The organism is Mesotoga infera (assembly GCF_900157305.1).
GTDB classification, from domain to species: Bacteria; Thermotogota; Thermotogae; order Petrotogales; family Kosmotogaceae; genus Mesotoga; species Mesotoga infera.
Map to the genome: position 1 here is coordinate 1,554,165 of NZ_LS974202.1, position 115,343 is coordinate 1,669,507.

The 115,343-nt window shown below is 48.0% G+C and carries 114 protein-coding genes, 1 tRNA gene and 1 pseudogene (1 of these 116 only partly in view); 74 read left to right on the forward strand and 42 right to left on the reverse strand.

Annotated elements, in window-relative coordinates; all coding sequences use genetic code 11:
• Positions 1 to 74: 74 nt before the first annotated feature.
• Entirely contained in the window at positions 75 to 245 is a 171-nt protein-coding gene (locus MESINF_RS06920; RefSeq protein ID WP_169699143.1) for a hypothetical protein, read from the reverse strand.
• A gap of 329 nt (positions 246 to 574) precedes the next feature.
• Here MESINF_RS06920 and MESINF_RS06925 point away from each other — a divergent pair, with 329 nt between their 5' ends.
• The 18 genes from MESINF_RS06925 (at position 575) to MESINF_RS07010 (ending at position 21,776) form a co-directional block, all read left to right on the forward strand.
• Entirely contained in the window at positions 575 to 1,471 is an 897-nt protein-coding gene (locus MESINF_RS06925) for a hypothetical protein (RefSeq protein WP_169699144.1), read from the forward strand.
• The gene (locus MESINF_RS06930; protein ID WP_169699145.1) at positions 1,472 to 3,193 is read left to right on the forward strand and encodes a hypothetical protein; all 1,722 of its coding nucleotides are present in this window, start codon (positions 1,472 to 1,474) and stop codon (positions 3,191 to 3,193) included.
• Positions 3,194 to 3,980: 787 nt separating this feature from the next.
• Positions 3,981 to 4,985: a LacI family DNA-binding transcriptional regulator gene (locus MESINF_RS06935; protein ID WP_169699146.1), complete on the forward strand. Its 1,005-nt coding sequence runs from the start codon at positions 3,981 to 3,983 to the stop codon at positions 4,983 to 4,985.
• A complete protein-coding gene (locus MESINF_RS06940) occupies positions 4,982 to 5,659 on the forward strand; it encodes a hypothetical protein (protein WP_169699147.1) in 678 nt (225 codons plus the stop codon). The genes MESINF_RS06935 and MESINF_RS06940 overlap by 4 nt, the downstream gene beginning before the upstream one ends.
• 15 nt (positions 5,660 to 5,674) lie before the next feature.
• Positions 5,675 to 6,907: an ABC transporter substrate-binding protein gene (locus MESINF_RS06945; protein WP_169699148.1), complete on the forward strand. Its 1,233-nt coding sequence runs from the start codon at positions 5,675 to 5,677 to the stop codon at positions 6,905 to 6,907.
• A gap of 59 nt (positions 6,908 to 6,966) precedes the next feature.
• On the forward strand, positions 6,967 to 7,848 hold the full coding sequence (locus tag MESINF_RS06950) for a carbohydrate ABC transporter permease (protein WP_169699149.1): 882 nt from the start codon (positions 6,967 to 6,969) through the stop codon (positions 7,846 to 7,848).
• A complete protein-coding gene (locus MESINF_RS06955) occupies positions 7,845 to 8,702 on the forward strand; it encodes a carbohydrate ABC transporter permease (RefSeq protein WP_169699150.1) in 858 nt (285 codons plus the stop codon). The genes MESINF_RS06950 and MESINF_RS06955 overlap by 4 nt, the downstream gene beginning before the upstream one ends.
• Before the next feature lie 12 nt (positions 8,703 to 8,714).
• Complete coding sequence (locus tag MESINF_RS06960) at positions 8,715 to 10,043, forward strand: FAD-dependent oxidoreductase (protein WP_169699151.1); 1,329 nt, start codon at positions 8,715 to 8,717, stop codon at positions 10,041 to 10,043.
• Entirely contained in the window at positions 10,040 to 11,485 is a 1,446-nt protein-coding gene (locus MESINF_RS06965; protein WP_169699152.1) for a DUF4127 family protein, read from the forward strand. The genes MESINF_RS06960 and MESINF_RS06965 overlap by 4 nt, the downstream gene beginning before the upstream one ends.
• A complete protein-coding gene (locus tag MESINF_RS06970; protein WP_169699153.1) occupies positions 11,473 to 12,519 on the forward strand; it encodes a Gfo/Idh/MocA family protein in 1,047 nt (348 codons plus the stop codon). The genes MESINF_RS06965 and MESINF_RS06970 overlap by 13 nt, the downstream gene beginning before the upstream one ends.
• 267 nt (positions 12,520 to 12,786) lie before the next feature.
• Positions 12,787 to 14,220: a DUF4434 domain-containing protein gene (locus MESINF_RS06975; RefSeq protein WP_169699154.1), complete on the forward strand. Its 1,434-nt coding sequence runs from the start codon at positions 12,787 to 12,789 to the stop codon at positions 14,218 to 14,220.
• Between the two features lie 2 nt (positions 14,221 to 14,222).
• The gene (locus tag MESINF_RS06980) at positions 14,223 to 15,476 is read left to right on the forward strand and encodes an ABC transporter substrate-binding protein (protein ID WP_169699155.1); all 1,254 of its coding nucleotides are present in this window, start codon (positions 14,223 to 14,225) and stop codon (positions 15,474 to 15,476) included.
• Between the two features lie 3 nt (positions 15,477 to 15,479).
• Positions 15,480 to 16,379 carry a carbohydrate ABC transporter permease gene (locus MESINF_RS06985; protein WP_169699156.1) on the forward strand — a complete coding sequence of 300 codons (900 nt, stop codon included), beginning with the start codon at positions 15,480 to 15,482 and terminating at the stop codon, positions 16,377 to 16,379.
• The gene (locus MESINF_RS06990) at positions 16,376 to 17,203 is read left to right on the forward strand and encodes a carbohydrate ABC transporter permease (protein WP_169699157.1); all 828 of its coding nucleotides are present in this window, start codon (positions 16,376 to 16,378) and stop codon (positions 17,201 to 17,203) included. Before MESINF_RS06985 ends, MESINF_RS06990 begins: the two co-directional genes overlap by 4 nt.
• 29 nt (positions 17,204 to 17,232) lie before the next feature.
• Positions 17,233 to 18,264, forward strand: a complete 1,032-nt coding sequence (locus tag MESINF_RS06995) for a discoidin domain-containing protein (RefSeq protein WP_169699158.1) — start codon at positions 17,233 to 17,235, stop codon at positions 18,262 to 18,264.
• 4 nt (positions 18,265 to 18,268) lie between these two features.
• The gene (locus MESINF_RS07000; protein WP_169699159.1) at positions 18,269 to 19,765 is read left to right on the forward strand and encodes a DUF4127 family protein; all 1,497 of its coding nucleotides are present in this window, start codon (positions 18,269 to 18,271) and stop codon (positions 19,763 to 19,765) included.
• A 23-nt stretch (positions 19,766 to 19,788) separates the two neighbouring features.
• Positions 19,789 to 20,499, forward strand: coding sequence for an N-acetylmannosamine-6-phosphate 2-epimerase (locus MESINF_RS07005; protein ID WP_169699160.1), 711 nt, complete (start codon positions 19,789 to 19,791; stop codon positions 20,497 to 20,499).
• Complete coding sequence (locus MESINF_RS07010; protein WP_231936651.1) at positions 20,499 to 21,776, forward strand: FAD-dependent oxidoreductase; 1,278 nt, start codon at positions 20,499 to 20,501, stop codon at positions 21,774 to 21,776. Before MESINF_RS07005 ends, MESINF_RS07010 begins: the two co-directional genes overlap by 1 nt.
• A 7-nt stretch (positions 21,777 to 21,783) precedes the next feature.
• On the opposite strand, the gene MESINF_RS07015 is transcribed toward MESINF_RS07010, so the two are convergent.
• The gene (locus tag MESINF_RS07015) at positions 21,784 to 22,302 is read right to left on the reverse strand and encodes a PH domain-containing protein (RefSeq protein ID WP_169699161.1); all 519 of its coding nucleotides are present in this window, start codon (positions 22,300 to 22,302) and stop codon (positions 21,784 to 21,786) included.
• A gap of 151 nt (positions 22,303 to 22,453) precedes the next feature.
• Between MESINF_RS07015 and MESINF_RS07020 the strand changes: the two genes are divergently transcribed.
• Entirely contained in the window at positions 22,454 to 23,395 is a 942-nt protein-coding gene (locus tag MESINF_RS07020; RefSeq protein WP_169699162.1) for an ROK family protein, read from the forward strand.
• Here the strand turns inward: MESINF_RS07020 and MESINF_RS07025 are convergent.
• The 4 genes from MESINF_RS07025 to MESINF_RS07040 form a co-directional block, all read right to left on the reverse strand.
• Positions 23,334 to 23,816 (reverse strand): hypothetical protein, encoded by a 483-nt coding sequence (locus tag MESINF_RS07025; RefSeq protein WP_231936652.1) that lies wholly within the window; start codon positions 23,814 to 23,816, stop codon positions 23,334 to 23,336. The two genes, MESINF_RS07020 and MESINF_RS07025, sit on opposite strands and share 62 nt — an antisense overlap.
• Positions 23,817 to 23,875: 59 nt before the next feature.
• The gene (locus tag MESINF_RS07030; protein WP_169699164.1) at positions 23,876 to 25,354 is read right to left on the reverse strand and encodes a thioredoxin-like domain-containing protein; all 1,479 of its coding nucleotides are present in this window, start codon (positions 25,352 to 25,354) and stop codon (positions 23,876 to 23,878) included.
• Positions 25,355 to 25,519: 165 nt separating this feature from the next.
• Positions 25,520 to 26,791: an HD-GYP domain-containing protein gene (locus MESINF_RS07035; protein ID WP_169699165.1), complete on the reverse strand. Its 1,272-nt coding sequence runs from the start codon at positions 26,789 to 26,791 to the stop codon at positions 25,520 to 25,522.
• Positions 26,792 to 27,027: 236 nt separating this feature from the next.
• Positions 27,028 to 28,710 (reverse strand): serine hydrolase domain-containing protein, encoded by a 1,683-nt coding sequence (locus MESINF_RS07040; RefSeq protein ID WP_169699166.1) that lies wholly within the window; start codon positions 28,708 to 28,710, stop codon positions 27,028 to 27,030.
• Positions 28,711 to 28,910: 200 nt separating this feature from the next.
• On the opposite strand from MESINF_RS07040, the gene MESINF_RS07045 reads away from it, so the two are divergent.
• Positions 28,911 to 30,524, forward strand: coding sequence for a hypothetical protein (locus tag MESINF_RS07045; protein WP_169699167.1), 1,614 nt, complete (start codon positions 28,911 to 28,913; stop codon positions 30,522 to 30,524).
• Between the two features lie 226 nt (positions 30,525 to 30,750).
• On the opposite strand, the gene MESINF_RS07050 is transcribed toward MESINF_RS07045, so the two are convergent.
• The 7 genes from MESINF_RS07050 to MESINF_RS07080 all read right to left on the reverse strand — a co-directional run bounded on the left by MESINF_RS07050 (position 30,751) and on the right by MESINF_RS07080 (position 39,066).
• On the reverse strand, positions 30,751 to 31,686 hold the full coding sequence (locus MESINF_RS07050; RefSeq protein ID WP_169699168.1) for a GGDEF domain-containing protein: 936 nt from the start codon (positions 31,684 to 31,686) through the stop codon (positions 30,751 to 30,753).
• A complete protein-coding gene (locus tag MESINF_RS07055) occupies positions 31,679 to 32,785 on the reverse strand; it encodes a cobalamin B12-binding domain-containing protein (RefSeq protein ID WP_231936653.1) in 1,107 nt (368 codons plus the stop codon). Before MESINF_RS07055 ends, MESINF_RS07050 begins: the two co-directional genes overlap by 8 nt.
• A 217-nt stretch (positions 32,786 to 33,002) precedes the next feature.
• The gene (locus MESINF_RS07060) at positions 33,003 to 33,458 is read right to left on the reverse strand and encodes a peptide deformylase (RefSeq protein ID WP_331838482.1); all 456 of its coding nucleotides are present in this window, start codon (positions 33,456 to 33,458) and stop codon (positions 33,003 to 33,005) included.
• A gap of 157 nt (positions 33,459 to 33,615) precedes the next feature.
• Positions 33,616 to 35,232, reverse strand: a complete 1,617-nt coding sequence (locus MESINF_RS07065; protein WP_169699170.1) for a phytoene desaturase family protein — start codon at positions 35,230 to 35,232, stop codon at positions 33,616 to 33,618.
• Positions 35,219 to 36,190 (reverse strand): SDR family NAD(P)-dependent oxidoreductase, encoded by a 972-nt coding sequence (locus MESINF_RS07070; RefSeq protein ID WP_169699171.1) that lies wholly within the window; start codon positions 36,188 to 36,190, stop codon positions 35,219 to 35,221. The genes MESINF_RS07065 and MESINF_RS07070 overlap by 14 nt, the downstream gene beginning before the upstream one ends.
• A gap of 9 nt (positions 36,191 to 36,199) precedes the next feature.
• Entirely contained in the window at positions 36,200 to 36,643 is a 444-nt protein-coding gene (locus tag MESINF_RS07075; protein WP_169699172.1) for a nuclear transport factor 2 family protein, read from the reverse strand.
• A gap of 101 nt (positions 36,644 to 36,744) precedes the next feature.
• Positions 36,745 to 39,066, reverse strand: coding sequence for a penicillin acylase family protein (locus tag MESINF_RS07080; protein WP_169699173.1), 2,322 nt, complete (start codon positions 39,064 to 39,066; stop codon positions 36,745 to 36,747).
• A gap of 244 nt (positions 39,067 to 39,310) precedes the next feature.
• Here MESINF_RS07080 and murA point away from each other — a divergent pair, with 244 nt between their 5' ends.
• The 25 genes from murA (at position 39,311) to MESINF_RS07205 (ending at position 60,276) form a co-directional block, all read left to right on the forward strand.
• Positions 39,311 to 40,576: a UDP-N-acetylglucosamine 1-carboxyvinyltransferase gene (gene murA, locus MESINF_RS07085; RefSeq protein WP_169699174.1), complete on the forward strand. Its 1,266-nt coding sequence runs from the start codon at positions 39,311 to 39,313 to the stop codon at positions 40,574 to 40,576.
• 110 nt (positions 40,577 to 40,686) lie between these two features.
• A complete protein-coding gene (locus MESINF_RS07090) occupies positions 40,687 to 41,610 on the forward strand; it encodes a radical SAM protein (RefSeq protein ID WP_231936654.1) in 924 nt (307 codons plus the stop codon).
• A complete protein-coding gene (locus MESINF_RS07095) occupies positions 41,607 to 41,960 on the forward strand; it encodes a hypothetical protein (RefSeq protein WP_169699175.1) in 354 nt (117 codons plus the stop codon). The genes MESINF_RS07090 and MESINF_RS07095 overlap by 4 nt, the downstream gene beginning before the upstream one ends.
• Positions 41,957 to 42,205, forward strand: a complete 249-nt coding sequence (locus tag MESINF_RS07100; protein ID WP_169699176.1) for a hypothetical protein — start codon at positions 41,957 to 41,959, stop codon at positions 42,203 to 42,205. Before MESINF_RS07095 ends, MESINF_RS07100 begins: the two co-directional genes overlap by 4 nt.
• Positions 42,205 to 42,480, forward strand: coding sequence for a monovalent cation/H(+) antiporter subunit G (locus MESINF_RS07105; RefSeq protein ID WP_231936655.1), 276 nt, complete (start codon positions 42,205 to 42,207; stop codon positions 42,478 to 42,480). Before MESINF_RS07100 ends, MESINF_RS07105 begins: the two co-directional genes overlap by 1 nt.
• Positions 42,477 to 43,166 (forward strand): hydrogenase subunit MbhD domain-containing protein, encoded by a 690-nt coding sequence (locus tag MESINF_RS07110; protein WP_169699177.1) that lies wholly within the window; start codon positions 42,477 to 42,479, stop codon positions 43,164 to 43,166. The genes MESINF_RS07105 and MESINF_RS07110 overlap by 4 nt, the downstream gene beginning before the upstream one ends.
• Complete coding sequence (locus MESINF_RS07115) at positions 43,163 to 43,843, forward strand: MnhB domain-containing protein (protein WP_231936656.1); 681 nt, start codon at positions 43,163 to 43,165, stop codon at positions 43,841 to 43,843. The genes MESINF_RS07110 and MESINF_RS07115 overlap by 4 nt, the downstream gene beginning before the upstream one ends.
• Positions 43,840 to 44,196, forward strand: a complete 357-nt coding sequence (locus tag MESINF_RS07120) for a sodium:proton antiporter (RefSeq protein ID WP_169699178.1) — start codon at positions 43,840 to 43,842, stop codon at positions 44,194 to 44,196. Before MESINF_RS07115 ends, MESINF_RS07120 begins: the two co-directional genes overlap by 4 nt.
• On the forward strand, positions 44,193 to 45,632 hold the full coding sequence (locus MESINF_RS07125) for a proton-conducting transporter transmembrane domain-containing protein (RefSeq protein ID WP_169699179.1): 1,440 nt from the start codon (positions 44,193 to 44,195) through the stop codon (positions 45,630 to 45,632). Before MESINF_RS07120 ends, MESINF_RS07125 begins: the two co-directional genes overlap by 4 nt.
• 34 nt (positions 45,633 to 45,666) lie before the next feature.
• A tRNA-Trp gene (locus tag MESINF_RS07130) sits at positions 45,667 to 45,742 on the forward strand.
• 288 nt (positions 45,743 to 46,030) lie between these two features.
• Positions 46,031 to 47,149, forward strand: a complete 1,119-nt coding sequence (locus MESINF_RS07135; RefSeq protein ID WP_169699180.1) for an ABC transporter substrate-binding protein — start codon at positions 46,031 to 46,033, stop codon at positions 47,147 to 47,149.
• A 69-nt stretch (positions 47,150 to 47,218) separates the two neighbouring features.
• Positions 47,219 to 48,109 (forward strand): branched-chain amino acid ABC transporter permease, encoded by an 891-nt coding sequence (locus MESINF_RS07140; RefSeq protein WP_169699181.1) that lies wholly within the window; start codon positions 47,219 to 47,221, stop codon positions 48,107 to 48,109.
• A gap of 10 nt (positions 48,110 to 48,119) precedes the next feature.
• A complete protein-coding gene (locus MESINF_RS07145) occupies positions 48,120 to 49,082 on the forward strand; it encodes a branched-chain amino acid ABC transporter permease (RefSeq protein ID WP_169699182.1) in 963 nt (320 codons plus the stop codon).
• 12 nt (positions 49,083 to 49,094) lie between these two features.
• Positions 49,095 to 49,853, forward strand: coding sequence for an ABC transporter ATP-binding protein (locus tag MESINF_RS07150; RefSeq protein ID WP_169699183.1), 759 nt, complete (start codon positions 49,095 to 49,097; stop codon positions 49,851 to 49,853).
• Positions 49,854 to 49,855: 2 nt separating this feature from the next.
• Positions 49,856 to 50,572: an ABC transporter ATP-binding protein gene (locus MESINF_RS07155; RefSeq protein ID WP_169699184.1), complete on the forward strand. Its 717-nt coding sequence runs from the start codon at positions 49,856 to 49,858 to the stop codon at positions 50,570 to 50,572.
• 1 nt (position 50,573) lies between these two features.
• Positions 50,574 to 51,824 (forward strand): lactate racemase domain-containing protein, encoded by a 1,251-nt coding sequence (locus MESINF_RS07160; protein WP_169699185.1) that lies wholly within the window; start codon positions 50,574 to 50,576, stop codon positions 51,822 to 51,824.
• The gene (locus MESINF_RS07165) at positions 51,821 to 53,074 is read left to right on the forward strand and encodes a LeuA family protein (RefSeq protein WP_169699186.1); all 1,254 of its coding nucleotides are present in this window, start codon (positions 51,821 to 51,823) and stop codon (positions 53,072 to 53,074) included. Before MESINF_RS07160 ends, MESINF_RS07165 begins: the two co-directional genes overlap by 4 nt.
• Positions 53,071 to 54,120: a butyrate kinase gene (buk, locus tag MESINF_RS07170; RefSeq protein WP_169699187.1), complete on the forward strand. Its 1,050-nt coding sequence runs from the start codon at positions 53,071 to 53,073 to the stop codon at positions 54,118 to 54,120. The genes MESINF_RS07165 and buk overlap by 4 nt, the downstream gene beginning before the upstream one ends.
• Positions 54,121 to 54,129: 9 nt before the next feature.
• Entirely contained in the window at positions 54,130 to 55,041 is a 912-nt protein-coding gene (locus MESINF_RS07175) for a phosphate acyltransferase (RefSeq protein WP_231936657.1), read from the forward strand.
• A gap of 6 nt (positions 55,042 to 55,047) precedes the next feature.
• Positions 55,048 to 55,878: a sugar phosphate isomerase/epimerase family protein gene (locus MESINF_RS07180; protein ID WP_169699188.1), complete on the forward strand. Its 831-nt coding sequence runs from the start codon at positions 55,048 to 55,050 to the stop codon at positions 55,876 to 55,878.
• Positions 55,875 to 56,603: a GntR family transcriptional regulator gene (locus tag MESINF_RS07185; protein ID WP_169699189.1), complete on the forward strand. Its 729-nt coding sequence runs from the start codon at positions 55,875 to 55,877 to the stop codon at positions 56,601 to 56,603. The genes MESINF_RS07180 and MESINF_RS07185 overlap by 4 nt, the downstream gene beginning before the upstream one ends.
• Positions 56,600 to 56,899, forward strand: coding sequence for a UxaA family hydrolase (locus MESINF_RS07190; RefSeq protein ID WP_169699190.1), 300 nt, complete (start codon positions 56,600 to 56,602; stop codon positions 56,897 to 56,899). Before MESINF_RS07185 ends, MESINF_RS07190 begins: the two co-directional genes overlap by 4 nt.
• 11 nt (positions 56,900 to 56,910) lie before the next feature.
• Complete coding sequence (locus tag MESINF_RS07195; protein ID WP_169699191.1) at positions 56,911 to 58,089, forward strand: UxaA family hydrolase; 1,179 nt, start codon at positions 56,911 to 56,913, stop codon at positions 58,087 to 58,089.
• On the forward strand, positions 58,065 to 59,189 hold the full coding sequence (locus MESINF_RS07200; RefSeq protein WP_231936658.1) for a M20 family metallopeptidase: 1,125 nt from the start codon (positions 58,065 to 58,067) through the stop codon (positions 59,187 to 59,189). The genes MESINF_RS07195 and MESINF_RS07200 overlap by 25 nt, the downstream gene beginning before the upstream one ends.
• Position 59,190: 1 nt before the next feature.
• Positions 59,191 to 60,276 (forward strand): Ldh family oxidoreductase, encoded by a 1,086-nt coding sequence (locus tag MESINF_RS07205; RefSeq protein ID WP_231936659.1) that lies wholly within the window; start codon positions 59,191 to 59,193, stop codon positions 60,274 to 60,276.
• A 2-nt stretch (positions 60,277 to 60,278) separates the two neighbouring features.
• Here MESINF_RS07205 and MESINF_RS07210 read toward each other — a convergent pair whose 3' ends face one another.
• The 7 genes and pseudogenes from MESINF_RS07210 to MESINF_RS07240 all read right to left on the reverse strand — a co-directional run.
• Entirely contained in the window at positions 60,279 to 60,596 is a 318-nt protein-coding gene (locus tag MESINF_RS07210; RefSeq protein ID WP_231936660.1) for a hypothetical protein, read from the reverse strand.
• Between the two features lie 19 nt (positions 60,597 to 60,615).
• Entirely contained in the window at positions 60,616 to 61,179 is a 564-nt protein-coding gene (locus tag MESINF_RS07215; protein WP_169699192.1) for a hypothetical protein, read from the reverse strand.
• 143 nt (positions 61,180 to 61,322) lie between these two features.
• Positions 61,323 to 61,766: an SsrA-binding protein SmpB gene (gene smpB, locus MESINF_RS07220; RefSeq protein ID WP_169699193.1), complete on the reverse strand. Its 444-nt coding sequence runs from the start codon at positions 61,764 to 61,766 to the stop codon at positions 61,323 to 61,325.
• Positions 61,767 to 61,956: 190 nt separating this feature from the next.
• Positions 61,957 to 63,066 carry a M24 family metallopeptidase gene (locus MESINF_RS07225; RefSeq protein WP_169699194.1) on the reverse strand — a complete coding sequence of 370 codons (1,110 nt, stop codon included), beginning with the start codon at positions 63,064 to 63,066 and terminating at the stop codon, positions 61,957 to 61,959.
• 36 nt (positions 63,067 to 63,102) lie between these two features.
• Positions 63,103 to 63,417 carry an antibiotic biosynthesis monooxygenase gene (locus tag MESINF_RS07230; RefSeq protein WP_169699195.1) on the reverse strand — a complete coding sequence of 105 codons (315 nt, stop codon included), beginning with the start codon at positions 63,415 to 63,417 and terminating at the stop codon, positions 63,103 to 63,105.
• A 125-nt stretch (positions 63,418 to 63,542) separates the two neighbouring features.
• Positions 63,543 to 64,223 (reverse strand): HD-GYP domain-containing protein, encoded by a 681-nt coding sequence (locus MESINF_RS13675; protein WP_331838483.1) that lies wholly within the window; start codon positions 64,221 to 64,223, stop codon positions 63,543 to 63,545.
• A gap of 30 nt (positions 64,224 to 64,253) precedes the next feature.
• Positions 64,254 to 64,712 (reverse strand): annotated as a pseudogene (locus MESINF_RS07240) (MEDS domain-containing protein); the annotation flags it as partial.
• 328 nt (positions 64,713 to 65,040) lie between these two features.
• Between MESINF_RS07240 and MESINF_RS07245 the strand changes: the two are divergent.
• The gene (locus MESINF_RS07245; protein ID WP_169699198.1) at positions 65,041 to 65,757 is read left to right on the forward strand and encodes a sugar phosphate nucleotidyltransferase; all 717 of its coding nucleotides are present in this window, start codon (positions 65,041 to 65,043) and stop codon (positions 65,755 to 65,757) included.
• Between the two features lie 168 nt (positions 65,758 to 65,925).
• Here the strand turns inward: MESINF_RS07245 and MESINF_RS07250 are convergent, their stop codons facing one another.
• Genes MESINF_RS07250 through MESINF_RS07270 form a run of 5 tightly spaced genes read right to left on the reverse strand, consistent with a single transcriptional unit; the run spans position 65,926 to position 70,995 of the window.
• Positions 65,926 to 66,939: an extracellular solute-binding protein gene (locus MESINF_RS07250; protein ID WP_169699199.1), complete on the reverse strand. Its 1,014-nt coding sequence runs from the start codon at positions 66,937 to 66,939 to the stop codon at positions 65,926 to 65,928.
• A 14-nt stretch (positions 66,940 to 66,953) separates the two neighbouring features.
• Complete coding sequence (locus MESINF_RS07255) at positions 66,954 to 67,742, reverse strand: ABC transporter permease (RefSeq protein WP_169699200.1); 789 nt, start codon at positions 67,740 to 67,742, stop codon at positions 66,954 to 66,956.
• A complete protein-coding gene (locus tag MESINF_RS07260; RefSeq protein WP_169699201.1) occupies positions 67,742 to 68,626 on the reverse strand; it encodes an ABC transporter permease in 885 nt (294 codons plus the stop codon). The genes MESINF_RS07255 and MESINF_RS07260 overlap by 1 nt, the downstream gene beginning before the upstream one ends.
• Complete coding sequence (locus MESINF_RS07265; RefSeq protein WP_408631270.1) at positions 68,616 to 69,761, reverse strand: ABC transporter ATP-binding protein; 1,146 nt, start codon at positions 69,759 to 69,761, stop codon at positions 68,616 to 68,618. The genes MESINF_RS07260 and MESINF_RS07265 overlap by 11 nt, the downstream gene beginning before the upstream one ends.
• Positions 69,762 to 69,813: 52 nt before the next feature.
• Positions 69,814 to 70,995: a DUF401 family protein gene (locus tag MESINF_RS07270; RefSeq protein WP_169699203.1), complete on the reverse strand. Its 1,182-nt coding sequence runs from the start codon at positions 70,993 to 70,995 to the stop codon at positions 69,814 to 69,816.
• A 333-nt stretch (positions 70,996 to 71,328) separates the two neighbouring features.
• Between MESINF_RS07270 and MESINF_RS07275 the strand changes: the two genes are divergently transcribed.
• The gene (locus tag MESINF_RS07275; protein WP_231936661.1) at positions 71,329 to 71,985 is read left to right on the forward strand and encodes an alpha/beta hydrolase family protein; all 657 of its coding nucleotides are present in this window, start codon (positions 71,329 to 71,331) and stop codon (positions 71,983 to 71,985) included.
• Here MESINF_RS07275 and MESINF_RS07280 read toward each other — a convergent pair.
• Positions 71,966 to 72,649 (reverse strand): zinc-binding dehydrogenase, encoded by a 684-nt coding sequence (locus MESINF_RS07280; RefSeq protein ID WP_231936909.1) that lies wholly within the window; start codon positions 72,647 to 72,649, stop codon positions 71,966 to 71,968. The genes MESINF_RS07275 and MESINF_RS07280 overlap by 20 nt on opposite strands.
• A gap of 147 nt (positions 72,650 to 72,796) precedes the next feature.
• Here MESINF_RS07280 and MESINF_RS07285 point away from each other — a divergent pair, with 147 nt between their 5' ends.
• Positions 72,797 to 73,159 (forward strand): FGGY-family carbohydrate kinase, encoded by a 363-nt coding sequence (locus tag MESINF_RS07285; RefSeq protein WP_169699204.1) that lies wholly within the window; start codon positions 72,797 to 72,799, stop codon positions 73,157 to 73,159.
• 89 nt (positions 73,160 to 73,248) lie between these two features.
• On the opposite strand, the gene MESINF_RS07290 is transcribed toward MESINF_RS07285, so the two are convergent.
• From MESINF_RS07290 to MESINF_RS07300, 3 genes are all read right to left on the reverse strand, one after another.
• Complete coding sequence (locus MESINF_RS07290) at positions 73,249 to 75,081, reverse strand: diguanylate cyclase (protein WP_169699205.1); 1,833 nt, start codon at positions 75,079 to 75,081, stop codon at positions 73,249 to 73,251.
• Between the two features lie 91 nt (positions 75,082 to 75,172).
• Positions 75,173 to 76,267 carry a transposase gene (locus MESINF_RS07295; protein ID WP_169697944.1) on the reverse strand — a complete coding sequence of 365 codons (1,095 nt, stop codon included), beginning with the start codon at positions 76,265 to 76,267 and terminating at the stop codon, positions 75,173 to 75,175.
• A gap of 209 nt (positions 76,268 to 76,476) precedes the next feature.
• Positions 76,477 to 76,848 (reverse strand): Thrombospondin type 3 repeat protein, encoded by a 372-nt coding sequence (locus MESINF_RS07300; RefSeq protein WP_169699206.1) that lies wholly within the window; start codon positions 76,846 to 76,848, stop codon positions 76,477 to 76,479.
• Positions 76,849 to 77,059: 211 nt separating this feature from the next.
• On the opposite strand from MESINF_RS07300, the gene MESINF_RS07305 reads away from it, so the two are divergent.
• From MESINF_RS07305 to MESINF_RS07320, 4 genes are all read left to right on the forward strand, one after another.
• A complete protein-coding gene (locus MESINF_RS07305; RefSeq protein WP_169699207.1) occupies positions 77,060 to 77,686 on the forward strand; it encodes an NAD(P)-dependent oxidoreductase in 627 nt (208 codons plus the stop codon).
• A 9-nt stretch (positions 77,687 to 77,695) separates the two neighbouring features.
• Positions 77,696 to 78,307, forward strand: coding sequence for a TMEM175 family protein (locus MESINF_RS07310; RefSeq protein WP_169699208.1), 612 nt, complete (start codon positions 77,696 to 77,698; stop codon positions 78,305 to 78,307).
• Between the two features lie 60 nt (positions 78,308 to 78,367).
• Positions 78,368 to 78,715, forward strand: a complete 348-nt coding sequence (locus tag MESINF_RS07315) for a DUF4345 family protein (RefSeq protein WP_231936662.1) — start codon at positions 78,368 to 78,370, stop codon at positions 78,713 to 78,715.
• 67 nt (positions 78,716 to 78,782) lie between these two features.
• Entirely contained in the window at positions 78,783 to 79,496 is a 714-nt protein-coding gene (locus MESINF_RS07320) for an N-acetyltransferase (protein ID WP_169699210.1), read from the forward strand.
• Positions 79,497 to 79,511: 15 nt separating this feature from the next.
• Here the strand turns inward: MESINF_RS07320 and MESINF_RS07325 are convergent, their stop codons facing one another.
• Together MESINF_RS07325 and MESINF_RS07330 are read right to left on the reverse strand one after the other, a co-directional pair.
• Positions 79,512 to 79,937: a hypothetical protein gene (locus MESINF_RS07325; protein WP_231936663.1), complete on the reverse strand. Its 426-nt coding sequence runs from the start codon at positions 79,935 to 79,937 to the stop codon at positions 79,512 to 79,514.
• A 305-nt stretch (positions 79,938 to 80,242) separates the two neighbouring features.
• A complete protein-coding gene (locus MESINF_RS07330) occupies positions 80,243 to 81,046 on the reverse strand; it encodes a hypothetical protein (RefSeq protein WP_169699212.1) in 804 nt (267 codons plus the stop codon).
• A gap of 120 nt (positions 81,047 to 81,166) precedes the next feature.
• Between MESINF_RS07330 and MESINF_RS07335 the strand changes: the two genes are divergently transcribed.
• From MESINF_RS07335 to MESINF_RS07355, 5 genes are read left to right on the forward strand one after another with little or no spacing between them, the layout of a single operon-like run.
• Complete coding sequence (locus tag MESINF_RS07335; protein WP_169700932.1) at positions 81,167 to 81,823, forward strand: YggS family pyridoxal phosphate-dependent enzyme; 657 nt, start codon at positions 81,167 to 81,169, stop codon at positions 81,821 to 81,823.
• A gap of 58 nt (positions 81,824 to 81,881) precedes the next feature.
• Positions 81,882 to 83,756 (forward strand): polysaccharide biosynthesis protein, encoded by a 1,875-nt coding sequence (locus MESINF_RS07340; protein ID WP_231936665.1) that lies wholly within the window; start codon positions 81,882 to 81,884, stop codon positions 83,754 to 83,756.
• Entirely contained in the window at positions 83,753 to 84,292 is a 540-nt protein-coding gene (locus MESINF_RS07345) for a hypothetical protein (protein WP_169699213.1), read from the forward strand. The genes MESINF_RS07340 and MESINF_RS07345 overlap by 4 nt, the downstream gene beginning before the upstream one ends.
• Positions 84,293 to 85,456, forward strand: a complete 1,164-nt coding sequence (locus MESINF_RS07350; RefSeq protein ID WP_169699214.1) for a DegT/DnrJ/EryC1/StrS family aminotransferase — start codon at positions 84,293 to 84,295, stop codon at positions 85,454 to 85,456. It begins immediately after the preceding gene.
• The gene (locus MESINF_RS07355) at positions 85,453 to 86,349 is read left to right on the forward strand and encodes a glycosyltransferase family 4 protein (RefSeq protein WP_169699215.1); all 897 of its coding nucleotides are present in this window, start codon (positions 85,453 to 85,455) and stop codon (positions 86,347 to 86,349) included. Before MESINF_RS07350 ends, MESINF_RS07355 begins: the two co-directional genes overlap by 4 nt.
• On the opposite strand, the gene MESINF_RS07360 is transcribed toward MESINF_RS07355, so the two are convergent.
• Positions 86,342 to 87,265, reverse strand: a complete 924-nt coding sequence (locus MESINF_RS07360) for a magnesium transporter CorA family protein (RefSeq protein ID WP_231936910.1) — start codon at positions 87,263 to 87,265, stop codon at positions 86,342 to 86,344. The two genes, MESINF_RS07355 and MESINF_RS07360, sit on opposite strands and share 8 nt — an antisense overlap.
• 308 nt (positions 87,266 to 87,573) lie before the next feature.
• Here MESINF_RS07360 and MESINF_RS07365 point away from each other — a divergent pair, with 308 nt between their 5' ends.
• The 8 genes from MESINF_RS07365 (at position 87,574) to MESINF_RS07400 (ending at position 94,542) form a co-directional block, all read left to right on the forward strand.
• Positions 87,574 to 88,626, forward strand: coding sequence for a metallophosphoesterase (locus MESINF_RS07365; RefSeq protein ID WP_231936911.1), 1,053 nt, complete (start codon positions 87,574 to 87,576; stop codon positions 88,624 to 88,626).
• 270 nt (positions 88,627 to 88,896) lie between these two features.
• The gene (locus MESINF_RS07370; RefSeq protein ID WP_169699218.1) at positions 88,897 to 89,724 is read left to right on the forward strand and encodes a PstS family phosphate ABC transporter substrate-binding protein; all 828 of its coding nucleotides are present in this window, start codon (positions 88,897 to 88,899) and stop codon (positions 89,722 to 89,724) included.
• 16 nt (positions 89,725 to 89,740) lie between these two features.
• A complete protein-coding gene (pstC, locus tag MESINF_RS07375) occupies positions 89,741 to 90,616 on the forward strand; it encodes a phosphate ABC transporter permease subunit PstC (protein ID WP_169699219.1) in 876 nt (291 codons plus the stop codon).
• The gene (pstA, locus tag MESINF_RS07380; protein WP_169699220.1) at positions 90,613 to 91,449 is read left to right on the forward strand and encodes a phosphate ABC transporter permease PstA; all 837 of its coding nucleotides are present in this window, start codon (positions 90,613 to 90,615) and stop codon (positions 91,447 to 91,449) included. The genes pstC and pstA overlap by 4 nt, the downstream gene beginning before the upstream one ends.
• Positions 91,450 to 91,451: 2 nt before the next feature.
• On the forward strand, positions 91,452 to 92,204 hold the full coding sequence (pstB, locus tag MESINF_RS07385) for a phosphate ABC transporter ATP-binding protein PstB (protein WP_169699221.1): 753 nt from the start codon (positions 91,452 to 91,454) through the stop codon (positions 92,202 to 92,204).
• Positions 92,205 to 92,219: 15 nt separating this feature from the next.
• Positions 92,220 to 92,897, forward strand: coding sequence for a phosphate signaling complex protein PhoU (gene phoU, locus MESINF_RS07390; protein WP_169699222.1), 678 nt, complete (start codon positions 92,220 to 92,222; stop codon positions 92,895 to 92,897).
• Entirely contained in the window at positions 92,894 to 93,568 is a 675-nt protein-coding gene (locus MESINF_RS07395; RefSeq protein ID WP_169699223.1) for a response regulator transcription factor, read from the forward strand. Before phoU ends, MESINF_RS07395 begins: the two co-directional genes overlap by 4 nt.
• A complete protein-coding gene (locus MESINF_RS07400; RefSeq protein WP_169699224.1) occupies positions 93,565 to 94,542 on the forward strand; it encodes an ATP-binding protein in 978 nt (325 codons plus the stop codon). Before MESINF_RS07395 ends, MESINF_RS07400 begins: the two co-directional genes overlap by 4 nt.
• A 27-nt stretch (positions 94,543 to 94,569) precedes the next feature.
• Here MESINF_RS07400 and MESINF_RS07405 read toward each other — a convergent pair whose 3' ends face one another.
• From MESINF_RS07405 to MESINF_RS07420, 4 genes are all read right to left on the reverse strand, one after another.
• On the reverse strand, positions 94,570 to 95,601 hold the full coding sequence (locus tag MESINF_RS07405) for a hypothetical protein (protein ID WP_169699225.1): 1,032 nt from the start codon (positions 95,599 to 95,601) through the stop codon (positions 94,570 to 94,572).
• 246 nt (positions 95,602 to 95,847) lie between these two features.
• Positions 95,848 to 96,834 (reverse strand): P1 family peptidase, encoded by a 987-nt coding sequence (locus tag MESINF_RS07410; protein WP_169699226.1) that lies wholly within the window; start codon positions 96,832 to 96,834, stop codon positions 95,848 to 95,850.
• 4 nt (positions 96,835 to 96,838) lie between these two features.
• Positions 96,839 to 98,962 (reverse strand): FtsX-like permease family protein, encoded by a 2,124-nt coding sequence (locus tag MESINF_RS07415; RefSeq protein WP_169699227.1) that lies wholly within the window; start codon positions 98,960 to 98,962, stop codon positions 96,839 to 96,841.
• Positions 98,963 to 98,993: 31 nt separating this feature from the next.
• Positions 98,994 to 99,662 carry an ABC transporter ATP-binding protein gene (locus MESINF_RS07420; RefSeq protein ID WP_169699228.1) on the reverse strand — a complete coding sequence of 223 codons (669 nt, stop codon included), beginning with the start codon at positions 99,660 to 99,662 and terminating at the stop codon, positions 98,994 to 98,996.
• Between the two features lie 171 nt (positions 99,663 to 99,833).
• On the opposite strand from MESINF_RS07420, the gene MESINF_RS07425 reads away from it, so the two are divergent.
• The 5 genes from MESINF_RS07425 to MESINF_RS07445 all read left to right on the forward strand — a co-directional run bounded on the left by MESINF_RS07425 (position 99,834) and on the right by MESINF_RS07445 (position 106,244).
• Positions 99,834 to 100,394 (forward strand): 5' nucleotidase, NT5C type, encoded by a 561-nt coding sequence (locus tag MESINF_RS07425; RefSeq protein ID WP_231936912.1) that lies wholly within the window; start codon positions 99,834 to 99,836, stop codon positions 100,392 to 100,394.
• A gap of 18 nt (positions 100,395 to 100,412) precedes the next feature.
• Positions 100,413 to 102,917, forward strand: coding sequence for an alpha-amylase family glycosyl hydrolase (locus MESINF_RS07430; RefSeq protein WP_169699230.1), 2,505 nt, complete (start codon positions 100,413 to 100,415; stop codon positions 102,915 to 102,917).
• 43 nt (positions 102,918 to 102,960) lie between these two features.
• Complete coding sequence (locus MESINF_RS07435; RefSeq protein WP_169699231.1) at positions 102,961 to 103,299, forward strand: DUF4258 domain-containing protein; 339 nt, start codon at positions 102,961 to 102,963, stop codon at positions 103,297 to 103,299.
• A 96-nt stretch (positions 103,300 to 103,395) separates the two neighbouring features.
• Positions 103,396 to 104,958, forward strand: coding sequence for a tetratricopeptide repeat-containing diguanylate cyclase (locus tag MESINF_RS07440; RefSeq protein ID WP_231936666.1), 1,563 nt, complete (start codon positions 103,396 to 103,398; stop codon positions 104,956 to 104,958).
• A 26-nt stretch (positions 104,959 to 104,984) separates the two neighbouring features.
• Positions 104,985 to 106,244, forward strand: a complete 1,260-nt coding sequence (locus MESINF_RS07445; protein WP_169699232.1) for a mechanosensitive ion channel family protein — start codon at positions 104,985 to 104,987, stop codon at positions 106,242 to 106,244.
• Between the two features lie 17 nt (positions 106,245 to 106,261).
• On the opposite strand, the gene MESINF_RS07450 is transcribed toward MESINF_RS07445, so the two are convergent.
• The gene (locus MESINF_RS07450) at positions 106,262 to 107,518 is read right to left on the reverse strand and encodes a sensor domain-containing diguanylate cyclase (RefSeq protein WP_169699233.1); all 1,257 of its coding nucleotides are present in this window, start codon (positions 107,516 to 107,518) and stop codon (positions 106,262 to 106,264) included.
• Positions 107,519 to 108,115: 597 nt separating this feature from the next.
• Here MESINF_RS07450 and MESINF_RS07455 point away from each other — a divergent pair.
• The 4 genes from MESINF_RS07455 (at position 108,116) to MESINF_RS07470 (ending at position 110,437) form a co-directional block, all read left to right on the forward strand.
• A complete protein-coding gene (locus tag MESINF_RS07455; protein ID WP_169699234.1) occupies positions 108,116 to 108,769 on the forward strand; it encodes a 3-oxoacid CoA-transferase subunit A in 654 nt (217 codons plus the stop codon).
• A complete protein-coding gene (locus MESINF_RS07460; protein ID WP_169700938.1) occupies positions 108,769 to 109,419 on the forward strand; it encodes a 3-oxoacid CoA-transferase subunit B in 651 nt (216 codons plus the stop codon). Before MESINF_RS07455 ends, MESINF_RS07460 begins: the two co-directional genes overlap by 1 nt.
• 25 nt (positions 109,420 to 109,444) lie before the next feature.
• On the forward strand, positions 109,445 to 109,924 hold the full coding sequence (gene ybaK, locus MESINF_RS07465; RefSeq protein ID WP_169699235.1) for a Cys-tRNA(Pro) deacylase: 480 nt from the start codon (positions 109,445 to 109,447) through the stop codon (positions 109,922 to 109,924).
• 123 nt (positions 109,925 to 110,047) lie between these two features.
• Positions 110,048 to 110,437: a hypothetical protein gene (locus MESINF_RS07470; protein WP_169699236.1), complete on the forward strand. Its 390-nt coding sequence runs from the start codon at positions 110,048 to 110,050 to the stop codon at positions 110,435 to 110,437.
• A gap of 175 nt (positions 110,438 to 110,612) precedes the next feature.
• On the opposite strand, the gene MESINF_RS07475 is transcribed toward MESINF_RS07470, so the two are convergent.
• The 5 genes in view from MESINF_RS07475 to MESINF_RS07495 are tightly spaced (at most 58 nt apart) and all read right to left on the reverse strand, a layout consistent with a single transcriptional unit that may run on beyond the window.
• Positions 110,613 to 111,629 carry an ABC transporter ATP-binding protein gene (locus tag MESINF_RS07475; RefSeq protein ID WP_169699237.1) on the reverse strand — a complete coding sequence of 339 codons (1,017 nt, stop codon included), beginning with the start codon at positions 111,627 to 111,629 and terminating at the stop codon, positions 110,613 to 110,615.
• The gene (locus MESINF_RS07480) at positions 111,626 to 112,594 is read right to left on the reverse strand and encodes an ABC transporter ATP-binding protein (RefSeq protein WP_169699238.1); all 969 of its coding nucleotides are present in this window, start codon (positions 112,592 to 112,594) and stop codon (positions 111,626 to 111,628) included. Before MESINF_RS07480 ends, MESINF_RS07475 begins: the two co-directional genes overlap by 4 nt.
• Positions 112,595 to 112,599: 5 nt before the next feature.
• A complete protein-coding gene (locus tag MESINF_RS07485) occupies positions 112,600 to 113,994 on the reverse strand; it encodes an ABC transporter permease (protein WP_169699239.1) in 1,395 nt (464 codons plus the stop codon).
• Positions 113,991 to 115,031: an ABC transporter permease gene (locus MESINF_RS07490; RefSeq protein WP_169699240.1), complete on the reverse strand. Its 1,041-nt coding sequence runs from the start codon at positions 115,029 to 115,031 to the stop codon at positions 113,991 to 113,993. The genes MESINF_RS07485 and MESINF_RS07490 overlap by 4 nt, the downstream gene beginning before the upstream one ends.
• Before the next feature lie 58 nt (positions 115,032 to 115,089).
• Positions 115,090 to 115,343, reverse strand: partial view of an ABC transporter substrate-binding protein gene (locus tag MESINF_RS07495; protein ID WP_231936667.1) — the final stretch only. It continues 2,251 nt past the right edge of the window; the window shows 254 of its 2,505 coding nt (coding positions 2,252–2,505); its start codon lies beyond the right edge, outside the window; it ends in the stop codon at positions 115,090 to 115,092.

The window sequence follows — 115,343 nt, forward strand, 5'->3', positions numbered from 1 at the left end:
AATCGACGGGAAATGTCTTAAAAAAATAAATGGCCCGGAGAGAATTCTCCGGGCCTTTGATAGTCTTAGTTAAGTTAAGCTTTCTTGCCCTTGTCCATGTAGGCGACAAGTACCATGATGGCACCGCCGATCCACTTGAGCACTACGTGCCAAACGGGCTCCACAACCGTTGTAATGTTGAACGAGGCTAACAGAGCCATAACCAGAACTACCACACCGGCGAGCATCAAAACCATTCTAGACATGACGATCACCCCTTCTGCTTTTTTAAGGTATCTGGTGCATAGTTGGACTCCATCCGCTAATGTGATTTTATCACAAGTGCAGTCAAACTAGAACCATATGTCTGTGCCGGTGCAACCCCAAGCAATTTTCGCGCAATTCAAGTAAATATATCGTATGCATGAAATCGATCTGCTTTGATTCTGCTCCATTATATAATCGGCTAAACGAGTTGAATAATCTGAATTAAGAATCATATTCGATATATACTAACTCTTTTATTTGTGTACTAAAACCCTTACAAATACTCGCAGATGATTTTCAACCCGTCTCTTTTTCGGGGGTGTGGTATATGAAATTGAAGAGTGTTTGCTTTCTTCTTTTTCTGTCTGTTTTTGCGAGTTGCATTCTTGCGCAAGAGAGGGCCGTGTTCCCTATCTATCCGGGAGCAACTATATCCAGCATCTCTCCTATTTTTGATCAAACGATCTACGCTGTGATTTCCACGAACGACAAGACGGAAAAAGTCGGTGAATGGTATCTATACAGCCTTAAACAGGCCGGCTGGAAGATCGAAGAAGAGGATGTGGGTGAATATGACGATAGCTGGTTTATTAGCGTCAGTCATAAGAGCTACAATCTCAAGGCGGAATTGAATACGAACATAACGGGTAATACTCTCACAGTTATGATTATGCTTCAAGGAGAGGGAGTGCACAAAGAGATTTTTGGCGGACAGACCCCTACGATCGGGCGAATCGTAGATGAAAAACTAGTTGATGATGAGGGGATTCCTCTCGATGCGACTGTCGCTCTTCCAGAAGAGCTGGAGAGTTATTTTGCCCTTTCTGACGATCTATTCAGGCTTCTGGACGAGTTTTGTCTCGAACCCTCTCTGGAGAAGGCTCAACAAATAGTGGAAAAGATCGATGTTTATATGTCGGCAAGTGAAGTTGCAGGTTATATGCTTAGTGATCGCACCCTTTCTCAGGACAATTCCTTTGCCGCTTCGGCTTACATATATGGAAGCCAGATGGATTTTCAGATAGGCTTCATCTGCTTCTTTCTGGAAACGGCCATTAATGAACCGGATAGGCTCGATGAACTGGCCGGGCAGGTCTGCAAAATGAAGAACAGCCTGCAGAACGAACAGATGCCAAGAATGAAAGAACTTGCCCAAGCAGCTGAAGAGCTTTCCAAAGAGCTAGAGAACTACGGTTACTGGAATGACTTCGCCGAAGTTGCTTAAATGACCGACGATTTTGCTATTGAGGTAGGAGAGGCGCCACCCGAATACTCGACGAAGCTGACTGTCACTCGTATCTTCACTCCGAGCAGAGAATTCTGGGCCCAAAGATTGCGAGAAACCTGGATAAATCTTAGGAACTGGAATGCAGGCTGTCCGGAAGGCGACCAGAATGTCGATACCGATGGCGATGGCTGGGATGATAATCTCGACTGCAAGGTTTTCGGCCTGATACCATTCGATGATGAAATCCGTCATTGCCTTGGATTACCAAGAACCGAAGAACGCGAAATAGAGTTCCTTAGCGACCCGATGACTGTCTATTGCATGGTTGCGCTTGCCGTAGAGGTTGGAAACTACGAGCAGCTTCTTTCCGATGGAGAGCTTCGCGTATGGGTGAACAACGAACCACTGATGACTGTCGTTCTTCCCGTGGATAATCTCAAGATGGCCTCGGTAAACCCGTGGGATTACCAGATCAATCTAGAAATTCAGGGATTCTCGAACCCTCTGGGTAATCCCGCAGAACCGTTCCTTAACGGTGTCAGGCTCGTGTATGGCGACGAGGCGGCCGATTATTACAGGACGGCCTACCGCTATCCTGCGAGTGTTAGTGAAGCTACGGGCGGGGAGTTCAACGGATTCGTTTACTTCCTGCATATAGGCGAACCGATCATTCTGCTGGCCGAAGACCCAAACGATGGCGTAATACTACTTTCGGGAAGCAAAGACGACATGGCGACTCAATACCTGAAGTTCATGAACCTCGCACGAAAAAACCACCCCGCTCTCGAGAAAGTCAACAGAATCAGAATCCAGGCGGTCGTAGGAGGCGTGCCCGGAAACATAGTTGAATTTACAATACCGGCAGTCTTTTCAAACCTTCCGGAACAGGTGGGAACCTGGGAAGGCTGGCCAAGCGAGCGTCCTGTAAGTGAATGGAACTTTGGCGAAGAACTGGGCGAAACACCGTTGCCGGATGTGGAACCGATAGTCGAAATCACTCCCGGCAGTGGAATGGCGATGCTTGAAGAGAACAAGAGATACGCGGTACTCTGCATGCTTCACGTGCTTGAACATTGGATAAAAATGGTGCAGGAGATGACAATCGAGGCCGTTGTCAAGAAAGCGACATCGACCGAAAATATGCCGACGCCGGGAAGCAATGCCTTCCTAAAGTGTTTTGGCGAAACGAGCGGTGGCAAATACATAACAAGCGTCGTGAACAACTTGAAGAACTGGTATCCTCAACACGCAAGTGCAGCCGTCTCCGAATACTTCAGCAAGACCTTACTCAACTTTACTGGCGAATACATGGGAAAGACTATTGATGTCGTGACCGGAAAAACTCTCTTCCAGACAGGCAAGCAACTCGCCCAGCAGATAGACATAATGCAGGACGTCACTTTCAGAGGACTGACAACGGAGGCGAAGATGCGAATAAGCCATCACCGCTATCTGATGTGGAAGATGTCCAATCTGGCCAATATAGAACTGAAACTCTGGAGAGATATCGACAAACCTTTGAAGGAAGTTCTCGGTGTCTTCGAAGAAATAGTAGGAAAGGAGGCCGCCGCTTACCTCACACAACCGGTTAACTGGTTCAGGAGGAGCGTCTATGGACTCGATGCAATTCATCATCTATATACCATTTACAAGATACAGGTCGAACTGTACAACATAGAAAGAATTCTGATGGACATGGGAAGTTGGATTTCAATGTGAAAAGTGCGGTTGTTAGTTCCGACGCTAGGCGTTTGGATTCCTCATAAGAGCAAAAAACCGTCCTTGGAAAGAGCGGAACCAGAGGTGAGAGGGTAGAGGTGTGAGGCGAGAAGAGCGAGATCCCGTATAGGAGCATTACGGGATGACAGTCTTACTCCCTTCCCGTCATTCTGAGCTTGACTCAGAATCACGGTTTTCTAAGGAGTGGTCCCGGGTCGGAGCCCGGGATGACAATATAGAAGCACTACGAGCCCCTTCAGGTCATTTTGACATGTTCCCAGTCAGGATCCCGGTCTTTCCTCCTTCCCGTCATTCTGAGCTTGACTCAGAATCACGGTTTTCTAAGGAGTGGATCCCGGGTCGGAGCCCGGGATGACAGCCCCTCCCGTCATGCCGGACCTGATCCGGCATCCCTGTACTTCGAAAGAATAAAAGAACGAGATCCCATATAGGAGCATTACGGGATGACAATCCCTTCAGGTCATCCTGACATGCTCCTGGTCAGGATCCCGGTCCTTGGAGAGAGAGAACTCTCGAAGCTCATTCTCTCGTGTTTTACGAATAATGCACTACTTTTTTTGCATAATTTGCAATACTTTCTATTTCGTGTCTTACGAAACGAAGCCTTCAGATATGTATAGATCCCGCTGAATAATAAGTCTTAATCGGAGATGATTAGCTCAGGTGACACCAGGGGAGGTTCTTTTGGGTTTATTTATTTTCTTTCCGGGTGCTACAATGTTTCGGTTGCAGTCTGTTTGCACAATTTGCATAAAGGAGTTGTGCCATGGAAGTGACCTTGAAGGAGATTTCTACCAGGGCGGGAGTTTCGATCTCCACGGTTTCACGTGTTCTAAAGAACGATCCAAGGATAAGCGAGAGTACGAAGGAGAAGGTTCTCAGAGTTGCCAAGAAGCTGGGGCATCCAATCGAGCCGGGGAGCATATCCAGCAACAGAGTGATCATGTTCTTTGTGAGCAATCCCCACAGATCGATCGAGAGCGACGAATTCTTCTCAGGCGTGCAGAGGGGCATTCTCCAGACTTCCAGCGGGGAAGGTCTTCACTGCCTGATTCAATCGATGAGAAGCCGCAGCGCCTTTAACGAGTCGCTTATCCCCGTCGATCTAGTTGAAGGGTTGATCGTGGGAGGCATACCGATGCCTGAATCTATGATACATTTTCTCATGTCTCTCAAAATCCCGACCGTTCTCATAGGCAAATACTGCGGCCTCGAGAGTTTCCCTTCGGTGAACAACGATAACGTCAGGGGCGGCTATCTCGCCGCGTATGAACTGCTTAAAAATAACTATGAAATGATCACCGTAATCACCGGGCCCAGAGAGGTTTCGACCTTCGCAGACAGGCTCGAAGGCTTTTTCAAGTGTCTGAAGGAAAACAATTATCCAGGAGAAAACGTGAGGATCATCGAGTGTAATTCCTTCGAAGAGAGGGATGGGAAAAAATTCGTTGAGAGGGAATACATGAGGTCCGAAAGACGCGAAGCTATTTTCTGTACAACCGACTGGCTGGCAAAAGGAGTTATGGAAGCCTTCTTTGAACAGGGGGTAGCCATTCCCGGGCAGGTCGGGGTAATCGGTTTCGGCGGACTGGACTTCACCAGGAGAATAAGGCCTAGACTGACGACAATCGCGCTCAACCCTTACCTTCTGGGAAAGATCGCCACAGTGATGCTGTCGGAACTGCTCGAGGGAAACGACGAGGCCAGGGGCGTGGTTTTTGTCGAGCCTTATCTTCTGAAAGGCGAGACGCTGAAAGGGGGCTGGAAATGATTTTTTCGCAGCTGTTGAAATCGGAACGGAAATTGTTGATAGTCAGTCTGCCGGACAACACATTCGAATTCGCCCGGGCAGCCCTGGAAAACGGAGCCGACGCGGTAAAGCTTCATGTCAACGTTAAACACAGGGTTACCGGCAAACTCCACGCTACGTGGGATGGTATAAGAGAAACGGTTGGAAGAATCAAGTCCGAGTTCGATCCATGCATGGGTATAGTGCCGGGAGCCGAAAATATGTCCAGTGCTGCTGAGATCGAGGAAATGGAGAAATCGGGCATCTCTTTCTTCGACGTTTATGTGGATTACGCGCCGCTCTACCTTCTGAGGAACGGGATGTCGAAGATGCTGGCGCTGAACTACACTTACGATCCCTCGATGGCCGGCAACTTGAAATCTCTGGGCGCCGATTGTATCGAGGTCTCTACGGTCAATCCCGAGAAGTACGGCAGCTCTCTCACGCTTATGGATCTTCTGAGATACCGCGAAGTAATAGAGCGGGCCGTTCTTCCCTGTTTCCTGCCCACGCAAAAGAAAGTAAAACCCGAAGAAGTCAGGGAGCTTTTCGAGATTGGGTTCAGGGGCATCATAATCGGCCCCATTGTCACCGGAACCGATATCGAGAGCTTTTCAAGCGTTGTTAAATCGTTCAGCGAAGCAATCCGATACTGAAGGGGAGGTGTGGAAGTGAAAAAGCTTGTACTGGTTATTTCAATTTTGAGTCTGTTAGTCTTTGTAGGGTTGGGCAAAACAAACGTCACAGTATGGTTCGCGGGCACATCGGACCAGCTAACGATAGCCATGGATGACGAACTGATTCCGGCGTTCGAGAAGGCGAATCCCGATCTGAAACTCGTTGTCGAGTACATTCCATGGGGAGAGCTCTCCACGAAGCTGACTACGGCCTTTGCTGGCGGTATAGGACCGGATATATTCATGCACGGTCAGGCCGCCATCGCCGGGTTCGTAGAGAACGGTGTGATAAGGAGCATCGACGATCTCATCGCCAGGCTCGAGGATCCGGCCGATTTCGGTGCCGCTCTCGATGTGGGTATTTACAAGGGCAAGAACTATTTCGTCCCCGTGTTCGGTTCGGGAAGGCTTCTGGCTTACAGGGCCGACTTCTTCGAGCAGAGCGGACTGGATCCGAACGAACCCCCAGTAACATGGGAACAGCTGGTGACATTTGCAAAGGCCACCACGGTTTACAATTCCGGGAGAATAGTAAGGGCCGGTCTCGATATTCCCGTAACCGGCATCGACCTCCAGCAGGTTTGGACGAGTTTCCTTATAGAGAACGGTGGCAAGCTCTTCGACGATGAGCTGAATCCGGTGTTCAACAGCCCAGCCGGCGTTGAAGCCCTCGAATACTACGTTGGGCTCGTGCGCGAGGCCAAAGTGGCTTCAGAGTTTGGACTGACTCCAGTCGGCAACCTCTCGCCGATCGCCGCGGGTACGGCCGTCATGGTCTTCATGAATAACGAGTCGCTGGCCGCCCTTAAGGAGTACAGTCCGGAATCTTACTCGAAAATCAGGTTGGCCTTCCCCCCTGCCAGGTACACCAGGGCCGGATTCTACTCCTTCGCGGGCTTCATGGTTTCCAGCAGCACCAAGAACCTTGAAGCTACCACAAAGGCTCTGGCTTTCCTGACCTCCAAGGATTCGATCGTGAAGATAAATAAAGCCCTTGGAAGTCTTCCACCCAGGCAGTCGGCCGCCCAGGCTGATTTCATCGCGAACGACCCAGATCTCAAGAAGTTCGTCGAAGGAGCAAAATACGCCTACGGCAACCCGAACGTTCCCTTCTGGGTCCAGGCAAGAGATATCATCTCCAAATACCTCGAAAGAGCCGTCATGGGCGCAATGAATCCGAAAGACGCCCTCGACGAAGCGGCCAAAGAAGTAAGTAAACTCAAGTAAAGTCCTGCCGGCCGAAAGGCCGGCAATATTTCGATCGCGATAATCTTGCGGGGTGAAAGGTGACTAACAGGCTGAAACGGCGGATCATGTTGACCGCGTTCATTTTTATCTCACCGGTACTCGTTTACAATATCATCTTCAGGATAGTTCCCATCTTCGTATCGCTTTATTTGAGCTTCACGAAGTTTTCCGGTTTCGGGTCGGCAAAATTGGTCGGCCTTGTCAACTATTCGAGAATCTTCGGCGACACGCAATTCTGGAGCGCGGTGCTGAGGACGCTACAGTTTTCTGTCGAAGTTCTTCCGCTGAACATGTTGCTGTCACTCCTGCTGGCCCTGCTGGTCAATACCGGCCTGAAGGGCATGAGCATTTTCAGGGCTATCTATTATCTGCCCGTAGTGACGCCCATGGTGGCCGCCAGTATGATCTGGCTATGGCTGTACGATCCCCAGATCGGGATCTTGAATTTTCTGCTTTCTTTGTTCAACATACCTCCACAGAACTTCCTTAGAAGCCCTGCGACTGCGATGCATTCGATAGTGGCGATGAGAGTATGGAGAGGAGCCGGCTGGAATATGCTCATATATCTGGCGGGACTCCAGGGAATCTCGAGAAATCTTTATGAAGCGGCGGCCATAGACGGCGCCTCTGCCTTCAAAAGATTTTTGAAGATTACCCTACCGCTGCTCAGGCCGGTACATATCTACGTTCTCATCGTCGGTCTTATCAGCACGTTGCAGTCATTCACGGAAATGTACGTTATGACCAGCGGTGGACCTCTGGAGAGTACGACGACCGTCGGCCTACTGATCTACCGCGCCGCTTTCGATTACATGGATATGGGTTACGCCAGCGCCATGTCTTTCGTTCTAGGGATAATAATAATGACTCTCTCGGTTGTGAGTTTCACCTGGCGACGCGAAAAGGAGGTGGCCGAATGAGAAAGTTGAAACGTCTGAGGGTAATCTTCCTCCTTCTGATAGCGGCCATAGTGATGGGATCGCCCTTCTTCTGGATGGCGATTTCCTCGCTCAAGCCCAACGCCGAGCTTTTCACATGGCCTCCCACGTTCATACCGCACCATCTGACCCTTGACCATTACACGACGGCGCTCACGACGCGCGGATTCGAGAGGTACTTTCTCAACAGCGCCGTAGTCTCGCTGATCTCTATGGCATTCAATCTCGTCTTTTGTTCGCTGGCAGGCTACGCCTTCGCGAGATTGGACTTCCCGCTCAAGAACTTTCTCTTTTTACTGCTTTTGAGCACGATGATGATACCGGTTCAGGTAACGCTGATTCCTACCTTCCTGATGGTGAAATCTTTTCCACTGGCAGGTGGAAACAACATCTTCGGACAGGGAGGCACAGGTCTTTTGAATACCTACGCCGGCCTTGTGGTACCTCATATAATGAGTGTATTCGGCGTCTTCATAATGCGGCAATTCTATATGCAATTTCCAAGAGAGCTGTCCGAGGCCGCAAGGATCGACGGTGCAAGAGAGATAAGCATCTTCACGAGGATCTTCCTGCCATTGGGCAAACCGGCCATGTCGGCGCTGGCGATATTCACCTTCACGCAGGCGTGGGATGATTTCCTCTGGCCGCTGGTAGTAACCAGCGACAGAAACATGCGTACTCTTCAACTGGGCCTGGAGGTCTTCAAAAACAGGTACACCGCAGACTGGGGACCACTCATGGCCGCAACTACCGTGTCGATCCTACCGGTCATCTTGATCTTCGTAGTTTTTCAACGTTACTTCACCGATACCGCTTTGAGCTCTGGAATAAAATGAGAGGGTGAAACAATGGAAAGAGTTTACGATGTAATCGTCGTGGGTGGTGGCATAGCCGGTGTTTCGGCAGCAGTCGCCGCATCCCGACTCGGCGCCGGGGTTCTTCTCGTTGAGAAAGGTATGTCTTTCGGAGGAGTTCTGACCGGCTCGCTGGTTAACCCTATGATGACCTTCCACTCCCACCGAAGACAGGTGATCGGGGGAATAGGTCAGGAAATAGTGGAGAGACTGATAAGGGAGAGAGGCTCTCACGGACATCTGGAAGATCCTATCGGTTTCGTGAAAAGTATTACACCCTTCGATCCAGAGAAAATGAAGAGTGTTTTGATAGACCTCCTCAGGGAAGCCAAAGTCGATTATCTATTCAATTCGCTGGTCGGCAGGGTCTGGGTGAAAAACGGGTTTTTGCAGCGTATAGAGACCGTGAACGCCAATGAGCTCCGCACCTTCATAGGGCGAGCATTTATAGATGCCACCGGAGAGGGAAACCTTTCGATCAAAGCCGGGGCCAGATACATCAACGGTGACGGCGACAGGGCCAGCTGTCAACCAATGACGCTTGTGATGAGAATCGGAGGAATAGACAGAGACGAGATCATCTCTTTCATTAACAAGCACGAATCGGATTTCGTGCTGGGTGAAAGGCGTGATTTCTTCTACCTCGCAGTCGCTGGCTTCTTCAGTTTCATGCCGCTTCTGCGCAATTACAGGGTCAACTTCAGACGGGACAGGTTGCTCTTTTTCGAAATACCCTTCCATCCCGGAGAGGTTTTCATGAACACGACTCGCTATGCCGGATTCGGCGGCAGTGCCGTTGAACTGACAGCCGCCCAGAGCGACGGAAATATCGACGCATGGAAGTTCATGGATTTCTTGAAGAGTGAGGTGCCGGGTTTCGCGAATGCGTCTCTCATACAGACAGGATGCAGTATAGGAGTGAGAGAGACTACCCACGTGACCGGAGAGTACATGATGAAAGTTGACGATCTGCTCGGGCAAAAAGAGTTCGTAGACAAGATCGCCATCGGCTCTTATCCGGTCGATCTGCACGTTCCCGAATCGGGAGAGCTGAAAACCATGAAAATACCCTTCCCGGGAGAGTACAGCGTACCCCTCAGGGCTCTCTTTCCGCTTGGATTGGAAAACGTGGTTCTCGCCGGGAGGGCGCTCAGCGCTGAGCATCTCGCCTTTTCCGCGCTCAGGACCAGTCCGCTGGCCTCGGCCACCGGCATGGCCGCGGGCATATGCGCCGCGCTATCGAAAGGTTCACATTTCAGGGTGAGAGATGTACCGATAAAGAACATTCAGAATGAGATATCTAGAATGGGGGGAATTCTGTGAAAGCAGTCGTTCTTCCTATGGACGAAAGACCACCAAATTACAGTATGGTTCAGAAGATCGGAAAAATGCTCGGACTGGAAATCCGCCTCCCCGGAAGGGAGCTTCTGGGCAGATACATGAGACCGGGAAAGTGCGAAGAGCTTGGTCTATGGCTTATTGAAGAGAGCGGCGACGCTTTCGTGATATCTGTGGATATGCTCCTCTTCGGTGGGCTTATCGCCTCCAGAGCCGGAGATGTGAGTGAACCCGAAGCTCTGAAAAGACTGGAACTGATTCGCGAACTCAGAGAGAGAAATCCCAGCTCCAGGATACTTCTCTCCTCGATAGTAAGGAGAGCCTCGATCTCTGTCTCCTCCGCCGGCTCCAGAGAACTCTGGGAGAGACTCAATCGGTATCTTCGCGCTATCGGAAACGGCCAAGATAGCGAGGCTCGCTCGATAGAATCTACTTTTCCGTGGGGCTTTCTGGAGAGTTATTACAGACTCAGAAACAGGAACCATATTGTCAACAGGGCCTGTGTGGAGCTTGTTAAAGAAAAGGTCGCCGATCTACTCGTGCTTGCCCAAGAAGACACCTTCCCCAACGGTCCACAGAAGCGCGAGCTGGAAGCGCTCGAAAAACTTTCTCTGGAGAGTGGTGTTGCAGAGAGTGTTTTCATTCACAACGGCGCCGACGAGGTTATCCAGGAGCTGTTGACTTTTACATCTGCAGACCGGCAACCGCTTTCGGTGGATCTGATCTACGATTCGCCCGAGACGGAAAAGAAAGTGATGGATTTCGAGGACAGGCGATTCGGGGAAAACGTCAAATCGCACATGAGGCTGGTAGGTTTGACCGTCTCTGAGGAGTCACAAACCTCGATCTTTATAGCCGGTAGCGATGTAGAGAAAGCTCTGGAAAAGCTCGAGGATTTATCGAAAAAGAAGAAGAGGATCTTTATACTCGACGTTTTCAGGGCCAATGGCTCTAACCGGCAGTTCGTGGAGGCCTTCCTTAATATGGGTTTGGAAAATATCTGGGGCTACTCGGGGTGGAACACCGCTTCTAACAGTCTGGGGACGCTGCTTGCCGTGGTGGTGGCGGCCTGCAGATCTACAAACTCCAGCGGCGAGATTGGTTCATTCTATCTCTCCCGTCTCCTCGACGATCACCTCTATCAGGGCGTCTTGAGAGACGAACTCGAGAAGAGAATTCGGGATGTCGGCGGCGACGAATACAGGGTCAGTGAATCAGGCCGTCTATTCGAGGAATTCCGCGACGACCTATTCATACCTCGGGCAGTCGAATTGATCGAAAGGTACTTCTACGGCAGGCGTCACGACGTTTTTGGCGGTGTCGTAAAAAAGGGAAGTATTTCCATAGCGGACTTCTTCCTGCCCTGGGACAGAACTTTCGAATGCGATCTGGAACTGATAGAGGAGGGAAGAGAATGTCGAAGATAAGAATGGCGATAATTGGGGCCGGCGTCTGGGGGGAGACGCATGCCTTTCTTTACAGGGAACATCCGGCCGTAGAGCTGATAGCGATCTGCGACCTCGACCGATCGAGAGCGAAGAGCTTCGCTCAGAAGTTCGAAATACCCCATTTCTTCACCGATCACATAGAGATGCTCGAAAGCCTCGATTTCGACGCGGCGGCTATTGTGACCCCGGACTTCGCCCACGGAAGGATCGCCATCGATTGTGCCAACGCCGGCAAAGATTTGCTGGTTGAGAAGCCGCTGGCAACCACCAGAGAGGATCTCGCGGCAATTGTCGGTTCCGTATCGAAGAACCGGGTGAGGATCATGACCGATCTTCACAACAGGTGGAGCCCTCCCTTCGCTGTGGCCAAAGAGATGCTCGACAAAGGAGAGCTGGGTACGCCAGTCAGCGCCTACTTCAGATTGAACGATGTGCTCTGGGTGGCCACAGATATGTTGCCGTGGTCGGCCCGCTCGTCGATCCTCTGGTTCCTGGGGAGCCACTCGGTCGATACTCTGAGATGGTTTTTCAATGATGAGGTGGAAAGCGTTTATTCGGTCAGCAGCAGCGGCGTTCTAAAAAACTTGGGACTGGACACAACCGATATCTATCAGACCCTTCTCAAGTTCAGAAAGGGCGGTATAGCGACCATGGAGAACAGCTGGATAACACCGAACACCAACCCATGCGTGAACGATATCAAGTTCAACTTCACGGGAAGCCGGGGAATGGTGAACCTTGATTTAAGCAACAACCAGATGATCGAAAGCTATACGCAGAGAGAAGCTAAACGGCCCGATGTGCTTGTGAGGCATTTCATTCACGGAAAGGCAAAGGGATTCGCGTACGAAAGCATAAGGCACTTCATCGATTGCCTGGTGAGCGGCGAAGAGTTCCTGGTGAGCCTCGAAGACGCGGTGAACACCTCTCTGGTGATACTCTCGATCTTCGAGTCGGTGAGAACCGGAAAACCGGAGAAAGTCGAAACGATAGAGGCACTATCGGCTACCTGAATAACCCCGTGGATCTCATACAATTAAGAAAATACCGATCGACATCTGCAAGCTGGAAATGTCGTCGATAAACGACTATTTCGGGCTCCATTCATTCTACCCATCCAGATTCAAAGGGCTGCCAATCAGCTTTTTAGAATTCTTCGCTCGCAGTTGTATATCATCGTTTGTGAGTATTTCTCAAAACTATCTATTAGTTTTGGAGAAAATAATAATTTCTGGTAGAATATTCATAAAAGACAGCTAACTTTGAAGGAGGTTGATCGAATGAAGGTAATCGCTATCTTTCTCGCGATAATAGTATCGGGCCTGTCGACCTTTGCAGCCAGCGGAGGGGTCAAGAATATAACAGGAGCTTTCATACAGCTAGATGGACAGCTTTCCCAGTTCACTGAGGAACAGTGGAAGAGTGAGCTCTCTTTAATGAAAGATATAGGTATGGATACAGTGATAATCCAGTACAGCGCTTACGGGGAGAGATTTTATTACCCTTCCAAGTATATGAAAACGGACGAGATCTCACCCGATGAAAGTATCGCCGAACTGGTATGGAGGGGTTCTACCAGAACGAGGTTCGTGAAGATAGTCATTGAACCGACCAGTAAGGAGTGGACAATGATTCCCGAGATCACAGTCAAGAAGGGAGGAGAGGTTCTCTCGGTCGGAAGAGCCTACACAGTCGATCCACAGGCTAACCCAAGCTATCCTTCCGATGGGAAATTGACCGACGGTGCGGCCGATTACGCTTGGGGCGCTATGGTGGGCTGGCAGTATCCGGAAAAACCCATCGAGATTGTTATAGATCTGGGAGAGTTGACAGCTATAGATTCTATCGCGGTAAAGTTCATGAGATCGGAAATATCGGGTGTCCAGATACCCTCGAAGGGTTACGAAGTAGCCATTTCCAGCGACGGAAAGGTTTTTATGAGCGCGGGGAAGGTCACCTGGGAAGAGAACAAACAGGAAAAGGTAAACGACACGCTTGGCGAACTCTTGAAGGCCGCCGATTCACTCGATATGAACGTTTTCCTAGGTCTTTCGCTCAATCCGTCTTACTGGTCGGGTGAGTTCGATCCCAAGGAACAGATAAACATGAACCAGAGGATTTTGACGGAGCTTTTCAATCTTTACGGCGCTCACGCATCTCTGGCCGGCTGGTACCTTCCCGAAGAGATAGACGACAGGAATTTCCTAACGCAGAGCAGGAAAGACGGTATCAGAACCTATCTGAAATCGATGGTTACCTATGCAAAGTTCCTCACCAGAAAGCCGGTTATGATCTCTCCATACTTCGGAATCAACCCAAACGGGGAGGCATATGCCGAATGGTGGGACTATGTGCTCAGCGAGGCGAAGGTGGATATCATAGCCATGCAGGACGGTGTCGGAACCAGAAGGACTTCGGTCGCCGAGTCGGCCGGGGTTATAAAGGCTTTGAAACCGATCATGGATAAACACGGAGTGAGGTTCTGGGTAAACGTGGAGGTCTTCAATCAGATCCACGGCTGGCCCGTCGATGCCGGAAGCTGGCAGGCCGTCCCGGCCGATATAGAAAGGGTAGTTGACCAGCTTCAGATGCAGTCTCCCTACACCGAGAAAGTCGTCATATTCGATTTCCCTCACTACATGACTCCGAGGCTGGGAGGAAAGGCCGAAGAGCTTTACAAGGCCTATAAAGAATACACAGGATTGGGGGATTGATCATGAGGAAAGTTCTTGCGATCACGGTGATACTGATTGTTGCTATGGTCGGTCTGGCCAAGACCGAGCTTTCCTTCTGGTACGCCTGGGGAGGGGACGAAGGGAAGGCCCTTCTGGCTCTGGTAGAGGAATTCAACAAAAGCCAGAGCGAGATAGTTGTGAGGCCGGTCTTCGTTCCAATAGGACAGGGAGAGAAGATAAATACCGCTCTGGCCGGATCTTCTACGCCTGATATAGTGACGATCTGGGACTGGATGGTAGTTCCGCTGGGCGAGAGCGGCGCTTTGATACCGCTCAACGATTATCTTGACTCGGCAGGGATCGACGAGTCAGACTATCTTCCCGGTGTATGGTCTTACGGAGCATACAGGGGGATCAAGTACGGCCTTCCCACGACCCTCAACGCCTACGCCTTCATGTGGAACAAGACCCTCTTCAAAGAGGTCGGTCTCGACCCGGACAGACCTCCGGAAAACATAAAGGAGCTTGACAGATACGCAGAACTGCTTTTCAAACAGGACACCAGGGGCAATATCAGGCGTTTGGGCTTTTTACCAAATGTGAGCCACATTTATTTCTACGTCTTCGGCGGCCAGCTATGGGATCCGGAAACCGAAGAGATAACGGCCAACCATCCCGGCAATGTCGCGGCGCTCGACTGGGTGGCTTCGTACTACAAGAAGTTCGATCTGCAGAAGATCAGGGTCTTCCAGGCCACCTGGGGAGAGATGGCCAGCTCCTACAACCCTTTCTACCGTGGACAGCTGGCGATCCAGGAGGCCGGACAGTGGGAGCTGCTTTTTATAAGGCAGTTCGCCAAGAGCGACTTCGAATTCGGAGTTTCGCCCTTCCCGGCTCCTGAGGGCGGCAGAGAGAAGGTAGCCTATTTGAATGGCTCCTTCTGGGCGATCCCCAAAGGTTCGAAGTATCCCGATCAATCCTTCGAGTTTCTGAAATGGTTGACCGACAACGATCAGGCCGCCAGGTTCGCCGCCGAGCTGTCGAACATCCCCCCCAGGGTCGATTCGATAGAAAACCCGGCCTTCCGGTCAAAAATGCTTCCGAATATGGAGATATATATAGATATGCTGACCAATGGTTATGTGTATTTCTTCCCCACGCTTCCGATCGGACTGTATTACATGGAGGAACTGAATCAGGCGTTGCAATACGTACAGAGCGGAGCCAAGACGGCCGAGCAGGCTTTGAACGATGTTCAGCAGGCCGTAATAAGGGAACTGGGGAGGTACGAATAATCCATGAGCAAAGTGGCGAAGTCCAGGCTTAGAGAGGCGCGTATCGGTTTACTCTTCCTTTCTCCCTGGCTGATCGGTCTTGCCATTTTCACGGCCTATCCGATAATCGCATCGCTGTATTTCAGTTTCACGCATTATAGCGGGCTATCTTCGCCACGCTGGGCCGGATTTGACAATTACATCCAACTCTTCAAAGACCCGCTGTTCTGGAAGTCTATCTATAACACCTTGTATTTGGCGATAATCGGTATCCCCCTCGCACAGGTCCTGAGCATCCTTGTGGCCCTCTTGCTGAACACAAAGGTCAAGTTTCTGGGGATATTCAGGACCATGTACTTTTTGCCGAGCATAGTTCCGGCCGTTGCGACGGCTCTCCTCTGGAAGTGGTTCCTCAATCCGCAGTTCGGACCGGTGAACCTGCTTCTGGAAAGAATAGGTCTTCCCACGCCTGGCTGGTTGACCGACCCGGTCTGGTCGAAGCCGGCACTCATCTTAACCAGCGTTTGGGGAGTCGGCGGAGCTATGGTTATATATCTGGCCGGCTTGCAGAACATACCCATCGAGCTCTACGAAGCGGCTGAACTGGACGGAGCCGGAAGAATCGCCAAGCTTTTCACGATAACTCTTCCCATGCTCAGCCCGGTTATACTCTTCAACGTGGTGATGGGTATAATAAACTCCTTCCAGTCTTTCACGAGCGTTTTTATAATGACCGGTGGAGGACCGGAAAACTCTACGCTGGTCTACGCGCTGTCGATCTACAGAAATGGCTTCCAGTTCTACAAAATGGGTTACGCCAGCGCCATGGCATGGGTGTTGCTCATAATGACTTCCATTGCGATTGTCTTCGTTTTCAAGTTTTTCGGAAAATACGGTTACTTCGGGGGAGTAGATAAGCAATGAATAAAAGATCGCTCGGTAAAGCATGGATATACCTCTTGCTTATAGCCGGAGCCGTGTTTTTCATGATACCGTTCTTCTGGATGTTCTCGACGTCTCTCAAGTCCTACGACGATGTTTTCGCCTTCCCACCTGTATGGTGGCCTTCAGAGGTGTTGTGGTCCAATTACGCCGACCTGCTTGTGGAACTCCCCTTCTTGAGATACACTCTCAACACTATAATAGTGACGGGGATGACTTTGCTTGGTTTCATGCTTTCGTCTTCATTGGTGGCCTTCGGATTCTCCTATTTCAGGATACCGGGCAAGAAGATTCTCTTCAGGATACTGCTGGTAACTCTGATGATACCGCCGCAAGTCACCATGATACCGCAATTCGTTCTCTTCAACAAACTCGGCTGGGTCGGCACGTTCCTGCCGCTAATAGTACCGACTTTCTTCGGTGGTGCCTTCTCGATATTTCTTCTGAAACAGTTTTTCGACACCGTACCGAGGGAGTTTTCCGATGCGGCGAAACTCGACGGCGCCAACGAGTGGAAGATCTTCCTTAAGGTTTATCTTCCACTGTCCAAACCGGCTCTGGCGACTTCGGCGCTTTTCATATTCATATGGACCTGGACTGACTTTCTGAATCCGTTGATATATCTTAACGACGATCGAATGTACACGCTCTCGATCGGTCTCCAGCAACTGTCGACATCGCGTACGACTGCCTGGCCGCAACTGATGGGAGGGTCCGTGTTGATGACTATTCCCATAATCGTTCTTTTCTTCCTGGCACAGAAAACGTTCATTCAAGGGATACAGGTTGGAGGTATCAAATCATAGAGCACCTTGAAAAAGAAGGAGGAATAAAAATGTTCAAAAAGGGTATATTGTTGCTTCTCACGTTACTGGTGGTTTCTTTCATGTTCGCCGGCGAGTTCAACGTGTCGGCCGGCAAGACCTATACATTGAGTCCGGCGCCGAATGCCAATTACGCGGATACTGGAACTAAGCTCACCGATGGCAGCTTCAACTTCAGCTGGGGAGACATGGTGGGCTGGGATAACCCCGTCGCCAACCCGACGATCGTCGTCGATCTCGGCGCCGTCTTCGAAGAGATATCTTACGTAGCTCTGAAGATTATGTACTCGGCCCCTTCGGCCGTCAACCTGCCGGAGTATTTCATAGTGTCCATCTCAGAAGATGGCGAGCTCTACGAGGATCTTGGCATGGGGATAACTTACGCAGAGGCTCCAGTTCCAAACGACACTATCGCCACTCTCTACTGGGCTAACGACGAGTTCGTCGGCTACGGAAGATACGTAAAAATTGAAGTAGTTCCCGGGGGAAATGCCTGGACTATGGTCGCCGAGGTTATCGTAGGAGACGGCGCGATACCGGAAGAACTCGGAGCCGTTGTCGGGGGAACCATGGATCTGACAGAGGCAGCCACTGTTTCGGTCGGCAAGCCGTACATGCTAATACCACTTTCCTCGGACGCTTATCCGGACACCGATTCGATAGAAGTAACCGATGGCTTCGCGAGGTACTCCTGGGCCGACATGATCGGCTTCGACAATCCGGCGATCAATCCGACGATAATAATAGATCTTCTTGAACCCACTTCAATAGTCAGAGTTTCCGGCCATTTCATGCGCTCGTTCGCCTCGGCGGTCAATTTGCCGAAAAGTCTTTTAATAGGTGTCAGCGACGATGGGATGGAATTCAGGAACGTCGGCCTGGCAACAATTACCAACCCCTATCCGGCGCAGAATGAATTCATAAACGAGATATACTGGGTGGCCGTTGAACCGGTGGTGGCAAGATATGTGAAGATCGAGATCAGACCCAGGGGCAACGCGTGGACCATGCTGGCCGAGGCTACAGTCTGGGCAGTGAAGTAAAGATATGTTCGACAAAAGAGTCGTATTTCTCCCTGTAGATGAGCGCTTCTGCACGAGAGACTATTTCTTGCTACTGGCAAGAGCGGCGAATATAAACGTTGTGACTCCGCCAAAATCCTATCTGGGGGCAAAGAAAACGCCCCCGGATATTCGGCGACTGCTGAAATGGCTGGATGAGACAGTCTTACCTGGCGATTATCTCGTCCTCTCGATAGACATGCTCGTGCACGGCGGCTTGATACCCTCACGAATGAGTATAGAGACTCTCGACACTCTCAAAGAAAGGCTGGGCTTGCTCGAAAGATTGAAGGATCGCGACGTGAAGATCTACGCGACAACGACCGTTACCAGAACGCCCTTTTACAATTCGGCCGAAGAGGAACCCGATTACTGGCAGTACTTCGGCCAGGATATGTACGACCTTTCCAGGCTGCTGGCCAGGAGTTTCAGGGGCGAGAGGGTGCATCGGTCAGTGATCGAGAAGATGGGAAAGATACCGGTTCATTTCGTGAAGGATTATCTCGTGAGACGTGTCAGAAACCGAAAACTGGTCTCGCTCGTGATAGAGCTCGTCGAGAGGGGCGTGCTGGATTTTTTGAACCTGGTTCTCGATGATAACAGCAAGGAGAGCATCTCTCTGGCCGAAAGCGAGATCCACCAGGCCAGGGTAGATTCTCTGGGAATCGGTTCCAAGGTTTCCATACACGCCGGTGCCGACGAGGCGACTCTCAGTCTTCTTTCGAGAGTTTTATCGGAGTCGCTGGGCATCGTTCCGGCTTTTGAAGTGCGTTACTCCTCTCCAGAATACAAAGAGCTGGTTCCGCCTTACGAAGGCTCTCCCCTGCACCGGGGCATATACAACCATATAGAAGCGGCCGGGGGTAGAGTGGTGGAGGGCGAGGTTGACATTGTACTTCTGGCAAACAACCCCGAAGAGGGTCTCGACAGTCCTCAGCAGCCGTCCGTTCCGGCCAATACGGTTCCCTACGAGAGGTTTTTTTCCGATCTTAAGGCCGCTGGCAGAAAGATAAAGGGTATAGCCGACGTGAAATACACCAACGGCGCGGACAACTATCTGGTAAAGGAACTTCTGAATAGCGGGCTGGACTGGCTGGAAACGAACTACTCGGCCTGGAACACGGCCGGGAACACGCTCGGCACCGTGTGCGCACACTCGATAGTGCAGTTTCTCGGCCAGAAGGGGTTGCTCAACCTCGACCGGTCGAAGATCAAGGAACTCCAGGCGATCTTCTTCATCGAGCACTGGGCCTTTCAGTCCAACGTGAGACAAAGGCTGCTGGTCGAAGCCGAAAAGAAGGGTGTTCGGCCGTGGACGGTTATCCCTGTTGAATCGTGGGCCGAGGAATTCGTCAGGAAGGAACTGGAGGCTTTTGCTCCACCCGTTCGGAGGGCGCTGGAAATGGACTTCGAGATCGAAAGGTTATTCTTTCCCTGGCACAGGTCCTTCGAACTGGGCCTATATGTGGTGGCAAAGCGTTGAACTCTGAGGTGATAGTATTGGGTATGGATCTTGGAAAAATCGAAAAGAAGATAATAGTCTCCTGCCAGGCTTTAGAGGACGAACCTCTCCACGGACGCGGGATCATGGTTTTGATGGCGAAGGCCGCCATCATGGGAGGGGCAAGCGCCATAAGGGCCAATGGCACGCAGGACATTGAAGATATAAAAGCCGCCTTCGATATACCTCTTATCGGACTTAACAAGAGAAATATAGAGGGTTACCGTGTCTATATAACTCCCACTTCCGAGGATGCCCTCGCGGTTTTGGCGGCCGGTGCCGATGTGGTAGCCATCGACTGCACCTTGAGGAAGAGGCCCGAGCCTCTAGACTCGATTTTTTTCAACATCAGGAGAGAATTCCCCGACAGACTGATAATGGCCGACATCTCCGACTTGAAGGACGCGAAGGCCGTGCTGGATCTGAGACCGGATTTTCTCGCTACTACGCTTTCTGGATACACCGATGACAGCAGCGACAAACCTAAGCCCGACATAGAGCTGGTAAAAGTGCTGTCCAGAGAGTTCGATATTCCCGTGGTGGCCGAGGGCAATTACTGGGAACCGGAGCAAGTTGTCAGAGCCTTCGAAGCCGGGGCCTTCTCGGTTACCGTGGGGAGCGTCATAACCAGGCCCCAGCTGATAACCAGGAGATTCACAAGCTACCTCGAAGAGTGGAAGAAGAACCGGTTCATGTCCCGGGCGGGAGGTCGCTAGTGTTGATCGGTTTGAAGAAGGACGTGGTGATAGTCGGCGCCGGTATTTCCGGCGTGCACGCGGCGATAGCGGCCGGGAGGGCTGGTCTCGACGTTCTTCTAGTCGAGCGCGAGGGCTCTGTCGGAGGCATATCCACCCTCGGCCTCTGCAACCCTTTCATGAGGTTCTGGCTGGACTCGGGGAGCCTTGTGGGAGGAATCTTCGAGGAGATACTGAAGGATCTTGCAAGGCGCGGAGGGCTGCTCGCAAACTCCTTCGATTCGGAGATAATGAAGATAATCTATTTCGAAAAACTTAAAAGCGCCGGTGTCTCTCTGGTTCTACATTCTATTCCAATCGGAGTCGAAAGCTGCGACCGGCAGATACAATCCGTCAGGTTTTTTTCGTCTCAGGGGAGCGCTTTCGAGGTGGAGGCCAGATACTTCGTGGATGCGACCGGGGACGCGACGCTCTCATACATGGCCGGAGCCGAGGTTTTCCAGGGTGACGAGAACGGCGCGAACCAGGCCATGACTTTGATGTTCACGGTATCGGGGATAGATTACGCTCGAGTACGGGAAGATATAAGAAGTAATAGGGAAAACTTCTTCGCCTGGGTGAACCCGGACTTCGAAATCTTGTCTGTGGCAGGCTATTTCGAAGAGATAGAGAGAGCCAGGAAGGGCGGGTACGACCGGTTGCACAATTACTTCTTCTTCATAGAACTTCCCGGGAGTGGAAGAGCCACTGTCAATACCACCCATTCCTTCGATAAAAGCGCGGTCGATCCCTTCGAACTGTCCGAGGCCGTCACCGACTGCATGGCCCAGACGGACCAGCTGATGACCTTTGCCAGGGAGTACGTCAGAGGCTTTGAAAAAGCGGAAATAGAGAAAATAGCCACGCTGATGGGCGTGAGGGAAAGCAGAAGGTCGAGAGGGCTGTACGTTTTCAGCGGCGAGGATGTGAAGGCCCACAGGAAGTTCCCCGACGGGGTTGTAAGGGCCACTTACGGCATAGACGTCCACAACAGGTCAACGCAGCAGGTTAGCGAGGAAGAGAGAAAGGCTATCCCCCTTTACGACGATTACTACGAAATACCACTGAGATCTCTTATAAGCGCCGATCTGGACAATCTCGCAATCATCGGACGTTGTTTTTCGAGCGACTTTTCTGGCCAGAGCGCCGCGAGAGTCATGCCGACCGTTGCCGGCATGGGCCAGGCGATCGGCCAGGTGTTGCATCGGGCGATCTCCCGTGGAGAAAACCTTTCTGAAATCGCCATCGACGGACGCTGACCAGTTCTTACAGAGATTGGGATCTGGAAAAAACGGCCTGGCTGAACTTCTCCAGTTCGTCAGGAGAGATCAGGTAATATATGTCTTCGGATTTAAAAACGAAGACCTTCGACCGGGCTGTCATAAGAAAAGCCTTAGAACCGTTTCTCAGCTTGAACCAGCCAACCTTGTAACTGCCGGTAGATGCGCCGTTCGTCTTCAGAGTCGGTTCGAAGTCGCGACTTTCCTGCCAGTCGATGATTCCGGCTATTTCGGCAGAATTGAGAGCGATAGTTTTGTTTCCGAAAGGTAAGGCGTTCAGGATGACTCCGTTGTCGTCAACTCTGATATTGTTGCTCAAGGGAAATATTATGAAGAGAAAGATGAAGACAACCAGCAGTACACCGGTCAATGTGGTGGAGAAGATTCTCTGCCATCCCCTGGTCTTGAAATAGCCTATGAGGCATATTATGCCTATGAATGAAACTATACCTATGTTCAACAACAGAACCGTTGTGGGTAAAGAAAAGCCGAAAGCTTCAGTCATTTCCTTCTCCTTGAAAAAAGAATCTCTATATATTATGCCACAGACGGCGGATCCATAAGGAAAATGATGTATGATCTTACAAACGGGGCTTTAGACCGTCTGCGGACAGGCACGGAACGACTTCTGGAGATTTCTCAAGAGAGGTGTGTTAATGCGTGCTCTCGGTATAGATATCGGTGGAACGATGATCAAGACAGCGATTGTAGATGAAAACGGAGTGATTTCCGAAAAAAAGCTCTATCCAACGCAGAGAAAGCTCAGAGAGCAGCTCGTGCAGATAGTTAAGGAAGAGCTCGCCGTCAGCAATCCCGAAGCGATCGGCATCGGTACGGCCGGCAGAGTCGATCCTCTCACGGGCGAGGTGAATCTGGCCACGGACAATTTGACCGGTTGGACAGGAGTACCCTTGAAGAGTTTCATACAGGAGGAGACCGGTGTCGTTACAGCCGTTTTAAACGATGCCAACGCTGCCGCTCTGGGCGAATGGTTCTCCAACCATCGCCGCACGGAAACGCTGGTCATGCTGACTGTGGGGACCGGTCTGGGCGGAGGAGTGGTGATAAACGGCGTTCCGCTACTGGGAAAGCGCGGCGAAGCCGCCGAATTCGGACATGTGGTTCTGCATCCCGGTGGAAGGCGCTGCAACTGCGGAAAGGCCGGGTGTGCCGAGCAATACGTCTCCATGAGACTCATTCACAGGCTGGTGACTGAGGTTACCGGTCGCGAGTTGGACAGGGTAACGCTTGTCGAGCAGTACATGAGTGGCGATCCGATAGTCGAGAAGGCCGTCGATACGGTCGCCGGCGATCTGGCGATCGTCATAGACTCGATCTTCCTGAGCTTCGATCCTGAGACTGTCGTTATAGGGGGCGGAATATGCGAGCTCGGCGATCGCTTCCTGCTGTCTCTCAGGGAGAAACTTGTCGCTCCCTCACAATTGTCTCTTTATAGCCCCGAGAACGTTGTGCTGTCGCTTTCGCGAAACGACTCCGGAATCATAGGCGCGGCGATCTTCGCGATGAAAAGCGCCTCTAGAAAACAACTCCGACCGACGCGTAGGGGCAGAAAAAGAGATTATCCAGCGCCGGAGTGAATCCCAAAGAGACCCCCCCTTCGAGATAAAGTCCCGATTCCGATACGCCCAGAGCCAGACGCGCTTTGGAAGGGAGATCCCAGCCCTGTATCTTTCCAGCCATAAGATCGATAACACCGGCAGCCTGCACCCCAAGACCGGCCTTCACATAGAGAATCGTTATGGGAAGCTTGAAATTGAATCCGGCGTATGTCTGAAGAGGATCGACGAATTCGAACTTCCTCTCCGAAGGCCATACCTGGGAGAAGGGAATGTCGAACTCGAAAACTCCCACGTTTGCCAGTATAGATAACCTGGCGCAGGCCAGCGTCTGTTCAAATACCTGCTTTACCTCGATACTCACGCCGAGATCTATTTCGACCGCCATCGAAAGCGAAACGATTACTAGAACCATCACAAAAAGCGTTAAGAACTTTCGCACGAGCAACACCCCCGAATTTGAATGACGCCATTCTTATGATACATCAATAATCTGTAATATCAAACATATGTGATACTCAGATCGTGAAGCTCCTTACCGTCGAAGACCCTGATCAGGTGGTTGTTGGTATCGGCGATGTAGAGAAGTCCATCGCGATACTTCACATCGTTCGGTTCAAAAAGCCCCAGGAAGGAACATTCTGAACCGTCGATCCTGCAGGTGCCCCCTCCGGCCGTTCTTAGAAGCGTTTCTACGCGCCTGGCCTCCAGGGACACCCTCCTTATAGCGTGATTGTAAGTGTCCGCTACGTACAGAAAATCGCCCTCGCCGTGAATTCCTAAGGGATGCTGAAAGAGAGCGTGACTCAAACTACCGTCCACGTGCCCGAAGGAAAAGAGACCGTTCCCGGCCAGAGTATGGACCGTTCCCCTGTCGAGATCTATGAACCTTATGGCAGAAACTTCCGAATCGGCTACATAAAGCCTGCGGCCGCTGAGGAACAACCCGCTCGGCTGGGCAAAGCTCGCCTCTCTCAGAGAGCCGTCTATTATATTTTCCAGGCTGTTTCCGGCGAAGGCTTCTATGGTATTGCTTCTCATGTTCAGTCTCCAGATCTGATGGGTTCCGGCCATCGCTATATAGAGATGCACACCGTCTGATTGAAGATCCCACGGCGAGTTCAACCTCGCCCTCGAAGGCTCTCCGCTGTAATTCCAGTTGTGCCCCTGAAGGCCGTCGCCGGAAACTGTGGTCACCGTCCGTTCTTCAATGGAGGCCTTGCGGATCGCATGGTTTTCCGTGTCGGCGATATATAGATGGCCGCCGGAATATACGATGCCCTGGGGTTTGTTAAACGTGGCCTTTTCGAAACCACCGTCGGACATGCCCGGAGAGCCGCTGCCAATAATATCGGTAATGGCCGCATTTAACTTGTCATCCAGCCTGGTTATAAGGATTCTGTTGTTGTTTGAATCGCTTATGAATAGAGTTCCGTCGCTGTCGAAAGAGATCTTCCCCGGATAGGAAAGCATCGGTCCGCCGCTGTAAACTGGTGACTTGACTTCCAGTTTTTCCCGGCTCAAGATCCCTCTACTCTCCCCATCTTCCAGCGCCCTGGTGATTTCGTTCGAAAGGTAATCGCGTTTTCCCTCGCCGGAGGTTTTGGATAGAATCTTCCCGTCGGGTCCTATCAGAACGAAAGAGGGCCACGCTCTTATTGCGTAACGGTCCCAGAGGTGGTATTCGTTGTCCACGAATACGGGGTGAGTTATTCCGTATCGCTGTATAGCCGCCTGTATGTTCCTTTCCTGTCGTTCGTTTTCGAATTTCGCTGAATGTACTCCGACAACAACCAGCGGCTTATCGCTGAACTTCCCCTCCAGCCACTTCAGATCGGCAATAACATGAATACAATTGATGCAACAGTAAGTCCAGAAGTCAAGAAGAACCACTTTACCCTTGAGCTTTTCCATTGAAAGGGGCTCATCGACATTCAACCAGGTCCCCGAATCGGGAAACTCTACCGCTCTTCCGTACAAATTCATCACTCCTTTCACTTTATGACTGGAATGACGCAAAAATCGATCAAAGAGCGGAAGAGCGGTTAGTCGTCAATTGTCCCGGAACGCGGACCCGTCCTACGGGACTGGGTGGCTCTTTATTATAAGATCTGAGTCTTTAATGTGATTATTTAGCATATTAGGTTATCTTGGCTTTCTTAGCACATCTATGCTGCTTTCAAAATTCGCCCGGCTATTTTGAAGAGTACTTCGGTTTAATTTCTCATACAATTCTGGCAGGGCTTTAAAGACCTCCGGGACTATCCTCTGATCCAGAGGCATCCGGGTCATCATTTCGGCCGCTTCCGGTAAGGAGTAAGCCTCTCTGTAAGGTCTATCGGCAGTGAGAGCTTCGAAGACGTCGGCGACGGCGAGAATCTTCGCTTCGAAGGGAATCTCTTCTCCTTTCAGTCCCTGGGGGTATCCTGAACCGTTTTCTCTTTCATGGTGCGCGTATGCATATGGAATGTATTTATCTAGATATTTGAACTGTTCAAGCAGATCTTTTCCGCGTCGAGGGTGATCCATCATTACTTCTCTTTCGATTTCATTCAGCGGTCCTTTCTTCTTCAGTATGCTCGTAGAGATTCCGAGTTTACCTATGTCATGGAGCTTTGCTCCGTTAACGATTTCTATGAGTTTTTTTCTTTTCAACCCTAAACGCTTTCCGAGAATCTCGGCAATTATGGCTACATTTCTCGAGTGATATGTAGTATATGGATCCTGTAATTCCCACATATGAACTATCGTCTGCAGGCCTTTTGTCTGGTGATATCTGGAAAAAGAGACGGACAAAACTTCCATCATCAAAAGAACGCCTATCAATCCGGAGATGAAGGCGTGAAATACCAGCCAGTTGTAGAGTCCGTAACCCCTTACGCTGGCATGAAGCCCGTAAGCAAATATCTTTTTGCCTTCGTCTGAAAGGATTACTCTATCGGCCATGGAGAGGCCTTCGAGAACCTCGTGTTTGTCGATACCAACCATGACCACCACATCATCTACTGCATTCTGTGAAAGGCTGTCCATTATATTGACATACGCATAAAGCTCCTCGTTTTTCATAGATACCATGTAGTCCTTTTCCATCGTCATTCCCGAAGGTCTTTCGACTATCATGATCTCTCTCACATAAGGAAAGTCAGTCAGTATCTCCTGGAACATGCTATCTATAAACTCCCGGTCTTGTGATATGAATGCGTTGAACATGTCATTCCATTGGAAATAACCTCTAGATATAGACGTAATAAACTGATCGACAGCTTTCCGGTAGATATCCGAGTAAACTTTGTGGGTGTATTGAATGACTTCCGACTCGAAAATATGAAAAGGCAAAAACATAAGCAAGAACATGATAAGAAAGACGGCGGAGACTACTCTGGGGCCGGCGAACTTCAGTTCCGAAAATCCTTTCATCGGAATTCCTCCTATGTTCCACACTCCCAGTTCATTTATGGTTGAGTCTTTCGAATTAATATAAAGTATCATTCAAATTAATATATCATACGAATATTCACTTCCAATATTTCCGATAGACTCTCTCCAAAAATACTGCAAAGAATATCGTAATATCGTAGAGAATCGCTTTGGATTACTGTGTGAAGCGATCAAAAGGCTTTTCACTTTTTGCAGGATATAGTTATTTCAGAGTGCTAGACTTTCAAAAATCTCAGGTACTCTCTGCCGTCCTTATCGTAATCTCTGAAGATAAAAGCTTCGATGATATTGTTATGGTTTCTCAAGAACTCAACACTGAAGTAGCAGGCGATGTACGGCGGCGCAAAAGTGTAGAAGATATCCTTTATCGCCGGCCGGTATTGGAAATTCATACCATCGTGGTGCGGGTTTATGTTGCGCAAGAGCAAGCCCCTTTCAGCGACAGAGATATCGTAGCCCGTGTCTATATCCCGGCAGTAATATCTTCCCGCGTACTCCGAGAGTTCGTCTATAGATAGCGGCTCGATAAAAGGTAGAAATTGCTTCATGCCAACATCGCTGATTAAAGAAAGTCTGATTTCTCCAGACTCCTGTGTGATCTCGCCTCTGAAAGCCCTGCTTCTTTCTTTGAAACGCAGTCCCTGCAAGGGTGATAGCACCATTACATTTTCGCCGTTCATATCCAGTTTCAGCAAACCTTCTTCAACAAAAAGCCTGCAAATTCGGGCGCTCTCTCTTTCGGCGAACCATTTATCTCCGTTCTCCATTAGCTCTGACCAGTCTTGTGTAAAGCTTTCTACGGTAGAAACTTCCTTCTTTTGAATCAAATACGTCGAATCATTTTCGAGGATTTCATCTGCGATGGCTTCGTATATTTCTATTCCGAGTTTTTCGAGCCTGTTGCAAAGGAAGTCGTTTCGGTTTGCCAGAATCACAACCGACAGGGATTCATCCGGCATTCTGTATATTACCGAGTTGAACCCAAGGCAACCTCCCTCGTGCATGACGACCGTTCGGCCCTTTCTCTTCGAGAGAAAGAGACCATAGCCATAATTGCATTCGCTACCGTCATTCAAGATGCCGGGAGAGAGGATTTTTTTCGATATAACCTCCGGGTCTTTGCCAAGTGTGTTCGAATGAAAGTTTCTCTCCCATATCAGCAGATCGTCGATGGTACTCCAGAGCTGACCGGCGCCGGTGCATTCCATCAGATCCAGGGCATTACTGACTTTTACCGGATCGTTGGACGGATCTTTGAAAGACTCCGGATGCAGATATTTGTAGTTGCAGTAACCTGATACTATATTTTTCGTCAGTCTGCTGTTGTCTTCTCTGAAGAAGGTATCTTTCATCTCGAGGGGGGCGAAGATTTCCCTTGTTGCGAATTCATTCAACGACAGGCCTGCCACTCTCTCTACCAGTCTTCCTAGCAGAAAGTAACCGGAATTTCCATAACTCCACTTCTCACCGGCTTTAAACTTCAACCAACGAAGCTTTTTCAATAAGGCGTAGGCCTCATTTGAGGTTATGAAGTCGCTCTCTCTGAACCCCATGATGTACTGGGACATGCCGTAAAAATCGGGAAGGCCGTTTGTCATATGTATCAGGTCTGAGATCTTTATCTCGCCTGCGTGATCGCCCAGGTCAGGAAAAAAGTCAATAATTCTCTGAGATGGATCAAGCGACTTCTCTTCAAGCAGTGCTATGCACATTGCAGTGAACTGCTTGCTCACAGAGGCGACATGAAAGACGCTATTTGCTTTCACAGGGATCTCGTGCTCAAGGTTTGCATAGCCAAAGGTCTCCTTGAAAACGACTTCGCCGTCCTTCAAGACAGCTGCGGCGATTCCTGTATCTGCAAGATCTTCGAACAGAGATTCGATCTTCTTTTCTATCAAGACAGATCCCTCCGATCAAAAAAATACATAGTAATAGTATAACTCATTGCCTGCCCGATTTTTCCGCGATTAACTCCCTGTTTAAGCACGTGAGTTAGAAAAACAGGTCTAGAATTTTTTAATTACTGTCGAGCCGCTTGATAGTATACACATATCGACAGTGTTATACTCATACGTATGAATTGAAAGGAGGTGTGAACATGTTCAGAAAGATCCTGATTGTGGTTGTTCTTCTAGCATCGGTACTGGTCTTTTCTACGCAGTTTAAACGATCTGTAGAAGACAAAATCGTGATCGAACCAGGTGGCAACGCGGTCATTACCCGTACAGAATATGTCCCTTCCTCTGATCTGGCAAAAGTCTATATTCAGCACAGTGAAGCTCTTTCCGATCGCGAATTGCATGATGAGGTCTTCAATAACTTCTATGATGAAATCTCAAAGGGCTACTTCTTTCTCTACTCATCGGTACCTGGTTTCGGAGACAGAGACATAGAAATCTCGGTCGACAAAAGTGGCAATTACAAGAGTGTTATTACGATGAAAATCAGCGGGCTTATCACAAAATCAAAGGAGTTTCCGGGAAGTTACGAATTCTCGAGTAAGAACTTCTCCGAGGAGAAGGTCATGCTAAAGTACTTCGAAGACCTGATAGACGGAAAGGCTTTTGAAACGGCCTTCCTTGGTTCCTCCAAAAACTCGCTCGTTACTACAAAGACAACTACGATCGTTCTTCCGGAGGGATCGGAGATCTTCGAGTTATTATCTCCTCATGGCGAAAAACCCCTTAAAGACTGGTCGCTAGATCTGGGTGGAGGTACGAAATTCAAGGCAAGTCTTAACTATGACAAAAACACGATCTCCCTCAAGGAAGAAATAACTACCGGAGGCGGCTCGCCAGAAAAACTTATGAAATCGGACAACGAAGAGATCATGGCGAAGCTGAGAGACTATGCCGCCTTCACAGTAGTCTTCAATAGTCCCAAAACCCGTATGTTGACCGAATCGAAACCTTATGTCTTCAAGGAAGATTACTCAGGTTCCTGGAGCTTCTATGTCTCCCATACTTTCTCGAACGAATTCTCGTATCAGACATTGACGGTCGAACCGGGATTAACCGTCAGCCTGACATTCGGCGCGTCGCTTCTGTGGGAGCATGAATGGAAGAAAATCAGCTGGTGGAACTACAAATATGTCTTGAAGAGATTCCAGACGACTGTGAGTTTTAGTCCTTCATTGACCCCGTTCATTGAAGTCTCATCGGGAGCGGCAATCACAAAGAACTGGACAAAAAACATAACAACCAAGACCAAGTGGATAACCTTCTGGGTATCATGTGTTCCGGTGACGCTCGTTATGGAAGTGAAATTCGACGCGAACGCGGAGGCCAAAATTTACGGTGTAATAGGTTTCAGCGCCTCCACAACACTCTCAGCAAACACGACGCTTACAGTCAAGTATCAAAATGGTTGGAGCAAGAGCGTTTCGTACTCGGCCAACTATTCAGGTCTCCAGTTCGAGGCAAACGCGAAAGTCAACGCCTCGGCCAAGGGTTCGCTGCCGCTGACTCTATCGGCCTATGTTTACTATGTGGCGGGGCCTTTCGTCCAATTTGTACCATGGATAAAAGGAGAAACGATTGCCTCTGCCGGGAGCGCTACACAGGTCGGCTATAAAGTCACGGCAGGCTTCGACGTGAATGGTGGTGTTCACATGGCCGGTTGGCTCAAAGATCTTTGCGACGGCTTGCCCAGCGTGAGCTACACATTCTGGGAAAAGAACTGGGAAATAGCCAACTCGACTATTACCTTCTAAAGGACCTGGGCGTATCGTGAACTGAGGTCATAGGATAGAAGGAAAAGATGCGAGGAGCGATTATTTGTTCCGACACGCTGCGCCTCCAAGTTCTTGGCCAGAAACGGGAAGAAAAGAGGGCGAAAAGAAGAGAAAGGACTAGAACTCTCGAATGCGCTCTTCTCGGCTCTTATCAACAATCGTTCTTAGAAAGTAGACAGGCTTCCAAAGGCGACCGATTGTACTATTAGCGTACTACTCTGTTTTTTCCGCCGGACTTCGCGCTGTACAGGGCATCGTCCACACGCTTCAGTATGCTCGCCTTCGTATCTTCAGGCCTGAAGGTGGCAACTCCGAAGCTGGCCGTTACCTTGAAGCCGAGCTGTTTCTCCGTCTCTCTTTCAAAATTGGTCCTGACTTCTTCGGCAATTTCGGCAGCCTCTTTTCCATCTGTTTCAGGCAGCATTACTATGAACTCTTCGCCGCCGTACCTTACCGTGGTCCGCCTCGGTGAGATTATCTCGTTGAGTATCTTGGCAAACAGCTGCAGTACCCTGTCACCTTCGGGGTGACCCCTCGTGTCGTTCACTTTCTTGAAGTCGTCTATATCGGCCATGATTACCGAGAGAGGTTTGCATGTGGAGCAAAGACTCTCGATCTCCTCATCGAGTTTCTTCATGAAATCGCGTCTGTTCGACAGTCCTGTGAGAGGATCGCAGTTCATGAGTCTCTCGATTTCGGCATTAGCCGCCTGGAGCTCCTTATTCTTCTTTGCCAGTTCTCTCGTGAGAGAAGCCAGCTCGTCGGTTGTCTTCCACATGTTTTCCATGATATCTCCTACTGAGAGACCTATCTTCTCTCCGAAGAACAACCAGCGAGAAGCATCTATCTTTATTACGAAGCCGCTCACAAGATGTATATTGTATCTCGAGTCGGTCATCCCCAGCCTGACGAGACCCGGCCGCTCATTTGTCATCAACTTGATCCCGTTGTCCAATATATACTTTCCGAAATTCTCTCCGACTAACTCCTTCTTGCCTCCGATCAAAGCGGAAAGTGATGGACTGTGATCCAGTATTCGACCTTCCGAGTCGAATAGAACAAGAATCGCTCCCGAAAAGTTCTCCAGACTATCGAAAAACCTGTCCAGACTGCCCAGGATCGCCTCTCTCAGATCATTCACGCTCTTCCCACCAGCATTTTGCCATTTCAACGGCTTCTACCGCAGAGGAAGCCGTTCCATCGGCTCCCAATATCTTCCACAGATCTTCCGATTCGTTTATCACCAGTCCGCCGACCATGATTTTCATCCCTTTTAAGTCGCTATCGAACCTCACCGATTGTATCAACTTTTTCGTGTGAACCAGATTGAACGACATAGTAACTGAGACTGCAAGAAGAAAGGGAGTGTTTTTCTTTAGATGATTCAGAACTTCCGAAACCGGAGTATTCGCACCCAGATAGCTGACATTCCAGCCATTAAGCTCCAGTAGATCGGCGAGAATTCTAGCTCCAAGCTCATGATACTCGTTTTGCGAACATATAACTATCGCCTTCCTTCTCGGATGGGCGAGAACGGTGTCTATCATACTGTATGTGCTGGCCATAAGTCTGTTCATGAGCGAGGTGGCAAGATGCTCCTCCGCAACTGATATCTCGCCCGTTTGCCATAGTGAGCCTATCTCGTACATCGCGGGTTGGACCACTTTGAGGTAGAAATCGGAGAGGGATCTTGCATCTTTGATAGTGTCGATTGCAATCTCCTGAAGTTCGCGATAGCTGCCCTTTAGTAGCGCGAGAACCACCTTTTGTTCTATTACCTTCCACCGTTCATCGACATTCATTCCTATGAGAGCATCTTCCGAACTCTTCACCGATAAATCGTGAGAGGAAAGCATAGCCTCATACACTTTTATAATTTGCTCCGAACTCTCAGAAGTGAGGTGCTCTCTTATCGCTTCCATCCAGGTCTTCAAGACTTCCGGGAAGAAATCTTCCGAGAAATTTCTGGAGGTGTAAGTCTTGTAAACCCAGGGGAGCGTTCTGGCAAGCAGGTCATAATCGTTGAGTCTCAAGACGTTTGAGATAAAGCGCAGATGGTTCGAATTGTTGTCGTACATTATATAAAGCGGATTCATACCTACAAGCTCAGAAATATCCTCTCTGGCGGACATAAGTTCATTGACTCTCGTCAGCAACCTTTCACCCTGAATCTCAAACTCCAGAGCAGCCTCAGGTGAAACGCTTAGACCCTTTCCAAAATCATCTGAAACCCGTCGCACAAAAAACACCTCCTGAAACGGTTCGGTAAGATCCATGCCTTATGCCATATAATCATTATAAACTATGAAAAAATATCCTCATGCAATTTGCAGTGATCTCGAGTCGTCGCGAATATTGAACGCAATTATAACTCCCTACCTTTTCGTTGTTTCTTATCTGTTCGTAAATCTCACCTATGGGGTTCTAAATGCTCTCAGTCCACTCAACTCGAAACGACTAAACTGTTGGTTTTATATTGTAGTCAACGAGTCGGTCGAAATACTCGCGGTTCTTTTCGTATTCGCGGCGGTAGATGATACTCGATGCATCGATCGCATGATCGATGGCCAGAATACCGTCGAGGTGATCTATCTCGTGCTGCAATAGTTCGGATTCTGCATGGCCTAAATTCAGCCATTCATGTTCGATTCCTATCTCGTCTCTGTACTTCAGATCTATTGAACTGTCTCTTTCGAGACGGACCAGCAGATCGGGAAAGGACATGCAATCGTCCCACATGGTGAATTTAAATCCGCTTACACTTACGATCTGCGGGTTCACGATTACAAAGCTACCTTTTCCGAGATCGAGTGCGATTATTCTCTTCAGTATTCCGATCTGTGGCGCGGCTATACCACGGCCGAAACCGTTCTCCCGTCTGAATTCATCGAGAGTCTTCTTGAGCTGGGCAATCTGGCTTAATTTTCTTTGCTATCAAATTCCGTGACTGTAGAAGACCTTTCCCGGAGTAAAGGATTGCCTAGCAACAAAATTTCACACAATATATTTCACCTTCTCGAGCTTATACAGTTTAATTCTGCACAGAGAATTATTCTTGACATTAACCGTCCTATCTAGTCATACGATTCTCTCTTGATTTTCTTCTAATTGCTTCTCTGGCTGCAAGTTTACCGGTCAATATACACATCGGAACACCGGAAGGGCTGTAGGTCCACTTCCCAGCCTGGAGGACACAGGGTATGGGTGTTTTAACAGAGTCAGTGACTTTCATCATGCTAGACACAACAGGTATAGGTTCTTCGAAAGACCAGCCGACGATAGATCCTTCGAAGCTGCCCACCGCTCTTTCCACTGAAAGAGGACTGCTGGAAAACGCGAAAATGACTTTATCCTTCAACTTTGGATAGATCGAATTTGAAAGAACTCCAATGATCTTCTTTTGGAACTCTTCTTTGAACTCGCTGTACCAACCTGTTTCGTGTGCCTTCTTTACGATATCGTATTCAAAAAGAGTGCTGATTATCAGACCCGTCTTTCCGGGCGGAGCCGAGTTTCGGTCTTTGAGCACTGGTATAGATATCTCGTAGGTGTCCAGTTCACAGAATCTGTCGAGCCAGTCGAGAGCCTCCTCTTTCGAATTCCCGGACCAGTTCTTCAGAAGGTCTCTCAGTTGGCTTCGATGAATCTCGCCAAGCCCCTTCCTAGAAGGAGTGTAAAAGAAGTGACCGTTTGAAATTGCCTCAAAAACCTCAGGTGGTTCATCCACTGCGACGAAAACACTGAAAATCGAATCGGTACCATGCTTTTTTGATATCTCGGATCTAAATGTGTTAACCTTTTCAACCACGGCTTCGGGCAGACCTTCTGTTTCTAAAATGGAGTAGAGCCTCTTGAGATCGGCGGTCCACACCAGTTCATTGTACTTGTAGGATCTTCCGCCGTTATCCACGAGTAGTTTTTTCCCTGCATGGATCTCGGTTACTTCCCTGCCTGTCCCGATGTTTCCACCGAATTGAATGATCTTTTCCTTTACGCGTTCTGCTATAGTTCCAACTCCACCTTTTGGATAGAAATAGTCCTGATAAAGATAGAAATAGCTCATAGCGAAGAAAGTAGGAGTGTTTTTGAAGAAGTGCTGATCTATGATATCCCTCAAAGACCCGTTTTTAATGATTTTTCCCAGGAATTCTTCTACGGGCATTTTCAATTTCCCTATTCTTCTTAGAGTCAAGAGAAATTTGAAGAGCCAGGGCAAATATACTTTGACAAAATGAGACTTGTTGTTTTTGAAGTCCATGAAGAGAGGATTATCTACACCATACAGAATCTCCATATCTTTCATGATTCTCCTGACAAATGAAATCACTCTCTCGATGTCTTTCTCGCTGTTTGGATACATCTTTTTTAAAAGATCGGAGTACTCTTTCACGCTTTCCTTTGAAGTCACATTTATCACGCTATCTTCTATTCCCACAGATACAGGGTTTTTGACTATTTCAATGTCGATCCCGAGTTCTTTGAGCATCGGCAGGATAATTCCCGCGCTTTCGAGCGCTTTCACTCCGCCATCAAAGAGAAAACCATCCCTTGAGAAGGAGTTGACGAGGCCGCCACACTTTTCGTTCTTCTCCAGCAAAAGAACACTGGCTCCAGCCTTTGCAAGATAAGCCGCGCCTGTCAATCCTGCTATTCCTCCACCAACAACAACAGCATCATAGACTTCCATCTTTGAGCGCCCCCATTCGTAAGCTTTCCACCCAGAGTTTTCTAGCGATTTCCATATCAAGAGCAGGTGGAGCAGGAATTTCTTCCGTCGTCAAATTGAAGAACTTTCCACTTATACCTTCGAGATCACTCGAAACACCAAGGTAGTAAAGAGCTTCCGCCGAAATCTCAGGCGAGCGGGAGAGTTTATCTACTATCGTTCTCTTATACCATCTGTAAAATGCGCCGTTTTCCTTCCCGGTTCCAGTTCTCACAGCTCCGGGGTGCATTGCGTTCATCGTAACTCCGCTTTCCTCGAAGTATTCATTGAAGATCATCATGCTTAGAAGCTGGGCAGTTTTCGCAGAACCGTAGGCTCGAAGACCGCTGTAACGCCTCTTTTGCCAGTTAAGATCGTCTGGTCTTATTCCCCACACTGCAAAACGGTGACCTTCCGAATTCACCATCAACACCCGTGCCTTCTCCTGCGCCTTAAGCTTATCTTTTATAAGATAGTTTATTACGAAGGAAGAGAGATAATTGACGGCGAATGTCGTTTCAAAACCATCCTCAGTTAATTCCCTGTGCTTCAGGAAAACTCCCGCGTTGTGTATCAGGACATCTATCGGCTCTTTCATGGCAGAGAGTTCTTTCCCGACCCTCAAGCTATCTTTTAGGCTGCTGAAATCCGCTATCATGTAAGAGCATTCAACACCAAAATCTCGCTTGAGCTCATCGCACAGCCTTTTCGATTTCTCTTCGCTTCTGTTAATCGACAGAATCCGCGCACCATGGCTTGCGTACTTCCTGCATGTGTAGTATCCGATTCCGGACGTTCCACCTGTGATTACCATGAGTCGATCCTTGAAATCATCTTTGCAGATCCCGGGATTTGCCTTGTTGTTTTTGATCATCGCGAAGATGTTAGACCATTTGTATTGTTTCCAATATCTGGCAATTGCGCTCTTCTGTTTCTCCATTGGCAACACCTATCCGAAATGCTTTCTCATGAACTTTCTGTAAGGTTTTCTGAATGCCGGGATGTTGTCGAAAATGTCGCCCCAGAGGTCGTAATAGTCCCTCTGCTCGATGATCTTGCCTCCTTCATTCAGAGAAAGTCGGCTCGCGCCATAAATTACCGAAGTCCTAGTTTTCTTGAAGAGAATTGTCATCTCCCATTCCACAAAGACAGTTCTATCTTCCATCACGACTCTCAAGACGGCCATTTTCAGCTCTTTAGATCTCTTTGCAAGCCTTTCTGTCATCTTCTTGAATTCCTCAAGCCCTCTGATCTCTTGAATCGTATCTTTAAATATAATATTCTCGTCGTAATAGGGCAAAATATGCGACCAATCGGGTTTTCCTTCTGTGTTGTATGTCTTTGACCAGAGCTCGCGTATTTGATCTGCACTTTCTATAGAGAATTCATCCATAAACACCTCGTTATTTGGTTGAAGCTTCTGCCTTTAGACACCGGCAAAAAGCAGTTTGATTATTACATTCATTCATGGAGTTTTGTCAAAATGGGTTTGATTCAGCCATCATCTGAGTTCCTATTTTTTTCAGTAACATACAGATAGAGTGTTTCAACAGATTCGACATATTTAATGACTTCATCCCTGCTTAATGGAGCCGGACGGGTCTCTCCGGTGGCCCAAAGTTCTACCTGATCAAAGAAATGAGGACTTCGTGGGTCTTCGGACACTCCGGGCGGGAGGAATGCGCGGGAGTTGTTTATATCAGAGAGATCAACCACCTGAGTATATGAATTTCCCAACTGCGACCAAATGGTATTTGCCGATGTTGTAGAGAGATAGGGCATATATCGATTCGCATCGGGATATATCGATGGAAAACCTTCAAGATTAGCCTGATAGATCATAACTTGTGGTCCTTTCTGAGGGGCGTTTTTCCGGATGCTAGCTGCGGCAGTTTCGAGAACCTGGTTGACCCAGATTGTCACCTCTTCTTCGTCTGGCAATGTCCCGGATCTTTCAAACTCGGCAAGGACAGAACGAAGGAGATATATATTTCCAGCGTGGCCTCCACCATATTTCGAAGCAAGAAGAGCGGTCGCTGTATTACTCCTGAGGCTACGATGCATAACCTGGACGAGAGTCTCGGCGAGATCAGAGACCCTGCTGTATTCTACCAGCCGATAATCCCATCCATCGAAGGCGCTTAAAAACCTCGAGGAATTCTGCGAAAGCGAGTTCCTTTCGAGCAAAATTGCTGCGAGAATTAGAAATTCACGGGCTATTGCCGAAACATTGTCCCGGTGAATCTCCGAAAAGCCTGCAAAAGTGAAGCCATCTTGATTATCAAGCAACTCGTAAAGCCTCATGCTTCTGGGGTTATGGCCTGTTCCACCGGTGCCAATCGTTAAGGAATGCGGATACCAGTCTCCAACGGGCAGGTGATTTGCGCTGGCAACGAACCCTGAAGAAGGATTTAGAACATGCGGTAACTCTTCAAATGGCACGTAACCATTCCATTCCTCGTCACCCGTCCAGCCGATCTGGGGAAGTCCAGGCCTTCCAGAACGGATCGGAATTGCAGCGGCTGTGTAGTATCCGATATTACCCGATACATCGGCGTACACAATATGGATACCAGGGAACATGTAATCACTCAATCCACAGGTGAACTCTTTCCAGTTCCTCGATCGCATCATTGATAACATTCCCGTTATAGGCGTATTCATCTCTTCAGCGGCGACATATTTCAATGAAAAGTGTTCTGTGGGTCTTGCTCCTTCGAGAAACGCATCCACAATGGGTCCGTGAATCGTTCTGTTAATAGTAATTTCAACAGGCTCTTCATCCCGAATATCGATCACTTCGGTATAAGACTGAACTGGATACCAGTTCTCTTTGAAGAGGAATCTGGATTCATCATCACTGAGTTTCTCTTGAAAAAGATCGCTGTTATCCGAACCAAGCGCAGTTGCGCCCCACGCTAGATGTTCGTTCCAGCCTATAAGAAATCCCGGTGAGCCTGCGACACAAATCCCTCTTACATTGTAGTTGCCGCCGCTAAGGTGTATTTCATACCAGAGAGAAGGAAGTGTGACCGCAATTTGTGGATCGCTCTCTAAAAGAGGACCACCTGTAATAGTCTTGCTTCCTGAGATCGTCCAGGCGTGACTGGCCTTCAATGAATCCCACTCAGGCCAGGCGCTTAGCTCGTTCAGATTTTCGTTTTCCATGATACGACGGTATATATCGGGATCGGTACTAATAAAATCGGCTTCAGTTACTATTGCAGCGGAATTATCTATAATAACGTTATCTTGAGTCGCTTCACTCCTCAACAGTTGCTCATAGCTGCGGAGGGCTGTTACTTCGTTTTGCCACGATCTGTCAAATCTCTCTGAGATGCGCATCCACACAGCGATGCTATCGGCAACCGTCCATGGATCCGGAACGATTCCGGCTTCATGGAAAGCAGGATTCAGATCGTCGAGATGAGTCTCCAGATAGTAGTTCACTCCCCCGGCGTAAGCTTCGAGTATATTCTTTGTCTCACACTGAAGTTGATCGGCAATTTCCTGCGCGTGTTTGTAAAGTCCAAGTGTACGCATGAGTTTGTCCGATTCCAGCCAGTCCTTTCCGTAGATTTCTGCCAGTCTTCCCTCAACTTTTCGTCGGGAAAGCTCCATTTGAAACATACGGTCCTGGGCAGTGGCATAACCCGCCCCAAAAAAGAGTTCCAAATCTGTTTCTGCGTATATATGGGCGACTCCCCAATAATCACGGACAATCTCGATCTGATCTCCAAACAACCTGGTTGGAGAAGAGATGAAAGATACCAACATAAAGATCGCCAGTAACCAGAATATTGTTTGTTTTGCCATGTTCACTCCTTGAACTAATCATCTAGATTTACCTTACAATTATAAAGTGCTTTGCTCTGAACCAGATGTTCTTCAGGGAGACAGTTCTTTTTTTAGTCGAAGTTCATAATTTGAGAATCTCACACCAACGACGGTTCGATTAAGTGAAATTACCCGTGAATCTTTTTCAGATGTGTTTGCCCGGGCTCTGATAGAATAATATTGTGGTCACTCTTTTTCTCATAGAGAGATTGGAGGGTTACGGATGAGTCAGCTGGTAGTCACGGGGAACACAAAACTGATCGGGGAGATCAGGGCAAGCGGTTCCAAGAATTCGGTTCTTCCAATACTTGCCGCAACGGTGATGATTGAAGAACCCGTTGTGATAAAAAACGTCCCCGAGCTCAAAGACGTGGAGACCATGATCTCCATACTTCAGCAGATAGGAAAGGTCGTTACTTTCAAGGACGAAACGGTTACGGTAAAACCTGGCGAGGTACTCATAGGGTCGGTGCCGTACGAGCTGGTCAGGAAGATGAGAGCTTCTTTCAATGTTATAGGCCCGTTGGCCATGATCTGCGGCTGGGCGAGAGTGGGTAAGCCCGGAGGTTGCAACATAGGCCAAAGGCCCGTTGATTTTCACCTCAAAGGGCTTGAGGCTTTCGGTTTCAAGATCTCGGAGGAACACGGCGATGTTCTGGCTATGATACCTTCGGAGTTCAAGAAAGAGATAATCTATACGCTTCCCTTCCCGAGTGTCGGAGCCACCGAGCAATTGATGACAACGGCGTCCCTGATGAGCGGGACACATGTAATAATCGAAAATGCCGCCCGTGAACCGGAGATAACCGATCTCCAGGGTTTTTTAAACTCCTGTGGTGCAAGAGTCAGCGGAGCTTCAACCCCAACAATAGAGGTGTACGGAGTTTCCAATCTTCACGGATGCGATTATAGCGTGATTCCAGATAGGATCGAAGCAGGGACCTATCTCCTTGGCGCGTTGACTACAAAGGGAGACATCACCATAAAAGGTGCCAGGTACGATCACATAATCTCCCTGATAAGCGTTCTGGAAGAGATGGGAGCAGGGGTGGAGAAGGGAAACGACTTTGTAAGAGGATTCTGGAAGGGTCCGTTAAAACCGGTAACCGTTTCTTCAGAACCTTACCCCGGTTTCCCGACGGATCTACAGCCGCTCCTCACGAGCGTTCTAACTACCGTAGAAGGAACCTCTATTCTAGAAGAGAACGTATTTGAAAACCGGTTCGGCTACGTTGACGAACTCAACAGAATGGGAGCGAAGATAAAAGTATCCAGCAGGCAGGCCTTCATAGTTGGTGTACACAGGCTAAGCGGTGCAGAGGTTGTTGCTCCGGACATAAGGGCCGGTGCGGCTCTGGTCATGGCAGGTCTGGCAGCCGACGGCGAGACTATTATAAACAACGTGACTCACATATTCAGGGGTTACGAACGTTTTCAGGAAAAGTTGAGCAGACTCGGAGCAAAGATCGCTTATTACGACGACCGGTGATTGATGAGGTGGTCCTTGCGCATTTTCGGAAACGAACCTGATAAATCTCGAGGGCGTTTGCTAAAAATTTGTGGGAGTGCAGCAGTTTTGTATATCAGGAAGGTGTTCGATTGAACGGACAACGAATAGAGAAAGTCAGGGAAGCGATTTCAATATTGGGGGAGCGTATTCTTTCGTGTGATCTCTGCCCGAAGAACTGTAGGGTCAACAGGTTCATGACGGCCGGCTTTTGCAGGCAGTTTTCAGATCCCAGGGTTTCGGCGATAGTTTTACACTTCGGCGAGGAGCCTCCTCTGGTAAAGAAGGGAGGGGCAGGAGCCGTTTTCTTCAGCGGGTGTACCATGAGCTGTATATACTGTCAGAACTTCGCCTTCAGCCAGAAAAACAATGGCAGAGAGATTTCCGTTGAACGGCTCGGAGAAGCCTTCTTGAGCGTAGAAAGAGAAGGCGCCGTCTGTCTGGATTTGGTCACTCCGACGCCGAACCTGTACGGATTTCTCAGGGCTTATGAATATGCTCTCGTAAGAGGCTTTTCGCTTCCGATTGTCTTCAACACCAGCGGTTACGAAAGACCCGATACCTTGAAACTTCTGGAAGGCATTGTCGACGTTTATCTTGCCGATATAAGATACACAGACGACAAAATAGGAAAGAAATACTCCGGCGTTGCCGACTACTGGTCGGTCACCAGGAAAGCGATCAGAGAGATGTTTTCCCAGGTCGGCTCTTTCAAAGATGAGGAAATGAGAGGTGTGATAATAAGGCATCTCGTTCTTCCTGAAAATTTAGCGGGGACCCGGGAGATGGCAGAATACGTGGCCTTCGAACTTTCGGCCTCCGTTCCCATATCACTAATGTCCCAGTACAGACCAGTTTACAGGGCTCGTGAATACCCCGAAATATCCAGAAGGATTACGCAGGAAGAATACAACGATGCACTCGAAATAATAGATAATTACGGTTTGACAGGCTGGATGCAGCATTTCGATCTTGAAGAACCGTTCCGGGCCAGGCCAGTCGGGTGGGATCAATGATATTCACGATTTCCCTGTTTCTCTGGATAACATTTTTTGGAAAGATCACACCGATGGCTCTAATTTCCGGCGTAATCGTTTCGGGTTTTGTCCAATACATTGCATCGAAACTTATCCCGAAGGGTCCATCTGTAAGAATGGCTTTCAAGATCTTAATGTCGCTACCCCCAGCCATTTTCCAGTCTTTCAGGCTGCTTTTCTCCAGGCCAGTATTCACGGTCAGGTCTGAAGGAATACCGGAAAATCGGATCGAGGAGTTCGGCAAGATCCTTTCGGTGACCATGACTCCTGAGGAGATAGTCATTTCCAAGGATAGAGAAGGTTTTCTGATCCACGAGGTGAAACATTGATTTTTTACATAACGATGTTCTCCCTTATGGCTTCAATAGCCATGCTGGTTTGGTTTTCAGCCGGACAGAATCCTTGGAGATTACTCATTGGATATTCGTCAATTTCCACCAGACTTCTCGTGGGGATAGTCTTTATAGAACTGGTGACGCGGGTCGATTTCATATCCGAGGTTGCCTTGCTCTTTCTCATATTAAACACCAGCGGCACTATAATTGCGGCATATTATCTGGGGGTGCGCAGATAATGGAAATCGTAGGTCACTTTTTTCTCTTCGCTGGACTGGTTTTCGTAGTTATAGGAACCCTGCGTTCGATAATAGCACACACAGTAATCGCCACTTTGCACTTTTTGACTATTGCCGACACCGTCGGCCTGATTTTTATAGTCGTCTCGGCCTTTTTTTTCGGCTGTCTCTCTATAATCGAGACAATAGCTTTCGTGGCTGCCCTGATGGTAACCGGCCCGCTGGTTACCCATGTAATCGCCCGTGCTTATATCAACTCGGAGGGAGAGGGATGAATACAGTAGCGATCATGATCGGTGCCCTCTACCTGATCAGCGCAGTAATAGTCGTAGCATCCAAAAACAGTTTCCAGGCCGTTATCTGGTTCGGAATAATGGGTTCGCTTTCGGCTATCGTCATGCTCTTGGCAGGTGCTCCCGACGTAGCGATGACGCAGTTCACCGTTGGCGTCGCTCTAGTTCTAATAGTTTACATTATGGCTTTGAAGCGCCAGAGGAGAGTTCGGCTGGGTTTTGTGAATGTCCCCTCGATGATCGAGGCCGGTTCGGGCGGTTTGAAGGGACTGGAATGGGAGATCATGAAGAGAATAGACGAAAAGGAAGGGTACCATATAGAGGCGATGGCCTTTGAGAGCAGAGAGGCGGCTATCAAAGCGGTAGAAGCGCATGAGATAGATATCCTGTGCGGTGCCTTCACTCAGGAAGAACTTTCTGGAGATACCCGGGGTATCGCTTATCTTGAAACTTCGATCTTCGATTTTGAAGGGGTCGAAGTTGATTTCGTGAAGCTGAAGCAATTGAGTAGAATGTCGGTTTCACCCCGGCCCGTCTTTTTGAAGAAGAGCAATTACGTTTTTATCGTCTCCAGGAGTTCCGAAGATCTTGCCAGAATTCTTTCGAACGATATAGAGAATATGGTTAAGGATGGAAGGATGGAGAAGATAGTGGGGAGATATCTGTGAAGGTCGTGAAGATTCTGGGTATTATCGCCGCGTCGATGATTTTCCTGGTTGTGGTTCTTCAGGCGAAAATCGACCTCGTCTTTCCAGAAGGGTTGGAAGTGATAATCGGACGTACAAACATTCCAAATGCCGTTACAGCTGTTTATCTGGAGACTCGACTTTACGATACCATTTTCGAGGTCATAGTCTTCAGTATTACGGCACTCGGAGTGACGACGCTCTTCAGCTCGCTTCCAAGGAGTGATGAAGGGAGCCAACAGGTCTTCGGTTCAGTGACAGTTTATAGCGGAGGACTGGCTGCGCTTTCAATAACGCTCTTTCTTTATTTGGTGCTGGAAGGACATATCAGTCCTGGTGGAGGCTTCGTGGGAGGAGTCGTTCTCGCCACCGGGATAGTTACCTATGGATTGACATCGAACTTCGCAAAAGCCAACTCTCACTACGATAGGTTCAAAATCAAGATGCTGGAAAACGCAAGCTTGATAATAATCTTCTCTTTGGTCTCTTTCATCATTCTCTTTCCGGAAATGCACGCAAGATTGCTCGCAGGAGGCGAGTTCGGAGAGGTGCTTAGCGGCGGGTTGATTCCGGTTCTGAATATTCTTATCGGCATAAAAGTCTATGCCGGAGCATGGAAGATGTCGAGCGAATTTATAAACAGACGGGGTACACTATGACTGGAAACGTTATCTTTTATATGTCTGTGGCCGGCATGCTCGTGGGAACGATAGGCATGCTCCTTTCCAGAAACATCATAAAGAAGATCCTCTCTCTGGGAATCGTGGAAACATCTATAAATACACTCTACGCCGGTATCAGTTCAAGAAGGAGTATAATAGCGCCGATCGTAAATGGCGATTTCTCTATCGCTTACGCCGATCCGATCCCGCAAGCCGTCATAATAACCGGCATTGTAATATCCTTCGCCCTTCTCTGTCTATCGCTGGTCTTCGCGATAATTATCTACAACAAATATCACACTATGGATATCGGGACTATCGAATCGAACTTCGAGAGGGAAAAAGAATGATTTTCATGATCTTTCTGCCAGTTTTGGGTGGAATAATCTGTCTTATACTCAGGGAGAGGCGGCAACTCTGTGCCGGTTTGGCGTTACTTGCAACGATAATCAATGGAAGTTTCTTACCCTTCTATCTCTTCGGGAAGCTCGATGTGAACTTGGGAAACTGGGGAGAACTTGGCATAAGACTGGCTATGGATGACCTCGCCATACCATTCATTCTTTCAACCTTCCTTGTAATGCTGGCGATAACTCTTAACTCTTTGAGGAAGAACTACGATGGTTTCTTCTACAGCCTGATCCTCATCATGTACGGCACATTGAATTCGATCTTTCTTTCTAGAGATCTTTTCAACGTTTTCGTTACCGTGGAGCTGGTATCGATCATCTCCTTCATACTGATCTCCTACGAAAAGAAGGGCCGCCAGGCCTGGGCCAGTCTAAAGTACCTTCTACTCTCATCGCTAGGGTTGAATTTCTTTCTGTTGGGGATAGGACTGGTGTACATGGAGACCGGCTCTTTCGCCATGGAAGGATTGAATAGTGTTTCAAGTATAGCCTCGGTTTTGATATTCGGAGGACTTGCTGTGAAGTCCGGCCTCTTCCTCTTTTCCATGTGGCTTCCCGACGCCCACTCCAACGCGCCGGTAGAGGTTTCGCCTATTCTCTCGGGTCTGGTCGTGAAGATCGATGTCTATCTCTCTATAAGGTTCGTCCAGTATGAGTCCTTCGGCTGGTTGAAAGACGAGTTCGTGTACATAGGTATATTCAGCGCAATTGCCGGCATTATCTTCGCCGTGAACTCCAAAGACGCCAAGCGTCTCTTGGCTTACTCCACTATTTCGCAAGTTGGGTTCATGATGGTTACATGCGACAAGGTCACTTCATGGCACGGTTTCAGTCATGCTGTTTTCAAAACACTCCTCTTTCTAGTTGCCGGAAATGTATCCACGAGGCTCGGAACTAAAAAGTACAAAGACTGGTCGGGTAGAATAACCCGTATAGAGTACCTTTTCCTTCTGGTTGGTTCGCTGGCAATTTCCGGATTTCCGTTGACATCCGGTTGCGTTACCAAAGAAGTGATTATACACGGCGCTTGCTGTCCCTGGTTGAAGGTTCTTATGATGCTCTCGTCCATTGGTACAGCCATGATTTTTTCTAAATTCATTTTTTTGAAGCCCTCTAAAGAGATGGGGAAACTGCCCATCGGTACGCTCTTGGCATATTCGATTCTCTCGATAACCATAATGATTCACGGAATCGTAGGCTTCAAGATCTACATGTTCGAGTCGTTTCTTATGATCATGGTCGGTATTGGCTTGTATTTCCTTTGCAGGAAGTTCATGAGACCTCTGCCTGTCTTTTTTGAAAGGATCGACAACTCCCTGGCGGTCTATCTTATCATGTTCCTTTTTTCGATTGGATTCGTAATTCTTTCCACTTGAAAAGGGCGGTAGATTCGTCTATAATCGTTCTTGTAGGCGAGTAGCTCAATTGGCAGAGCGACGGTCTCCAAAATCGTAGGTCGGGGGTTCGAGGCCCTCCTCGCCTGCCAGAAAAGAGAGGATTTTTCCTCTCTTTTTCATTTTTGTCGAATTTCACTTCATACCTCCCCATTTACACGGAAAGGGAGCGCCTATATTAGAAAAAATAAGTTATTACTCTTTAATCGACCAACAGTATCCAGAATTTCGCCAGATTGGTTCTTAAGAGGTTGAGTGATTTATAGAAATCGTGGTACACTTTGCATGATGTATAATGCATCATCGTAATGATATTGCAATTATCAATTCTTTCCGTGAAAATAGGGGTACAAACTTACCCCAAATATGGAGGTGTTTGAATGAAACTAAACAAAGTACTTGTACTGGCAATTGTCTTGCTTCTGGGAGTCGCAGCTTTGGGGGCAACGATCAAAATTGCTCTTGTAGCTCCTTTCACAGGGTTGGGTTCGATTCTGGGCGACTACATCAAAATGGGTGCGCAGCTTGCTCTCGAAGAAATTAACGCCGCCGGCGGCATCAACGGCAATATGCTCGAGATGCTTGTATATGACGATGCGGCCAATCCCAGCACCGCCGCAAACGTTGTTAGAAGAGCGCTCTTCCAGGATAATGTTGTTGCGGTATTTGGACCAAACATGAGCAGTGCGGTTATTGGAGTTCACCCGCTGGCCCAACAGGCGAAAATCCCCATGCTTGTCGGAGCCACTTCACCCTCATTCAGGTACACCAAGATTCCCAACGATTTCCTTTTCCGCTTGAGAGCGGACGACGAAGTGAAGGTCGTTCAGCTTGTCAAATACGCCGTTGAGGTTCTAGGTATCAAAAAGCCCGGTGTAATTTATGGCTCGACGGATTACTGTCTCGCGGCTCTGGAAGTGGCGAAGGCGGAGTTCCCCAAGTACGGAGTGGAGATTGTTGCGATGGAACAGATAAAAGAGGGCGACAAAGACGCCACAGGCCAGCTTCTTAAACTTAAGAACGCCGGCTTCGACGGTCTTATAGGTCTTACCCACGAATCGGAGGCCGCCGTAACGGTCAATCAATTGAGACAACTTCAGATCGATGTGCCTATCATAGGTTTCTCGGCATGGGGAGTTCCAGCCTTCACAGACCTCGCTCCAGAAGCTGCTATCGGTGTTTATTCTGTCCAGGGTTTCAATCCCGTCGATCCAGATCCGGCAGTTGTCGCTTTTGTTGAGGCTTACAAGGCGAGATGGGACGGTAAAGAACCGAGCGATCCCGCACAGGCTTATTACGATGGGATGTACCTCCTGGCCGAAGCGATCAAGAATGTTGGAACAGATGGCACAAAGATCGCTCAGTACCTGGCGACAAAGGCGAATATATTCGGTGTCCAGGGTGAATTGAAGTGTGATGAGCATCACAACTTCACCAACGTTTGTTTGATCTCCCAGTTCGACGGAAAAGACTGGAGGATAATCAACAAGATGTTCTAGACCTCTTGGTGAGAGGAAGACAAAGGGTCTTCCTCTCACTTTTATTTATCCAGACAAGGAGTGTGAATGATGCTTCAAGACATTCTCCAGAATATTGTTTCAGGGGCTTCAATAGGTGCCACATACGGTCTTGTCGGACTGGGCGTCGTTTTCCTCTGGTTGACAATCTCCAGGATCAACTTCGCCAATATCTCATCGGCCATGCTGGGAGCCTATCTTTTCTACACATTCTACACGATGGTCAAGCTGGGGTTCTTTCTATCTTTCGTTCTGTCTGTAGGTGTTATAGCGCTTTACGGGCTCGGTCTCCGTATTTTCATATATGAACCTATAAGGAAGAGAGGCGGAGGAAGACTGGAATTTGTGGTTGCTACGCTAATGCTTTGCACTTTCTGGCTCAATTTGATAATTGTGACCTACGGGGCCCTCCCGAAACCCTTCCCCCCAGTATTTGGCGGTAGTAAAGACTTCATCACGATCGGTAGCATCAGGATTCCGACACTTTACCTGAATATTTATCTGGTGATCGCTGCACTGATGGTTCTGATATACTTCATCCTTAACAAAACTCTTATAGGAAAATCATTCCGCGCGGCGGCTCAAAACAGAGAGGCCGCGGCTCTTATGGGAATAGATGTAAAAGTGACCACTTCGCTTTCATTCGTCATGGCGACATGTGTTGTGGGAATCGCAGGTATTCTTCTCGCCCCCATCTACTTCGTATCTCTCGAACTGGGTGGAGGCTCGATCGGGGTAAAGGGCTTCGCTTCGGCCGTTCTCGGCGGACTGACCAACCCTTACGGAACGATACTCGGGGGAATCAGCCTGGGGCTTCTCGAGAACTTCTCGACCCTCTATATATCTTCGACCTACAGAGATATAATATCCTTCTCTGTTCTCGTTGCAGTGCTCATATTGAAGCCTTCCGGGATCTTCAACTGGAAGGGCAAGAAGATATAGGAGGCGTGAGATGAAGAAGTTGCTTTTTATCGCGGGAGCAATCCTTGCAATAATACTCTTTCCGATCCTCAACAAGAATATGTATCACCTTTATCTTATGAACAGGGCTTTGATTCATGCCATCCTCGCGACTGGTCTCGTCTTTCTAACCGGCTTTGCCGGTCAGATTTCCCTCGGTCAGGCCGGATTCTACGCGATCGGCGCATACAGTTCGGCATATTTCACGGTAAAACTGGGCATGCCCATACCCGTCGGGATTATCATAGGGATCGCCATAAGCGTTCTGGCCGGTTTTTTGTTGAGCATTCCTTCGTTCAAGTTGAAGGCCTTTTTTCTTTCGCTTGTCACGATCGCCTTCGGGCAGATTGTGTGGATGCTGGTGATAAACCTCACGCCGATCACGGGAGGTCCTTACGGTTTCTTTGGAATTCCCTTCTATTCGTTGGGAAACAAGATGCTCTCCTTCGGCCAGGTCTTCTGGATTTTCGGAGCTCTACTCGTCCTCTGTGTTTATATAATGTTCAGAATAAAGCATTCTCACTTCGGTAGGGCGATGCTCGCAATGAACGACGATGACGTGGCCACAGAGAGCTGCGGCATTTCGACAAAGAGACTGAAAATCGCCGCCTTCGGTTTCGCTGCAGGTCTTGCCGGTCTTGCAGGGGCTCTTTACGCCCATCTGGCCGGATTTCTCTCTCCGGAGCCGTTCACGTTTTTCGAATCTTCCAACTTTGTGGCCATGGCCGTTGTCGGAGGCCTGAGACACATGAGCGGCGGGGTCGTCGGCGGTATAGGTTTAACGCTTCTCCCGGAGTTCCTGAGATTCGGTGGCTGGGAAAACTATTATCTGATGGTCACATCACTGATTGTCATAGTGATAATCATCTTCATGCCGATGGGACTGGGACCGATACTTGAAAACCTTTTCAGGAAGACCTTCAGGCTGAAGAGAAGCAACACAAAGACGTTGTAAGGTGGGTTGGACATGGACATACTTAGAACAGAAAACATGACCAAGAGCTTCGGAGGGGTGGTCGCGAACAATAACCTTTCTATCGGAATCCCCGAAGGTAAAATAACGGCCCTGATCGGTCCGAACGGTTCCGGCAAGACGACATTTATAAATGTCGTCACGGGGGTACATCCCATAACCAGCGGAAAGGTCTATTTCAAGGATCGGGATATCTCCGGCCTGGATGTCAATGTGATAAGCAGAATGGGTATTGCGAGAACTTTCCAGAAGATTCGTCTGTTTGAGAATCTGTCGGTTATCGAAAATGTTCTCGTCGCGAGGAAGCCTTTCTATAAATCAGGTCCTATCAGCGTGGTTCTCAATACCCCGAAATTCAAGAGAGAGGAGAGGGATAATAGAGAGAAGGCTCTGGAACTTTTGAAACTCGTGGGACTGGAAGACAAAGCATACGATTCTCCAACGGGTATGGCGTACGGATTGAGACGATGTCTCGAAATAGCAAGAGCCCTGGCACTGGAACCGCAGCTTCTCTTCCTCGACGAACCGGCCGCTGGAATGACCAGGGATGAGTTCAAAGTGATAATGGATCTGATTATAATACTCAAAGAACGCGGAATTACAACTCTACTGGTGGAACATACCATGGACTTCATAAAGGCCGTGGCCGACTGGGTGTATGTGTTGAATTTCGGTCAGGTAATTGCACAGGGAAAGTTCGAAGAGATCGAAAGGGATCCGCTGGTCCTGAAAGCCTATCTGGGGGAGGAATAAGCATGTTTTTACTTGAAACCAGAGACCTATCTGTCTCTTACAACGAAGTTCCCGCTCTCAGAAAAGTTTCCATAAAGGCCGCAAAGGGCGAGGTCATCTCTGTGCTGGGTCCAAATGGAGCGGGAAAGACTACACTGCTGAAAAGCATCTCTGGACTGGTGCCTTCTGAGCCAGGAAGCAAGGTCTTCCTCAACGGAGAAGAGATCCAGAATCTCGCCCCGCACAAAATCACGCGGCTGGGTGTCATTCATGTTCCAGAGGGGAGGCAGGTTTTCGCCGAGCTGACGGTTCAGGAGAACCTCGAAGTTGCCGCGACGAGGATAGGCCTGGCAAAGGCCAGACCAAACATCGAAAGGGTCTATGAACTCTTCTCCGAACTGAAGCCTAGAAAGGGACAGATGGCAGGAACTCTTTCCGGCGGGGAGCAACAGATGCTCGCCATAGGGAGAGCTATCGTTTCCGAGCCGTTGATAATGATGATCGACGAACCATCGATGGGTCTGGCTCCGGTCATTGTGAAGAGGATATTCGAAACCTTGAAGAAATTCGTAAAGGATGCCGGCCTTACTATGCTCATAGTGGAGCAGAACGCAAAACTTTCCCTTCCGATGAGTGACAGGGTCTATATAGTCTCTCAGGGCCAGATAAAGCTTGAAGGGAGCGTCGAAGAAGTAAAAAGCGACGAGAGAATAAGAGAAATGTACTTCGGTGGCAAGTGAAATGTTTGTGGAACTGGATTATACGACAGGAAAGAAACTCGGTCTGGAGATTACGGCCGGCAGTCTTCTCGCACCGTTGAAAATCACGACGGAGAATGTTGCTCATAGAGATCTCGAAACCTCTCTTTCGATGGCTGATAACGTAGATTTGTACACTCTGGCTCGCGAAGCCGGTAGTATAGTCTTCATAGTGGAGGATCATACGAGACACTCACCGGTTCTCGAGACGCTCGAATATCTAAAATTCGAGTTTGGAAGACGGGCAATTTCGTGGGATAAGGTGAAGCTTCTAGTCGCCACCGGTACTCACAGGAAGATGACTGAAATTGAATTGATCGAGAAGTTCGCCAGCTTCCTGGCCAGTACGGAGATAATACAGCACGACGCTGCTGACGGTAGCGAAATGAAGGACTTTGGAAACTACATGAATGTCCCGTTGAGGATCAACAGAAATGTGGAGAGCGATCTGCTGGTCGCAATAGGTTCGATAGTACCCCACCGCTTTTCAGGATGGTCGGGCGGCGCAAAAATGGTAGTGCCGGGGGTCGCTTCATACGAGACAGTCTTCCAGTCTCACAGGATGGCCATTCTAAACAGCTCTGCCGACGTCGGCGTCGTCGAAAACGAGTTTCGAGATCTCATAGACGAGACAGGCTCCAGAGTTGGTCTGGACTTCATTATCAATTATTACTACGGTAAAGACGGCACCGTAAAAGGGTGTGTTTCGGGTGATCATATAACCGCGCACAGAAGGGGCGTCGAGCTGGCCAAAGGCGAATTGCTCAGGGTCTTCGATCATAGATCAGACATCACGGTGATATCATCCTATCCGTCAACCACGGATTTCTGGCAGGGCGGAAAGGCTCTCTACACGGCTGATCTTATAACCAAGGACGGCGGCGATATCATAATGGTATCACCCTTAAATGAAGGATTCGGCGATCATCCGGCATTCGCCAAATTGCTCAGGCTCAAAAGCGCAGAGATTCTCGAGGAGCTGGACGGACTGACCGCCCAGGATCCGCTGGCCTACGTAGCCGCCTATGCCGTGAAGAATATAATGGAGAGAAAGCGTGTCCACATCGTGAGTGATACTGCGTACCGGTCAATGTTCGATGAAATAGGTCTATCGGTCCACGATGACCTTCAAAAGACCATAGATAGTATAAAAGCTAAGGATCGAGAAATAGTCGTGCTAGAAAACTCATACATTCTACCGCAAGTAGAAACGACAATGGAGGTAAAGTTATGAAACCTAAGGATCTCGATTACATGCCGCTGAACGGCACGGAATATTTCGACGGCTCAAAATGGGTATGCCCCATGAACTTCGAGAAGGCAATCAAAGGTGAAAATGCCAGAGATAGTGTATATATACACGATGTCACGCTAAGAGACGGAGAACAAACCTGTGGATTGACCTGGAACGAAGACCAGAGAGTGCGAATAGGTGTAGCTCTCAACGAACTCGGAGTTAAATCTATCGAAGTAGGCATGCCGGTGGTCTCCGACGAAAATAAAAGGGCGATCAGAAGGCTCGTGGATATGAACCTCACCTCGGAGATAGTGCCCTTCGCAAGGGCTATGAAAAAGGATATCGACGCTTCTTTGGAGTGCGGAGCAAAGAGAGTGGTGGTAGAACACGCCATAAATCCTTACGACAACGAATACGTGTACGGAGTATCGGCCGAAAAGGTTATAGATAGAGTCGTCACGGCTATCGGGTATGCGAAAGAACAGGGGATGGTACCTACATTCATGGGCTGGGACACGACCCGTTCGACTTTCGACTACGTATTTAAGGTTTTTACAGAAGTGGCAAGGCAGGCCAAACCGGAGAGCATAGTCTTCGTCGATAGTTTCGGCGTGGCCTCACCGTTCACAATAGAGTTCGTCTTTACCGAACTCAGAAAGGCGATACCGGATATTCCTCTGGAATTCCACGTTCACAACGAATTCGGACTGGCCATGGGCTCGGTTTTTGCCGCCGTAAGGGCCGGAGCTGCGGGTATCCACAGTTCGATCAACGGTTTGGGCGAGAGAACGGGAAATGTCGCAACGGAGGAAGTGGCTGCCGGTCTGAAATTGCTCATGGGTATCGATACCGGGGTTAACCTTGAAAAGATCGCCTATACTTCGAGACTGGTGGAAGATATCTCGAAAATACCCGTCGCCAACAACAAACCTGTAGTCGGCAAGAGGCTCTTCTGGGTCGAGTCCGGCATTGTAGTTGACGCCATAGACAAGTTGAACGAGGCCGGAATCGAACCGGCCATGACCCCTTATTTGCCATCTCTTGTCGGTATGGGCGAGATTCAGGTGAAGCTCGGAGCCTTCAGTGGTCAGGCGAGTATCAAGTATTGGTTGAAGAGACTTGGAATAACCTGTAGTGACGATCAGCTCGAAGAACTTACGGAGATAGTCAGGAAAGAAGGGAGAATTAGAAACGCCGTTCTGGAGATCGAAGAATTCAAGAAGATTGTGAGTGATTACCTAGGATGAGTTGCTATATACTCGTTATCAATCCGGGCTCGACATCGACGAAGATAGCCGTCTTCGACGGTGAGAGGGAGGTTTTCAGAAAGACGTTGACACTCCAAGAGAATCAACTCGATCTCCCTCTCTTCCCCGAGCAGTATCTCATAAGGAAAGGGCAGATACTCCGCGCACTGGTCGATTCAGGGATAGAATCAAAACAGTTATGCGCCATTGCGGCCAGAGGTGGAAGACTAAAACCGTTGAGTTCGGGAGTTTACAGAATAAACGATCAGATGTTGAAAGACGCGAGGGCTGGTCTTCAGGGTGTTCATCCGGCTAACACCGCAGTTGTAATCGCCTCGGAAATAGCTTTCGAGAACAGTATAGAGGCTTTCACTGTCGATCCAATAAGCGTCGATGAAATGGCCGACTGGGCAAAGATCACGGGTATCAGGGATATAACGCGCAACTCGCTATCGCACGCTTTGAACATGAAGGCGATAGCCAGGAGAGCCGCTTCTCAACTTGGAAAAAGTTACGAAGAGGCGAAAATAATAGTGGCCCATCTCGGAGGGGGTTCCTCCGTGAGCGCCCACCTTCAGGGAAAAATGGTAGATCTATACAACAGCGACAAAGAGGGACCTTTCGCTGTGGAAAGGGCCGGTGCGCTTCCCACGCACGAATTAGCCGATTTCGCCCGCTCTCACGACGATTATCTTCATCACCTGGCGCATGTCGGTGGGCTCTATTCACATTTTCAGACCAGAGATGTGGAAAAAATCGTGGAGATGGCTCGCGCAGGTGATAATCGTGCGGTTGTCGTTCTTCAGGCTTATATCTATAATATTGCGAAGTATATTTTCAGTTTACTGGCAGTGTTTGGCGGGTATCCCGATGCTCTGGCTATCACCGGTGGTGTCGTGAAATCTGAATTCGTAAGGACGGCCCTACTCGAAAAGCTCGGAAAGGGTTTCAGAGTATTTCTCTTTCCAGGTGAATTCGAAATGGAGAGTCTCGCGTCGGGGGTTTACAGGGTGATAACCGGTAGGGAAAAGGCATTAGAATATTGAGGTGGTACAGTGCTAATTATCTCGCTTTCACAGATAGTATCAAGGGCCAGGCAGAGCAGCGGAAAGGTCGAAGTGCTGTGCGTCCAGCCATACGACGATTCGACCCTTAAGGCACTCGGTAGTTTGAGATCCTGGAGAGAGGGGATAAAACTCACTCTGTTTGGAAAGAGAGAAAAGATAGAATCCAGCGAGTATTACAGGGGTCTAGAAGATGTCGAAATAATCGAGGGTGATACCGAGGAGATCAACACCGCCAGAGCGATAGAAACGATAAGGGCGGACAAGCCGTCCGTTCTCATGAAGGGATTGGTGAATACCGCCGTCTTTTTGAGAGTTCTTTTCAGAAGCGAAAGCGTGAAGGCGTCGGGTCGTCTCATAAGCCACGTTTCCTGTCTCGAGGTGCCTGGTTTTGAAAGACTTCTCTTCATAACCGACGGCACGGTGAATGTGAATCCAGATCTGAAAACGAAGATAGGCATAGTGGAAAACGTTTGCGAGTTCGTCAGATCTCTTGGTTTTGAAAAGCCAAAGATAGCGGTTATAGGAATAAATGAGAGGATCACCCATTCCAATCAGGATCTGATAGACGGAGCCGTGATCGCCAAAATGTCTGAAAGAGGTCACTTTGGCAACTGTTACATAGATGGTCCCATGCCTTTAGATACCGCGTTGAGCAAAGAGGCGGCTATCAAGAAGATGATTCTCTCGCCCGTCGGGGGAGAGGCAGACGTTTTAGTCTGCTCAAACCTCGAGTCGGCTGCGAACCTCATAAAGGGACTGGTTCATCTGGCTCATAGCAAGACAGCCGGTTTACTTCTCGGTGCCGGATTCCCCGTGGTGCTGACCTCCAGAAGCGATTCAAGCGATTCGAAGGAGATATCACTGGCGATGGCCATCCTGAACGCAACAGGGGGAGTGTGAGGTTTTATGAGACTGGCCTTCATGATCGCAAACGAAGATATTCCACCAGGATCCAGAGTTACTGGCCTCACCGGCTCGTTAGAAGAGAACCTAAGTCAACTCAAGAAAGCGGGCTTCGACTTTTTCGAGCTGATGATATCCGATCCGGCACGTGTAGATGTTGAGAAGATCCACTTTCTGGAGAGAAAAACGGAAACTGCTATCTCCTTTCTTTGTACCGGCGAGATGGCAGGAACGATGGGTATGGCCCTTAACAACCCTGATAGTTCGCAAAGAGAACGGGCTCTATCCGGATTGATAGATGCGGCTAAGAAGGCGAAGGCACTGGGAGTCAACCTGAATATCGGTAGATTGAGGGGCACTGTGTGGGAAGATGGACCGGAAAAGTCTCTGGAGCGATTAAAAGGGGCCTTAAGGGTTGTCGATGAATATGTGTCAAATAATCTGCCGGGAATATCTATTCTCATAGAGCCTTTGAAAAGAGAAATCTGTCCTCTGCTGAACAGTTGCCACGAAACATACGAGTTTATCTCTTCGATTGGATTAAGAAATTTCTCAATACTTCTAGACTCGGATCATTTCGATTACCGATCCGACCCGGGATTTATCGGAGAACACATTGAAACCATAAAACACGTTCATATCGCAGATACCATGCACGAACCACCCGGGTATGGAAAGATAGATTTCGAGAAGTTCCTGGGTTTGCTTTTCGAGGCCGGTTACACGGGAGATATCAGCGTGGAAGTTTTTTGCGGCGCAGAACAGTATGAAACTTTGAGAGATAGCTACAGGTTTCTGTGCGAGTATTCCCGGTTCTGGGAGGGATTACGATGACTGGATCCGACGGCAGCCGTTTCCATGGAATTCAACAACAGGTTTATAGATCTATCTTGAGAAGTATAGTCGAACTTGAAATACCGCCTGGTAAAAAATTGACCATCGGCCGTCTCAAAACCATTTACGGTGTCTCGTCAACACCTGTTCGGGGCGCTCTCTACAAGCTGAAGGAGGATGGTTTGCTAATACTTGGGCCGTCGAAGAGCTTCTATGTCAAGGAAATAAGCGAAGAAGAAGTTAGGAAGCTTTTCTACGTAAGAATCGAACTCGAAAAGCTGGCGCTAAGAGAATCCATAGACTCGGTGGATATGTCAGTCATTTCAAATCTGATAATTAGAATGCGGAAACACCTTTCCAACCGAGAAGAGACCATGGAAAATGTTCCTTATGACATCGACTATAAACTCCACAGGCTAATACTGGAAAATTGTGGCAACAGCTATCTCATAGACATAATGCAGAAAATATCGATACTCATAACCAGAATGAGAAACGTTATCAAGTACTATCTGCCTCAGCAACAGAAGGACTGGATCATATGCGAGATGGAGGAACACCTGGAAATAGCTGAGGGAATTCTGGAGAGAAACTTAAGTAGAGCAGAAATGGCTCTAGACAGGCATTTGAAACACTCAATGGATATTATCTGCTCGATCCTCGGGTCATCGAAAGTTGATTACAAGACGGCAACCAGCTTTTTAGAATTGGAGGCAAAGGTATGAAGCAAGCGATTTTGCTTTCTCAAAACGACAACGTGGCAACTCTGCTGGAGAGAGTGGAGCCGGGTGAAACGATTGAGATAAAAGGCACCGGTCAAGCAGAAAAAATCGTTTCCAGAGACTCTATACCTTCCGGTCACAAAGTGGCCGTGAAAGACATGATACCCGGGGATGCGGTGATAAAGTATAACAATAAGATTGGAATTGCAACCATCGAAATATTTGCAGGACAGCACGTTCACGTCCACAATGTAAAAAGTGCCAGAACGGAATCCGGTAAAGGAGGTGAACAGGCTTAAGCCGTTATTATATGCACAAAACTATAAAGGGTTACATAAGAAAGGATGGAAATGTGGGTTTCCGAAATTACGTGTTGGTACTTCCTAGCGTTATCTGTTCTTCGAAGGTCGCCGAAAGGATAGCCTCGTCGGTGCCGGGTTGTGCGGTTGCCAGACACAACCAGGGCTGTGCGCAACTGGGAGAGGACTTTCACCAAACCCGAAGGACGTTAATAAATACCGCCCTCAACCCGAACGTGGCGGCGGTGATAGTTATAGGCCTGGGCTGTGAAAGGGTTTCACCCCACGAGCTCAGAGATCTGATCGCCCAGGCTGGCAAACCGGTCGAGCTCATAATGGTACAGGAGGTTGGTAATGGTGAAGCCATAAGATTGGGGAGGGAAAAGGCCAGGGAGTTTGTGATCGAGGCTTCGAAGATAGAGCGACAGAGTGTTCCGCTTTCAGCGCTCACGATCGGTGTAGAATGCGGTGGTTCGGATTTTTCATCGGGACTATCCGCAAATCCCGTTGTTGGACATGTGGCCGATCTGGTCTGGGGAAACGGCGGTCGGGTGATTCTCTCGGAAACCACCGAGCTAGTGGGGGCCGAGCATCTCCTTTTCGAGCGTATGAGTGACGATTCTCAGAAGGAAAGATTCACCCGCATGCTCGAGAGGATGATCAACGAGAGCAGAAATAACAGCCGCGACATGGTCGATAGAGAGAATATTCCAAATAACATATCTCCGGGAAATGTGAGGGGAGGGCTTACCACTCTCGAAGAAAAATCTCTTGGAGCAATGATAAAAGGCGGCAAAGTACCTATAGTGGGAGTCAAAGAGTATGGAGAGTGTATAGAAAGGGCTCCCGGTCTTTATCTAATGGACTCTCCCGGATACGATGTTGAGTCCGTAACGGGTATGGTCGCCGGTGGCGCCAGCATCATACTTTTCACTACTGGTCAGGGAACGCCTACGGGAAATCCAATCGCTCCGGTGATAAAGATTACCGGTAATCGCGACACGGCAGTAAAAATGAGGGACAGCATCGACTTCGATTGCAGCGCTGTAATTTCCGGAGGAGAAACTCTTGAAAAGAGCGGTGAAAGGCTTTTCGATTTGTTAATCGACGTTTCCAACGGAGCGGAAACCAAGTCAGAACTCCTCGGACAGGACGATTATTCTATATGGAACGTTGGTATAAAGCTATGATTCCGGGTAAAGACGAGTTGGAAAGAATCTTCCTTGAAATGTGCAAATACGATACGACCAACCCTCCAGGCAACGAAGAGTCTCTGGCTCTATATATAAAAGAAACGCTTGAGAGTTACGGTATAGGCTCCACGATTCAGAGAGTTGATGTCGGACGGGTAAATCTTCTCGCTAAAATCGACAGGAACGGTAGGCTGCCTTTCTTGCTTTTTACCGGACATATGGACGTGGTGCCGGCTGCCTCGGGTTGGACGAGCGAGCCCTTCAAACCCGTTGTTGAAAACGGAAGGGTGTATGCCCGCGGATCGGCAGATATGAAGGCCGGGCTCGCCTCCATGTTGGCGGCTTTCATCGATCTTTCCAGTGATGAACGATTCGGGGGAAATCTTGCCTTTCTGGCAACTTGTGACGAAGAGGTTGGTTGTAGCGGGGTGAAAAGATTCCTCGAAGAAAATACGCTTGAAATAGCCGGTGCGTTGATCGGTGAGCCCACGTCGATGAGACTTGCGAGCGGAGAAAAAGGGGCCGTCTGGAGCGAACTGAGCTTCAAGGGAAAATCGGCCCACGGCTCACAGCCTAAAGAGGGGATCAACGCGGTCCTCCTTCTTATAGATGCGTATCGAAAAATCGCCGATGAACTGGGGAGTATTGAGGGCCTGACAGTGAGTCTGAACAAGATATCGGGAGGTTCCAAAGAGAACACCGTTCCCGATTCCGCCAGTTGTGTTCTAGATATCCGTTTTATGAGCAACATCTCGCTTTCGGAAGTCACCGGAATCATAGACAAAATCCTCTCGCGATTCGAAGGCGCCGGTCAGAAGGTTCTACTCGCCCGCAACCCTTTCAGCTCTTCAGGAAGATTGGTCGATTATACCCGTTCCACTCTCGAAGAGATGGGAATAAAATCGGAACCGCTGACAATGACATACTTCACCGACGGAGCCTTTATAGCCCCTGCTGGCATCGAGACCGTGATACTCGGACCGGGGGCGGCCATTATGGCCCACAAGGCCAACGAGTACGTCGAATTGGAAGAGATCCATACCGCCAGGGAACTCTATGGGAAGATCGCTAGAAATTTCTTTCAAGGATGTGTCTGAAATGGATATGACAGTAATAGACAGTGGGTCGTTGAGAAATCTATGTGTGGATATTCTGATTGCTGAAGGGTTTGGACAGGATGTTTCGACCGATATCGTCGATGTATTGCTGGAAGCCGACCTAAGGGGAATACCCTCTCATGGAGTCGCGAGACTCAAGCGATACATAGACGAACGAAACGCCGGCCATATAAAACTGAATAAAACGCCTTCGATAGAGTACGAAACTCCCCTCTCGGCCGTTGTAGATGGCCGGGGAGGGCCCGGGCAGAGCGTTTCAAAATGGGCTATGAATCTAGCCATAGAGAAGGCTGGGAATAACCTTGTGGGGTTCGTTTCCGTACGAAACTCGAACCATTACGGAATTACAGCCTACTATTCCGAGATGGCACTCGAAAAAGATATGATTGGAATTGCCATGACCAACAGCTACCCTCTGGTCGTGCCGACGTTTGGAAGAGAGGCCGTTCTAGGAACTAATCCCTTTTCCATTGCCATTCCCGGTTCTAGGCATCCCTTCATACTAGATATGGCAACGAGCGTAGTGACCAGGGGAAAACTCGAAGTGTACGATAGACTGGCAAAAGTAATTCCCGAAGGATGGGCCGTCGATAGCCTTGGTGTTGATACAAATTCCCCCGGAGAGGTTCTTGCCAATTTCAACAACAGGAGACCAGGTGGAATTCTCCCACTGGGAGGTTCCGGTGAGGAGTTTGGCGGTCATAAGGGGTATGGACTCTCTCTGCTTGTTGATCTGGTATCGGCCGGTCTCTCTTTTGGTTCGTGGAGCGCCCTGACTTATAGGGAAGGAGTCGCCGGCGTCTGCCATTTCTTCGGTGCAATGGATTTGAAGCTCTTTGGAGAACCGGAAAGTATGAAACAACAAATTCAATCGATAATTGACGGCGTCGTGTCAAGCGAGAAGGCTCGCGGAAGTGAGAAGATCTACTACCACGGAGAGAAGGAAGAGCTTTCGAGGATGTATTCTCTTTCTAAGGGAGTTACTCTTGATCCGAAGACTGTCAGAAACCTGGTCGCACTGGCGGAAAGGAACAACCTCCAGATCCCTGGCCAATTACTGCAATAAGACTAAAATACTACCTGAAATATAAAAAGCGGCCTGAAGTCTAGACTTCGGATGTGATGGTATGCCGCTATCATTCCAGCGAAGTCTGCGATCAGATCCTCGAACTCGGCTGTACCTCTACGTGAAGTGAAATCCCAGATCTCCTTGCCTATTCCAAGAGCCGATGTAAAAAGAAAACCGCCCACGTTACCGAGCAGAAAGCTCGAAAAACCGTAGGCGGTATAACTTACAGAATAATGAAGAAATTTGTCGTAACCCGTAACCGCTAAACTCACACATAGAAAAGAAAGGAACAGAAAAAAACAAAACCTCTTAATCAAAAAGCTCTTTAGCTCCTGACTAGAATGAATAAAGAACGCCGAGACCTACAGAGAAGAACTCCGGGAGAGGCCAGTAGTCTCCACCGGGGAAGTTTCCTTCCTGGCGGGTTGCGTATTTGTAAACCCTGTAGCCCCTTGCGTAACCGTTGAGCGTTACCTTTTCAGTAATTGGTGCCATGACCTGGAAACCGCCCCCTATGGCCAGATGCGGAGCACCTAGATCAAATCCACAGAGAACCCATGATTGCTGACCAACAATTGTATCCTGCACAGTACCAATGCTAACAAGAAGCCTTACCTGTAAATTTAAAACCTCGAAAATCTGGAAGTAGATGTCTGCATTCAAGAGACCTATCTTGTTAGTTGGATACCTTATAGCAGCCTGAGCACTCAGCGTTGTACCTATCTTTTCAGTGAAAGGAAGCTGAAGAGACAGATCCAGCGCACCGGCACCCCATCTTTCAGGTTGATAAATTGGATTGGTGGCGTTGATACCGAAGGCTCCACCGATAAGCGCTTTAGGTGCAGAGAAACCCATAATAACCGCAGAAAGGAGCAGAGCTACCAAAGCGACTTTCTTCATAAATACACCTCCCCTAAATTATTGCAAAGCTCTTGGCATTATTGGCAGTATAAATCAGATTGATTATACCACAACAACATGGACGTTCAAAGCCGTTGATGCAGCCTGGTCGCGTATTGAAAAATCTTTCTCTCTCTTGATATTCAAATATCGACACGCTGTCTCAATTTCCTCTCGACATCTCTACGTGCTATATCTTCACGCTTATCGAAAAGCCTCTTTCCTTTGGCCAGAGATATTTCGATCTTAGCCCTACCTCTATCGTTGAAATAGATCTTTGTAGGAATTATCGTGAGCCCTTTTTCTTTAGTTTTCTGGTCCAGTCTCAGTATCTCCTTTCTGTGCATTAACAACCTTCTCTTCCTTCTGGGGTCGTGGTTCCAGAAATTTCCGTGAGAATACTGACTGATGTTACAGTCTATAAGAAACAACTCTCCGTTCTCTATTTTGCAGTAGGCGTCTACAAGCGAAGCCCCTCCAAGCCTTAGAGATTTCACCTCCGTTCCCATCAACTCCATCCCCGCTTCATAGCTGTCCAGTAGATGATACTGGAACCTCGCCTTTTTGTTGGTCACTACGATCTTCACGCTAATACCTCCACTCGACTTTGCGAAATAGATTGTATCACATCTGCCCGCATCGGCGAAAAGGGATCTCTGAGTGATCCCTTCCTATATTCGTTCAAATTAGGAAACCATGCCAGCGCTATTGCGTAGTCGGCGTACTAATGGTATTCAATAAAATCGCGAGTAGTTTGTAAATGTTTATGAATCGGAGCTATTTCAAAAGCACTATATCCGGTCTCCTGACTGTATGGCCCTCGATTTCGAAAATTAAGGCCGGCCATCTGCTCGATTGAGGATATGAAACGATTCGATTTTGCCCGGTAAGCAACACGACTGTGTCTTCCGACTTGGTACCCCTGATCGTCGGGTTCCAGGCGAGGGAGTTTCCGCTTTTAAGCACTACGGAAGTGTACGGGTCGGCAACCACTTCTCTGGGAGAGTAACCGGCAAGACCTCCCTGGTGATGGAACCTCCACTCTCCTGGAGCTTTCTGCGAGGCGTAGGCATCCTTTATCTTTTCGAACACATCGGAAAGTTTTTTTCCGGGCCTTGAAGAGGCGATCGCCACCGAATCTACATAGCAGTTGCGCCTGTGTTGCTCTCTGATTCCTTTGACTTCTTCGAACATGAAAGAGCGAGAAGAGGAGACGATCAGGCCGCGTCTCCTGGCACAAATGCTTACGAAGCCTCTTCTTCCGAGCCTCGTGTTTCTCGATAAGTTGTGTCTGTAAGTTAGAGTACTCTCCTCGGAAAAGGCTAGTGTGAGCACCGGTTCTATATCCCTATTCGACATTTCCCGGTACATGATTCCCTGAACTTCGAGCTCGGTCATCTTCGGTGTGAACAAGGAAACCACATCCGAGAAGATTTCGTCGCATTCACTTCCAAGATCCGAATAAGATTCCACTTCGTAATCGCTCAAGACGCTCCTGAGAGATACCAGATCTACGGTGCCGGTCTCGTATCTTCCGGTATCGGAGATGACTTTGCCTTTCACTATCGAGTCGATCGCTCTCTTTTCGGCGGAGATACGTTCGAACCAGTCGTATTCGACAATTTCAAGCTCCCCCTGTATTTCTCTAGGCAACTCCAGATCTATGAGTCTTTGAAGTTCAATGTTGTTTATGAGCAGATAGACTCCGTTACGTGTCACCAGAATGGAAGCCTCTCCTTCGGTCGCGTTGAGTGTTATATGGCTGCGCGCGCCGAATGTGAACCAGGAGAAGTTGTTGCACTTGCTTATCAAAAGAGCATCTGCTCCATTCTCTTCAAATAAAGACCGTACGCTTTCTACCCTTTCTTTAAAAAGCTCTAAAAGCATTTCCACACCTCACCCGGTCTCTGTTCCGATATATTATCATCTCTTCCACGAAGCGATATCTGACGGTTCTATGACATTCGTCTGGGTTCCAATGCGCGGTCTCTCCATCCAGCTCTCTACGGTGCTCTTCCACTTCAAATAATGATCGGTCTTCTTGTGAGCCGCAGCCGCATCTTCCGATTCATAGGCTTCGTAAAGAAGAAAGTGATTCGGTTTTGATCTATCCTGCAGGAAGTCGAATCTGAGATTCCCTTCTTCCATAACGGAGCTTTTATGGTTGAGCGTAGTAGCTTCAATGAACTCATCTATCTTTTCGCTCTTGACATAAATATCCACTACTGTTACTATCATCGTCAACACCCCCGAAGATTGTGAGATTCCAGTGAAACAACAGATCTGTCCGCTACGGAAAAGAGCTCTAATAAAGTCCGGCGTCCTTCGAAAGAACATTACGTGTCGTTTGCCATTTAAAACGTCTAAAATTCAAAGCCTTCTTCGAAGCACTTTAAACAGGCTCCTACCACATCGCTGTCGTAAAAGCGATCGGCTTCTTTTTCAATTTCATTCAAAGCTACTTCTACTCCATAATCGTCCCTGTAGATTCTGTAGAAACTCATGGCCGATACGACCTCGGCCACGGCCAAAATTTTACCTCCAATGCTGATTTCATCGCCCTTTAATCCCAACGGATATCCCGAACCGTCCAGCCTTTCATGGTGCTCCAGTATGGCTTTTGCAATAGGGCGAGGGAAGGGTACTTTCTTCACGAGTTCGTATCCCACGAGAGGATGTTCATGTAAAAGCTGTGATTCAAACCAGGCGAGCTTTCCTGGTTTACCGATCATTTCTGAAAATATAGTCATCATACCGATATCGTGTATCATTCCAGCAGTTTCCAGTTCTCCGGCCAGTCTAATTTCGTTCATCTTTCTGGCTATTGCACAGGCAAGTCTAGATACGTTTTTGCAATGATCTTCGGTATAGAAACCCCTGATTCTAAACATCTCCGAAGCCATGGTCGCCGTTCCCATGTATAATTGCCTACATTCGTCACTCTCACAAACATGTCCGTAAGTGTCTTTGAAATAATCGTAGTTTGGTGTAAAACTATCAGTATCGAAAATGAACGGGTGAAGACCGGAAATTTGTAGAAGCATCCTTTTGTTTATGACTGATGTATCGTATATGCAGCAGGCGTCGAGAGGATTTTCGCCGATAAACTCGTCCATCTTCGATTCGTACTCAAGCATCTTGGCCGCATTAAAGCTCTCATCGAATATCCATGAGCCTTCTCCGACCACGCATAGTCCGTCGAATCCGCTATCAAGCGCCTCTCACGTTTTTTCTTCGAGCTTTTTCGCCATCCTTTCCAAATCTAGAACGCCATCTCTCAAGTAGGTATCTCTCGCGCTGGCAACTTCAATCCTGCCGGAATCACGTAACTCCTCGAGATCCATTCCATAGGGTTCTATGGCTCTCAGAAGGTCAGCCAGAGTGAGCCTGTCATAGATGAAAAGTAGTTTCTTCTCCCGTCTGTATCCGCTGAAAAAAAAACTGCCAAGAGCCCTTTCAATCTCAGATAGATCGTTGTACAAAATAACGCTGTGTGAGCCCACCTCGGTTGAATTAGATTGTCCTTGTTTCATATTAGAAAATCAACCCCTTGAAAGAATGAGAATACTTTTAAGTGAATTCTATCATGGCGATTGTTGAATAATGCAATATTGCGTTTTAGATGACATAATTACCAAATAATAATTATAGTTGACATACAATTCATCAATATGCTCACAATAACTCAACTTATCATTTTTTATAGGTTAGGGAAGGATTCAAACTCTGTATCCGGAGCAGTTATGGGTGGTACGTAATTATTGATGAGTTATAAGTTGAGCGTTGAACGAAATTTCAGTTTTTCTGTCTTTCAAACGTGCTATCATTCTGAAAAAGGGTGTGCAGAAAGGGGTGTTTCAATTGATAACGGTCATTCTTGCCGCCGGGCAGGGAAAACGTCTGAGATCATCAGTGCCAAAACCACTAGTGAAGATCAAGGGTAAGACTATGATCGAACACGTAATTGAAAAGGCCTTCTATGCTACAGCAAGCCGCAAAGCCATATTAGTAATTAATCCCGATTTCGAGGGAGATTTCCTTTCCCAACTGAAAGTTCCCGTTACTTTCGCTTATCAGAGTGTTCCGAAGGGAACGGCCGATGCGCTTGCCCAGGCTTTGAATTTGATTGAAAACGGTGAGGATATACTGGTTATGTATGCCGATTTGGTACTTATCTCGAGAGATTCTTTGAAATCTCTGGTCTCGCTGCACATAGAGAGAAACTGCGATATCACTTTCCTTTCGGGAACTACGGAAAGGAGATACCCCTACGCCCTGGTCGAAAGGGATGAGAGAGGAAGAGTTATAGCTTTCCAGGAGAAGAAAGTTCCCGATTTCGACCCTCCGTGGGAGTTCTACATTGGTCCGATAATTCTGAAGAAATCCGTGGTAGAGGCGTATATAGAAAAGTTATCTCCTAACGAAAGTACAGGAGAAATTTACATAGCCGACATAGTGTCCATGGCAATCGCTGACAACAAGAATATATGCGGCTTTGTGACAAACAACGAGAGAGAATTTCTCGGAGTGAACACCCCCGAAGACTTAAAAGCAGCCGAAGAAATCATTGAACAGTGAACCTTTTTTTGAAGGGGCGAGTCTCAACATCAGAGACCAGAGAAACCACAGGCACAACCCCTTTGAAATGCAAAGCGATTGTCAGCAGCACGATTACCCCTGAGTTACGAAGACCGGGAGAAGCTCCCGGTCTTATCTTTTTATTCGATTTTGTCAGACTGTCCGAGATCAAAGACCGAACCTTATCTCGTTCCAGAGATCATTGTACAGTCTCAAATCTCTTCCGAGATCCTTGATCAACTCGGTGTTTTCCATTTCCTGGGCCGTGTAAACCGGTTCCTCTTCCATCAGTTCTCTTGCCGGTACGTTTGGAGAGGGAAGAAGCAAGTAATCTGAGATCTTAGCCGACACTTCCGGCCTGAGTATGTAGTTTATGAAGAGATGAGCGTTATCTATATTCCTTGCCCCTTTGAGGATTACAAAGCTGTCTATCCACATGGTGCTACCCTCTCGAGGGATAAAAAAATCGATATTTTCGAGTTCTTCTTCGGTAGCCTCGTAGAATATGTTTTCGCCGTATCCGTGAACCACCCAGAATTCTCCGGAAATCACACCTTTAGCGAAGAGTTCGTTGTCGAACTTGGCTATATTCTTCTTCCATTCCAAAATGAGATTCTTCGCTTCTTTTAACTGGGCCTCGTCGGTCGTGTTAACGGAATACCCAAGGTATTTCAAAGCGGCTCCGAAGACCTCTCTCATATCGTCCAGAAGAGTCATCTTGCCTCTCAATTCAGGCATCTGGAAGATCTCCCAGGATTTCGGGTAGTCCTGAAGATAGAGGGTGTTCACTGCTATTCCGGTCGTGCCGACCATGTAAGGTATGCTGTATTCGTTGTTCGGATCGTAGTACATCTGTTCGATTATGTCGGGATCGATGTTGATCAGGTTGTCGATTTTCGATCTATCGATCTTCAACAGCATATTCTCTTTGATCATGATACTTGTATAGTCGGCAGAAGGCATGGCCAGGTCGTAACCCCTCGCCCCGGCTTTGAGTTTGGCGAACATTGTTTCGTTGGAATCGTAAGTGTCGTATGTCACTTTTACATCGTATTCCTTGGAGAAATTCTCTATTACCTCTTCAGGAATGTAATCAGACCAGCCGTAAAGGATAAGATTCCCCTTACCTAGAGAAAGTACGGCCAATAAAACCAGAAAAAGAAAGATCGTAGCTCTTTTCATCTACGTACCACCTCCTAAAAGATTAATTTTCTGAACTTGCTCCCGAAAAAGGAGACGAAAAGTGTTCCTATAAGGAGCAGTGTTGAAAGAGCGTTTATCACAGGAGAGACTCCGAACTTTATCATCGAGAATATCTTCAACGGCAGTGTGGTCGAACCGGGGCCAGCCACGAAAAAGGTTATGACGAAATCGTCTATGGAGAGCGTCAGCGATAGAAGGAAACCTGCCATGATTCCAGGCATAATTATCGGCGCAACCACCTTTGTAAATACCTGGCGGTTGCGAGCTCCCAGATCCCTCGCAACCTCGACCACCGAGTAGTCGAAGTCTTCGAGCCTCGTCATGACTGTCACGGTGACATAGGATACACAGAATGTTACGTGGGCTAGAAATATTGTGAATAGACCTAAAGGTAACCCTACGGCCACAAAGAACACCAGCATCGATACACCCATCAGGATATCGGGAATTATTAGGGGTGTATATACGAGAATTCCGAGATAGCTCTTGAGACGCGACTGATACCAGTACAGGGCCAGAGCGGCGAAGGTACCGATCGCCGTAGCTGCGACCGAGGAAGTGACGGCAATTATAATCGTGTTTAAGAAGGCCGCCCAAATATCCGATTGCCTGAAGAGTTCCGCATACCATTTCAAGGTGAAGCCCGTCCAGGCAACACCCTGTCTCGCACTGTTGAAAGAAAGAACGACCAGGGCGAAAATCGGAAGATAGAGGAAAACGAAAACTATCGTTGTAATCGTCATAGAAAATCTTCGCTTGCCTATGACTTTTTTGGTTTCCATCAGCCTTCCTCCTCTTTCATATAGATTTCGCTCACCTGTACCCTTCTCTTGTTCTGCACTTTGTTGATCCTTAGGTACACCAGAAGTCCGAGTGTCGAGATAAGAAGAAAGATCATCGATATCGCCGATGACGACGGCCAGTTACGCGCGACCGTCAACTGTCTGGCGATGAGGTTTCCAAGCATCGCCCCATCGGCGCCTCCAACCAGGTCGGGGATGGCGTACGAACCGAGAGCCGGTATGAAGACCAGTATGACTCCTGCGCCAATTCCGCCCCTTATCGAAGGTATGAGCACTTTCCAAATTGCCTGGGTTCTTTTGGCTCCAAGATCCATAGCCGCTTCTATGAGTCTAAAATCAAATTTCTCTATCGCGCTGTAAAGCGGGAGTATCATGTACGGAAGGTACATGTACACGATCACCAGTATCACAGCCCCGGGTGTATACATAAAGCTCAAGGGCTCTTTCAAACCCAGTAGTTGCAGGAAGGAGTTGATCAAGCCGTTTCGCCCCAGTATGACCATCCAACCAAAGATTCTGACCAGAAAATTTGTCCAGAAGGGTATGATGACCAGAGTGAGAAAAATGTTCCTGTGTTTTGACGTGGCGATGAAGTAAGCTGCCGGAAGTCCAAGCCCAACGCAGATCGACGTAGCAATAATGGATATCCAGACAGTTCTCCAGAGTATCTGCCAGTAACCAGCGTTGACCAGCATCTTCGAGTAAGCCTCGAGAGTGAACGGCAGCTCCACGCCACCGTAAATTCCCGATGTCAGAAAACTGTAGATGATGATTATAATGTACGGGATCAGAAAAAAGACTGTCAGCCAGAGTACACCGGGCATAGAGACCATAAAACCCGTGAAATCTCTCTTACTCTTCAATTGAGACACCACCAGGTTCGCGCAGGACGTAACTATCGTCAGCGAACCACCAGACGTACACACGGTCCTTCCAGGTAATTATCACCTCGTCCAACAGGTATCTCACGTGTTGTTTAAAGGCCTGGAGATAATGATTGCCAACCGCTATGGTGTACTTGGTCTGACTTCCGAGATATATAGTCTCGTCCACCGTTCCTTCGAGTATATTTATCTTGATCCCTTGCGGGGTGATTGGCTTTTCTTTAGTCACTTTTACTTTTTCCGGTCGGAGCGAAACCTGGATAACCTGACCGATCTTGACTTCCATATCTTTATAGAACCAGATCTTGCCGAACCTGCCGGTGTCGAGCATAAAGTATTCCTCTTCAACCTTTTCTACGGTTCCGGTGAAGAAATTGGTTTCTCCGATAAAATTGGCAACGAAAGCATTGACAGGACTTTCATAGACTTCGAAAGGCGTTCCATACTGAATAATTTCGCCTTCGTTCATCACCGCCACATGGTCGGATATCGACATGGCCTCGCTTTGATCGTGAGTTACATAGATGAAGGTTATTCCCACTTCGTCGTGGATCGTATCTAGCTCGACAAGCATATGTTGTCTCAGCTTGGCATCCAACGCCGCCAATGGTTCATCGAGAAGAAGCACGGTGGGTTTCCCCACAAGGGCTCTGGCGATAGCCACCCTCTGCTTCTGACCTCCAGAAAGCTGTGAGGGCATCTTCTCGACGTGACCGTTCAGCCTCGTCAAGTCGATCATGTTCATGACTTTCTGCCTGATCTCTTCCTCTTTCTCCTTTCTCAATCTGAGGCTGAAAGCTATATTTTCGAAGACATTCAGGTGTGGAAAGAGAGCGTAGTTTTGAAAAACCGTGTTCACTTCCCTTTCGTTTGGAGGTGTACCGATGATATTTTTACCGTTCAGCATTATGCTACCGGAAGTTGGATCTTCGAAGCCTGCTATCATCCTTAGAATAGTAGTCTTGCCACAACCAGAGGGTCCCAGAAGAGAAAAAAACTCGCCCTGTTCTATTTTCAAAGAAACGTTGTCCACAGCGGTGAATTCGTTGTCGAATATCTTTGTGACATTGGTAAGGACAACGGAGTAATCTTTCAATTCCTTCTCACCTCCAATCGAAATCAGTAAGTAGAAGTATACCCCTTGTAGATCTTCTCCTGTGTTAATATCAAGTTGACTTGGACAGCAGGAAAACCACCACGCTTGCCGCGATTGAGAGAAGTGTGACCGCGGATATCCTCTTCATGACTCTAGTATATTCGGTTTTGAAATACTCCACAGTGAGCACTGTGCAAAGATGTATGGGGGAGACCAAAACACCCACGACAGCGAATGTATAGGCCAGCATGACAGTAGAGAGTGTACCATAACCGCTGCCCATACTGAGTATGAGAGGGAGACTCAGACCGACGCCGGCCTGGGTGACACCGGTCATGAAGCCCATGAGAAAAGGCAACAGAATCACCAGAGTGATGGGGGGTATCGACCAAGCTATCAGTTCACTGCCCATCGCCTGTGGTATCCCGGCGATATCGACCAGGTTCTTGTAAAAAAAGACCGTTAAAAGAAGTATGAAGGTCTTGTATTTGAGTGCGGCGACTATAACCTTTTTCTTGTTCCTGTTCAGCAACAGATATATCAAGGCCGTTCCCATAACCGCCAGCCAGCCAGGCTGATTAAGTATTACCAGAACGATGACCGCGATGATAGGCCAGGCACTTATAAGGAGCTCTTTGATAGCGTAGTTACTGTACCTGATTCTTATGGGTCTTCTTATCATCAAAAGATAACCGCTCACGAGTGCGACGAGTCCTATCGGAAAAAGCCAGAGAACCAGTTTGTTTATACTGATTGCCGATATGCCAGCCGCTATTACCAGAGCAGGATAGAGCGGCCAGAAAAATTCCATGGCATGCCTGAACCAGTAATTGAAAACCATCGCATCTTCGTCGGTGATAGATGGATCGCTTCTAGCGAGATCCCTTACCATGGGTGCCGAAAACATCGCGCCTCCGGGCATGGGCAGTAAACCGATGATTGCGGGCATCAACGATATCGAAACTCTGGGTTCGGGGAAGAGTTTTTCTACAGCTCTCACGAACCTGGTTGAATTTCCGCTCTTGTCCATGGTCTCACCCAACAGGTAAATAGAAAATACGGTTATTATTACCTTCCAGAAGTTCCAGTCCATTATCTCTGTGGTGAAAGCTTTGAGATAATCTCCCGGGTGGATTAGAAGTATTAACCCTATGGTAAGAACCGAAAAGAGCAGCGACAAAGAAATGTCTTTGAAAAGCCTAAGCGATACAATAAGAACGACGATGGCGATTACAACCGCGAGAGTGTTCATATCAGCCTCCTAATAAAGCACGGTTAGCTTATCGCACTATTATATAATTAATTGGGGTGATATAGAATCAAAAAGGAGATTTTCGCCAAACGTTATTCCAGAGAGACTTCGGTTATCGAGAAAGAGCGTTCGGGAAGGAATGAACGTGTCGTTCTTAGGTCGAACTTCCCATGCAGCTTTCTCGAGAACGATCAAATCCCCCTTTATATATACAGGGAAGGCGAGAAAGGAACTGTCCTTTTCCTTCACGGCAGAGGAGAGCGTAACCTTGAGTACCTGCGCTGGTTTCCCGAGAATTTCGGCAGATACGGCCTTTCGGGCGCGATGATGATCTTGCCTTACCATTTCGAGAGAACACCGGACGGATACAGGTCGGGCCAATTGTTTCTCGATCCCCGCACCGACGTACTGCGTGATAGATTCGAGAACGCCGTGGTGGATGCCATGACCAGTCTGGAGTATCTAAGAGCGACCTGTTCTCCCCCCTATTACCTTATGGGTTACAGCTTCGGAGGTTTCATCGCAGTTATTACGGCCGCCATCGACGGAGGCATCTCCGGGCTTTCACTGACGGTTACCGGAGGAAATTTCTATCACATAACATGGAAGAGCTTCGTTACGGGGGTTATGAGAGTTAAATACGAAGAGGACGGTTCCTGCAACAGAGATAAGTGCCATGAGATGCACGGGAAAATCTTTCACGACTACACCGCTTCTCTCGAAGGTCCCGAAGTGGAACTGGGGAGCGCCCCTATATCCTGCCTTGAATACGATCCTCTTACTTATGCCAGGTTCGTGAGATGCCCCACGTTGCTCACAGGTGCACTTTTCGACATCTTCATTCCCAAGAAATCGACCCTTGAACTATCGCAGGCGATACCGGATTGTAAAGTGAAGTGGCTGCCCACCGGACACCTGTCTTCAATACTTTTCAAAAGATGGGTACTGCGGGAGGCAGCCACTTTTTTCGTTAATTTCGGCCGATCATAACTGCTTTAATTACCCTGTCCTTTTCCTTTTCGGCCCTCTTCATCATTATCTCTATATCTTCGAGTGTGAAAGTGTCGGTTATCAGGGGCTTCACGTTCACCGCACCGCTCTTGATCATATCGATACAGATGGGGAAGTAAAGGGCAGGCACGGCATGCGAGGCTCTGAGCTGGAGTTTGTTGAAATGGAAGGTATTGGCGTCGAAAGTTATGAATCGGCCTTCGCCATAATCAATACCGATGAACCCTACGACACCTCCATAGTTCATGACTCTCAGCACCTCGGGTATGACATAAGGAGGAGCTGTCACAAGTGCTTTGTCCACTCCGCCACGGGGGAATCGGTATGAACTTATGGGCGTCTTATCCACCTCTATCACTTCGTCCACACCCAGTTGTTTGGCCACGTCGATCCTGATTTTGGAACGGGAGTGGTTGGCTGCGAAGACGCGTCTGGCACCCATGACCTTCGCGATCTGAATAGCCATAAGTCCGATCGGTCCCAGACCGACGACCAGCACATCGTCGTTCAATTCAGGCTTAACCGTATAGCTCAAATCCAGAGCGACTCCCATAGGTTCTACGAGAGAGGCCTCCAGGAAGGAGACTCCCTCGAAAGGGACAGCGTTCTGACTGTCAACGATTATCTTCTCGGCGAAACCCATGGCGAAACCGTCACTCTCGACCCGACTGAAAACGTTCGGTGTTCTGTCATGGCATAGATCAACGCGACCATTTCTGCAATTGGCGCATTTACCGCAAAAAGAACCGCTCTCAACCACTAATTTTGATTTTGTGTTGAGGGCGTCTCGATGAATCTCAAATGGATCTTGGATACCATCGAAGAGTCGATACCGATAGGCAAGATTCGTGTCATAGGCGGTGGTGCCAGAAGCGAGAGCTGGAAAAGGATACTCTCTAACATTCTTGGGAAAGTCCTGGTAGTTCCACGAAACGTTGAAGAAGCGACATCGATGGGTGCCGCGATAATTGCCGGAGTAGGTTCCGGCCTTTTCGATTTCTCAGCCGCTAGAGATTTCGTAGTAGATGTCGAACAAATCGAGCCGTTGGGAAACGAGCACAAGCAATATCTGAGACTTTATGATCTCTTCAAAGAAACCTATTTTTCGCTCAGGGAGACCTTTGAGAAGCTTGCAGGAATCAAAAGGGGCTAGCGCTCACTTAACCGGAGTTGTACCACACCAGAGGCCTGCCCTATGGATCGTCGAGGTGATCCATCGATCCGTAGCCGCCGGATCATTCTTCATTTCATGGTTTTACCGGATTTTTTTGATAATCCCTTCTGGTTGTACATTTCGAATTCGGCTTCTTCGATTAAATTGGCGATATTCTGATCTTTGGAGGTCTTCGTGGAAACACCGAAAGAAACGCTCACGGCTACAGGAAAGTCTCTTATGGCGACCAGGTTGCTCTCGATGCGGAAGATGATTTCCCTGGCCTGTTGCTCCGAAGTTCTGAAAAGTAAAACTACGAACTCGTCGCCACCCCAGCGAACAACGAGATCTTCCTGTCTGCATGAGCTTTTTATAGTTCCAGCAACAGTTTTAAGATATTCGTCTCCGTAGAAGTGGCCGTAACTGTCGTTTATGATCTTCAGACCATTCACATCGCCGAATATCAGAGATATTGGCAGGTTTCTGGAAGTGTCCATCCGCAATATCTCTTCATCGAAAAAGGTGCGGTTGTAAAGTCCCGTCAGCGAATCGTGGAAGGCCAGGAAACTTATCTCTTTCGTTTTGCGTATGATGTCGATCGCACCGACCGCGTGATAGATGAGTAGCTCGGCCAGTTCCACATCTTCCCTGCTGAAGGCAGCCAGCTTTAAAGAAACCGTCTGAAAGACACCGAAAGAACCCATGGGGATGCTTATCAGCGACCTGATCTTATTGCTTGATGGGAGCGCGTAATCGACCGAGGTGATATCGTCGACTACTATCGTCTCTCCCGTTTTCAATGTTCTACCGGCGATTCCCTCGTATTTTGGCACATTCGAGTTGATCTCTATGGTGTCGGAGTACCTTTTGGCCACTAGAAAATCACCTTCTACGATGTCGAGACTGTAATAATCGTATTTGAGAATCTCTCTTGCGGCCTTCACAACCAGATCGTAAACTTCTTCTTCATCGCTGCATTTTTTCATCTGAAGTGTAACTTCATGCAAGGCGCGAATTTTATTCTGGAGGCTGTCGTACTCGGAGATTCTACTGGTCAGTTCCTCGGTTCTCTTTTCAACAAGCTTTTTTAGAGTCGAATTCCATATAGAAAGCACGAAAACCACTATCAGGAACAGCAATATAACGATCGTACCCCAGAACACGATATTCTGAACGTTGCCTTCAAACCAATCGAGCGTGCCGAACCATTTTTTATAGATTTCTCTGTATTCGCCACTGTCCCTTATAAAGAGAAGGCCTTTGTTGAGTAGGCCGAGAAGATCCTGGTTTTCTTTTGAAACGGCGAAACAGTAATCTCTCTCGAAGACGGCGTTTTCAAAAACAGCCAGATTTTTCAGGTTGTTCTGTTTGGCCAGGTACAGCCCCTGATACTTGCCGAAAAGACCAAAATCGCCCTTGCCCGATGAAAGCATTTTCAATCCGTCGAGTGGCATCTCGACTGTGATTATTTTGTCGGTGATTGAGTTTTCCAGAAGATAGTCGTGCATAACACCGTTCTTTTGAACGATTATCTCTTTGTCGCGCAGCTCTTCGACCGAGCTTATCGAGGTGTTTTTCCTGTGAAAGATACTCATGTAAAGATAATTGTGTGGGATCGAAAAGGAGTACAATTTTTCGCGTTCGGCCGTTACCGCCATGCCCAGCAGACCGTCGAGTTGACCGGATTTCATCTTCTCGACTATGTAGTTCCATTCACCGAGCTCTATTTCTAAGTCCATTCCCAGAACTCTGGCTACCGCTCTCATAATGTCAACGTTGAAACCCGTATAGTCGCCGTTTTCATCTATATACTCGTAGGGAGGGTAATCTCTGTCACCTCCGAAGACGAGTACGTTGGCTTTTAATGAGATACAGGCAAAGATAAATACTATCATTATAATGATTGAAAGATTTGATTTCATCATTTACCCCCGGTAGAATTATCTTAGCATATCCTGTGTACCTTGACAAAAAACTGGCTTCAGTATGACAAAGAAAGACCAAATCACCGACTCAACTTATGCACTTCGAGTTAACAAAGCGAGGAAGAAGGAAGTGGATAGAAGAGTCGCTAGCGGAAGAGCTTCGAGCTAATTGGAAGAAGTAATCGAATTTGATCAGTTCAAGGAAATCCCTGAGAGAGACCTGGTCTTTGACAGAGCGATAGAAGTTGGCGATCATCCATGTAGTGAAGGCAAGCTGGACAAGCTCTACATGCTTCTGAAAACTGGTAGAGGAGAAGACCTGAGCCTTGAGACCGAAGTTCTGCTTGACTGCTTTGAAGTAGGTCTCGATGTAGTTTCTCTTCCTATAATGCTCAAGGATCTCCCAATCGGTCAGAGAAGTATCGCTTGAGAGGATGATTCTGTTCTCTTGGTCTGTGTTATGAAAGACAAGCTTGACAGTGGCATTGTTGTATTTGGGTATCTTCACAATGATAGAAGAGAGACCGCGAGTTTTGTCTCTCAATTTGGACAGATGGAGCTTGCGCCCCTGAAAGATAACATTCAGTACAGGATTGAGTCTTCCGATTACTGTGAAACCCATTTCCATAGCCTTCAGAAATATCTCCGAGCAGAGTATTCCTCCATCCATCATGAGGATAGTATCTTTGAAGGGGATTCTCTCGAGCATTCGAATGAACTGGTCTGTGAGATTCTCTTCGTCTCTCAAAGAGGAGAAGAGAGGGAAGTAGAGTTTATCTTTCACCCAGCCTATAGCGCTCAAGAGAGAGACTCCACTCACGATTCTATTCTCTATGGTTGAGTAGAAGCTCCCGAGATTCTCGATTCTCTTTCCTCTCCTCTTCATGACAGTCTCGTCCAGAATGATGTACTTGAACTCGAGAAAATTCTCCTGGAGGAATCTAGAGATGTAATCTACTCTCGCGTATGAAAGGTCTCTTGTGGAGAGTGACTGAGAGCTCAACATTCTCGAGATGGATGACTGAGAAGAAGAACAGAAGGGGGCCAGTCTGCTGGTGTTCTTATGAGCGGACAGGAAGAGGGCACAGGAATACCCTTCAACAAACCTTCTCTGCTCTATACGTAGGAAGCGAACTGAACCGATGACATCCGAGATAATCTGTGATATATTCGTTGTGGGCATGAAATCATCCTTTCGTAAGGTTTCGTCACCACGAATATACGATGATTTCATGCCTTTTTCAATGACCCTGTCCTATTTCCTTCTTTTGGTTAAGTCAAAATGCATAAGTTGAGACCGACAGCCAGTTCAAGCTATCTTCATATGAAGATTTTGTGTGGAGCGATAAAAAAGAGTCCCCGTAGGGACTCTCCGTCTATTCAGTGGCGGGATTACTTTCTACCGAACGCTTTGCCTCTACCCATACCATTTCTGGTACCAAGAAGATCGCATATCCCGTCGCCGTTCTCATCAACGAAATTCTCTTGGCCAGCCAATCCGGTTCCTCTGTTTGCAGCTCTGTTACCTTTGAAACCTCCACTAATTCTTCCGGCAGCCCATCTCTTACCTGTTCCATCCTGCGGTTGGGGTCTCAGTGCGTATGAGTCGCAAATTCCGTCGCCGTTTTCGTCAACGAATGCTTCGCATCGACCTGAGCCGACCTGAGCCTGCTTGATGCCCTGAGCTCTAAATCCCAGTCCTGCTGCCGTTGCGATCGCTCCCACCATAAGTATGGCTATAGTGATAATCAGTATCTTTTTCATCTTTCACACCTCCACGTGAATTTTTCTCACATCCCAAGTCTATGACCATATCCTTAGAGTTTTCTTAGAGTTAGAGGTAAATAATCGCGTTTTTTCGAAATCTCCCACCCAAGACTGCCCGTTCCGGCTGTATTGTACGTTAACGGTTATTTGGATTTTTCGAGTTGAGTCTATAATATATTAAGTATAGGAATGAAAGGGGGTAACGGCCTTGAAGATAATAGTGTTTGGTGGAACTGGCAGAGTTGGGAGAGTGGTCCTGGATAGGGCTCTCAGCGATAATCACATTGTGACGATATTTGTTGGAAATATCTCCAAGCTCACCGTGAGGAGAGAAAATCTGAAAATACATGCGGGAGACGTTTTTAACAGCCAGGCCGTGAGGGATGCAATAAGGGGTCAGGATGCCATAATAAGCGCACTCGGTCCCGATAACTCCGGAAGCGTGAACGATACGCTGGCGGTGGCGATGAAGAACATAATCAACGGCGCCAGAGAATCGGGAGTTACCAAGTTAGTCGCTATAGCCAACGCTGGCATTCTTCAACTATCACCGCGAGAACTCAGACTTGACTCGCCTAACTATCCTCAGTATCTGAAAAAGACATCGCGGGAGTACTTAGATGCTTTCGAAATACTAAAGACTTCCGAACTGGAGTGGACGGTTGTGTGTCCTCCCTTTATGTCATTTGCCGAGGGTAACCAGAGTTACCGGGTCGCGGCTGACTTTCTTCCGGAAAACGGTGAACGTATCTCGGTTCAAGACGTGGCCGAATTTGCCTATAATCTGTTGTTCACTTCGGAGTACTCACAGAAGAGAGTTGGCATAGCTTATTAGGAGAGGGATTTGAGATTTTCCTCTTCAGACCGGCAGATCAATGTCAACAGGCTGGAGGCGTTGACAGATGGAGTCTTTTCGATAGCCATAACTCTTCTTGTGCTCACAATAAGGATTCCAGAACCGGGAGAGATAATTTCTCAAAGTGAACTAATCAAATATATCCTCAGCCTCGACTATGAGCTGTTCAGTTATTGTATCTCCTTTTTCGTGGTTGGATCGCTCTGGATTTCGGGAAACAAACGAATGAAGTTTTTGAGGAAGACAGATGATCTTCACCTGTGGCTGAGCCTTTTGAATCTTCTTTTTATTACTCTCATTCCGTTGACCACGTCTCTGTTGAGTGATTACGGAGATTTCGAATTTGTAGAGCTTCTCTTCCACGGGAATATTTTGATGCTGGAAATAATAGCTTTAATTGAGTGGGAGTACCTGATAAGAAATACCGATCTCGTTCAAGAGGAGGTTCTAAGCAAGTTGGACATCAGAAACATTAGAAAGAAGAACTTCTTCTCCGTCTTCGTTCCTATACTTGGAATGGTGATAAGTATCTTTACTTCCGCATGGAGCAATCTTGTTTATCTGCTGCTTTTTTTCAGATCTCTTATAATCCGCTATTGATTTGCTATCGAAACATTGTGCTGCTAGAATAATATAGAATTCTTGGGAGGCGTAAATATAGTGCTCACTATCGTCAAGTTTATTATCTCTACTCTCACTGCAATAACGGGTCTGTACATTATTATAAGGCCCCAATCTTACGCCAGGTTGGCCGGGTTTTCTGCCGCCGGAGAGAGAGGAAGGGTTGAGATCAGAGCCATCATGGGTGGAGTTTTCCTGGGTCTAGGTCTGGCTCCTGTTATTCTTTTTAATCACCCGATAGCCTTAACGTTCGTTGGAGTGGTCTATATTTTCGTTGCCCTGACACGTCTGATATCGCTTTTTCTGGATAGATCCTTTGAATCTTTCGGCATCGTGTTTCTACTGGTGGAAGCAGGCTTTGGATTGATAATGGTGATTCCATCCTAGAAACATCTCGGTCGTGATAAAAACATTACATGTTTTTTTCCACCCAGTAAGAATGGAGGTACCAAGCTTGAAAGAGGAAGAAATGAAACTCAGAATACTCGAAGAATGGACCGGGTACATGGGTATCGATTCGACTGCCCTGGAAAGAGAATCGGTTTTGTTAATTCCAGGAAAGAAGAGTGAGAGCGGTCGGGTTAGTGTTTTCTCTTTTGAAAACAAAATAGTCCTGATTTTCGATCCCGCACTCGAAAGTATCGTGAGAAACTTCGAAAAGCTATCCGAATTCAGTGTTGAAAAGATCCCCGCTCTATCCGGAGGATCGCTGAGGAGGGGGCGGAAAACTTCGATAAAATATTTAAATCCCTCCAACTTTGTACCTTACGACCCGCCCGATGAATTCATTGTTCGCAGGTTAAATCTGGGCGACAGGACGGCGTTTTATAATTTCAGAAGTCATTGCACGCGCGAGGATCTGGCGGAAGGATATGTAGAGCTCAATCATGTCGCGGTTTTCGGAGCGTTTTACGAAAGAGAAATAGTCGCCGTTTCCAGCATCATCAAATGGGGGAAGATCGCCGATATTGGTATTATAACCATTCCAGACTTTAGGGAACTCGGACTTGGCAAGGCTCTGGGTTCTAAATCTAGCGAATGGGGAATTTTAAGCAAAAACCTGGTTCAATACAGACACGACGTACTGAATTACGGCTCACTTAAGGTTTCTCGTGCCCTCGGATTCAAGGAGTATATGGTTCAACAGGATTTTTATCTGGTGCGTTGAACCCGAGGGAATGTATCACTTTCTCACGATTGAATAGACTACCGAATCGATAACTTCCTCTCTGAAAACGGACAATCCGGCATTTTTGAGCCACTGATCGTACCAGCTTTTTAGCGGTCTGAAAATGTACTCACCATCTTCCAGGTTTTCTCCAATCACCACGGGAAAACCGTCGCCTTTGAGGTCCGAGAAAACCGAACGGGCCGATTCCTCTTCGCTCAACTCGGTAATTATTAGGCCCATGCCATCGGTTTTAATGGAACGCGAGATCTTCAACAGAATTTTCGACCAGAGCTCGGGCGGAATACGTTGCAGAAGGTCTACCGCCACAAAACCTTCAAATATGCCAAGAAAGTTGAAATCGGCCATCTCTATGTTCATTATCCGGATTCCCTTCTGTTGCTGCTCCTTTCTGTTGCAGGAGACTCCCACTATTCGCATGCCCATGTCCCGCAAAAGTGGCCAAAGACTGCAGACACCACACCCAAAATCCGCAACGATTGAGGATTCCTCAATAAATCCCACCATTCGAAGCAGATAGTCCTTGAGTTTCTCGGAACTTGCCGCACTTCGTGTGGGTCGACCTAATATATCTTTTTTATATTTTTCGAGCCATTCCCGTCTCTTCAATTGTCTCACCTTCCATGGAAATTTTATCGGAGACGCACCTATAAACAAACAAAAAGAACGACTCTGGTTTTTGTAATCGAAAGTGATCAAAAGAGTCGTTCTTACATAAAACCGGTTTACAAATTGTATTTAACTTCTACTTTCCTGCTGACTGAGCCTCCGAAACCATAAGTAACGTCTACGAAAAATTCGAAATTGCTGTCTTTGCCGGTCGTGTAATTTGTAGTTGCGAGTCCTGTTTGCCCATCCTGAAAGGGCATATCGAGGACATCCACCACTTCGCCTTGATTCATAACCCGGACCGAGGCTTTAACGATTTTCAACTGACTGTTTTGAATGAAAGAGGTTGGTATTAGATGAAAAGAGTAGAACAAATCGCTATGGTCTTGCTGCCAAGCTCTGCCTGAGACTTCGAAGTTCTGTATACGGTAATTCTCGGGAGGTATTTGGAAACGCTCGCTCATTATTTCGTGAGATCCTTCCCTTACCAAGACCTGACCGCTGTAAATTCCAAACGGAGAAATGGATAGTTCGACAAAAGAAACTCCATCTCCCCTCTCGAGTTTCAAGGTTCTTGTAGAACCGGTTTCGTCGTTCAAAATGAGAAATACATCGCTTCCTTCTTTATACTCGGAAAGTGTGAAAAGGGACTTCACGATCACTTCGTCGAACCCAACACTGACAGTAAAGAACTCTTTCGATTTCAATAATCTGTACGGCTCTTCTACAAGATTGCGGAGATTGTCAACTGTGTTCTGGACACTTCCTACACGCGAATGTAGAGTGGCAAGACTTTCTTCCATCTTGCTGGACGATAAAAGAAGTTCTTTCAATGTAAGTCTGTCTTGAATGAATGAAAACACCGAAAATATTAGTATGGCGATCAAGAGGGCAAAAATGAAAATGACGCTCGATTTCACGGAATAAAACCTCCTTTTGTTTGTATGGATCTCCGCAACGGAATAATAACATGAAAATATTTATGCAACCACGATAGATGTCGCCGGAACAAATATATAATTGATCGGGAGGTTGTGATGATGATCGTAGATAACGTAAAAAGATTGAAGGCGGAAATACCCGATTATGTTACACTTGTCGCCGCAACCAAGACCAGGAGTGTTCAAGAGATTCTGGAACTAATCGATAGCGGTGTCATAGACCTTGGAGAGAACTACGTACAGGAGGCCCAGGAAAAATTCGGTTCGATAGGCATGAAAGCCCGCTGGCACTGTATAGGTCATCTGCAGACCAATAAAGTTAAAAAGGCTGTCGAAATATTCGATATGATTCAGACCGTCGATTCCGTGAAACTGGCCACCGAGATCGATAAGAGAGCGGGAACGATCGGAAAGAAGATGCCCCTGTTGATAGAAATAAACAGTGCCAGAGAGGAGAACAAGAGTGGCGTGTATCCCGAAAAAGCCATGGAACTGATAGAGGGGATCTCTCATTTCGAAAACATCATCGTTGTCGGTCTTATGACAATGGGACCGGTAACGGATGATGTCGAAGAAATCAGACCGTATCTGAGACTCACCAGAAGGTTGTTCGAGGAGATAGGTGCCTTGGAAATTAAAAATGTGGAGATGAAATATCTTTCGATGGGAATGTCCGATTCGTACAGGGTTGCGATAGAGGAAGGCTCGAACATGGTTAGGCTGGGAACGATCATATTCGGAGAGCGAAAACAATGAACTTTGTCCCAATTCTCCGCTCTGTATCTGTTGTGCTAGAATCTCTTCCGAGGTGAATATGTTGTTCAAGTTGAAAGCTCTAACCGGGATGAGGAGAAATGTAGCGCTTCTCTTTCTCGATTTTCTTCTCATATACCTCGCATATGTTATGGGAATGTACTTCAGGTACGGTATATTCAACCTGTACGAGCCGGAATTCTTCGTGAACGGCATTTTTTTCAGTCTTTTCATAGTCATATCACTGGCCCTGAACGGTACCTACAAAATAGCCTGGAGTTACAGCTATTTCAGGGATTACTGGATCGTCATACGGGGAATCGCGATTGGTTTCGTAGCTGGATTTGGGATCGGAAGGTTGCTTATACTCTTCAACATAAAGCTTTTGACGGTCCCTTTCACTGTTTCAAGCATGGCCGCTATCGGTTCGGCCTTTCTTATAATCTGGTCGAGAATAATGTGGTTGAGCTTTATCAACAGGAGGCATCACGTGCTTGCAGCATCGGAAAGAGTGCTGATAGTGGGTGCCGGAGACGCCGGAACATCTCTCGCCGAAGAACTGGCCCACCATCCCGAAAACGGTGTAGTAGTAGGTTTTGTTGACGACTCCCCCAGAAAGCTCCATCGCAGAATTAGGGGAATTCAAGTTCTCGGAGATTCGACGCAGATAATGGAACTGGTCGAAGGATTCAAGATCGATAAGGTGATAGTTGCAATACCCTCGGCCGACTCGCAGACTTTGAGGAAGATCTTCTCACACATCGATACCAAGAAAATAAAAGTACAGACTCTTCCCAGCATGACCGAAATAATAGACGGTAAGGCCAAACTGGGCTATCTTCGGGAGATAGATATAGAAGACCTGCTCGGTAGGGAGTCCGTAAAGGTCGATCTGGCTTCACTAAAAAACTACATAGTCGGAAGAGTTGTTCTTGTGACCGGTGCTGGAGGCAGCATAGGCAGCGAGCTTTGCAAGCAGATAGCTCCATTAGGTCCAGGCAAACTGCTTCTTCTGGGCAAAGGTGAGAACAGTATATATGAAATAAAGCAGGAGATTTCAAAACAATATCCGGATATCCCTCTGAAACAGCTAATAGGAGATGTCCAGGACAAAGACCGGATGGAGTATATCTTTAAAACCCATAGACCGTCGTTGATATTCCACGCGGCCGCTCACAAACACGTCCCGCTGATGGAAGAAAACCCCACTGAGGCCTTCCGGGTGAATTCTCTTGGCTCATTAAATATTGCCTTGATGGCTCACAGATACTCGGCCGAGGCCATGGTTATGATTTCGACTGACAAAGCGATCAACCCTTCCTCTATCATGGGCGTTTCGAAAAGGCTGGCCGAGGAGTTCGTCAGGTCGATCGCCGAAAACAGCGCTACACGCTTTGGGATAGTGAGGTTCGGTAACGTACTCGGTAGCCGCGGCAGTGTCATACCCCTCTTCAAAAAGCAGATACAATCTGGTGGTCCGGTAACAGTTACCGATCCGAGAATGACCAGATACTTCATGACCATACCCGAGGCCGTTTCTCTAGTTCTTCAGGCCGGTGCATACGCCACAGGAGGCGATATTTTCGTTCTGGATATGGGCGAGCCGGTCAAGATATCGACTCTGGCGAGAGAGATGATCACACTCGCCGGTTATGTGCCAGAACAGGAGATAATGATAGAGTACACCGGAGCCAGGCCGGGGGAGAAGCTTTTCGAGGAGCTCGTCATGACCGACGAGACTTTATCGAAAACGAAACATCCTAAGATCTTCAAATTGAACGGGCATAGCGTTCTCGGTGAAAAAGAGATGGAAGAGTTGGTTTCGAAACTCGAGCTGGCAATACGTAACAGCGACTATGCAGTTCTGAACGGGATAATAGAACAATTTTTGCCCGATGCGACGGCCAGGATCAAAACAGGGAGAGATTTTTCATGAACTGGTATTTGAACTTCGTGAGAGGTTATCCCTTCGTATCGGCCATGATTCAATTCGCCGTTCTCGGTACCCTGGGCGATCTTGTCAGTAGGAGACTTTCGGGATCAAAGGAAAGCGCTTCTGTATCGCTCATTCTGACGAAGATGCTGGTATGGGCCGTTCTCTCGATCTTCATAAAGGTGGCTTTCATAGGTTTCGAAGGGTTCGTAAACACTCTCGGTCTCTACAGGGTTTTGCCGGTAGTCTTCTTCGAAAACGGTTTTCTCAACGCTCTGGCGCGATCGTTGGCCATGAACCTTCAATTCGGGGTCTTCCTCGTTCTCTTGCATAGACTACTAGACAACGTGGTTGAACGAAAGAGAAACTGGAAGAAGCTCGATTCTGCCTTTCTTTCTCTTCTATGGTTCTGGATACCGGCCCACACGGTCACTTTCATGCTTCCAAAAGATTATCAGATAGGGCTAGCAGCCCTATGGTCATTCATGTTAGGTCTTCTTCTATCAACTTTTACGCATTCCAACAGGGAGGTGGAGTAGTTGTTAGTTCCCCTTGCAAGGCCCGATATTACGAAGCGCGAAGTCGAGGCCATCATCGGTCTTATGGATTCGGGAATCCTGTCTATTGGTCCGAAGGTCGTGGAGTTTGAGAGGATCATCGCTGATTATGTTGGATTGAAATATGCGATCGCTGTGAACAGTGGTACGAGCGCTCTACATCTTATAGTAAGATCCGTTGGCCTAGGTAGAGGGAAAGTGATGTTGACCAGCCCCTTCACGTTCGTCTCTTCTGCGAATGTCGCGATATATGAAGGAGCCATACCGGTCTTCGCCGACATAGACGAAAAAACCTACAATATCTCTCCCGAAACTCTGGATGAAGCACTCGAGGAATATTCCAGAAAGGGGCTCGAAACTGAAAAATTGTCTCTAAAAAACTTCTTGCCCGATCTTTTCATGGGCGTTGATATCTTCGGCCATCCGATGGATTGGGAAGGGATCGAAGCAGTCTGTCAAAAGTACGCGATCCCGATAGTCGAAGATTCCTGCGAGGCTCTGGGCAGCAGCTATCTCGGTAAGAAAGCCGGATCCTTCGGCCTAGCCGGTGCCTTCGCTTTCTATCCCAACAAACAGATAACGACCGGCGAGGGCGGCATAATTGTGACGAACGATCCATCAATAAACGAACTTTCCAGGAGCATGAGAAACCAGGGGCGCGGTGTTGCCGAGAATTGGCTGGAGCACGTTAGGCTTGGCTACAACTACCGTATGGATGAACTTTCTGCAGCCCTGGGCATCGAGCAGATGAAAAGGATCGACGAGATACTCAGAAAGCGCAAAGTCGTGGCCGATCGTTACTCCGCTTTACTCTCGAAGATCGGAGGGATTACCGTCCCCTACCTCGAAGATTACGTGACTTCCATGGGATGGTTCGTGTACGTGATAAGGCTCGATGAAAGGATCGATAGAGATCGATTTATGGATCGGCTGAAAGAAAACGGTGTGCAATGTCGCGAGTATTTCAGACCGGTTCATCTTCAGCCCTTTTATGTAGAGGAGTTCGGTTATCGCGAGGGGAGCTTTCCGGTGACGGAGAGGATTTCAGCGCAAACTGTAGCCATTCCCTTTTTCAGTAACCTCTCTCCCGATGAACAAGAGTACGTCGCACAGGTTGTAGCTAAGGCCGTCGAAAGGTGTGGATGATGGAAATACTCATGGCCTTCGGTCTGTCTCTGGTTTTCAACTATGTACTCAAAGTTCTCGGAATGAAACTCGGTTTCGTCGATAAGCCCGCCGGAACGCTAAAACCTCACGAAAAGCCGATACCTTATCTCGGCGGCACGGCGATACTTCTGTCGATCTCACCATGGTTCCTTAACTATCCAGAGTACTTCTTTCCTTTTATCGTTATGTGGATTGTAGGTTTTATAGATGACAAAAGGGGACTCTCGCCTAAAGTAAGGCTTTTCATAGAGCTGGCCGGCGGTTTTTCGATATCCTACATAATCTTCGGCTATTCCTTCTTCGATTCGGCAATACTCGCCTTCGTTTTTACCATGGCGGTAAACGCTTACAACATGGTTGACGGTCTGGACGGTATATGTGCGGGAAATACAATAATTTTTTCAGTTTTCGCCTTCATGGCCGGTTTTTCCCCCGACATATCGCTGGCCGTAGCCGGCGCCTTTGCCGGTTATCTATTGTATAACTTCCCTCCCGCGAAGGTTTTCATGGGAGATCAAGGGTCGTATCTGGCCGGAACTTTTGTGGGATTGCTTCTGCTAGAGAGCTGGGAAAGCCAGAATTTCGTCAGAATCGCCGCCTTCTGCTGGCCGGTCTTACTGGATCTCTTCGTAGGTTTCGTTAGACGTTCCCTGGCAGGGAAATCACCCCTGAAAGGAGACAGAGACCATTATTACGACAAGATCTTCGCGATCACCGGTAAAAAAAAGAGAGCTACGTTTTTTATAACCTCTTCGATAGCCCTCTTTTATGCTTTGGTAGGCCTTCTGCTACCGGTTACCGCGATTCCCTTCGTTCTCATTATTTCATCGGTAGTGCAGGTCTTTCTTCTCAAATCGCTACGCCTTACTTGAACCACCTTATCTTGAAAAGGATGAATCCGACGATAACGGCTGCCAGACCGGAAAGTCCCATCGACCAGTAGAAGATACTCGGACTGTCCATGAAGGGGAGAGCTACGTTCATTCCATAGATCGAAGCGACAAGTGTAGGAATCTGCAGCGCGAGAGTCACAATGGTGAGTATCTTCATAACGACGTTCAGGTTGTTCGATATTACCGAAGCGAAAGCGTCCATCATGCCGGTCAGTATATCGCTGTAGATGTTAGCCATTTCTATGGCCTGTCTGTTCTCGATAGATATGTCCTCGAAGAGTTCCTCGTCTTCTTCGTATAGAGTCAATATGTGGGCTCTTTTCAGCTTCTCGTACATCAGTTCGTTCGATCTCAGAGATGTTGTGAAGAAGACCAGAGATTTTTCGAGGTTCAGCATGGCCACCAGCTCCTTGTTTCTTGTAGAGCGGTGTAGCTCCGACTCTATCTCGTTTGAAAGCCGTCGGATCTCTTTGAGATACCTCAGGTAATAAACCGTTCCCCTGTCGAAGATTCTCAGCAGGAGTCTGTTGCGTTTTTTTGTGGAAACGTCCCTGACACGCCCTTCGATGAGATCTTCGAGGATAGCGCTTTTAAAACCGCTGATGGTGACGAAATAACCCGACTTCATGGCTATGCCAAGAGTCATGGTCTTATATGGAACGGCCTTGTCTTCACCGTCGAAATAAGGGAGTTTGGTGATGATATATACGAGGTCCTCATCCTGCTCGAACCTGGCCCTCTCTTCCTGGTCGAGCGAGTCGTACACAAAATCTTCTTCCACACCCATTTCCTTGAGAAAGGATATATCTTCACTGTCCGGAGAAGTGATGTTTATCCAGCAGCCCTCCACGGGTGTATCGATAGACTTCAACTTACCGTATTCAGATAACAGCATCTCTCGCACATCGATTACCTCCTTCTTGTTATTAAGTCATTAAGTCAAGGAATGGTTTTCCCGTCCCGAGAAGGAGGTCTCAATGGACGAGAAAGATCAAGGTGGCGGTTCACTCTCACTACTGTATAATTCCATGTATTTCACCTCCAGCTTCAGAATTATAGCATGTAGAATAACAGGCAGACCTTGAGGGTTTGAAAAACACGTCTGAAGTGTTACGCGCTTAGAACTTTACTTCTACCGTCCAGATGTTTTGCTACTTCCGACCGGACAGGTTACAATTGATTATGAAGGAGTTGATGAAATTGATGAAAGCGAGGAGATTCCTGGTTACGTTGATTTCAATGATCGCCGGTCTTTCTTTTGGCGTTTATCTCAGCGATGCCACCGGCGAGCAGATCACCATTACATGGTTCACCGAAGAGCCTTCTGATTCCTATCTGATCGTCTATGACGGATCTAACGAGTGGATACATTCCGAGACTGAAGTGACACTTCACAGGTTCCGAGTTTCCGGCCTGAGACCGGGCACGAGTTATGCCTACAGTGTGAAGAGTATGCGGGGAGACAAACTCGTGTACAGAGGCGGTGGGGTGTTGACGACTTCGCCTCAGAGGAACTCTCCTTTTAGATTCGCAGCCTATGGCGATAGCAGAAGCGATCCCGAAGTTCATAAGGCTGTAACGGCAGCCATAGCCGCAGAGAACGCTTCACTGGTTATAAATACCGGGGATCTCGTTTCCAGCGATGATGATATGGAAGGCTGGAAGGACTTCATGAAGGCTGTGGAAAGCCTCTCCAACAGTGTATATTACAGCACCATAGGAAATCACGAAAGCGATGCGGTCAATTACCTGAGGTTCTTCGCATATCCTGGAAATGAGCGTTACTATAGCTTCTGGTACGGTGATATCTTCTTTGTCTGTTTGAACACGAATGAATCCTTCGACAAGTATTCACAGCAATACATCTGGTTTCTCACAGAGCTCGAAAAAGCAGCCGTTCTAAATCCTGCCTTCACAATCGTCTTTTTCCACCACCCTCCTTACAGCTTTGGGCCGCACGGCGATCACTTTTATGTGAAAGAGTACCTGGTTCCCGTCTTCGAAAGCTACGGAGTCGATATAGTTCTAAACGGTCACGATCATGGCTATCAGAGAATGGAGAAAAACGGAGTGAACTACATAATAACGGCCGGCGGTGGTGCACCTCTCTATGAGATCCTTCCCGGGCCGGGATTGAAGGCTTACGGCCAATCTCACCATTACGTTCTCTTCGAATACACCCTCGACGGTATCTCCATCCAGGCCAAATCACCTCAGGGAGAGATCATCGACAGCATCTTTATCAGGAAACATTAACCGGGTGTTTTGACAGTTCAATTCGGTCAACATTTTTAACACCGGCATAATTCAGACCGTTTTGATCGACGAACCCTGCCATCGGTGTGGGCGACGCAGGTAATACTTAGACAAACTTGGCGCGACAACATAGAGCGATTGGCGACATTTTTTTCTGATCGTTTCTGAAACTGGCTTTTCGAGTGATCCGGTCGTTAATACTCGACTAAAACTCAAATAATGCTCCCGGAGTATAAACGTATTGTCGAAAAACTTCGGGAGGTGCAAGAGATGAAAAAGACAATTGCAACGATTGTTCTGACGACTCTTTCGGTTGTGCTGGTATTGGGTTCAACACTAGTTATAAAAGGTTCCAACACAGTCTATCCAGTCGCCCAGCTCTGGGCAGAAGGTTTCAAGGCTCTCAACCCAGACGTTGAAATCTCTATCGAAGGAGCCGGTTCATCCACAGGAATTAAGGCTCTTTTCAACGGCCAGACAGATATCGCCAACTCCAGCAGGTGGATCAAACCTTCGGAAATCGAACAGATGAACAGAGACGGGAAGTACTTCGTTCCCTATATCGTTGCCTACGACGGCATAGCCATAATCGTTAACAGATCCCTTGCAATTGAAAACATAACGCTTCAGCAGCTCTACGATATCTACTCTGGTAAGGTGACTACCTGGAACCAGATAGATTCGTCACTTCCAAAGGCAAGAATCGTTCCGTTCTCAAGGGATAACGCTTCCGGAACTTTCGAATACTTCGTGGAGCATGTCATGAAAGGAGACAAACTTGCGCCGCAGGTTCAACAACTCGCTTCCACCAGCGCCGAGGTTGAACAAATAGTTCAGAACATATACGCGATCGGCTACATCGGCATGGGTTATATTACTGGAGAAGTCAAGGCGCTAACCGTCGAAGGAATCGAACCGACTGTTGCAAATGTCAACGCCGGTATATACCCGATATCCAGACCCCTATTCATGTTCGTGGACGCCACTAACGGACTCCCCACGGGAACTGTGGCCGATTTTCTGAGATACGCTCTCTCGCCGGAGGGTCAGGCAGCCGTTCTCACGGTTGGTTACGTAAACGCATATGGCACGAAATAAGATTGGATGAGACCGGTTGAGAAGAAAGAAAGTTGAACTATCGGCGAAGGTTTTAGTGACCTTCGCCGCTTTGCTGACATCTATTATAGTCTTTGGGATCTTTTACTTCCTTGTATCCGATGGGGTGCGCGTATTTGGAAAAATATCGCTAAAAGACTTCTTTCTCAGCACCCGCTGGTACCCAACTTACGAAGATGCCGAGTTTGGAATTCTCGCCTTGCTCGCCGGTACTCTGAGCGTTACGGGATTAACCCTGGCTGTGGCGATTCCCATGGGTTTTATCTGTGCGATCTTTCTGGCCGAGTTCAGCGGCAAGAAAAGCCACGATGCTATCAAATATATCTTCGAACTCATGGCTGGTATCCCGTCGGTTGTACTGGGGAGTTTCGGTCTCAAGTACGTTTCCAGATGGTTGATGGAGCACTTCCCACTCCAAATATGGACCGGGCTGAACGTCATGAACGCCTCATTAATGCTTTCTGTCCTCGCGATGCCGTATTTTGTTACTCTCATGGAAGATGCCCTGAGAGCCGTTCCGATTGATCAGAAAGAGGCTTCGCTCGCTCTGGGTGCGAACATGACTGGCACAATTTTCAGGATACTCTTGCCTCAGGCAAGGAGCGGCATACTGAATGCGATCATACTTGGAACCAACAGAGTGATCGGTGAGACCATGGTAGTTCTCATGATTGCAGGAGGAGCTACTATGATTCCCAGTTCGATCTTTGACCCGGTCAGGCCACTAACCTCGGCAATTGCCGGGGAAATGGGAGAAGTCGAGTTGGGAAGCACACATTATTTTGCCCTTTTCATGATCGGCGTAGTACTTATGGTGATTTCGACTGTTTTCACTCTGATAGCCATGAAGTTAAAAAGGAGTAAAGAAAAATGAATGTAGACGCGATCGTGAAGATAATCTTCGCCATCGTTTCATACGCTTTGATCGGCCTTATGCTTGCTTTGATAGGCTTTCTAATTATCAATGGTCTGGATGATATAAGCTGGGAGTTTTTAACGACATTTCCAAGCAACTCGATGACTGAAGGCGGAGTATGGCCTGCAATAGTTGGAACGGTTTACTTCGTGACGGTGGCTTTGTTGTTCTCGATACCCGTTGGAATACTGGCAGCCATTTATCTGAGCGAATACAGCAAAGACACAGCCTTCAGAAGACTTATTCTCGCCGCTAACAACATTCTTTCCGGGATCCCCTCAGTTGTCTTCGGCCTGTTTGGCCTATCACTCTTCTCGATCACTTTCGGGTTCGGAACGTCTGTTCTAGCCGGAGGATTGACACTGGGTATAATGTCTCTTCCATACATAATATCCAACACGCACGAGAGCCTTATTGCCATTCCAGAGTCATATAGAGAAGCGTCTCTCGCGTTGGGCGCCAACAAGGCCGAGACGACTTTCAGAATAGTTTTGCCGGCTTCTTTCTCTCGAATTTTGACAGGGGTTATCATAGCGACTGGAAGAATAATAGGAGAGACGGCACCTATACTTTTCACCGGTGCGGCCTTCTATATAACCAGGAATCCCACTGGTCCCTTCGAACCGGCGATGGCCTTACCGACGCATATATTCGTTCTTTCGGCCGTGTATCCCGATAATGTTACTCCCAAACTCGAAGGCAGCATATCTCTCCTCTTGATCATAGTGGTGGTTCTCTTCTTACTCGTCGCCATCAGACGGAAAAAAGAAATGAAGAAACTGGAGGTGTGAGTGTGGAAGATACGATCTTCGCAATAGATAAATTGAACGTCTTTTACGGTGAAAAGCATGCGTTGAAAGACGTGACATGTAAAATATCCCGAAGGAAGGTGACGGCTGTCGTTGGTCCTTCCGGTTGCGGTAAATCGACCTTTCTCAGAACATTGAACAGGATGAATGATTTGATCGCTTCTTATAGGCATACCGGCTCCATAAAACTTCTGGGCAAAGAAACGCTAACAATGGACCCGGTCACTTTGAGAAAACAGGTGGGCATGGTCTTTCAAAAGCCCAATCCCTTTCCCAAAAGCATACAGGATAATGTAACGTATGGGCCAAGAGTACACGGCGTGAAGAACCGTCAGAGATTGAAAGAGATAACCGAGCGTTCCCTCAAACAGGCGGCGCTCTGGGATGAAGTGAAGGACGAGTTGAAAAAGAACGCGCTGAACCTCTCCGGTGGACAGCAACAGAGACTCTGCATTGCAAGGGCGCTATCGGTAGAACCGGAAGTCCTGCTGCTTGACGAGCCTACCAGCGCTCTGGATCCCATCGCAACGCAGAAGATAGAAAAACTTATCGAAGAACTCTCTGAAAGGTATACTATAATAATAGTTACCCACAATTTGCAGCAGGCTCTGAGGATTTCTGATTACTTGATGTTCTTCTATGTTGGTGAACTGGTCGAGTTCGATGCGACCGAGAAGATAACTACTAACCCGTCAGATCCGAGAACCAGCGACTATTTGAGGGGTATTTTCAGCTAACGGGGAGTGGTAAGCATGACTCAAGAAAGGCAGCATCACCTTGAAGCGGGTTTCAACAGGTTGAAATCGATGCTCTCTGATATGATAGAGAACGTCAGATCCAGCCTTGTAAAGGCGATAGACGCTTTAGACAGACTCGACGGAGACTCTGCCAAGGCGGTTATAGATGGTGATCAGATCATAGATGATCTGCAACGCAAAATGGACCTGGAGATATGTAACTATATAGGAAGATTCCAGCCTCTGGCCGAAGATCTGAGGTATGTCCTAACTATGATGAAGCTCGCTACCGATCTAGAGAGAATAGGAGATCTGGCCGTAAATATCGCCGAAGTTGCCGTGAGGTACGAAAACCAGACGCTGGTGAAGCCTTTGATCCATATCAAGAAGATGACCGCCGTAGTAGAGAATATGCTCGATGAGATTATCAGGGCTTATTACAACAGAGATATCGAAGTTACCAGAAAAGTCTGGAGCGATGACGCCAAGGTCGATGAATACTATGTTTACATAAAACGCGAAGTTCGCGATAAACTGGTAAATATGACCGATCCAAAAGCCATAGCCCAATTGCTGGATCTTTTGCTCGTTGCCAGGTTTCTCGAAAGGGCTGGCGATCATGCTACCAATATCGCCGAGGAGATCTACTATATCGCGAAAGGCGCCAATCTCAAGGAGGAAATGCGACGTTGAGAGTCTTAATAGTAGATGACGATCCCGATATTTTGAACATTGTCAGGACAGCCTGCGAAAGTGAGACTATGGAAGTTGATACCGCGACCAGCGCCGAAGATCTCTGGCGTGTTCTACAGTCAGGCAGACCGGACGTGATCCTTTTGGATATCATGCTCCCAGATGCAAGCGGACTGGATTTGGTCAAGAAAATACGCTTGACAAACCCGAATATCCCCATAATCTTCCTGACGGCCCGCAAATCCGATCTGGACATGATACTGGGACTGGAGCTCGGAGCCGACGATTATGTTACCAAACCCTTCAACCCTCGAGCACTCGTAGCCAGGATCAAGGCTGTCCTCAGGAGGTCCGAAGTATCCGGAAAACTAGAAGAGCAACTTTTAATCGGTGAGGTTCTGGTGAATTTGAAATCTTACACGGTCACACGGAATGGAGTCTCGGAAGAATTAACCAGAAGAGAATTTGAATTGTTGAAAATACTGGCCGAGAACCCCGGAAGGGTCTTCACCCGCGAAGAACTGCTCGATAAAGTCTGGGGGATCGATTTCTATGGCGATTTCAGAACCGTCGATGTTCATATAAGCAAGCTAAGAGAGAAGATCGGCGAGAAGTTCATCAGGACAGTCAGAGGCGTGGGATACAAATTCGTTCTTGGTGATACGAAATGAACGAGTCGCTCCTGAATGAATTCAGCGAAGGTGTCCTCAAGATAGACGAGGGACTGGATATTGTCGAGGCCAACTCTTCGGCCAGAAAACTGCTCGGAGAGGTCGAAGGCAGAGCCCTTCCAGATGGTTTACATGTTCAGGGAATATCGAAGATCGTGGATAGTTTTATATCGGATTTGAAATTCGAAACCGACACGATCTACGTCAAGGACGATATGACCCTTTACCTGCATGTGAAGGTGGTTCCACCATACATATTATTGAAAAACATAACTAACGAAAAACTATTCGAAAACGCCAAGATGGATTTCGTGAACTCCATAGTCCATGAATTTTCTACTCCCTTGGCGGTAATCAATGGCTACGTTCAACTGCTCATTGAAAAACGTGAAAAGCTTCCGTCAGATGTGATCGAAACAATCGAAAGAATATCGAGATCGACCAACAGGCTTGCACGCCTAGTGGAAGAGCTGGGTTTACTCTCGAATCTCGAATTGCAAAACTACAGGGTAAAGGTAGAAACGGTAAATCTGAGAGAACTGGTCGACGAGGCCATTTGCGATCTCGAAAGCAAATGGAAGCGGAAGAGATTACAGATCGAGGTATCTGTCTCTTCCGATATCTATGCCGCGGCCGACTCGATGCTTCTCTTCAGAATAATTTCCAACCTTCTTTCTAATGCCGTAAAATACTCGAGCATCGGGGAAAAGATCGAAATCACGTCTTACGAAACTGACCGAAAAATCTTCCTCTCCGTCAAAGACAACGGAATCGGAATTAAAAGCGATGAACTTCCCAGAATCTTCGAGAGGTTCTACCGTGCCAGCAACGCCAAAACTTCTGGCTCTTCGGGGCTGGGACTCGGATTGTCTCTCGTGAAGCACGCTTTGAACCTGATCGGCGGTACGATAGATATCAGGTCTCGCTATATGCTTGGAACCACGGTTACTATTAGCATTCCGAAGAAGATTTGACGCCAGAACCCGTCCTTCAGAAGAGCGTTAAGAGCCGTTATCCATCATTTGTCCGCCGTTTGAGACAGCTGTTTTCTCCTGGATGATTATCTCATAATTACCCGTGGAGATGATGGAGAAATAGAAGGTTCCACTCCTGTGAAGGTAAATCTCTCTCGCACCGGGCGATGTCGCCGTGAGCAACGTTTCTTCGATGCTTCCATCGTAAGCGTTGTAAAGTGTAAGCGAGAAGAAACTTCCCTCGTGGATCAGCTTTGCTCTCCATTCACTTCCCGGTATAGTAAAAGGCTCGGTAAAATTGGTAGATGAACCCGAAAAGCTTACGATCGTCTCCCACTGTTCGTTTGTGCCAGTTGGTGACTCTTCTACGACTCGACCTTTCTCAGAGGTGATAACTTCGTTTATGGCACAAGATTTCTCGCTTTGTGTTATACCATGATCATATTTGGGTCCCTTATCCGGTTCAAGATCGTAAATCCCGCTCTCCAGTTGCTTAGCCCTGCCCGCGTTATATATGGAGACTATAGTCGTGAACCTTCCTTCACGGGTTGTGCTTCTCTTCTTCACCGGCCAATTAAGAGTTGCTTCGTACTTACCAAACATCTCCAGCCATTTCAACAGCGACGATTCCCTGCAACTTTCCAGAAGAGCTTTTCCGTTTTCGAGAAGCAGGAGATTCACGTTGACGTACCCAGTCTCGCATCGAAGCCATAGGTAGGCCGGTCTATGGTTTCCCAAAGCGTTTTGCGAGGTTTCAAAGGAGATCGAAAAATCCTGATCTCGAAGAAGCCTATCAAGAAAAGAACTGTCAAATTGCTCAGCACTCAAACCAGCAAGACACAAATTTAAAGGTTGGCCTTTATCCAGAAACATCAGCGAATTTCCAGCACCAACTAGAAGAAGTGGACAGTGAAACACTTCACTGTCTCCAGGATAGAGATCGAAGTATTCTTCGTAGTAAAAGAAAGTTTCATCATCTCCGAATGTTACCGTTAGCGGGGTTAGAGCTATCAATGAAACAGAGATCGTCACAAGCAAAAGAAAGACCGTTGCTTTCATCTATCCTCCTTTTTTTTGCTCGTTTCTCTTTCCCCTCTGGATAGCGAAATAAAGCATGACTCCTGACGAAAGAAATATAACGTTTATAGCTCAAGGTAATTTGCCGAAATCATTATATCATATCTAGTTAATGGAAAACACATCTTTCCAGACCTGGAAAGCCACGGAAAAGTAAGAGGCGGTAAGATCTATCGTTGTAATAGCAAGGTGATTTGACACCTTTGACACATTCATACACCACTAAAATCATTGGTACATGCTGTCCAGAATTGACGGGACCGTGCCACGGAATCCCTTCGTATAAGGCGATGAAAACATTGAATCGAGTATGGCCTCAACCGTGGCCCAAACTGACGCTTTAAAGATACGGCTCATAATTGAACCGTCCTCTCCGATCGTCAGTGCCTGAGGGTCTCTCCTGTCGGCTGTGGAAAAGGCCAGCGCGATGTCACCGCTGCCATGGTAACCGGGGGCTCCGAGTATTCCGATCGAAAGGCTCAAATGTCTGGCGATCCTTTTCAGATGGTGGGGTAGCAACGGAATATCTGTCGAGAGAACCATTATCAATGAACCGCCATCCCTTTGCGGTTCCTCGAAGTTTACGTCAACAAGCCCGGGTATCTTTAGATCGGTTGTCCTCCCGAAGTTGGCCAGTACGAGTGCTCCCAGGGTGTACTCCCTGCCATCTATCTCGATCATTCTGGAAGAGGAACCTATCCCTCCTTTAAAACCGAAACAGACCATTCCCGTACCGGCCCCGACACTTCCCATTTTGAAATCTTTCACGGCACCATCGTAAGCCTCGATCGCCATTGAATCTGTGACTGAGAGAGAAGCGATGTCGCTGAGGTAACTGTCGTTACATTCCATTACGACGGCGTTGAAAGAAGTTATATCATGACACTCCCGGAGAGCGATTTTGACCGCACCCTGTTGAACTGCTCCTATGGACAGAGTATTGGTAAAAAAAACGTGGCTCTCCATCGTCCCGAGCTCATCAACCTGAACCAGACCTATCGACTTTCCATAGCCATTGAAAACGTTACTGGCAGCCCACACCGGTTTGGATATAACATCGTCGATCCTGAGAACAGTGACGCCGGTCCTCACAATAGTTAGCTGATCTCTGTCGATCGTACAATGGCCGACTCTTAAACGAGGCACATCGGTGATCCTGTTTAACTTTCCCGTTGAAAAGCCGTCCTTAAGAGGGGTGTATTCTCTGTACCTCATTTGGCTACCTCTCTATTATCGCTATCGGGTCTTCCCGGCTCGTAAAGAACCTGACGGTCAAGAAACCGGCCACGAGTATCGAGAAAACCATTAAGACGACTCTGAGCACGGTCGGCGTGCTTACAAGTGTGGAGGTATAGATACCCTGAAAGAATACCGATTTCAAGGTCCACCAGACTATCAGGCCGGCAAGACATCCCGCTGCCGCCGCTGACAGTGTCACCGCAGCGATCTCGATTGAAAACATCCGTCGAGTCTCTTTTTCTTTCAGTCCGATTATACTTCTGATAGATATTTCCGATCGCCTGGCGCTTATTGTCCTTATCACAGTTACTACTCCGATTACCATTACAACGAAGAACTGCAAATAGATGATGATCTCCGTTATCAGTTTCATGAACTGCGTCTCCTGTTTATAGGATTTTTCGAACGTCAAATTGTCCAAGATCATCTCTGTCTGTGAAGAAAGAAGACTTCTTCGTATCTTTTCAGCCTCTCCTGTCGTACCATAGGTCAAAAGCATTCCGCCCGGAAGTGGCGAGGCAACCATCACACCGGAAAGTCCCTTCAATACCGTCGATACCTCAACCTTCGAATAATCGAGCGATTCCGCATCTTCAAGTCTTTCCGAAAGGCCTTTACTGACCAGCAACGTTCCCATTGTTGGTGTTTCGTTCAACAGCAGCAAAGCCTGGGCATCCTCTGGTGAGAGAACCGGTACATAGACGCTGCTTGTGCCAAAGAGAAGCTTTATTCTGAGCTTTTCGAGCCCAGCACTAAAGGTCTTCACTTCCGACAAGGACGCAATATCGGTCGGAAATTCCGTGCCGGTACGCATTCTCACATATGTCCTATTTTCGTAAAATGCTCCACTATCCCTTATTCCATCGGAGAGACCGGAAAGAAGGGAGCCGAAGAAAAAAATCAAAGCCACGAAAACGATCACGTTCACAAAAAGGGGCGTGTAGGCGCCGGTTCTCAACGGATAACGCAACCAGCCGGTACGTATATCCCTGAAACGACTTCTGAAGATCCCCCTTTCCATGCTGGCGCTCCTCAGGAGATTTATGAGATCACGTTTAAGATGACCGGTTATGAGAAACTGAGTCAGCAACACCACGGCCAGCGGGATTATTAGGGTGTATAGCGAGCCGATGGGATCATTTCTGAGGAAAAGCCCGGCAGGTTCGAAAAATCTTTTCTCGAGAACCTTGATGGCCCATAAACCAACTAAGAAACCTGCGATCCATCCCAAGGCGGCCTGAATCGAAGACTCTATAAAGAGTCGAGTCCTAAGGCTTCCACTTTTATAGCCGACTGCCGACATAACGCCGTATTCCTTTCTCCTTTCACGTAAGCTGACTGAGTTGAGCATAGCCAGCCCCACGGTAAAGACCAGCGCTATTACTAGATCCACGAAAAAGACTCCCGAGTAATAACCGGTGTACTGCTCTCTTATCCTGTCGATCGACGAGGCCGGTCCGTTAACCGTAATAGACGGCATATACTCGGCCAGCGTGTTCTTCAACTCGTTTTCGACAGCCATGAGAAAACCTTCTCTGGCGAAGACCATGTAGCCATAAGTGCCACCACCCGAGGAGATTCCCGCAGAGCCTAGGCCGAAGATCGATGGTCCTTTCAACGAAGCCACGATAGAATACTGGCCGGGTGTGGACACCTCAAGCGTCTCTTCGTAAATCTGGCCGACTTCCAGTCCATCGGCCTTTAAGAAGGAATCGGATACCATTATATCTCTCGAGCCCTTCTCAAAAACCGTCCCCTGAACTATCTGTGTATCAGACTCTCGTAAAAGCCTGGGGATATCCGTCTGTTTTATCCCGTACACTGGGAAGTTAGCTCTGGCGCTGCCAAAAAGGTTGTAACTGAGATAGGCGATATCGACTTTTATCGCATCGGAAAAGCCAAAGGTTTCCGAGAGCGTTTTCTCGATAACCTCGTCCAGCCTTGAATCTCTGCCGTTATTAGAGAGGTACTGAATGGTTATCCAGTTTTCATTGACTGCGGTTATCCTGTTTCTTGTCTCACCAAAAGAGAGGAAAATCGAACCGAGGATAATGCTGGCCGCGACACCCAGCGCGACGACCAGAATATACACCAAAATTCTCAAGGGCCTCCTTTTGAAGTATAGCCAAATATACCTAAACATTGGCCGTTACCTCACTCACCTGACCGTTTTCTACTTTGAACCTCCTCCCGAATCCCTCTATAATTTCCGGCGAGTGAGAGACCATTATAAGGGTGGCGCTGTTTTTCTTGCAGTATGATCTAAGCAGCTTCACGACTTTTTGGCCATTATCCCTATCAAGCGATGCGGTCGGCTCGTCTGCGAAAACTACTCGTGGATTGTTGATTAAAGCGCGTGCTATAGCCACTCTCTGACTCTGGCCAAGAGAAAGCTCGAAGGGAAATCTCTTCTGCAATTCACCAAGTCCGAGGAAACCTACTATCTCCTCGAGGCGCTTTCTGGCATTTTTCTTATCGCTTGCTGGAAGCAAAACATTTTCCCTCACCGTGAGATGGTTTATGAGGAAATGCTCCTGAAAAACGAACCCGAACTCTTTGCGTCTCAACTCAGCCTTTGCCGAAGGTGTGAGTGCTGTAATCTCCTTGCCGTCGTATTTCACCTCTCCGCGACTGGGTTCTTTGAGCGTACTCATTATGAAAAGAAGAGAGGATTTTCCCGATCCGGAAGGACCGTAGATTCCGATCTCTTCTCCCCAATCTATCTTCAATGTGGTCGATTTAAGTGCGGCGAGAGCCTGCTTCCTTGTTTCATAAAGCAATGCCACGTCCTTCAGTTCGAACATACTCTTTATTCCTCCTTTTAACCCGATGCCTTTTCCTTCAAATTATCCCACAAAATAAAGCCTTCTCAAACGGTCCTTCATAAAGAGTCTCTTCACCATTCAATCATACTGTCTGCTCGATAACGCATCCGGTTGCTATATACTTTATATGGAGGTGTTTTTGTGAAAGTGATGATAGATATGGACGACGTATTGACCAACTTCAATCTGGCCTTTTTGCAGGTTGCCCACCGGATGTACGAAGAAGTTCCGGTGAATGTTGAGGTGAAGGTCTGGGATTTCTGGAAGAGTGTACCCAACCTCACACTGGAGATGGAAGAGAGTGTATGGGAAGTGATCCGTGGCACGCCGAACTTCTACGAGGGTCTTCCAGCCTATGCAGACCACGAAGACTTGTTCAGGCTAGCAGAGATTATGAGAGCGGGGAGACACGAGATATATTTCATAACCTCACGCTTCCCGACAAAGGGGCGGACCGTCCAGGCACAGTCCCAGAGATGGATACTTGAACACGTGGGAGAGCCCGGCACGATAATCGTCAGCTCGCGCAAGGGCGAACTCTGCCAGGTCCTGGGAGTAGAACTGGCGGTGGATGACGCGCCTCACCATATCGAAAACCTTCTCGACCACGGAATAAACACCTATATAATGGACTGGGCCTACAACAGACATATCGACCACAGACTACGGGTAAAGAACCTGGGAGAGTTTCTAGATTGTATAATGGATTGAAAAATAAGGAGGTGTCCTATGAAGAGGTTAGTTCTGTCAATGTTCATAGCCGCCATTTTCTTATCTCTGGCTTTAGCAGTGCCTGTATGGGAAGATCAGATCGTGTACTTCGTTATGATCGACAGGTTTGCCAATGGCGATACTTCCAACGATGATATGGGCTTTGGCGAGGCCGGAAACGACAATTCTCGCTACAATGGCGGAGATATCCAGGGACTGATAGACAGGCTGGATTATATAAAAGAACTCGGTGCGACTGCCATATGGATCACCCCACCCATCGCGAACCAGTGGTGGAATCCCTGGGTGAGCTACGGGGGATATCATGGCTACTGGGCGAGGGATTTCAAGAAGATAGATGAACATTTCGGAGATCTGGAGCTTTACAGAGAATTTGTCGACAAAGCCCACGAGAAAGGCTTGCTGGTTATCCAAGATATAGTTCCAAATCATGTCGGCGATTACTTCAGATTCATAGACGGGCAGTTCGAACTCAACGTCGATAGCTCCCCCACAGCTGCCCCGGAGCAGTATCCTTTCTCGCTAAACAATTACGAGACCGACTCGGAGAAGAACATCTACCACTGGACTCCGGATATCTCTAACTTCAACGATCAGCTTCAAAAATTTACATACCAGATGTCGGGACTGGACGACCTCAACACGGAAAACCCCGAAGTGATAGAGGCTCTGAAAGATTCATACACCTTCTGGATAAAAGAAGCCGGTATCGACGGTTTCAGAATAGACACGGTTATCTACGTGCCCTACGAGTTCTGGAAGGAGTTTCTCGAGGGAGAAAACGGGATCTACCAGGTTGCTAAGGAGATAGGCAAAACGGGTTTCATAACTTTTGGAGAAGCCTGGGTCAGGAGCGATCCCTTCAGCGATTCCGGAGAGAAGGTTATACGCGAATTCTTCGAAAACGGTATGAACTCTATGCTGGACTTCCCGCTGAACATAGAGTTGAGGAGCATATTCAAAGAGGGCAAACCCACAGCCAACCTCACATACAGGCTGGAAAAGAGGAGCGAATACTTCGATCCTTCCAGGATGCTCACCTTCGTGGATAACCACGACATGGAGAGATTCCTCAAGGGAGGCGGTCTGGCCAATCTGAAACAAGCGCTGGCATTCATATTCACCGTTCCGGGCATACCCGTGGTTTATTATGGCACTGAACAGGGCTTCAACGAAACACGAGCTGCGATGTTCGCCGGAGGGTTCCAGTCGGGCGATATGGACCATTACAACAGCAACTCGGAGCTTTTCAAATATATACAGGAGCTCATTATGCTCAGGAAGAACAACCCGGTCTTCCGCTACGGAACCCTGAAGGTCTTGAAAGACGATTCCAACGGTCCCGGAATCTTCGCCTACAGCCTCGAGTGGGAGGGTGAAAAGGTGTTCGTCATAATGAACACCTCCGGCGAGCGAAGGATACTGGCAAATATGGATACGGGAATGGAAATAGGCGAAGTGGTCAAACCACTGTACGCCTTCAACTCTTTGTTCAAAGACTATACAGTAGAGAGCGATGGCAATCTGGTGATCACGATGAATCCCCGCTCCGTCTATGTCGGTATCGCCACCGAGGAGAAAAAGAGCGTCACTGTACCGGATATAGAGTTCAATGTCGATCTCGAAGACAATCAGAAGATTGATTCGAACTACACTATTACCGGAAATGCAAAAGGAGCGACTTCGGCCAGAATAATATTCGACACAAGAATAGAAGACGGTAAGGACATAGAGATAATCGACGGAAAATGGTTCTATGAATGGGACATCTCCAAGTTCGATCCCGGTGTTCATTCCATTCTCTTCAAAGTTTACGGGCAGACGAGACGCGATTCCATATACAGTAAGGATTACAAAGTGGTTCTTGACATCCCGGAGATCGTTCTCTTCAGTGGTGAAGATCCCGAAGGCGACGACACAGGACCGGAAGGTAGATACGTTTATCCGACGGATATAACTTTCAAGAGGCAGATGGACCTTCTCGGAGTGAATGTGAGACAGATTGGCGCATCTCTGGTGATTGCTATGAAGATAAAGGATCTGACCGATTCTTGGGGACCCCAGAACGGCTTCGATCATGTAACGTTCCAGATCTATATCGACGACCCGTCAAAAAAGGGAGCTACGTTTCTGCCGTTCCAGAATGCCTCGATGCCGGAGGGACTCGACTGGGATTACTTTATTTTCGCCAACGGCTGGTCGATCATCGCCTACTCCTCTGAGGATAGCGGATCGAAGTCTTTCGGTACGGCAATCTCTCCGACACCAATGGTTCAAACGAATAAGCTCACCGGGGAGGTTATACTGAGAATACCCGGCGAGACGCTAGGAAGGCTGGAGAGTTTTGAAGGTTTGAACATCTATATAACGACCTGGGATTTCGACGGCATAGAGGCAGTTTACAGGGACATTTACCCGCAACCAAAGGGATACCATTTCGGGGGAGGGACAAAAGAGGATCCTTATATAATGGATGAAATGCTCATCAGGCTCGGAAAATGATAAACGGAAAGGCCTTTTCTCCGTTCTGTTCATGGTGGTATATATGTTTTTCGTTCTTATAATCGCGGTAATTGCGGTCGTTGTAGCGTATATCGTAAAGTCTTTCAGTGGAGACATCGAGGAGACGGAAGAATCCGAAGATCTCGAAATATCTTTTCATCCTCATGCGGTGGCCAGAATGCAGGAGAGAGAGATCGACCCTGAAAGAGTGATGGAGCTTTTGAGGGGCGAAGGCCAACAGGTAAAACTGGCGCACTACAACAGGATAAAAGTGACGGACGGGGAAGTAACGGCCATAGTGGGCAAGGGATTGCGAAAGCTCGAAGTCGTAACAGTTTACTGGAACGACGGCGATTGGGAAGATATGGAAGAAGAGATGTAGATCGTCTTGCGAATCGAGAATGGTTCGTGAGAATTGACTTATAAGATGACGCGGGCGGTGAGAGCGAAGTCTCGATTGTATGTGTGGGGGGCAATCTTGGAAAATTTGAAGCGGGACACTGAAGATCTTATGAAAGCTTACGTGGATCTTCCGCTTGATGACTACAGAAAAAAGCTCGACCTTCTCAATAAACTTACGAACCATATGTACAGAGAGGGCAAGTTTTTGCTCGCGGCCGAAATGGCACGTGCAGAACTTCCTAGATTTGAAGAATACAGGTGTCTTGAACTGGCCAACATCACTAACAACATGATCAAGTATTGCTGTCTCGCCGGTGATTACGATAGCTCGATTGAGTACGGTCTGAAGGCTTTGGAGCTTTTCCACCAGTTCGGTACGGCAGACGATATCAACGATGTGATAGCCAACATAGGTGGAGTCTATATATACATGGTCCAGTACGAAAAGGGCCTGGAGTACACACTGAGAGCCCTCGAATATGCAAAGTCTAAAAACGACAGAGAAGCAGCTTCCTTCTTTCTTAACAACTGCGGAATCGCTCTAAACAAACTTGGACACCACGATGAAGCCATTGCAAATTATGAAGAAGCCATATCGATCAAGCTGGAACTCGGTAAAAAAGGAGAGCTTTGTAACAGTTACATGAATCTGGCGCAGGTCTTTCTGGACACGGGCAATTACAGTGAGGCATTCGAAGTTCTCGAAAAGGCGAGACCTATTGCAGAAGAGATTGGTAATTTACAGACCCTGAAAGAGCTGAGTTTCCACATGGCCGATTATTACAGGAGAAAAGGTCTTTTCGACGAAGCCCTGGAGCTCCTGTCGTCGTATGTTGAATTTCATACAGAGGCCGGGAGTCTCTCCAAGATACCTGACGCTCTGAAGGAAATGGCGGACATTCACGAGACTATCGGTGAACTAGAAAACGCGCTCAACGATTATAAGAGACTGGTTTCAATAAATGAAAGGCTTTACAGGGAGGCCAGCAGTGCGAGAATGGTCGAACTAGAATCGTCCTTCAGAGTACAGCAGAAAATGCAGGAGATCGAAATGCTGAACAGCCAGAATCATGAACTTGAAGAGGTGAAAATCCTTTTAGAGAGACGCAACAGGGAATTGCTGGAAACTCAGGAGAAGCTCGAAATCGCCAACGAGATGCTGAAGATCCAGGCCGAAACCGATCCTCTCACCGGTCTTCTCAATCAAAAGAGAATGTACCCTATCATAGAAACGGAAATTGATAGAGCGCTCAGGTATGGCGGTCTCCTTTCGATGGTTATGATAGATCTGGATGATTTTAAGAAAATAAACGATATTTACGGTCACCTCATCGGAGACAACGTGCTGAAAGCCGCCGCTGCGATCGTAAAAAACTCGATCAGGCGCAGCGATTACGCTTTCAGGTACGGCGGTGAAGAGTTCCTGCTGCTACTACCTTCGACGGACATCGAAAACGCCTCCGCAATGGCCAACAGATTGAGGGAAGAGATATCTTCATCACTGAGGCCACGAGTTACGCTGAGCGCCGGTGTAAGCACCTGGAAGGGTGAAGACGCTACTGACTTCATCAGAAAGACCGACGCGCTACTTTATCAGGCGAAAGAAAATGGCAAGGACCGCATCGTAAAAGAAGTCTGACTTACTACAGCATTGGAGGCGATGAAGTGGTCAAATTCTTTGCCGACTGGCTTTTTTCACTGGGAATGGAGAATTTGAATATCGTGTTTGCCAACATAATCACCGGAGTTATTATCGTGGCTCTGGCCTTTCTTTCGAAATTCCTTTTCGAAAAAGTCGTGATAAAGCCTATAGAGCATTTCATAAAGAAGTCGCCTAACAAATGGGATGACATACTCGTCAAGCATCACGTTCTGGGAAGGATCTCCCTGATGATTCCGGCGATAGTGATAGTCTCTTTCGCGCCCGTTTTCCCCGTGGTGGAGGAGCTTATAAAAAGGCTATCGACGGCCTACCTTATATTCATAGCCGCGGTTGTCATAGATGCGATACTCGAAGCTATAACGGACGCTTACCAGTTTCTGGAAATCTCCAGAGACAAGCCTATCAAGAGTTACATAACGGTAGTCAAGATAATGATGTACATAGTAATAAGCGTCATTGTCATATCCATACTCACAAACACTTCTCCCTGGGGTATTCTCAGCGGTATCGGCGCATTGACGGCGATACTTCTGGTAATTTTCAGAGACTCGCTTCTGGGACTTGTTGCAAGCGTACAGATATCCAAGAACAACCTGGTGAGCATAGGTGACTGGATCGAAGTTCCCAAGTACCAGGCCGACGGCGACGTAATAGATATAACGCTGACGACTATCAGAATTCAAAACTGGGACAAGACTATCACGACGATTCCCTCTTATGCGTTGATTTCCGAGTCTTTCAAAAACTGGAAGGGAATGTTTCAGGCCGGTGGAAGGAGGATAAAACGGTCGGTTTTCATAGATACCTCGAGCATACGCTTTCTAGACGACGAGCTTTTTGAAAGACTCCACAGAATTCAGATTCTGCAACCTTATCTCGACAGCAAGAAGAAAGAAATAGAGGAGTTCAACAGGAAAAACAACATCGACATGACCGAGCCAGTCAACGGCAGAAGAATGACCAACATAGGGACTTTCAGAGCCTACCTGAATGCATATTTGAGAAGCCATCCGGGAACAAACAAAGATTTAATTATCATGGTCAGACAGCTTCAACCTACCGATGCCGGACTTCCACTGGAGGTTTATGTCTTCAGCAAAGATACATCCTGGGTTAACTACGAGTCGTTGCAGTCGGATATCTTCGATCACATATTCGCCGCCATTCCGCACTTTGGCTTAAGGGTTTTCCAGAACCCCACCGGCAACGATATGCGTTCTCTTGGCAATATCTTTGCCGCAAAGAGTATCGATCGCGAGTAATAGGACAGGGAACTTTCCTAGGTTGAAGATCTGTCCTTAGCGCCTTTGTTTACATACAATTCCTTATCGATCAGCGAAAGTATCTCCAGTAAACCAAAATTGTCGTTTTTCGGATCCACGGTTTGAATGCCTGTAGAGAAGACAATCCCCTTTATCGATGAGAGTTTCCTTATTCTTTCGATAACCTCATTAACATCTTCTCTGCTGCAATCGGGAAGACAGACGAGGAACTCGTCACCGCCGTATCTGAAGGCCGAATCGAACTGCTTGCGAATACTTATCTGAAGAATGCCACCGAACTCCCTTAGCACTCTGTCACCTTCGATATGACCGCGAAGGTCATTTATCTTCTTGAATCCGTCGATATCTATCATCACGAAAGTTATGGGATACAGAAGCCTCTTTCCATGTGACAGCTCGATTGGAAGGATTTCCATGAGCGCGCGCCTGTTGTATATACCCGTTAAGGCATCGGTCATGGCGATTGTGCTCAGCCTCTTTTGGTTGGCTGAAATAACCTTCAGGGCTATTATCGTGAAGAGGGCTAGAACTACGGTAATTATCATGATATCGTACAACAATTGCTTACGAAATGAATTGTTCAAAGTGGTAGTATCTTTGGTCACGATAAGATACCAGCCGGCTTCGGCAATGTATCTGGACACAAGATAGTTTTCGAAGGGCGTATTTTTATATTCGATCACATCGAAATCTTCGAGATTTTCAAGGATTCTGGCTTTGTAACGTACCAGCTCGGGATCGTCGAAGATGCTACCCTTCAGTATCATATCTTCGTCTTCGTGAAGTCTCACGATACCGTGTGAATCGATAAGATAAGCATCTATATCCAGCAATCTGTTGTAATAGGAAAAGATCTCCCGTATCCCTGAAATCTCCAGGCCTACGCCGGTTACTCCGAGGAGGTTACCTTCTGAGTCATCGATCCTGCAATTGACGAAAGGAGAAAGCAGATTTTTATTGGCTTGATCGGTATCGATGTCCAGCCGAAATTCGGAATTTTCATCCACAAAAGAATAATACCAGACATCGTGTGGATCTTCCTTGCTAACTGTCTTGAATAGCCCTTCAACGTTGTAGTAATTCAAAGTATTGGCTGAGATCAGAAAAGCCGAACTGTATGAGTACTTATCTTTTATACCGGAAAGATAGTTGCTGATACTGGTACTGTCTCCTTCATATTCTTTTTCAAGCCACTTCTTAACAAAGGAATCGTTGGCCATCGTGAGAGAAACGTAAACGGGTTTTACCAGCAAATTCTGGATCTCGGAGAAGACGTTCGTCGATACGAGTCAGGTGATGTTGTAAATATCCTGCTTGATGGTAGCACGATACGAATTGAAGTTGATGATAAAGGCTGCTACGAACCCCCCTATGATTATTAAAGCGACAATCAGGATAACTCCGAAACCTCGAAATCTGTTCAATCTAATACTCCAACTTCCAACCACCCGGTTTGGATAAGTATCGGATCTACAATAAGGAATAAAAGTATTATATACATTATGAAGGCGAAGTGCTATAACTGAAATCGCGTTTTGAGTCCCTGTTCTCATTTTCATCTTTCTCGTATTACCGGTAAGGTTCCCGGTCTTTGAAGCAGACCTGTGCAAGCTAACTGGCCAGCATATTCAATTGACAAATGCGAGGCGATACTGATTTAATATCGAAATACTTAACTTCGCACAAAAGCGACATAAAAAGCATAGGCGTATGAAAGAGCTATAATTGCTTCAGTTAGTTTTAGCCGGCGATATAAGAGATTCGAAAGCAACCCCATATATAGGTTATACTCTCTGCAAGGCCACATAGGTACTTATCGATACGCGCCGTTAACGAGAGGAGGATACAGTTTGAAGACAATTACCAGAAAGGAACTCCCGGAAATAGTTAGACCAGGTTCGTCAACAATGATTGGCGGCTTCCTCGGCTGCGGCACGCCAGATGAGATAATCGATGAGCTGATTGTCTCGAGAATCGGTGGGCTGACGGTTATAGCCAACGATACGGCTTTCCCCGACAGGGGAATAGGCAGGCTAGTTGTGAACAGGCTTGTGAGTAGGGCGATAGTCTCTCACATAGGGACCAACCCCGAAACCCAACGCCAGATGATAGAAGGAGAGATCGAAGTTGAACTCGTTCCCCAGGGGACACTCGCCGAAAGGGTGCGCGCCAGGGGAGTAGGACTCGGTGGCATACTTACCCCGACCGGTGTCGGAACGGTTGTGGAAGAAGGGAAAGAGACCATAGTGGTGGGAGAACAGAAATACCTGCTGGAACTTCCGATAGGTGCTGAGTTTGCGCTTATCAAGGCAAAGAGAGCCGATTACTGTGGAAATCTCTCATACTCCCTTACGGCCAGAAATTTCAATCCCCTCATGGCGATGGCCGCAGAATGTGTCATAGCCGAGGTGGAGGAGATCGTACCCGTTGGTTCGATAAGTCCTGAGGAGATAAACACTCCTGGCGTAATCGTGGATTACATACTTGTAAGGGGGTGTCGATGATGGATCCCAGAGAGGTTATAGCCAGACGAGTTGCTAAAGAACTTAAAGACGGAGACCTGGTGAATCTGGGAATAGGAATCCCAACTTTAGTGGCCAATTATATTCCATCGGGCGTGAATGTTTTTTTTCAGTCGGAAAACGGAATAATCGGAATGGGACCGGAACCGCGTAAAGGTATGGAGAATCCCGATATGACCAATGCGGGTGGAATGTTCGTGACGGCTCTTCCCGGTGCTATGGCCTTCGATAGTGCGATGTCCTTCGGCTTCATAAGGGGAGGTCATCTCGATATTACGGTGCTCGGTGCCTTACAGGTGGATGAAAAAGGTATGCTGGCAAACTGGATGATTCCTGGAAAGATGGTTCCCGGCATGGGGGGCGCCATGGACCTTGTAACCGGTGCGAAGAAAGTGATAGTAGCGATGACCCATACGGGCAAAGGTACCCCTAAAATAGTTCGAAAATGCAATTTCCCTTTGACTTCAATCAGACCTGTAGATCTCATAGTGACGGAACTTGCCGTAATAGAGCCAGGTCCGAAGGGATTGGTTTTAAAGGAAGTTGCGCCAGATATATCCGTAGAGGAGATACTAAAAACGACAGATGCACGGCTTATAATATCCGACCGGTTGTGCGAAATGACACTGTAGTATTAAAATCATTAGGAGCCTGTATATGCAAAAAACTAACGCGACTAGAATTCTCGATAAAATGGGAATAGAGTACGAGGTTCTTGAATACGATGTGGATGAAGATCAACTGGGTGCCGAACACGTGGCTGAAGAATTGGGGATAAGCGCCGACATGACCATGAAGACGCTGGTTGTCAAAGGCGACAGAAGCGGTGTATTTGTATGTTGTCTTAGAGGCGACCACGAGATCGACATGAAATTGCTGGAATCGATAACGGGCGATAAAAATATAGAAACGGTTCCTACAAGCATGCTGCTTTCTCTGACCGGATACGTTCGTGGCGGAGTATCACCGCTGGGAATGAAGAAGAGTTACAGAATACTTATAGACTCCCACGCCATATCTAAAGAAAAAGTTTCGATGAGCGCCGGAAAGAGGGGAGTACAGATCTGGATCAAACCAACGGATGTCGTGAAGGCTACTAAGGGAGAAGTGAAGAACTTCTCGCGAGAAAAACATTGATGGAGAGAGCAGATGATTGTCAGGAGCTGTCCCTGGTTGTTCGTGCAGAAACGTGATCGGTCTGACGATAATAGTTTGTTGGAGAAAATGAACGGGCACTGATAAAAGTGAAGGAGAAAGATCTTGTCCAAATTGACCAGATTCGGTTATATACTTGCTCTGGTTGGCGTATTGGCGGCGATAGCGATGCTGATAGCCATGAGCGATTTCACTCCCTACAACAGTGGAACGGTGTACCCCAAGGATTCAGGAAGAACGATCGCTACGCTAGATCTTTGGCCAACACAGGAACTATCGATAAGGTTCGACGTGAAAATCATGAAAAGAAACAGCGCTTATCTCGTTCTCGAAAAGGGCGGAGTAGAGGTTTTCAGATACTCCGACAACTGGAGAACCACCGGAAAAGAGGCGAGAGTCTCTTTGGACGGTGTACACGATATGAAGGTGTATTTCACCGATCCGACTGCCGACAGACGTACCGCGGAGATCGAGATCGACTGGATCGTGAGATGAAGAGAGGTCGTCTCTCTCTATGACAGGACAAGTAGAACGGAGCTCAAGATGATCTGAATTCAAAAAGACAGACACACCATTGACGAAATCAGAGTCTCAGGTGTGTCTTTGCTATTTTTGTATATTTTATGAATTATTACCCATCAGATCTTCCGGGCTTGTTTGCTTTTCTTTCTCAAGTCCGCGCTTCCTGGACCTCCTTCCATCTTCTGCAAGCGTGGTAGTGTCCGTTCTCTATCTCTTGCAGTTTGGGCTCTTCCTTCTCCCTGCACTCGTCAACCGCGTAGGGACATCTCGGATGGAACCTGCAGCCCTTGGGTATGTTCGCGGCAGAGGGGATCTCTCCCTTTATCGGCACTATCTTCGCCCTGTTAACCTTTCCGGCCACAGGCTCGCACACAGCAGCTATCAGCGCTCTCGTGTATGGATGCACCGGCCTGTCTATCACGTCGTCGGGCTCTCCCATCTCTATTATCTTTCCAAGGTACATCACCGCTATCCTGTCGGTGAAGTATCTCGCAGTCGACAGGTCGTGCGTTATGTACAGGTATGTCAGTCCCAGATCCCTCTGCACTTCCTTCATCATGTGCAGTATCTCCGCCCTCGTCGAGAGGTCTATCATCGAGACGGGCTCGTCGGCCACCAGCAACTGCGGGTTGAGCAGCAACGTCCTCGCCGTCGCAGCCCTCTGCCTCTGCCCTCCAGAGAGCATGTGAGGGTATCTCACCAGGAACTCTTCCGGCGGGTTCAGCTTCACTTCCTTCAAAGCCTTCTCTATCATCTTCAGCCTTTCGTCTCTGTCCTCTCCAAGTTTGTGTATTATGAGCGGCTCTTCCATCACGTCCCTTATCTTGAACCTCGGGTTCATCGATGCGTATGGGTCCTGAAAGATCATCTGCACGTTTCTCCTGTACTTCTTCAGTTCTTCTTTCTCTATGTGCGTTACGTCTTTTCCATCCAGGAGCATCGTACCTCCTGTCGGTTCCAGCAGTTTCATTATCAGCTTGCCAGTCGTTGTCTTTCCACACCCGGACTCACCTACAAGTCCGAATATCTCGCCCCTCTTTATCGAGAAGCTCACTCCGTCTACCGCCTTCACATACCTGTGCTCTCCACTGAAGAACTCTCTTATGTTTCTCCTGACCGGAAACCATTTCTGGAGGTCTTTCACTTCTATTATCTTCTCGCTCATCTCTTGCACCTCCAGCAGGCAACCATGTGTTCCTCTTCTATCTCTATCAGCGGTGGTTCTTCCTTTGCGCACTTCTCCATCGCAACGGAACATCTCGGATGGAATCTGCAGCCCGACGGTGGCTCAAGCAGGTCTGGCGGTGCTCCGGGAATGAAGGAGAGCGTGCTCACCTTTTCGTGCAGTCTCGGTGTGGCCGCCAGAAGGTTCCTCGTGTAAGGGTGGCAGGGGCCCTCTTCTCCGTATATCTCTTCGTTCCTGCCTATCTCGACTATCTTTCCGGCGTACATCACCGCTATCCTGTCCGAGACTTCGGCCTCCGTGGCCAGGTCGTGTGTTATGAAGATGAACGAGAGATCGAGCTTCTCCTTCAGGTCTTTCAGAAGGTTGATTATCTGAGCCTGCACTATCACGTCCAGCGCCGTCGTTGGTTCGTCGCAGATGATAACCCTCGGCTCCAGGAAGAGCGCGGTCGCTATCGCTATCCTCTGTTTCATCCCCCCGGAAAGTTCGTGAGGGTATCTCTTCACCACTTCTCCGGATAGTCCCACCAGGTTGAGGTACTTCTCTATCCTCTTCCTGGCCTCCTCTCTCTCCATCTGCCTGTGCTCCTGGAGAGTCTCCATCATCTGTTTGCCTATGGTGTAAACGGGCGTGAGCGTGTTCATCGCTCCCTGGAAGACCATGGATATCTTCTCCCAGCGAACGTTCTTCCTCATCTCACCCTCGCTGAGCGGTGTTATGTCCAGCCCGTCAATCTCTATCCTTCCTCCCACTATCCTGCCCGGAGGCGTTGGCATCTTGAGAAGGGCGAAGCCCGTGGTGGTCTTTCCGCATCCCGACTCCCCCACCAGTCCCAGCGTCTCCCCCTTCTTCAGACTGAAGCTTATTTCGTCCACGGCCTTGACTATCCCCTTGCTCGTGTAGTAGTAAAGCTTCAGGTTATCCACTCTAAGTATTTTCTCCATCTTCTTTACCTCGTCTTCAGCTTCGGGTTCAGTATCTTGTCCATCGCGAACCCTACAAACGCAAAGGTCATTCCCATAAGCGCTATCGCCAGCCCCGGCGGTACTACCCACCACCACATGCCGCTCAAAACTGCACCACCACTTAGAGCGCTCTGTAAAATCTGACCCCAAGTGACTATCGTGGCGTCACCCAGGCCGAGCAGACTTATGGTCGCCTCTACGACGATGGCGCCGGGTACATAGAGGGCCATGGAGGCGAAGGCGTAAGGAATGAGGAGCGGAACCATGTGTTTGAAGATGATTCTGGCGTTCGAAGCGCCCAGTGCTCTGGATGCCTCTATGTACGTCTCTTCCTTTATCTGCAATCCCATGCTCCTGACGGTCTTGACCGGCCCTACCCAGTAGAAGATACTCATTATGAGTATGATCACCCATATGCTGGGCTTGAAGACCGCGCTCATGACTATTAGAACCGGCAGAAGTGGAACGCTTATGAATATCTCGAAGATCCTCTGCATTAAGGAGTCTTTCCAGCCTCCGAGGTACGCGCTCATGACCCCGTAGATCACGCCGATCGAGACCGATATGACTGCCGTGAGAAGCCCGATCAGCAGGGCCCATTTCACTCCGGCCAGCACCCCGCTCCAGATATCCCTCTTCGAGTTGTCTGTACCCAGTATGCCGAAGACCCTTCCGACAACGTTCAAATAAACCTTATCTACTCTTTCGTCGGCCTTCTGAAGCATCAGGGTGGCTTTCACTTTGTAAACACCGTTTAAAGCCGATGGAGCTCTAAACATCCCTATCTGAGCTTTGGAGAAGATAACGTCCGTCGTCTTGACCGTTTGAAGAGGGATCCCCTCTACGGAATCGTACTTTCTCCCGAAGTTATAGGCGGCACTTTGACTGGATTTGTCTATCGCAACTCTTATCTCCTGAGAGCTGTTCATCTCCATTTGTTTTCTGAATAGATCCAGCGTCAAACCATCGGGCCTTTCTATCGTCAGAATGACGGTTGGTTTTCCGGTTCCCTCGGCGTGGAAAATGAGATCCGAAGGCGCAACTCCGGCCTTATAGTCGTACTCAAAAACATACTCGAGTATTTTCACAGTACCGGCAGCTTTTTCAGTTAGGGCGTATTCTCCTATAGATTCCGATACCGCACGTTTTTTTGAGGTGAATAAGTTCGTCCACTCGGGGGCGGCGCTGGAAGGCAGATCCTGCCAGAAGGTAATATCTCTCCACTTGTTGTTCACCTGCGGAAACGGCACTATGAAACGCTCGAAAAATAGAATGAATAGAAATATACCGAGAAAAATTATGCCGACTATTCCGGACTTCACCTTTCTGAATTCATTCCAGAAGTCTTTTATAGAATCCTTTATATCGGTCCACCTCATGCCTTACCACCAACCTTGATCCTGGGATCGAGAAGCCCGTATATGAGATCCAGAATGACCAACCCGCCTATGTACAGCCCGGTAGTAACGGCGAGATTACCCATGAGTACCGGTACGTCGTTCTGCTGAAGGGCAACCCAGTATAAGTTTCCCATCCCCGGCCATGAGAAGATTCCCTCGAAGACTATGTTTCCGGAAACCGATGCCAGAAGCGCCAGAAGCGACATCGTGACTATGGGAGGGGCGGCCGTTCTCATCGTGTGACCGTAGAGGATCTTGCGTTCAGGTATGCCTCTGGCTCTGGCTGCCATTATGTAGTCTTCCTGGAGGATTCCCAGGACTATGTTTCTGGTGAGGAAGGCCCTTCCCCAGAAGCCTAGAACGACCAGCGTGAGGACGGGAAGCACAAGATGGTAAATGAGATCGAAGAAATATGCGATCCCTTCCGGTGGAGGTGTCGAGTGCAACCCTCCGGAAGGAAATATTCTTATCGTATATGCGAAGAACATTATCAGCAGCATTCCCAGCCACCACGAGGGCATGCCGAAAACGACCATTGTACCGACCGATGTACTCTTGTCGAGGACGCCACCGGCCTTTTGTGCTTTTTTTAGACCCAACCAGACACCGATTATGATATCAACGAATATTGACACCGTAAAGAGCAACAAAGTGTTGGGAATCGCTTCAGAAACTATTCTCCAGACACTTCTACTTCCGTCAGCAGATCTTATCAGGGTCGAGTTGCCGAAATTGAAAGTCAGAGTATCCCAGGTGCGCCACAAAACTCTTTCGCTCACCGGTCTATCGAGCCTGTAAAGCGAGTAAAGCTCGGCCTTTCTAACCACTACATAGTCTTGCATTTGCTGTGCGCTTCTGTTTGTCATACGCATTGTTTCGCTTCGTACCTGCTCCTCTATCTGGGCCCTAAGGGTTTGTTCCATAACAGTGTTGAAGAGAGCAGAGAAGACAAATACCAGGATAGCATACATTAGCAGACCGTACAGAACTCTCTTCAAAGCATATTTCCAGTACATATTGCACCTCAGAAGAATGATAGTACCCCTTTCGGGGTACTATCATGAATGGTATTTATCAGTAAAGCACGACTTGTGCGGAAGCGGAGGCTGGTACGGCTCCTTCGAGAGAAGCTATGGCCATTACGTTATAGGAACCCGCCGCAAGACCCTCGAGTGCGCTTGCCGGGATTACCGCCTCAAAGAAACCGTCACCGACAAATGTCGCATCGAAACTGAACTCGCCTGTGTCGGTTATCAGCGTAACTACGACCGATCCCTTTGTGGCTGGAACAGCGGTGTCTTCCGGATATAAAACTTCGGAGACATCTA

Coding starts and splice junctions, on each gene's coding strand:
- MESINF_RS13675 (WP_331838483.1), bottom strand. CDS start 64,223: ATGCTTCTACAAATTTCCGGTCTTCACCCGTTCATTTTCGATACTGAT.
- MESINF_RS06975 (WP_169699154.1), top strand. CDS start 12,787: ATGAAGGTAATCGCTATCTTTCTCGCGATAATAGTATCGGGCCTGTCG.
- MESINF_RS07190 (WP_169699190.1), top strand. CDS start 56,600: ATGAAGCAAGCGATTTTGCTTTCTCAAAACGACAACGTGGCAACTCTG.
- MESINF_RS07180 (WP_169699188.1), top strand. CDS start 55,048: ATGAGACTGGCCTTCATGATCGCAAACGAAGATATTCCACCAGGATCC.
- MESINF_RS07225 (WP_169699194.1), bottom strand. CDS start 63,066: ATGCTTTTAGAGCTTTTTAAAGAAAGGGTAGAAAGCGTACGGTCTTTA.
- MESINF_RS07075 (WP_169699172.1), bottom strand. CDS start 36,643: ATGGATGAATTCTCTATAGAAAGTGCAGATCAAATACGCGAGCTCTGG.
- MESINF_RS07335 (WP_169700932.1), top strand. CDS start 81,167: ATGATCGTAGATAACGTAAAAAGATTGAAGGCGGAAATACCCGATTAT.
- MESINF_RS07285 (WP_169699204.1), top strand. CDS start 72,797: ATGAATCTCAAATGGATCTTGGATACCATCGAAGAGTCGATACCGATA.
- MESINF_RS07195 (WP_169699191.1), top strand. CDS start 56,911: ATGCACAAAACTATAAAGGGTTACATAAGAAAGGATGGAAATGTGGGT.
- MESINF_RS06960 (WP_169699151.1), top strand. CDS start 8,715: ATGGAAAGAGTTTACGATGTAATCGTCGTGGGTGGTGGCATAGCCGGT.
- MESINF_RS07020 (WP_169699162.1), top strand. CDS start 22,454: ATGCGTGCTCTCGGTATAGATATCGGTGGAACGATGATCAAGACAGCG.
- pstA (WP_169699220.1), top strand. CDS start 90,613: ATGAATGTAGACGCGATCGTGAAGATAATCTTCGCCATCGTTTCATAC.
- MESINF_RS07070 (WP_169699171.1), bottom strand. CDS start 36,190: ATGGAGAAACAGAAGAGCGCAATTGCCAGATATTGGAAACAATACAAA.
- MESINF_RS07105 (WP_231936655.1), top strand. CDS start 42,205: ATGGAAATCGTAGGTCACTTTTTTCTCTTCGCTGGACTGGTTTTCGTA.
- MESINF_RS07215 (WP_169699192.1), bottom strand. CDS start 61,179: ATGAAGAAAGTCGCTTTGGTAGCTCTGCTCCTTTCTGCGGTTATTATG.
- MESINF_RS06995 (WP_169699158.1), top strand. CDS start 17,233: ATGTTCAAAAAGGGTATATTGTTGCTTCTCACGTTACTGGTGGTTTCT.
- MESINF_RS07490 (WP_169699240.1), bottom strand. CDS start 115,031: ATGTACTGGAAATATGCTTTGAAGAGAGTTCTGTACGGTCTGCTAATG.
- MESINF_RS06930 (WP_169699145.1), top strand. CDS start 1,472: ATGACCGACGATTTTGCTATTGAGGTAGGAGAGGCGCCACCCGAATAC.
- MESINF_RS07340 (WP_231936665.1), top strand. CDS start 81,882: ATGTTGTTCAAGTTGAAAGCTCTAACCGGGATGAGGAGAAATGTAGCG.
- MESINF_RS07435 (WP_169699231.1), top strand. CDS start 102,961: ATGTTTTTCGTTCTTATAATCGCGGTAATTGCGGTCGTTGTAGCGTAT.
- MESINF_RS07120 (WP_169699178.1), top strand. CDS start 43,840: ATGACTGGAAACGTTATCTTTTATATGTCTGTGGCCGGCATGCTCGTG.
- MESINF_RS07045 (WP_169699167.1), top strand. CDS start 28,911: ATGTTCAGAAAGATCCTGATTGTGGTTGTTCTTCTAGCATCGGTACTG.
- MESINF_RS07400 (WP_169699224.1), top strand. CDS start 93,565: ATGAACGAGTCGCTCCTGAATGAATTCAGCGAAGGTGTCCTCAAGATA.
- MESINF_RS07430 (WP_169699230.1), top strand. CDS start 100,413: ATGAAGAGGTTAGTTCTGTCAATGTTCATAGCCGCCATTTTCTTATCT.
- MESINF_RS07485 (WP_169699239.1), bottom strand. CDS start 113,994: ATGAGGTGGACCGATATAAAGGATTCTATAAAAGACTTCTGGAATGAA.
- MESINF_RS07295 (WP_169697944.1), bottom strand. CDS start 76,267: ATGCCCACAACGAATATATCACAGATTATCTCGGATGTCATCGGTTCA.
- MESINF_RS07065 (WP_169699170.1), bottom strand. CDS start 35,232: ATGGAAGTCTATGATGCTGTTGTTGTTGGTGGAGGAATAGCAGGATTG.
- MESINF_RS07405 (WP_169699225.1), bottom strand. CDS start 95,601: ATGAAAGCAACGGTCTTTCTTTTGCTTGTGACGATCTCTGTTTCATTG.
- MESINF_RS07095 (WP_169699175.1), top strand. CDS start 41,607: ATGATATTCACGATTTCCCTGTTTCTCTGGATAACATTTTTTGGAAAG.
- MESINF_RS07015 (WP_169699161.1), bottom strand. CDS start 22,302: ATGACTGAAGCTTTCGGCTTTTCTTTACCCACAACGGTTCTGTTGTTG.
- MESINF_RS07200 (WP_231936658.1), top strand. CDS start 58,065: ATGGAACGTTGGTATAAAGCTATGATTCCGGGTAAAGACGAGTTGGAA.
- MESINF_RS07035 (WP_169699165.1), bottom strand. CDS start 26,791: ATGAAAGGATTTTCGGAACTGAAGTTCGCCGGCCCCAGAGTAGTCTCC.
- MESINF_RS07355 (WP_169699215.1), top strand. CDS start 85,453: ATGATGGAAATACTCATGGCCTTCGGTCTGTCTCTGGTTTTCAACTAT.
- MESINF_RS07140 (WP_169699181.1), top strand. CDS start 47,219: ATGCTTCAAGACATTCTCCAGAATATTGTTTCAGGGGCTTCAATAGGT.
- MESINF_RS07205 (WP_231936659.1), top strand. CDS start 59,191: ATGGATATGACAGTAATAGACAGTGGGTCGTTGAGAAATCTATGTGTG.
- phoU (WP_169699222.1), top strand. CDS start 92,220: ATGACTCAAGAAAGGCAGCATCACCTTGAAGCGGGTTTCAACAGGTTG.
- MESINF_RS07155 (WP_169699184.1), top strand. CDS start 49,856: ATGTTTTTACTTGAAACCAGAGACCTATCTGTCTCTTACAACGAAGTT.
- MESINF_RS06985 (WP_169699156.1), top strand. CDS start 15,480: ATGAGCAAAGTGGCGAAGTCCAGGCTTAGAGAGGCGCGTATCGGTTTA.
- MESINF_RS07160 (WP_169699185.1), top strand. CDS start 50,574: ATGTTTGTGGAACTGGATTATACGACAGGAAAGAAACTCGGTCTGGAG.
- MESINF_RS07135 (WP_169699180.1), top strand. CDS start 46,031: ATGAAACTAAACAAAGTACTTGTACTGGCAATTGTCTTGCTTCTGGGA.
- MESINF_RS06935 (WP_169699146.1), top strand. CDS start 3,981: ATGGAAGTGACCTTGAAGGAGATTTCTACCAGGGCGGGAGTTTCGATC.
- MESINF_RS06955 (WP_169699150.1), top strand. CDS start 7,845: ATGAGAAAGTTGAAACGTCTGAGGGTAATCTTCCTCCTTCTGATAGCG.
- MESINF_RS06990 (WP_169699157.1), top strand. CDS start 16,376: ATGAATAAAAGATCGCTCGGTAAAGCATGGATATACCTCTTGCTTATA.
- MESINF_RS06920 (WP_169699143.1), bottom strand. CDS start 245: ATGTCTAGAATGGTTTTGATGCTCGCCGGTGTGGTAGTTCTGGTTATG.
- MESINF_RS07000 (WP_169699159.1), top strand. CDS start 18,269: ATGTTCGACAAAAGAGTCGTATTTCTCCCTGTAGATGAGCGCTTCTGC.
- MESINF_RS07460 (WP_169700938.1), top strand. CDS start 108,769: ATGGATCCCAGAGAGGTTATAGCCAGACGAGTTGCTAAAGAACTTAAA.
- MESINF_RS07280 (WP_231936909.1), bottom strand. CDS start 72,649: ATGGGTTTCGCCGAGAAGATAATCGTTGACAGTCAGAACGCTGTCCCT.
- buk (WP_169699187.1), top strand. CDS start 53,071: ATGAGTTGCTATATACTCGTTATCAATCCGGGCTCGACATCGACGAAG.
- MESINF_RS07250 (WP_169699199.1), bottom strand. CDS start 66,939: ATGAAAAGAGCTACGATCTTTCTTTTTCTGGTTTTATTGGCCGTACTT.
- MESINF_RS07325 (WP_231936663.1), bottom strand. CDS start 79,937: ATGCGAATAGTGGGAGTCTCCTGCAACAGAAAGGAGCAGCAACAGAAG.
- MESINF_RS07165 (WP_169699186.1), top strand. CDS start 51,821: ATGAAACCTAAGGATCTCGATTACATGCCGCTGAACGGCACGGAATAT.
- ybaK (WP_169699235.1), top strand. CDS start 109,445: ATGCAAAAAACTAACGCGACTAGAATTCTCGATAAAATGGGAATAGAG.
- MESINF_RS06925 (WP_169699144.1), top strand. CDS start 575: ATGAAATTGAAGAGTGTTTGCTTTCTTCTTTTTCTGTCTGTTTTTGCG.
- MESINF_RS07230 (WP_169699195.1), bottom strand. CDS start 63,417: ATGATAGTAACAGTAGTGGATATTTATGTCAAGAGCGAAAAGATAGAT.
- MESINF_RS07480 (WP_169699238.1), bottom strand. CDS start 112,594: ATGGAGAAAATACTTAGAGTGGATAACCTGAAGCTTTACTACTACACG.
- MESINF_RS07110 (WP_169699177.1), top strand. CDS start 42,477: ATGAATACAGTAGCGATCATGATCGGTGCCCTCTACCTGATCAGCGCA.
- MESINF_RS07005 (WP_169699160.1), top strand. CDS start 19,789: ATGGATCTTGGAAAAATCGAAAAGAAGATAATAGTCTCCTGCCAGGCT.
- MESINF_RS07370 (WP_169699218.1), top strand. CDS start 88,897: ATGAAAAAGACAATTGCAACGATTGTTCTGACGACTCTTTCGGTTGTG.
- murA (WP_169699174.1), top strand. CDS start 39,311: ATGAGTCAGCTGGTAGTCACGGGGAACACAAAACTGATCGGGGAGATC.
- MESINF_RS07420 (WP_169699228.1), bottom strand. CDS start 99,662: ATGTTCGAACTGAAGGACGTGGCATTGCTTTATGAAACAAGGAAGCAG.
- MESINF_RS07410 (WP_169699226.1), bottom strand. CDS start 96,834: ATGAGGTACAGAGAATACACCCCTCTTAAGGACGGCTTTTCAACGGGA.
- MESINF_RS07425 (WP_231936912.1), top strand. CDS start 99,834: ATGATAGATATGGACGACGTATTGACCAACTTCAATCTGGCCTTTTTG.
- MESINF_RS07145 (WP_169699182.1), top strand. CDS start 48,120: ATGAAGAAGTTGCTTTTTATCGCGGGAGCAATCCTTGCAATAATACTC.
- MESINF_RS07365 (WP_231936911.1), top strand. CDS start 87,574: ATGAAAGCGAGGAGATTCCTGGTTACGTTGATTTCAATGATCGCCGGT.
- MESINF_RS06940 (WP_169699147.1), top strand. CDS start 4,982: ATGATTTTTTCGCAGCTGTTGAAATCGGAACGGAAATTGTTGATAGTC.
- MESINF_RS07125 (WP_169699179.1), top strand. CDS start 44,193: ATGATTTTCATGATCTTTCTGCCAGTTTTGGGTGGAATAATCTGTCTT.
- MESINF_RS07270 (WP_169699203.1), bottom strand. CDS start 70,995: ATGAACACTCTCGCGGTTGTAATCGCCATCGTCGTTCTTATTGTATCG.
- MESINF_RS07475 (WP_169699237.1), bottom strand. CDS start 111,629: ATGAGCGAGAAGATAATAGAAGTGAAAGACCTCCAGAAATGGTTTCCG.
- MESINF_RS07150 (WP_169699183.1), top strand. CDS start 49,095: ATGGACATACTTAGAACAGAAAACATGACCAAGAGCTTCGGAGGGGTG.
- MESINF_RS07185 (WP_169699189.1), top strand. CDS start 55,875: ATGACTGGATCCGACGGCAGCCGTTTCCATGGAATTCAACAACAGGTT.
- MESINF_RS07345 (WP_169699213.1), top strand. CDS start 83,753: ATGAACTGGTATTTGAACTTCGTGAGAGGTTATCCCTTCGTATCGGCC.
- MESINF_RS06970 (WP_169699153.1), top strand. CDS start 11,473: ATGTCGAAGATAAGAATGGCGATAATTGGGGCCGGCGTCTGGGGGGAG.
- MESINF_RS07360 (WP_231936910.1), bottom strand. CDS start 87,265: ATGCTGTTATCTGAATACGGTAAGTTGAAGTCTATCGATACACCCGTG.
- MESINF_RS07300 (WP_169699206.1), bottom strand. CDS start 76,848: ATGAAAAAGATACTGATTATCACTATAGCCATACTTATGGTGGGAGCG.
- MESINF_RS07080 (WP_169699173.1), bottom strand. CDS start 39,066: ATGGCAAAACAAACAATATTCTGGTTACTGGCGATCTTTATGTTGGTA.
- MESINF_RS07255 (WP_169699200.1), bottom strand. CDS start 67,742: ATGGAAACCAAAAAAGTCATAGGCAAGCGAAGATTTTCTATGACGATT.
- MESINF_RS06980 (WP_169699155.1), top strand. CDS start 14,223: ATGAGGAAAGTTCTTGCGATCACGGTGATACTGATTGTTGCTATGGTC.
- MESINF_RS07290 (WP_169699205.1), bottom strand. CDS start 75,081: ATGAAATCAAATCTTTCAATCATTATAATGATAGTATTTATCTTTGCC.